The 115,343-nt window shown below is 37.3% G+C and carries 100 protein-coding genes, 8 tRNA genes, 1 other RNA gene and 1 riboswitch (2 of these 110 cut by a window edge); of the genes, 43 read left to right on the top strand and 66 right to left on the bottom strand.

Going from position 1 to position 115,343, the window contains the following annotated elements; all coding sequences use genetic code 11:
- The 19 genes from J2T03_RS18635 to ribB all read left to right on the top strand — a co-directional run.
- Window positions 1-1,217, top strand: the 3' portion of a protein-coding gene (locus J2T03_RS18635; RefSeq protein WP_307220840.1) for a CitMHS family transporter. Its footprint begins 70 nt before the window's first position; only the last 1,217 of its 1,287 coding nucleotides appear in the window; its start codon lies off the left edge, out of view; it ends in the stop codon at window positions 1,215-1,217.
- A gap of 92 nt (window positions 1,218-1,309) precedes the next feature.
- Window positions 1,310-2,530: a cation:dicarboxylate symporter family transporter gene (locus J2T03_RS18640; RefSeq protein ID WP_307220842.1), complete on the top strand. Its 1,221-nt coding sequence runs from the start codon at window positions 1,310-1,312 to the stop codon at window positions 2,528-2,530.
- 70 nt (window positions 2,531-2,600) lie between these two features.
- The gene (locus J2T03_RS18645; protein WP_307220844.1) at window positions 2,601-3,320 is read left to right on the top strand and encodes a DUF3108 domain-containing protein; all 720 of its coding nucleotides are present in this window, start codon (window positions 2,601-2,603) and stop codon (window positions 3,318-3,320) included.
- Window positions 3,321-3,579: 259 nt separating this feature from the next.
- Window positions 3,580-3,714: a hypothetical protein gene (locus tag J2T03_RS18650; RefSeq protein ID WP_262510879.1), complete on the top strand. Its 135-nt coding sequence runs from the start codon at window positions 3,580-3,582 to the stop codon at window positions 3,712-3,714.
- Window positions 3,715-3,889: 175 nt separating this feature from the next.
- On the top strand, window positions 3,890-4,168 hold the full coding sequence (locus J2T03_RS18655) for a co-chaperone GroES (RefSeq protein WP_034723531.1): 279 nt from the start codon (window positions 3,890-3,892) through the stop codon (window positions 4,166-4,168).
- A 93-nt stretch (window positions 4,169-4,261) separates the two neighbouring features.
- Window positions 4,262-5,887 (top strand): chaperonin GroEL, encoded by a 1,626-nt coding sequence (gene groL, locus J2T03_RS18660; protein WP_116012366.1) that lies wholly within the window; start codon window positions 4,262-4,264, stop codon window positions 5,885-5,887.
- 193 nt (window positions 5,888-6,080) lie between these two features.
- A complete protein-coding gene (locus tag J2T03_RS18665; protein ID WP_306845097.1) occupies window positions 6,081-6,899 on the top strand; it encodes a DUF5694 domain-containing protein in 819 nt (272 codons plus the stop codon).
- A gap of 355 nt (window positions 6,900-7,254) precedes the next feature.
- Window positions 7,255-8,340, top strand: a complete 1,086-nt coding sequence (locus J2T03_RS18670; RefSeq protein WP_307220846.1) for a restriction endonuclease — start codon at window positions 7,255-7,257, stop codon at window positions 8,338-8,340.
- Between the two features lie 101 nt (window positions 8,341-8,441).
- The gene (locus J2T03_RS18675) at window positions 8,442-9,449 is read left to right on the top strand and encodes a hypothetical protein (RefSeq protein ID WP_307220848.1); all 1,008 of its coding nucleotides are present in this window, start codon (window positions 8,442-8,444) and stop codon (window positions 9,447-9,449) included.
- A gap of 289 nt (window positions 9,450-9,738) precedes the next feature.
- Complete coding sequence (locus J2T03_RS18680) at window positions 9,739-10,329, top strand: hypothetical protein (RefSeq protein ID WP_307220850.1); 591 nt, start codon at window positions 9,739-9,741, stop codon at window positions 10,327-10,329.
- A 68-nt stretch (window positions 10,330-10,397) separates the two neighbouring features.
- Complete coding sequence (locus J2T03_RS18685; RefSeq protein ID WP_307220851.1) at window positions 10,398-11,069, top strand: DUF2461 domain-containing protein; 672 nt, start codon at window positions 10,398-10,400, stop codon at window positions 11,067-11,069.
- Between the two features lie 114 nt (window positions 11,070-11,183).
- Complete coding sequence (locus J2T03_RS18690; RefSeq protein WP_307220853.1) at window positions 11,184-11,702, top strand: DinB family protein; 519 nt, start codon at window positions 11,184-11,186, stop codon at window positions 11,700-11,702.
- A 44-nt stretch (window positions 11,703-11,746) separates the two neighbouring features.
- The gene (arr, locus tag J2T03_RS18695) at window positions 11,747-12,163 is read left to right on the top strand and encodes an NAD(+)--rifampin ADP-ribosyltransferase (RefSeq protein ID WP_307220855.1); all 417 of its coding nucleotides are present in this window, start codon (window positions 11,747-11,749) and stop codon (window positions 12,161-12,163) included.
- A 16-nt stretch (window positions 12,164-12,179) separates the two neighbouring features.
- Window positions 12,180-12,671, top strand: coding sequence for a tetratricopeptide repeat protein (locus tag J2T03_RS18700; RefSeq protein ID WP_307220858.1), 492 nt, complete (start codon window positions 12,180-12,182; stop codon window positions 12,669-12,671).
- Window positions 12,672-12,850: 179 nt separating this feature from the next.
- Window positions 12,851-13,609, top strand: coding sequence for a hypothetical protein (locus J2T03_RS18705; protein ID WP_307220859.1), 759 nt, complete (start codon window positions 12,851-12,853; stop codon window positions 13,607-13,609).
- 165 nt (window positions 13,610-13,774) lie between these two features.
- Complete coding sequence (locus J2T03_RS18710; RefSeq protein ID WP_307220860.1) at window positions 13,775-14,323, top strand: dihydrofolate reductase family protein; 549 nt, start codon at window positions 13,775-13,777, stop codon at window positions 14,321-14,323.
- A 26-nt stretch (window positions 14,324-14,349) separates the two neighbouring features.
- A complete protein-coding gene (locus tag J2T03_RS18715; protein WP_307220862.1) occupies window positions 14,350-15,138 on the top strand; it encodes an alpha/beta fold hydrolase in 789 nt (262 codons plus the stop codon).
- A gap of 30 nt (window positions 15,139-15,168) precedes the next feature.
- Window positions 15,169-15,519, top strand: coding sequence for a DUF2200 domain-containing protein (locus J2T03_RS18720; protein ID WP_307220864.1), 351 nt, complete (start codon window positions 15,169-15,171; stop codon window positions 15,517-15,519).
- A gap of 145 nt (window positions 15,520-15,664) precedes the next feature.
- Window positions 15,665-15,790, top strand: a riboswitch (FMN riboswitch).
- Window positions 15,791-15,880: 90 nt separating this feature from the next.
- Window positions 15,881-16,525, top strand: a complete 645-nt coding sequence (gene ribB / locus J2T03_RS18725; RefSeq protein ID WP_307220866.1) for a 3,4-dihydroxy-2-butanone-4-phosphate synthase — start codon at window positions 15,881-15,883, stop codon at window positions 16,523-16,525.
- Between the two features lie 72 nt (window positions 16,526-16,597).
- On the opposite strand, the gene J2T03_RS18730 is transcribed toward ribB, so the two are convergent.
- The gene (locus tag J2T03_RS18730) at window positions 16,598-18,682 is read right to left on the bottom strand and encodes a TonB-dependent receptor plug domain-containing protein (RefSeq protein WP_307220868.1); all 2,085 of its coding nucleotides are present in this window, start codon (window positions 18,680-18,682) and stop codon (window positions 16,598-16,600) included.
- 316 nt (window positions 18,683-18,998) lie between these two features.
- Between J2T03_RS18730 and J2T03_RS18735 the strand changes: the two genes are divergently transcribed.
- Both J2T03_RS18735 and J2T03_RS18740 read left to right on the top strand, forming a co-directional pair.
- Window positions 18,999-19,751 carry a DUF3575 domain-containing protein gene (locus J2T03_RS18735; protein WP_307220870.1) on the top strand — a complete coding sequence of 251 codons (753 nt, stop codon included), beginning with the start codon at window positions 18,999-19,001 and terminating at the stop codon, window positions 19,749-19,751.
- Window positions 19,752-19,858: 107 nt separating this feature from the next.
- Window positions 19,859-21,151, top strand: a complete 1,293-nt coding sequence (locus tag J2T03_RS18740) for an MFS transporter (protein ID WP_307220872.1) — start codon at window positions 19,859-19,861, stop codon at window positions 21,149-21,151.
- 56 nt (window positions 21,152-21,207) lie between these two features.
- Here J2T03_RS18740 and J2T03_RS18745 read toward each other — a convergent pair whose 3' ends face one another.
- A complete protein-coding gene (locus J2T03_RS18745; RefSeq protein ID WP_306845124.1) occupies window positions 21,208-21,420 on the bottom strand; it encodes a hypothetical protein in 213 nt (70 codons plus the stop codon).
- A gap of 412 nt (window positions 21,421-21,832) precedes the next feature.
- Here J2T03_RS18745 and J2T03_RS18750 point away from each other — a divergent pair, with 412 nt between their 5' ends.
- Window positions 21,833-22,444 (top strand): class I SAM-dependent methyltransferase, encoded by a 612-nt coding sequence (locus J2T03_RS18750; protein ID WP_307220874.1) that lies wholly within the window; start codon window positions 21,833-21,835, stop codon window positions 22,442-22,444.
- A gap of 214 nt (window positions 22,445-22,658) precedes the next feature.
- Window positions 22,659-24,443 (top strand): M43 family zinc metalloprotease, encoded by a 1,785-nt coding sequence (locus J2T03_RS18755; RefSeq protein ID WP_307220876.1) that lies wholly within the window; start codon window positions 22,659-22,661, stop codon window positions 24,441-24,443.
- Between the two features lie 66 nt (window positions 24,444-24,509).
- On the opposite strand, the gene J2T03_RS18760 is transcribed toward J2T03_RS18755, so the two are convergent.
- The 5 genes from J2T03_RS18760 to truA all read right to left on the bottom strand — a co-directional run bounded on the left by J2T03_RS18760 (window position 24,510) and on the right by truA (window position 29,051).
- Complete coding sequence (locus tag J2T03_RS18760; RefSeq protein ID WP_306845128.1) at window positions 24,510-26,270, bottom strand: ABC transporter ATP-binding protein; 1,761 nt, start codon at window positions 26,268-26,270, stop codon at window positions 24,510-24,512.
- Window positions 26,271-26,396: 126 nt separating this feature from the next.
- Window positions 26,397-27,167 (bottom strand): alpha/beta hydrolase, encoded by a 771-nt coding sequence (locus tag J2T03_RS18765; protein WP_307220878.1) that lies wholly within the window; start codon window positions 27,165-27,167, stop codon window positions 26,397-26,399.
- A 77-nt stretch (window positions 27,168-27,244) separates the two neighbouring features.
- Window positions 27,245-27,832, bottom strand: coding sequence for a Crp/Fnr family transcriptional regulator (locus tag J2T03_RS18770; protein WP_307220879.1), 588 nt, complete (start codon window positions 27,830-27,832; stop codon window positions 27,245-27,247).
- A gap of 73 nt (window positions 27,833-27,905) precedes the next feature.
- On the bottom strand, window positions 27,906-28,244 hold the full coding sequence (locus J2T03_RS18775) for a hypothetical protein (protein WP_306845133.1): 339 nt from the start codon (window positions 28,242-28,244) through the stop codon (window positions 27,906-27,908).
- Between the two features lie 42 nt (window positions 28,245-28,286).
- Window positions 28,287-29,051, bottom strand: a complete 765-nt coding sequence (gene truA, locus J2T03_RS18780; protein WP_307220881.1) for a tRNA pseudouridine(38-40) synthase TruA — start codon at window positions 29,049-29,051, stop codon at window positions 28,287-28,289.
- A gap of 87 nt (window positions 29,052-29,138) precedes the next feature.
- On the opposite strand from truA, the gene lpxK reads away from it, so the two are divergent.
- The 6 genes from lpxK to J2T03_RS18810 all read left to right on the top strand — a co-directional run bounded on the left by lpxK (window position 29,139) and on the right by J2T03_RS18810 (window position 34,692).
- The gene (lpxK, locus tag J2T03_RS18785) at window positions 29,139-30,164 is read left to right on the top strand and encodes a tetraacyldisaccharide 4'-kinase (protein ID WP_306845137.1); all 1,026 of its coding nucleotides are present in this window, start codon (window positions 29,139-29,141) and stop codon (window positions 30,162-30,164) included.
- A complete protein-coding gene (locus J2T03_RS18790; RefSeq protein WP_306845139.1) occupies window positions 30,148-30,963 on the top strand; it encodes a purine-nucleoside phosphorylase in 816 nt (271 codons plus the stop codon). Before lpxK ends, J2T03_RS18790 begins: the two co-directional genes overlap by 17 nt.
- 103 nt (window positions 30,964-31,066) lie before the next feature.
- A complete protein-coding gene (locus J2T03_RS18795) occupies window positions 31,067-31,582 on the top strand; it encodes a TlpA family protein disulfide reductase (RefSeq protein ID WP_307220883.1) in 516 nt (171 codons plus the stop codon).
- Window positions 31,582-32,037: a GNAT family N-acetyltransferase gene (locus J2T03_RS18800; RefSeq protein WP_307220885.1), complete on the top strand. Its 456-nt coding sequence runs from the start codon at window positions 31,582-31,584 to the stop codon at window positions 32,035-32,037. Before J2T03_RS18795 ends, J2T03_RS18800 begins: the two co-directional genes overlap by 1 nt.
- Before the next feature lie 42 nt (window positions 32,038-32,079).
- Window positions 32,080-33,174, top strand: a complete 1,095-nt coding sequence (gene dinB / locus J2T03_RS18805) for a DNA polymerase IV (protein WP_307221125.1) — start codon at window positions 32,080-32,082, stop codon at window positions 33,172-33,174.
- A gap of 45 nt (window positions 33,175-33,219) precedes the next feature.
- Window positions 33,220-34,692: an alpha-amylase gene (locus J2T03_RS18810; protein WP_307220887.1), complete on the top strand. Its 1,473-nt coding sequence runs from the start codon at window positions 33,220-33,222 to the stop codon at window positions 34,690-34,692.
- Window positions 34,693-34,766: 74 nt separating this feature from the next.
- Here J2T03_RS18810 and J2T03_RS18815 read toward each other — a convergent pair whose 3' ends face one another.
- The 3 genes from J2T03_RS18815 to J2T03_RS18825 all read right to left on the bottom strand — a co-directional run bounded on the left by J2T03_RS18815 (window position 34,767) and on the right by J2T03_RS18825 (window position 37,528).
- Window positions 34,767-34,934 carry a hypothetical protein gene (locus J2T03_RS18815; RefSeq protein WP_306845145.1) on the bottom strand — a complete coding sequence of 56 codons (168 nt, stop codon included), beginning with the start codon at window positions 34,932-34,934 and terminating at the stop codon, window positions 34,767-34,769.
- Window positions 34,935-35,079: 145 nt separating this feature from the next.
- On the bottom strand, window positions 35,080-36,423 hold the full coding sequence (locus tag J2T03_RS18820) for a carboxylesterase family protein (RefSeq protein WP_307220888.1): 1,344 nt from the start codon (window positions 36,421-36,423) through the stop codon (window positions 35,080-35,082).
- Between the two features lie 202 nt (window positions 36,424-36,625).
- A complete protein-coding gene (locus J2T03_RS18825; protein WP_306845149.1) occupies window positions 36,626-37,528 on the bottom strand; it encodes a helix-turn-helix domain-containing protein in 903 nt (300 codons plus the stop codon).
- Between the two features lie 132 nt (window positions 37,529-37,660).
- On the opposite strand from J2T03_RS18825, the gene J2T03_RS18830 reads away from it, so the two are divergent.
- Together J2T03_RS18830 and J2T03_RS18835 are read left to right on the top strand one after the other, a co-directional pair.
- The gene (locus J2T03_RS18830; RefSeq protein WP_307220890.1) at window positions 37,661-38,065 is read left to right on the top strand and encodes a cupin domain-containing protein; all 405 of its coding nucleotides are present in this window, start codon (window positions 37,661-37,663) and stop codon (window positions 38,063-38,065) included.
- A gap of 33 nt (window positions 38,066-38,098) precedes the next feature.
- Window positions 38,099-39,154: an NAD(P)-dependent alcohol dehydrogenase gene (locus J2T03_RS18835; protein WP_307220892.1), complete on the top strand. Its 1,056-nt coding sequence runs from the start codon at window positions 38,099-38,101 to the stop codon at window positions 39,152-39,154.
- 57 nt (window positions 39,155-39,211) lie between these two features.
- On the opposite strand, the gene J2T03_RS18840 is transcribed toward J2T03_RS18835, so the two are convergent.
- On the bottom strand, window positions 39,212-39,571 hold the full coding sequence (locus J2T03_RS18840; RefSeq protein ID WP_306845152.1) for a winged helix-turn-helix transcriptional regulator: 360 nt from the start codon (window positions 39,569-39,571) through the stop codon (window positions 39,212-39,214).
- Window positions 39,572-39,650: 79 nt separating this feature from the next.
- Between J2T03_RS18840 and J2T03_RS18845 the strand changes: the two genes are divergently transcribed.
- A complete protein-coding gene (locus tag J2T03_RS18845; protein ID WP_306845153.1) occupies window positions 39,651-40,529 on the top strand; it encodes an NAD(P)H-binding protein in 879 nt (292 codons plus the stop codon).
- Between the two features lie 109 nt (window positions 40,530-40,638).
- On the opposite strand, the gene J2T03_RS18850 is transcribed toward J2T03_RS18845, so the two are convergent.
- The 18 genes from J2T03_RS18850 to rplK form a co-directional block, all read right to left on the bottom strand.
- Entirely contained in the window at window positions 40,639-41,922 is a 1,284-nt protein-coding gene (locus J2T03_RS18850) for an alkaline phosphatase family protein (RefSeq protein ID WP_307220893.1), read from the bottom strand.
- An 84-nt stretch (window positions 41,923-42,006) separates the two neighbouring features.
- A complete protein-coding gene (locus tag J2T03_RS18855; protein WP_307220895.1) occupies window positions 42,007-42,849 on the bottom strand; it encodes a GNAT family N-acetyltransferase in 843 nt (280 codons plus the stop codon).
- 137 nt (window positions 42,850-42,986) lie between these two features.
- On the bottom strand, window positions 42,987-43,772 hold the full coding sequence (locus tag J2T03_RS18860; protein ID WP_307220897.1) for a T9SS type A sorting domain-containing protein: 786 nt from the start codon (window positions 43,770-43,772) through the stop codon (window positions 42,987-42,989).
- Between the two features lie 3 nt (window positions 43,773-43,775).
- Entirely contained in the window at window positions 43,776-44,303 is a 528-nt protein-coding gene (locus J2T03_RS18865; protein ID WP_306845157.1) for an ankyrin repeat domain-containing protein, read from the bottom strand.
- Complete coding sequence (locus tag J2T03_RS18870; RefSeq protein WP_306845159.1) at window positions 44,300-44,845, bottom strand: YceI family protein; 546 nt, start codon at window positions 44,843-44,845, stop codon at window positions 44,300-44,302. The genes J2T03_RS18865 and J2T03_RS18870 overlap by 4 nt, the downstream gene beginning before the upstream one ends.
- An 11-nt stretch (window positions 44,846-44,856) precedes the next feature.
- Complete coding sequence (locus tag J2T03_RS18875; protein WP_307220899.1) at window positions 44,857-45,198, bottom strand: c-type cytochrome; 342 nt, start codon at window positions 45,196-45,198, stop codon at window positions 44,857-44,859.
- A gap of 1 nt (window position 45,199) precedes the next feature.
- Entirely contained in the window at window positions 45,200-46,042 is an 843-nt protein-coding gene (locus J2T03_RS18880; RefSeq protein ID WP_307220900.1) for a DUF5777 family beta-barrel protein, read from the bottom strand.
- Window positions 46,043-46,166: 124 nt separating this feature from the next.
- Window positions 46,167-46,817, bottom strand: a complete 651-nt coding sequence (locus J2T03_RS18885; RefSeq protein ID WP_306845162.1) for a Crp/Fnr family transcriptional regulator — start codon at window positions 46,815-46,817, stop codon at window positions 46,167-46,169.
- Window positions 46,818-47,065: 248 nt separating this feature from the next.
- Window positions 47,066-47,371 carry a DUF3467 domain-containing protein gene (locus J2T03_RS18890; protein ID WP_034702050.1) on the bottom strand — a complete coding sequence of 102 codons (306 nt, stop codon included), beginning with the start codon at window positions 47,369-47,371 and terminating at the stop codon, window positions 47,066-47,068.
- Window positions 47,372-47,458: 87 nt separating this feature from the next.
- Window positions 47,459-51,724 carry a DNA-directed RNA polymerase subunit beta' gene (gene rpoC / locus J2T03_RS18895; RefSeq protein WP_306845165.1) on the bottom strand — a complete coding sequence of 1,422 codons (4,266 nt, stop codon included), beginning with the start codon at window positions 51,722-51,724 and terminating at the stop codon, window positions 47,459-47,461.
- Between the two features lie 111 nt (window positions 51,725-51,835).
- Window positions 51,836-55,657, bottom strand: a complete 3,822-nt coding sequence (gene rpoB / locus J2T03_RS18900) for a DNA-directed RNA polymerase subunit beta (RefSeq protein ID WP_306845167.1) — start codon at window positions 55,655-55,657, stop codon at window positions 51,836-51,838.
- 459 nt (window positions 55,658-56,116) lie between these two features.
- Window positions 56,117-58,717: a T9SS type A sorting domain-containing protein gene (locus tag J2T03_RS18905; protein WP_307220902.1), complete on the bottom strand. Its 2,601-nt coding sequence runs from the start codon at window positions 58,715-58,717 to the stop codon at window positions 56,117-56,119.
- A gap of 54 nt (window positions 58,718-58,771) precedes the next feature.
- Window positions 58,772-59,950: a hypothetical protein gene (locus tag J2T03_RS18910; RefSeq protein ID WP_307220904.1), complete on the bottom strand. Its 1,179-nt coding sequence runs from the start codon at window positions 59,948-59,950 to the stop codon at window positions 58,772-58,774.
- A gap of 185 nt (window positions 59,951-60,135) precedes the next feature.
- Entirely contained in the window at window positions 60,136-60,492 is a 357-nt protein-coding gene (locus tag J2T03_RS18915; RefSeq protein ID WP_307220906.1) for a hypothetical protein, read from the bottom strand.
- Window positions 60,493-60,766: 274 nt separating this feature from the next.
- Window positions 60,767-61,135, bottom strand: a complete 369-nt coding sequence (gene rplL, locus J2T03_RS18920; RefSeq protein ID WP_034723387.1) for a 50S ribosomal protein L7/L12 — start codon at window positions 61,133-61,135, stop codon at window positions 60,767-60,769.
- 46 nt (window positions 61,136-61,181) lie between these two features.
- Entirely contained in the window at window positions 61,182-61,775 is a 594-nt protein-coding gene (gene rplJ / locus J2T03_RS18925; RefSeq protein WP_306845174.1) for a 50S ribosomal protein L10, read from the bottom strand.
- A 17-nt stretch (window positions 61,776-61,792) separates the two neighbouring features.
- Entirely contained in the window at window positions 61,793-62,485 is a 693-nt protein-coding gene (rplA, locus tag J2T03_RS18930) for a 50S ribosomal protein L1 (protein WP_111955369.1), read from the bottom strand.
- 11 nt (window positions 62,486-62,496) lie between these two features.
- Window positions 62,497-62,943, bottom strand: a complete 447-nt coding sequence (rplK, locus tag J2T03_RS18935; protein WP_062650142.1) for a 50S ribosomal protein L11 — start codon at window positions 62,941-62,943, stop codon at window positions 62,497-62,499.
- A 244-nt stretch (window positions 62,944-63,187) separates the two neighbouring features.
- Here rplK and J2T03_RS18940 point away from each other — a divergent pair, with 244 nt between their 5' ends.
- Entirely contained in the window at window positions 63,188-65,008 is a 1,821-nt protein-coding gene (locus J2T03_RS18940) for a BspA family leucine-rich repeat surface protein (protein ID WP_307220907.1), read from the top strand.
- A 46-nt stretch (window positions 65,009-65,054) separates the two neighbouring features.
- Here J2T03_RS18940 and J2T03_RS18945 read toward each other — a convergent pair whose 3' ends face one another.
- The 20 genes from J2T03_RS18945 to rpsU all read right to left on the bottom strand — a co-directional run bounded on the left by J2T03_RS18945 (window position 65,055) and on the right by rpsU (window position 79,986).
- A complete protein-coding gene (locus J2T03_RS18945) occupies window positions 65,055-66,137 on the bottom strand; it encodes an acyltransferase family protein (protein WP_307220909.1) in 1,083 nt (360 codons plus the stop codon).
- Between the two features lie 751 nt (window positions 66,138-66,888).
- A complete protein-coding gene (gene nusG / locus J2T03_RS18950) occupies window positions 66,889-67,431 on the bottom strand; it encodes a transcription termination/antitermination protein NusG (protein ID WP_062650150.1) in 543 nt (180 codons plus the stop codon).
- A gap of 17 nt (window positions 67,432-67,448) precedes the next feature.
- The gene (gene secE, locus J2T03_RS18955) at window positions 67,449-67,655 is read right to left on the bottom strand and encodes a preprotein translocase subunit SecE (protein WP_034702507.1); all 207 of its coding nucleotides are present in this window, start codon (window positions 67,653-67,655) and stop codon (window positions 67,449-67,451) included.
- 12 nt (window positions 67,656-67,667) lie between these two features.
- Window positions 67,668-67,738, bottom strand: a tRNA-Trp gene (locus J2T03_RS18960).
- A 54-nt stretch (window positions 67,739-67,792) separates the two neighbouring features.
- Window positions 67,793-69,004 carry an elongation factor Tu gene (tuf, locus tag J2T03_RS18965; protein ID WP_034749673.1) on the bottom strand — a complete coding sequence of 404 codons (1,212 nt, stop codon included), beginning with the start codon at window positions 69,002-69,004 and terminating at the stop codon, window positions 67,793-67,795.
- 474 nt (window positions 69,005-69,478) lie between these two features.
- Entirely contained in the window at window positions 69,479-72,577 is a 3,099-nt protein-coding gene (locus J2T03_RS18970) for an efflux RND transporter permease subunit (protein WP_307220911.1), read from the bottom strand.
- A gap of 149 nt (window positions 72,578-72,726) precedes the next feature.
- Window positions 72,727-73,806: an efflux RND transporter periplasmic adaptor subunit gene (locus J2T03_RS18975; RefSeq protein WP_307220913.1), complete on the bottom strand. Its 1,080-nt coding sequence runs from the start codon at window positions 73,804-73,806 to the stop codon at window positions 72,727-72,729.
- Window positions 73,807-73,808: 2 nt separating this feature from the next.
- Window positions 73,809-75,050: a TolC family protein gene (locus J2T03_RS18980; protein ID WP_307220915.1), complete on the bottom strand. Its 1,242-nt coding sequence runs from the start codon at window positions 75,048-75,050 to the stop codon at window positions 73,809-73,811.
- Window positions 75,051-75,270: 220 nt separating this feature from the next.
- Window positions 75,271-76,641, bottom strand: a complete 1,371-nt coding sequence (locus J2T03_RS18985; protein WP_307220916.1) for an ATP-binding protein — start codon at window positions 76,639-76,641, stop codon at window positions 75,271-75,273.
- Window positions 76,642-77,322, bottom strand: a complete 681-nt coding sequence (locus J2T03_RS18990; protein WP_111955376.1) for a response regulator transcription factor — start codon at window positions 77,320-77,322, stop codon at window positions 76,642-76,644. It abuts the gene before it with no gap.
- A gap of 227 nt (window positions 77,323-77,549) precedes the next feature.
- Window positions 77,550-77,621 (bottom strand) — tRNA-Thr (locus tag J2T03_RS18995).
- Window positions 77,622-77,663: 42 nt separating this feature from the next.
- Window positions 77,664-77,736 (bottom strand) — tRNA-Gly (locus J2T03_RS19000).
- A gap of 87 nt (window positions 77,737-77,823) precedes the next feature.
- A tRNA-Tyr gene (locus J2T03_RS19005) sits at window positions 77,824-77,904 on the bottom strand.
- A gap of 19 nt (window positions 77,905-77,923) precedes the next feature.
- A tRNA-Thr gene (locus tag J2T03_RS19010) sits at window positions 77,924-77,997 on the bottom strand.
- 96 nt (window positions 77,998-78,093) lie between these two features.
- A tRNA-Gly gene (locus tag J2T03_RS19015) sits at window positions 78,094-78,166 on the bottom strand.
- A gap of 85 nt (window positions 78,167-78,251) precedes the next feature.
- Window positions 78,252-78,332 (bottom strand) — tRNA-Tyr (locus tag J2T03_RS19020).
- A gap of 19 nt (window positions 78,333-78,351) precedes the next feature.
- Window positions 78,352-78,425, bottom strand: a tRNA-Thr gene (locus J2T03_RS19025).
- A 107-nt stretch (window positions 78,426-78,532) separates the two neighbouring features.
- Window positions 78,533-78,823, bottom strand: coding sequence for an HPF/RaiA family ribosome-associated protein (locus J2T03_RS19030; protein WP_111955378.1), 291 nt, complete (start codon window positions 78,821-78,823; stop codon window positions 78,533-78,535).
- Window positions 78,820-79,707, bottom strand: a complete 888-nt coding sequence (locus J2T03_RS19035) for a tyrosine-type recombinase/integrase (RefSeq protein WP_223560320.1) — start codon at window positions 79,705-79,707, stop codon at window positions 78,820-78,822. The genes J2T03_RS19030 and J2T03_RS19035 overlap by 4 nt, the downstream gene beginning before the upstream one ends.
- Before the next feature lie 81 nt (window positions 79,708-79,788).
- Entirely contained in the window at window positions 79,789-79,986 is a 198-nt protein-coding gene (gene rpsU / locus J2T03_RS19040; RefSeq protein WP_034702010.1) for a 30S ribosomal protein S21, read from the bottom strand.
- A gap of 272 nt (window positions 79,987-80,258) precedes the next feature.
- Between rpsU and ssrA the strand changes: the two genes are divergently transcribed.
- Window positions 80,259-80,657: a transfer-messenger RNA gene (ssrA, locus tag J2T03_RS19045) on the top strand.
- Window positions 80,658-80,729: 72 nt separating this feature from the next.
- Here ssrA and J2T03_RS19050 read toward each other — a convergent pair.
- Together J2T03_RS19050 and J2T03_RS19055 are read right to left on the bottom strand one after the other, a co-directional pair.
- Window positions 80,730-82,163: a transcriptional regulator gene (locus J2T03_RS19050; protein ID WP_307220919.1), complete on the bottom strand. Its 1,434-nt coding sequence runs from the start codon at window positions 82,161-82,163 to the stop codon at window positions 80,730-80,732.
- Window positions 82,164-82,814: 651 nt separating this feature from the next.
- Window positions 82,815-84,167 carry a hypothetical protein gene (locus tag J2T03_RS19055; RefSeq protein WP_111955410.1) on the bottom strand — a complete coding sequence of 451 codons (1,353 nt, stop codon included), beginning with the start codon at window positions 84,165-84,167 and terminating at the stop codon, window positions 82,815-82,817.
- A 630-nt stretch (window positions 84,168-84,797) separates the two neighbouring features.
- Here J2T03_RS19055 and J2T03_RS19060 point away from each other — a divergent pair.
- The 5 genes from J2T03_RS19060 to pyk are packed head-to-tail and all read left to right on the top strand — an operon-like array spanning window position 84,798 to window position 88,976.
- Window positions 84,798-85,037, top strand: coding sequence for an acyl carrier protein (locus tag J2T03_RS19060; protein WP_002976354.1), 240 nt, complete (start codon window positions 84,798-84,800; stop codon window positions 85,035-85,037).
- 34 nt (window positions 85,038-85,071) lie between these two features.
- Window positions 85,072-86,316 (top strand): beta-ketoacyl-ACP synthase II, encoded by a 1,245-nt coding sequence (gene fabF / locus J2T03_RS19065; protein ID WP_111955414.1) that lies wholly within the window; start codon window positions 85,072-85,074, stop codon window positions 86,314-86,316.
- A gap of 9 nt (window positions 86,317-86,325) precedes the next feature.
- Window positions 86,326-87,087 carry a ribonuclease III gene (rnc, locus tag J2T03_RS19070; RefSeq protein WP_307220921.1) on the top strand — a complete coding sequence of 254 codons (762 nt, stop codon included), beginning with the start codon at window positions 86,326-86,328 and terminating at the stop codon, window positions 87,085-87,087.
- Window positions 87,065-87,538 carry an IPExxxVDY family protein gene (locus J2T03_RS19075; RefSeq protein ID WP_306845344.1) on the top strand — a complete coding sequence of 158 codons (474 nt, stop codon included), beginning with the start codon at window positions 87,065-87,067 and terminating at the stop codon, window positions 87,536-87,538. Before rnc ends, J2T03_RS19075 begins: the two co-directional genes overlap by 23 nt.
- Complete coding sequence (gene pyk, locus J2T03_RS19080; RefSeq protein ID WP_306845346.1) at window positions 87,531-88,976, top strand: pyruvate kinase; 1,446 nt, start codon at window positions 87,531-87,533, stop codon at window positions 88,974-88,976. The genes J2T03_RS19075 and pyk overlap by 8 nt, the downstream gene beginning before the upstream one ends.
- Window positions 88,977-89,099: 123 nt before the next feature.
- Here pyk and J2T03_RS19085 read toward each other — a convergent pair whose 3' ends face one another.
- The 6 genes from J2T03_RS19085 to J2T03_RS19110 form a co-directional block, all read right to left on the bottom strand.
- On the bottom strand, window positions 89,100-90,392 hold the full coding sequence (locus tag J2T03_RS19085; protein WP_307220922.1) for an aldehyde dehydrogenase family protein: 1,293 nt from the start codon (window positions 90,390-90,392) through the stop codon (window positions 89,100-89,102).
- A gap of 138 nt (window positions 90,393-90,530) precedes the next feature.
- Complete coding sequence (hutG, locus tag J2T03_RS19090) at window positions 90,531-91,454, bottom strand: formimidoylglutamase (protein WP_307220924.1); 924 nt, start codon at window positions 91,452-91,454, stop codon at window positions 90,531-90,533.
- A gap of 137 nt (window positions 91,455-91,591) precedes the next feature.
- The gene (locus J2T03_RS19095; protein ID WP_307220925.1) at window positions 91,592-93,604 is read right to left on the bottom strand and encodes a BCCT family transporter; all 2,013 of its coding nucleotides are present in this window, start codon (window positions 93,602-93,604) and stop codon (window positions 91,592-91,594) included.
- A gap of 236 nt (window positions 93,605-93,840) precedes the next feature.
- Window positions 93,841-94,938, bottom strand: a complete 1,098-nt coding sequence (locus J2T03_RS19100; protein WP_307220926.1) for a DUF695 domain-containing protein — start codon at window positions 94,936-94,938, stop codon at window positions 93,841-93,843.
- A 3-nt stretch (window positions 94,939-94,941) separates the two neighbouring features.
- Complete coding sequence (gene hutI / locus J2T03_RS19105) at window positions 94,942-96,168, bottom strand: imidazolonepropionase (protein WP_307220928.1); 1,227 nt, start codon at window positions 96,166-96,168, stop codon at window positions 94,942-94,944.
- A 47-nt stretch (window positions 96,169-96,215) separates the two neighbouring features.
- Complete coding sequence (locus J2T03_RS19110; RefSeq protein ID WP_307220930.1) at window positions 96,216-96,584, bottom strand: four helix bundle protein; 369 nt, start codon at window positions 96,582-96,584, stop codon at window positions 96,216-96,218.
- A gap of 190 nt (window positions 96,585-96,774) precedes the next feature.
- Here J2T03_RS19110 and ruvB point away from each other — a divergent pair, with 190 nt between their 5' ends.
- Genes ruvB through coaE form a run of 4 tightly spaced genes read left to right on the top strand, consistent with a single transcriptional unit; the run spans window position 96,775 to window position 99,936 of the window.
- Entirely contained in the window at window positions 96,775-97,797 is a 1,023-nt protein-coding gene (gene ruvB, locus J2T03_RS19115; protein WP_307220932.1) for a Holliday junction branch migration DNA helicase RuvB, read from the top strand.
- A 6-nt stretch (window positions 97,798-97,803) separates the two neighbouring features.
- Complete coding sequence (locus J2T03_RS19120) at window positions 97,804-98,415, top strand: FMN-binding negative transcriptional regulator (RefSeq protein WP_307220934.1); 612 nt, start codon at window positions 97,804-97,806, stop codon at window positions 98,413-98,415.
- Window positions 98,416-98,430: 15 nt separating this feature from the next.
- Window positions 98,431-99,297 carry an MBL fold metallo-hydrolase gene (locus J2T03_RS19125; RefSeq protein WP_306845361.1) on the top strand — a complete coding sequence of 289 codons (867 nt, stop codon included), beginning with the start codon at window positions 98,431-98,433 and terminating at the stop codon, window positions 99,295-99,297.
- Between the two features lie 9 nt (window positions 99,298-99,306).
- Window positions 99,307-99,936 carry a dephospho-CoA kinase gene (coaE, locus tag J2T03_RS19130; RefSeq protein WP_306845363.1) on the top strand — a complete coding sequence of 210 codons (630 nt, stop codon included), beginning with the start codon at window positions 99,307-99,309 and terminating at the stop codon, window positions 99,934-99,936.
- A 119-nt stretch (window positions 99,937-100,055) separates the two neighbouring features.
- Here the strand turns inward: coaE and J2T03_RS19135 are convergent, their stop codons facing one another.
- The 9 genes from J2T03_RS19135 to J2T03_RS19175 form a co-directional block, all read right to left on the bottom strand.
- Window positions 100,056-104,447, bottom strand: a complete 4,392-nt coding sequence (locus J2T03_RS19135) for a GEVED domain-containing protein (protein WP_307220936.1) — start codon at window positions 104,445-104,447, stop codon at window positions 100,056-100,058.
- A 293-nt stretch (window positions 104,448-104,740) separates the two neighbouring features.
- Window positions 104,741-107,671: a reprolysin-like metallopeptidase gene (locus J2T03_RS19140; RefSeq protein WP_306845366.1), complete on the bottom strand. Its 2,931-nt coding sequence runs from the start codon at window positions 107,669-107,671 to the stop codon at window positions 104,741-104,743.
- A gap of 173 nt (window positions 107,672-107,844) precedes the next feature.
- Complete coding sequence (locus J2T03_RS19145; RefSeq protein WP_306845367.1) at window positions 107,845-108,513, bottom strand: DUF6048 family protein; 669 nt, start codon at window positions 108,511-108,513, stop codon at window positions 107,845-107,847.
- The gene (locus J2T03_RS19150) at window positions 108,479-108,955 is read right to left on the bottom strand and encodes a DUF6452 family protein (RefSeq protein WP_306845369.1); all 477 of its coding nucleotides are present in this window, start codon (window positions 108,953-108,955) and stop codon (window positions 108,479-108,481) included. The genes J2T03_RS19145 and J2T03_RS19150 overlap by 35 nt, the downstream gene beginning before the upstream one ends.
- Before the next feature lie 78 nt (window positions 108,956-109,033).
- The gene (gene rlmD, locus J2T03_RS19155) at window positions 109,034-110,440 is read right to left on the bottom strand and encodes a 23S rRNA (uracil(1939)-C(5))-methyltransferase RlmD (protein ID WP_306845370.1); all 1,407 of its coding nucleotides are present in this window, start codon (window positions 110,438-110,440) and stop codon (window positions 109,034-109,036) included.
- A 164-nt stretch (window positions 110,441-110,604) separates the two neighbouring features.
- On the bottom strand, window positions 110,605-112,125 hold the full coding sequence (locus J2T03_RS19160; protein WP_307220938.1) for a TlpA family protein disulfide reductase: 1,521 nt from the start codon (window positions 112,123-112,125) through the stop codon (window positions 110,605-110,607).
- A 303-nt stretch (window positions 112,126-112,428) separates the two neighbouring features.
- Window positions 112,429-113,196, bottom strand: coding sequence for a succinate dehydrogenase/fumarate reductase iron-sulfur subunit (locus J2T03_RS19165; protein ID WP_034701967.1), 768 nt, complete (start codon window positions 113,194-113,196; stop codon window positions 112,429-112,431).
- Window positions 113,197-113,220: 24 nt separating this feature from the next.
- Complete coding sequence (locus tag J2T03_RS19170) at window positions 113,221-115,233, bottom strand: fumarate reductase/succinate dehydrogenase flavoprotein subunit (protein ID WP_307220939.1); 2,013 nt, start codon at window positions 115,231-115,233, stop codon at window positions 113,221-113,223.
- Between the two features lie 15 nt (window positions 115,234-115,248).
- Window positions 115,249-115,343: the 3' end of a succinate dehydrogenase cytochrome b subunit gene (locus J2T03_RS19175; RefSeq protein ID WP_306845378.1), read on the bottom strand. 568 nt of this gene lie beyond the right edge of the window; 95 of the gene's 663 nt are visible here — the last part of the coding sequence; its start codon lies off the right edge, out of view; the stop codon is at window positions 115,249-115,251.

Genomic DNA, 115,343 nt, shown 5'->3' on the forward strand with positions numbered 1-115,343 from the left:
CGCTTACTGCATTGATCATCGTTCCTGTAACCGTAGCTCTCTTTGCAGGTTTTGGCCCTGAACTGGGAGGAATGATGAAAAACGGTGTTAAAGAAATAGCCCTCACCGGTGTTATGCTCATCTTTGCCATCCTGTATTTCAGTCTGATGATCGATACCGGGCTTTTTGAACCCCTGGTAAATATTATCTTGAAGGCCGTTGGGGACAACCCCATTAAAACAACAATAGGAACCGCTATCCTTACCACATTGGTATCCCTGGACGGCGACGGTTCCTCCACTTATTTAATTGTCGTAGCTGCAATGCTTCCTTTGTATAAAAAACAGGGCATGAATCCGCTGATCCTTACCTGCATTATTATGCTTGCCGGGCAAATCATGAATATCCTCCCTTGGGGCGGACCTACTGCAAGGGTAATGAGTTCTCTGAAACTTGGACACACAGAAATTTTTGTTCCTATGATTCCGATTATGGCTATCGGTATCCTGTGGGTGATATTCGTTGCCTACATTTTAGGCAGAAGAGAAAAAATAAGAATTGCCAAACATGGAAAATTCACCAATTATAACAGCAATGATATCATCGGTGAAGTAGACCTTAAGCTGAGACGCCCAAAACTTATCCTGATCAACCTGTCTCTCACGACAGCTCTTTTGGTGGTAATGATCCTGGATATTGTTCCTTTGGGTATTGCCTTTATGATTGCCTTCTGTATTGCTTCCATTATTAATTACCCTAAATTAAAAGATCAGCAGAAAATAATTTCCAAACATGCAGGAAATGCTTTATCAGTTGCCGGAATGATTTTCGGGGCAGGAATTTTCACCGGGATTCTGAATGGCTCAGGCATTATGCAGGCGATGGGAAACAGCATGATAGAAATAATCCCCAAAAGCTGGGGAGGATATATGAATATCGTTACCGCCGTATTCAGTATTCCATTTACTTTCTTCTTATCCAATGATGCTTATTATTTTGGAATTTTACCTATTATCGTTGCTACCGGACATCAGCTGGGAATTTCACCGGAAATACTTGGGAGAGCCAGCCTTATCGGCCAGGGATCGCATCTGCTGAGTCCCCTGGTTCCATCTACCTATTTATTAGTTTCATTGGCAGGTGTAGAATTTTCGGACCATTTGAAATATACTTTAAAATGGGCTTTGGGATCTTCCATTGTAATGCTGTTGGCAGGACTGATTCTCGGAGTTATCTGATTCTATTTCATATTGAATTAAGGTTAATTATCATTATATTTCGGATGTATAAATAAACTACAGGTTATGTACGGACCGCATATTTTTTTCAGATGAACTTTTTTGAAACAAGAAAAACATTCACCGGAAGGTATTTAAAAAATCTTACCTTATATGTATTTGCCGCAATTATCGGTGGAGTGCTCACAGGATATTATGCCCCTGAAGCAAGCATTCAGCTGGGAATTGTAAGCCGGTATTTTTTCATGGTTCTGGAAATACTGATCCTTCCGATTATTTTCATGGCGATCATGTATGGAATCTGCCAGCTTTCCGGGCTCAGAAATGCGAGCAGCATCGTTTGGAAGACCATTCTGTACTTCCTGATCATCAGTTCGGTGGCTATTATTTTAGGATTTATCTTTGGTTTTGCTATAAAACCGGGAGCCGATACCGGAATTGATACAGTGAAAATCAGTAAATCTCTTCCCAAAACATTTGAGATCAACGATACCAGTGTATCCGGTACTCTGTATCTCAATAGACATGGCATTTTTCTTATTGTTTCTATTCTGGCCGGGATTTTTATGAATCTTTCCAGGGCAAGAGAAAAGTTTCTGAATATATTAGATTATGGCCTTAAGATTTTTTATACAGTGATCAAATATCTGTATCTGATTCTTCCCATCATTATTTTCTGCAATATCGCGTATGGAATTGCGGTATATGGCATCAATACTCTTCTTCCGCTCAGTAAGGTTGTTGCAACAGTATATCTGGCTGATATTGTCTTTATCTTTGGGATTTTAGGAATTGTATCCTATCTGTTCAAAATACGGCTTTGGAAATTTCTGCTTGATTTAAAGGAAGAAATTATCCTGGTCATTACTACATCAAGCTCCAAAACAGCTTTTCCGCTAATCTTTGAAAAAATGGAGTCCGAAGGATACAGCAGAAAAATTTTGAGGTTTGTGATTCCTTTAGGGTATAATTTTAATCTTTCCGGAGCCTGTATTTACATTTCTGTGACGTGCTGCTTTCTTATCCAGTTTTATAATATTTCTTTAACTGTGACCGATTATCTGTGGCTTTTCGTTATTATTTCCATCACATCAAAAACGGCATCGGGAGTTCCGGGCTCAGGATTCCTGGCTCTTATTTTCACGTTGAACAGGTTCGGGAAAATTCCTTTAACGGATATTGCTCTTCTTTATAGTGTAGACCGTTTTATGAATGAGGCGAGATCAGTTACCAACTTTATCAGCATTGCTGTTTCCGGGGCGGTGATCTCGAAGATCAGTCAAAATCAGAAAAATAAGATTGATTCTGTATGATCGAAAAGAAGAAGGTTGATATCGGGTTTGTAACTTTTTGAGAATCAGAAATACTTATTAATAAAAAATCATGAAAACATTTCTTGTTCTTTTATTGGTAAGCAGCATTAATTTATTTTCGCAAAAACTGCTCACACCAAGTAACAGCAATATTGATCCCAAGTTGATAAAAGATGAAACATCAGAAGCGGTCTGGTATGCTGAAAATGCAGGAACAAAAATAGAGATTGGAAACATTATTACAGAACTCAAAAAATTAAACAAAACGGATCTTCTCATCAAAACTACCGTAAAGCTAAAGCAGGCACCGGATGCCAAGTGGATAGATTCTACCATCGTAAAAACTGCTAATTTCCAGCCAGTCTATCATTCGTCTTTTAATATGATGAGGGATATGGTTCTGAAATCCGGCAAGACAAAAGTAACCGGCTATTATCTGGATAAAAAATCTCAGAAAAAAGACCTTATCGAAATGGATGCTGCAGATTATTTTGACAGCAGCAGCTATCCTATGCTGATCAGGTTTTCTCCCCTGAAAGAAAATTATACTGCTGATCTCTCTATTTTCGATTATAACCCGGATGCTAAGAAAGGACTTATAAAAGCCTATATACTGGACGTAAAGAAAACAGATTACAACGGAAAAAAAGTATGGGCTGTAAAAACAACCGATGATATCAAAGATAAGACAACGATTGTTACTTATCACATAGATACCGAAACCAGAAGGATCCTGAAACAGGATATTGACCTCGGCGGTAGAAAAATGATATTGGAAACCATTCAATAATAGACCTGAAAAGTTTACCGTAATGGTAAGCTTTTTCTTTTTAATGTTCAATCCAAAATGATAAAACCTTCGTACTCCCTTGTTACAAAACACTCATTAAACAACTGATAATCAAAATACAAAATCCATAAATAAATCTACAAACAGTGTATAATCTGATCATAAAATTTTTTATCTTTGATATCACTTATCACACCAATGGTCAAAATCCTGATTGACACTAAATGTTCAGGAATGTAGAACCAACACAATATTATTTATGAAAAATGCTAAATCATTAAGCAGAGACGCCCAGAAATCTATTATCGGAGGTGCAGCGAGAGCTGTTTGCTGCGAGTGGGACGAACAGGGAAGATGTACTTTATGGATCGGACCGGGACAGCACTGTCCTTAATCCATGAATTATTGGAGTTAAATACAAAAGCCGGAATTTTCCGGCTTTATTTTTTTCCATTTTTCTGCCAAATTTTCACACTGGGAAGTAAAATTCTGCCATTTCATCCACAGGACTCTCATGGCATACATTTAGAGAATTATAATGGAGAATTAATTAAAAAATAAAATATATTATGTCAGTAAACTTTAAACCATTAGCAGACAGAGTTTTGATCGAGCCGATCGCTGCAGAAACTAAAACAGCTTCAGGTATTATTATTCCGGACACCGCAAAAGAAAAACCACAGGAAGGTACAGTAGTAGCAGTAGGTCCAGGGAAAAAAGATGAGCCTACAACTGTTCAGGTAGGTGACAAAGTTCTTTATGGAAAATATTCAGGTTCTGAACTAAAATTAGACGGAAAAGATTTCTTAATCGTTAAGGAAGGAGATTTACTTGGAGTAATAGGTTAATTTGTAAAAAGTAAAATGTATTCATGTAAAATGATTTCATGAATATATATTCATTAATACATTGTACAAAGTACATTAATACAATAAAAAATTATGGCAAAAGAAATAAAATTCGATATTGAATCAAGAGACGCTTTAAAAAGAGGGGTTGATGCATTGGCTAATGCAGTAAAAGTAACTTTAGGACCAAAAGGAAGAAACGTAGTGATTGAAAAATCTTTCGGAGCTCCTCACGTAACTAAGGACGGTGTTTCTGTAGCAAAGGAAATCGAACTTGAAGACAGAGTAGAAAATATGGGAGCGCAGATGGTAAAAGAAGTGGCTTCCAAAACCAATGATATCGCAGGAGACGGTACTACTACCGCTACTGTATTGGCACAGGCTATCGTAAGAGAAGGTCTTAAGAACGTAGCTGCAGGTGCTAATCCAATGGATCTGAAAAGAGGAATCGACAAGGCAGTAACTGCAGTTGTTGAAAACCTTAAATCCCAGTCTAAAACAGTTGGAGATTCTACAGAAATGGTGAAGCAGGTAGCTTCAGTTTCTGCAAATAACGACGAAACGATCGGATCTCTGATCGCTGAGGCTTTCGGAAAAGTAGGAAAAGAAGGCGTAATCACTGTAGAAGAAGCTAAAGGTATCGATACAACGGTAGATGTTGTAGAAGGTATGCAGTTCGACAGAGGATACCAGTCTCCTTACTTCGTGACGAACCCTGAGAAAATGGTAGCTGAAGTAGAAAATCCTTATATCCTTTTGGTGGAAAAGAAAATCTCTTCAATGAAGGAATTGCTTCCGGTTCTTGAGCCGATTGCACAGGGTGGAAAATCTCTATTGATTATTTCTGAAGAAGTGGAAGGTGAAGCTTTAGCTACTTTGGTGGTAAACAAATTAAGAGGTTCTCTTAAAATTGCTGCTGTAAAAGCTCCAGGATTCGGAGACAGAAGAAAAGCAATGCTGGAAGATATCGCAATCCTTACAGGTGGACAGGTTATTTCTGAAGAGCAAGGTTTCACTATGGAGAACATCTCTCTGGATATGCTTGGAACTGCTGAGAAAGTAACTATCGATAAAGACAACACAACGATCGTAAACGGTGGTGGTGATGAAGCTAAAATCAAAGGAAGAGTAGCTCAGATCAAAGCTCAGATGGAAACTACGACTTCTGACTACGACAGAGAAAAACTACAGGAGAGACTGGCTAAGTTAGCCGGTGGTGTTGCCGTACTTTACGTAGGTGCAGCTTCTGAAGTGGAAATGAAGGAGAAAAAAGACAGAGTAGATGATGCCCTTCACGCTACAAGAGCGGCAGTTGAAGAAGGTATCGTTGCCGGTGGTGGTGTTGCTTTAGTAAGAGCAATCTCAGCTTTGGAAAACCTTACAGGAATCAACTCTGACGAAACTACAGGGATCAAAATCGTGAAAAGAGCGATCGAAGAGCCATTAAGACAAATCGTTGCCAACGCAGGTGGTGAAGGTTCTGTAATCGTAGCGAAAGTTGCGGAAGGTACAGGAGACTTCGGATACAACGCAAAAACTGACGAGTATGTAAACATGCTTGAAGCAGGGATCATTGACCCTACGAAAGTAACAAGAGTTGCCCTTGAAAATGCAGCTTCTGTTTCTGGAATGCTTCTTACTACTGAATGTGTAATCACTGAAGTGAAAAAAGACGAACCAGCTATGCCAATGGGTGGTGGAATGCCAGGAATGATGTAACAGCGTGTCGCTGAGACAATTTAATATACTAACCGCTTTGCTTTTGTAGGGCGGTTTTTTTGTTTGGAATAATAATAAAACAGCAAATCAAGAAAAGCTACAAAAGCCGTTTCACGCAATTGCGAATTTTGTGGTGAATTCATCTTTACGTTTCGCAAGAAGCTTTATCTTTACCAAAAAATAAACTAAAACCATGACTTTCATTAAAACAATTTCTACATTTTTAATTACGCTTTTATTTGTAACCACAATTTTTGGACAAGAATCTAAACAAAAAACCAAAATCCTGTTAATAGGGACCATTCACTTCGAAACCCCACATTTAGATACGTTTGAATTAAAGACTGACGATTTTTTAGCTCCGAAAAGACAGAAGGAACTGGAAGAACTGACCGAAGTTTTAAAACGGACAAACGCTGATAAAGTGATGATAGAAAAACCATTGAATCAACAAAAGCAAATTGATAGTCTGTATAATGCCTATTCCAAAAACAAATATACATTAACCGTTTCTGAACGAGAGCAAATCGGTTTTAGACTAGCTAAAAAATTAAATTTAAAACACATCAATTGTATAGATATTTTTTATGGAATGAAACATGACAGTTTGGTTTCTGTCACTGCTAAAGAAAAAAATCAGTTATATCTGTTAAAGGAATTAGGGACTACTGCGAATAACTTAAAACTTGAATTCGATGGTGTAGTAAAAAGAAATTCAATAACTGAAGTCCTAAAATATATCAATACAAAAGAACTTTTGCAGAAAAATTTATCATTGTACTTAAAATATATTGCAAAAATTGGTGCAGGAGAGAATTATATTGGTGCGGAATCAGTTTCTGATTGGTATTTGAGGAATTTAGCTATTTACGCTAATATCACTAATCAAATAAATGCCAATGACAAATATGTTATCCTCATATTTGGGCAGGGACATATTCCTATATTAAAACATTTACTGCAAAATAATGACGACTTTGAAGTCGTTGAATTAAATAGCGTACTAAAATAAAAAGCCCCAAACAGTTAAAGTTACCAGACGAAAAAGGAATGCTTCTTACCACTGAATGTGTTATCACTGAAGTGAAGAAAAATGAACCTGCTATGCCAATGGGAGGTGGAATGCCAGGAATGATGTAACAGCGTGTCGCTGAGACAATTTAATATACTAGCCGTTCTACTTTTTGTAGAGCGGTTTTTTGTTTGAATACGGTTTTCCGTAAGGAAATAGTATATTTATACTTTATATTTAATGATTGACAAATAGAAAGCTAAAATCAAAACAATATTAGCATAATTGTATATTATATTGACGCAATGTGTAAATTTGGTTGTTAGCTACAATTGGTTATAAACACAAATTTAATTTGGAACATAAAAGAATATTTATTGGTAGAGAAGAGGAATTAAATCAACTTGAAGATTTTGTAATTAAAAAAAAGAAAAAACTTATTGCTATAACCGGAAATAACGCAACAGGTAAAACTTACTTGTGGCAGGAATTCATTAAACAAACAAAATTAGATGGCAATAGTGAAATTCAAGTTTTTAATTTTAATAATTCACATTCCCTTATAAAGTCTAATGACATATCCACCGAAAGTAAAATAATAATATTTGATGATTTGTCATATATCAGTTCTTTTCGACTTGTTGACAATTTGAAAAAAATTATATCAAAACATAGTGAAAAACAATTCATAATAGTATCTCCATTTCAAAATCTTGTCAAAAACTTCGAATTAGATTTACACATCCATCTTGATTCATTTGATTTAAATGAATCGAGGCGTTTATTTGAGGCTTTATGGAAAAATAATTTAGAAACACACGAGGCTGATATTTTATTGGAAATTACTAAAGGTAATCCGCTACTCATTAATTTGTCCATTGATTTACTTAATAGTAAAAAATATAATGTTCAACAAATTGTCCGTCTATTATCAGAAAATTTAAAAATAGAGAATTATGTTTCAACCACAAATAATATTATTGTTGAAAAAACACCAGAAATAGTACAACTTACATCTGACATTAAGATTATAAATCAAAGTATAATAGACAGTGTAAGAAATAACCCGTTCAATATTTATAATTTAAATCCAAGAGAATTTGAGGAATTTGTTGCCGAACTTTTAACAAAAAAAGGTTATAATGTTGACCTTACTAAAATGACGAGAGATGGTGGCAAAGATTTAATAATTGCTGAGAGTAAAGATATAGGGAATTTTTTATATTATGTAGAATGTAAAAAATATTCACAAAATAATCCTGTAGGAATTAAATTAGTTAGGGAATTAGCCGGTACAATTACAGCTGATAGAGTAACAGCAGGAATTTTTGTAACTTCTTCTTATTTCTCACAAGATGCTGTAAATTTTTCCGAAAAATTTAAGAATCAAATAAGCTTAATAGATTTTATTAAACTAAAACAATGGTTAAATCAACTTTAGCTAACAAGATATTGACAAAAGCAGGGCTAAAGGAGTTCTATTGAACTTTTTGCCATATTCGAACTTTGCAACAATTATTTTTAAAAGTTATAATATATTAAATGGAGCGTTTATTAAAATTAAATTTGAATTTTCCAAATGACAAATTTGGTTCTTCAAAATATACTATTCAATTAGAAATTACAAATATTTCTGATGAAAAAGTTTATATTGATGAAGTTGAGGCTGATATAATTCCTGGAATAATAATTTCCAAAAATCAGACAAATTCAACTTCTGAACTAACAACTCTTGAGTATGAAAAAAAAGAAATTGTAGAAGAATTAGAACTTCAATTAGATAGAGCATATGATAGACAGAGATATAATAAACTGGATTTCATATCAAAACTATTTATTACATATGCAACAACACCAGAAATCATAGCATCTATACTTACAAAAACCAAACCTGAAATGAGTTTCCCAAATTGGGCAAAAAAAGCATTTTCAATTAAAGAGTGGGATGATGTTATTCAATTAGAAGAAATTATTATGTCGAAAGAAAAAGACGATTCTCTTCTAAAAAAGGCTTTTTCAATAAATAAATCAAAACTCGAAAAGATATTATCAAAATTATCTGTTGCAAAGGAATATTCTGACGTAAATCTTAGCTATTCATATACTTTAAATCCCAAAGAAACGATAATTATTCCTTATCATTGTAGAGCACCTCATTTATATAAAGAATCTAATTTTGATATATTATTCAATTTAAAATTTAGAACTTCAGATAATAAAAATATTTTTAATCAAGCGATTTCAGATAATATAAAATTTAAGTCTTCAAGTTTTGCAGTCCCACTTGGAGCATCTTTAGGAGGCATTCTAGGATTTCTAATAAAATTGATTTTTGTGTCAAAAGGTGAGTTTTTTGACGATAATTTTTATAGAATTTTAATCGGAAGCGTTGCAATATCTTTAGTTTTAGGCTTGATAATGAATAATTCAAGTGAATCCAAAAAGTTCATAACAGTTGAAGGTTTTGTAGGTGGTTTAATCATAGGAGCAATTGCAGGACTATTTACTGAAAATATAATTGAGTATTTAGAAAAATTTATCCCACAATAACTATAGCCAACATTTTATTGGCAAAAACGGGAAGAACCTCTAAACTCAACCGATCTTAAGCCAATAAAATAATCCCTTTAAAACAATCTCCGAAGTCTTCAGACTTCGGAGATTGTTTATTTATCTAATTCAGAATAGTATTCTTCAAAATCAAATACAATATCAAATAATTCTTTCTGGTGTATTCTTAATCCAGTTGCAATTTCAATGAACCATACAATATATTTAAAACCGTTCTATTTTCCAGAACGGTTTCATTATTTTTACACCACAAAAAAGTGAACATTACATGAAGAAAATAGAACAAAAAATTGATGAGGCCTTTAAAAACACTTTTCTGCTTCCCAGGGAAAAAACAGTCACCCAATTCCTGGTTGATGTTTTCAATTCCAAATATACATTCAGGGAAGATGATAAAAAAATTGAGGTGATCAGCTTGTATTACAATGCTTCAAGTCCTTTAAGTTCCCTATTTGTGTTGCCTAATTATGAATATTATTCTCCCGATAAAACTGTTCAGATCGCAGAGCTCCATTTGAAAGAGCATTCATTGAAAGACTATTCTCCTATTGATGTTCAGGAATTATGCAAAAAGGTACTGAACGAAAATAATATTGATTATTCTGCTTACCTTGATGAAAATAATCATTTGGATTATGCCCACTACTGGGAAAACCAATTCGGTCTGGAAACTGATTTCCTAATGAATTGCTGGAAAAATGCCAAAGAACAAACTCAGTCTAGGATGCTGGGGTTTTTAGAATCTTCAGACGGAGAAAGTGGCATGTTTGATCTGGATAATAATTTTGTGATTCCTTTTGATGTTGAGCTTGATGAATATCTTCAGTCGCATAGTTTTATTATTGAGAAAGAGAATTAACAACTGTAATAACTGAACTGCACCAACTATTAAAATCAATAATCACGGACTGGAAAAAACAAAACTGTATGAAAGACACCATGAAAAAAACCTTTAAATTCCTTAAACACTTAGAAAAAAACAACAACCGTGAATGGTTTACTCAGCATAAATCTGAATACGATTCCGTTATAAAAGAAAACAAAACTCTTTTCAATCAGATCTATACTGAACTTCAGGAATACGATAATTTAAAAGGAATCCATATTTTCAGGATTTACAGAGACGTCCGTTTTTCCAAGGACCCTACTCCGTACAAAACCAATTTCGGGGTTGGATTTTCCCGTTCAAAACCGATGCTGAGAGGAGGATATTATATTCAGCTGGAACCTGGTAACAGTTTCGTGGGTGGCGGTTTCTGGGGACCTGAGGCTAAAGATCTGCTCCGTATCCGTAAAGAATTCGAGCTCAATACCACAGAAATTGAAAAGATCACTTCTGATGAAACTTTCAAACAATATTTTGGAGAAATCAAAGGAGATACTGTGAAAACAGCCCCGAGAGGTTTTGATAAAAATCACCCTGCCATAGATCTAATCAGGAAAAAACAATTTGTCGTGATGCGGAAATTTACTGATAAGGAAGTTCTATCAGACAGTTTTCAGAAAGAAGCAGTCCTTACCTTATTAGCCATGCGCCCTTTTTTTGATTATATGAGTGAAGTGCTTACTACGGACTTAAATGGGGAGCCATTATATTAAAATAAATAATCAAATTGTTTAAAGATCAATTTAAGATGATTTCTATTTTTAGAATCCAGTTAATATTTTACTTATTTTTATATCCACCAAAATCATTACAAAATATTAATCATCATGAATTTAAAAACGTTAATCACACACAGTGTTCAGTACAATAATTGGGTAGTCAATAAATACATCGACTGGCTTTCCACAAAGTCTGATGAGCAGCTTAACCAGGAAGTTATTTCAAGCTTTCCAACGATCTTATCAACCTTGCATCATATCTGGCAGACGCAGCAGTATTGGTGGGCTTATATTGCGGAAAATGGCGATTTCGATTTTGCTGCAAATTCTGCTGCATTGACTAAAGAAGAAATTTTTTCTGGTATAAAAAACAACTCCCAGAAATTAATGGAGTACGTAGAAACCTTATCCGAAGAAGACCTGGCAAAAAACGTAAAAATTGAATCCCAATGGTTCCAGTGTGACTTTTCAAAATTCGAGTACATCCAGCATGTGATCGTTCACGGAACATATCACAGAGGACAGATCGTTACCATGGGGCGGAATGTCGGGATCACAGATGCTCCAATGACAGATTACAACTTCTGGAATGTCTATAAAAATTCAGAAGCAACATCTGAAGCATAACCCAATACCGGATATTTTATATTTTTCACCAAAGAATCAGGACAATGAATTCAAATCTTTCTGAAGAACCCATCATTTACTATCACGGCACAAAAGCCGATCTTAAACCCGGAGACCTCATCGAAATTGGTTTCAGCTCAAATTACGGCACCAAGAGAAAAGCAAAATACATTTATCTTTCCGCTACTTTGGAAGCTGCCATATGGGGTGCAGAGTTAGCATTTGGAGAGGGAAAAGAAAGAATTTATATTGTAGAACCGACTGGTCCTATTGAAGATGATCCCAATTTAACCGACAAAAAATTTCCCGGAAATCCCACAAAATCTTACCGGTCTCAACATCCTTTTAAAGTTATTGGAGAAGTTGAAGAGTGGCAGGGACATTCACCGGAACAGCTCAAGGCCATGAAAGATCACCTTGAAAAGCTAAAACAACAAGGCATTGAAGCTATTGAGGACTGATAAATACCATTAAAACATGACAGATCTTGAACCCTGGGAAGAAAAGTTAAAAACAATATGGAATCAGCTGGGCAAAATCCCCAATGATGATTTTATTGAAAAAATAAAACTGCATACGGACAAGCTCCACGATGCTTATCCTGCCATTGCAGATTTTGAAAGAGCCTGTGCCTACGATTCTACTGGCTTTGAAAAAAACGCAGAGCCGCTTTACAGATCTGCGTTAGAATTGGGTCTTACAGGATTACGGAGAAGAAGAGCCAGAATTCAGCTGGTAAGTACTTTACGGAATAATGGAAAATTTCATGAAAGCATAGAAATATTAAGAGAAGAAAAAGAAAGATATTCCGATGAGCTGGATGATGCCGTCAACGCATTTTTGGCGCTGTCGCTTTCCTCAGTCAACAATGATAAGGAAGCATTGTCTTTAGTTCTGGAATCACTATCCGTACATTTGCCGAGGTATAATAAATCAGTGTATAATTATTCCAAGGAACTCATCAAATAAACAATATCCCTGAATTGGGATAAGGATTAAAATAATTGGTTTCATGTATTTTCTTATCTCAAATTCAGATTAATATTTTTTACATTCATCAATTAAATAACTTCACAGACGTCCCTGTTCTGTTACTTTTCGTAATTTAACAGTCCGGACATGATTTCCATATCACCAAATATCACATTATGAAAACCAACAGCAATGTAAAGACAAAGCTTTCTATACTTCTGTGCTGTATCTGTCTCCTGCTCAATTCCTGTTCAGAGCCAGCTCCTGCATCAAAAATTGAAGATATTTCGGATTTAAAAGCCGAAATTGAAATCTACCAGAGTTTAACGGATGAAAATGACAACAGCATTTCTGTAATCCTGTATGATAAAAAAGGAAAAGAATTCGGCAATGATTCTGTGAAAATAACCGTCAACGAGAAAAAAGCAGAATACAAAATTATGCAGCAGCTGTATTACGGTAAAAACTACGATTACCGTGCTGAAAATGTACCTCCCAAAAATGACAGCTATGAGCTCCGGATCCAGCTGAGCAATGGAAAAAAGTTTTTTCTGTCCCGTATCCCTTCCCTGAAACTAAGCAGCTCGCGAAACATTATCTATAGAGAAAATGCACCATTGAACCAGGACTACTCTATACAATGGTCCGGGCTTCAGGATGTCAATGTGCTCTATCTATCCAAAAGTGTAAAAATTCAGACGAAAGAAAAAAGCAATATAGAAACCTTTGTAGAACAGGCTGCAGACACCATAAAGATTGGCCCTTCCGGAAATTACGCCATAAAAAAAGAAACATTCTCGAAGCCCGGCGAAACGCTGAGTATGATGAATTTTGAGTTCACAGCAGAGAAAGACGGCATAGTAAATCCTCAGCTTCTAAAAGGAAGCAGCGGCAAAATCAGGGGCTATCATGAGGAAAGAGTAAGTTTTAAATAGTACTTTAAAGCAATATGACGTTTTATTGCAAGATCATGACGAATTATGGTAGGGAAGAATGAATTTCTGGAATGGAAATAGTAAAATTTATAAAGCAAAACGTTCGTTCTTCAGAGCGTTTTTCTGTATTTTTACAAGTATTCAACGATAAATCCATACTATCATATGAGAAAAATAATCCTGGACCTGGCTGTCACTTTAGATGGATTCATTGAAGGTCCCAATGGCGAAACAGACTGGTGCATCATGGATGATGACATGAATTTTGACGGATTTCTGAACAGTGTTGATACCATCTTTTATGGAAGAGTAAGTTATGATTCCTGGGGAACGTATCAGCCGGAAGAAACCGCTGATCCTGAAGAAAAGAAATTTTGGCAATCCATTCATTCTAAAAATAAGTATGTTTTTTCAGGACAGAACAGAAAAGATCCAGGAGCCATTTTTATCAGCTCCGATATTGCTGAAAAAGTAGCTGAAATTAAGAAACAGAATGGAAAAGATATCTGGCTGTATGGCGGAGCAAGTCTTATTAAAACCTTTATTAATTCAGATCTTATTGATGTATACAGAATTTCAGTTCACCCCGTTGCTTTGGGAAGCGGAAAACCTTTGTTTGAAAACCTGAAAGAAAGACTGGAGCTGAAACTGATCACTACAAACGTTTTCAGATCAGGAGTGGTACAGCTTATCTACGAGCCAAAAGACCAATAAATTAAATCTCATAAAATATAATAATCATGGAAAAATACACAAAGTCTTCGGACGGACAGAATATTCATTTTAAAGAAAGCGGACAGGGAAACCCTTCCATCTTATTCGTACACGGATGGCTCGGCAATGCAGAATGGTGGAACAGCCAGCAGGAATATTTCAAAGACAGATATCATATCGTGCAGATGGATCTTGCCGGGCACGGAAAATCTGGCACCTCCAGAAATGAATGGACAAGCGCATTGTATGCAGATGATATCATAGCGGTAGCAGGCCAGATAAATTCTTCCGGAATCATCCTTGTAGGACATTCTATGTCGGGAGCCTATGTTCTTGAAGCGTCTTTAAAAATCCCTCAGGTAAAAGCGCTTATCCTGATCGACACTGTAAAAGATCTTGACGAAGCGTTCACTGAAGAACAGGCCGAACAGTTTTTATTCATGCATTACCGCAATGATTTTAAAAATGCCGTTGAAAATATTCTTCCTCAATATCTTTTTGCAGAAAAAACGCCATCCGATGTAAAACGCAGTCTTCAGGATGAGTTTCTTCAAAATACATCGGAAAAAGCCATTGATCTGCTCAGACCTTTGTATAAGAAAGATTACAGGGAAACGGCGTCCCAAGTTCAGGTTCCGGTAAGAGCTATCAATTCCGATAACTTCCCTACCAACATGGAGAATAACCGGAAATATTTAAAAGATTATAATTATACTGAAATAGCCGGGCTAGGCCACTATCCTATGCTGGAAAATCCAAAAGAATTTAACCGTATCCTTGATGACATTCTTAAAGAAATCAATGGGAAGCCTTAATACGAGTAAGTTGAACATTAATTAAAAGCCATGCAGAACACCAGAATTTATACTACTGCTTTTGCCAGTGTTTATCCTCATTATATTCAAAAAGCAGAAAAGAAAGGACGTACAAAATCCGAAGTTCATGAAATCATATTCTGGTTAACAGGATATGATGAAAAAAGTTTACAGGAAATTTTAGATAACAGAACAGATTTTAAAACATTCTTTGAACAGGCGCCACAAATGAATCCCAATGTTTCACTGATCAAGGGAGTCATCTGTGGATACCGTGTGGAAGATATTGAAGATGAACTGATGAGAAATATCCGTTATCTGGATAAACTTATTGATGAGCTGGCAAAGGGAAAGAAGATGGAGAAGATATTGAGAGAATAGGGCAGCCGTTCTGAACTAAAAATATAATTAAACTGAATCAAACTCTTCCTCAATTCAAGAAACTTTCCGAAATTTGTGGCCTGTGCGTTAAATATAATCAATGAAATAAAAATTTAAATCAGAACATACAGTAAAACTTAGTATAAGTTTTCTTCGGGGCAGGGTGAAATTCCCTACCGGCGGTTACAGTCCGCGACTCCTTTCTTTTGAAGGGACTGATTTGGTGAAATTCCAAAACCGACAGTTAAAGTCTGGATGGGAGAAGAAAATGAAACGGTCAGTAAGATTCCTTACAGGCTTATTATGCCGTATTTCATTTCCATGTACCGAAGACTATTTTAACTTTTAAAAGTAAAATAACATGGAAAAATTATTAGAACAATTTGGAGCAACCTCCACAGAACGTGTAGAAAATGCACTTCTAAAACTACAACAGGGAAAAGGAATTCTTTTAGTAGATGATGAAAACCGTGAAAACGAAGGCGATATCATCTTTCCCGCATCCACCATTACAGAAAAGGACATGGCACTTCTGATCCGCGAATGCAGCGGAATCGTCTGTCTGTGCATTTCAGAAGAGAAAAGTAAACATCTCAATCTCCGTCCGATGGTAGAGAACAACAACTCTAAAAACCAGACGGCATTCACCATTTCTATTGAAGCCAAAGAAGGCGTTGAATCCGGCGTTTCAGCAAGAGACCGGGTAACAACAATCAGAACTGCCGTGGCAGAAAATGCAGAAGCCGACCATATTGCAAGCCCGGGGCACGTTTTTCCATTAATTGCTAAAAAAGGGGGTGTTTTTGAGAGACGCGGACATACTGAAGGCAGCGTAGATCTGGTGAAAATGGCCAATCTCGGTGACGATGCCGTACTCTGCGAACTGACCAATGAAGACGGCTCTATGGCAAGGCTTCCGGAAATCGTGAATTTTGCCTCCCAAAAAGAAATGAGCGTCGTAACTATTGAAGATATTTACGCCTACCGCAAAATAATAAGCAACTAAAAATATATGTAACGCACAGAACCACCGCCCGATTTCATCGGGCGGCGGTCTTATTAAATATTCATTAAAAAATTAAAAAGTGGCTGCAGGAGCAGTTTCGTTATTCAGTTTTCTTTGGATTTCTGTTTTCTTTCCTTTTGAAAAATCAAAGCTTACGCCCAGAACAAACATGGACTTATTATTCATAATCTTCGTATGAACATTATAATCCACTAAACTTTCAGGAAGACTTTTTGTTTTATACTCCGAAGGCATCCCGATCCAGTACATTCCCGCCGTAAAATTCCAGTTTTTAAGTCTGTAACTGGCGAAGAGATGATTCTGGTTTTCATTCGTATTAAGGAAAGCACCGTTTAGTGTATACACCGGGACATTGACCATATACTGCACACCAAACGATTTGTATTCCGAGGATACTGAAAAATTATTAGCCAGGTAATCGTTTTTGATCAGCGCACCTTTACTCGTTCTTAAAGTCTCTGAGGTTGGTGTTAATACGGCTTTCAAAACAAGCAGACTGCTTCCGAACGGCTTATAAGAACCGGACAGCTGTACTCCATACCGCTGGGCATTTTTCCCGTTTTCGTAGGTCAGTGCATATCCTCCGAAAGTATCATCCAGAACATAATATTGATTGATGACACGATCCGTATACCGGTAGAAAAGGGTTGCATTAAAGTCAAACTTTTTATTATTAAAAGAATAAATTAAATTATTGGAGAAATTCTGCTGTGATTTAAGGAAAGGATTCCCCTTCTGGACAATATTCGGGGCAAGCTGTACCACATTACTGCTGAGCGCGCTGCTCCATGGGCTTGTAGGACTGTAACTGCTTGTCAGCCTTAGGCTTTGGTTACTTTTCAGCTGATAGCCCAGGATAACTTTTGGCGTGAATGACCATTCATCAAAGGTATTTGCCGCACTTTTATTATGAATATTGGTAAGTCCCGCTCCGATCCTGTAGCTAAATTTATCTACTTTTCCTGAAAACTCAGAATAAAAGTACTGTTCAAGGTAATTAACGCTGTACTGTGAATATCCTGCAAGATTATTCAGATCGTTGGAAATAGCAGTGCTTGAAATACGGTAGCCTGAAGAAAGCTTTCCTGCTTTAAAGTCATGAGTATGGGCAAATTCACCGACAAAATTAGTCTGCTCTGTTTCCAGGACCATATCATTGTCATACACTGAAATTCCGGTAGGAATGATCCATTCCCTGGCAGATTCAGTCGTGTTGGTCTTATAATGGGAGCCTACCACGTTTAAACTTAATTCATCCTTAGACCCTATCTTTTTGGAATAATACAGATCCAGTTTAGGAATCGTATAGCTGGAGCCACTATTTTTAAACATTTCGTGTTCTTCGCTAAAACTATCTTTTATAAAAACACTTTTTCCGGTTCCTTTTGAAAACCTGCTGAAAATATCCATATTCAGTCTAGTCTGGAAAACATAGTCATCAGGGACCATACGTGTATAGCGCAAAGCAATATTCTGAGAAGTATATCCAAAATGATCCTGCCTTTTCTCATCCGAACGGTAATACTCTCCGTTGAGCTTGTAATCATAGATGCTCTGAACTTTTCTGTTGTCATAATCCCTGAGATTAAGCGAATATTCCAATCCGAAATTATTCTTCCCTTTGGTAAAATTAGCATAGGAAGATGCATTCACAAATCCCGTAGTCAATCCCGACATTACATCTGCTCCGAAAACATATCCGCTTTCATTGGATCTTGTAATAATATTGATCACGGTTTCCGCTCTGGAAGCCCATCTCGCGGGTGGGATATCATAATATTCCACTTTCACCACCTCGCTTGGCACAACACTCCTGATCTGCAGGTCTGTGGCCTCTATCCCATTGATAAGGAACAGAGAAGTTCCGCCTTTTGTACTTATAATGGTATTGGAAACAGGATCCAGCTGCAGTTCAGGCAGCGTTTGAAGTAAGTCTTTTGCATACCTTGCTTTCTCCAAAGCTTCTTTATCAAAGGTGTAAACGGACTTGTCCGAAAACTGCTTTTTACGTTGAGACTTTAAAATCACTTCCTGGATTTCCTTTGTGCCCACCCCTAAAGTATCATTTTTCGTGCTCTCCTGCGAAAACACCAAAATCCCACAAAGAAAAAACACAGAATATATAGTCTTTTTCATAGTCAGAAATAAATTGTATTGATGAAAATAAGACATTCAATCTCTAACATTCATTACATGTATCTCAAGATTTAAAGGAAATAAAAGCAAATAACTAACCTATAGCAACTCATTTATCTTACCATATTTAATACTACATTAAACAAAAAGCTGAATTAAAGCTTCAGTTAAATCTTCTGTTGTATTAAGCTATATGTAAGAATGAACCATACATCAATATTATTAGTTTTGAATTAAAAATTAAATCATATTGAAATATTATTGGTTTTTTGCCTGCTTTTTGCTGCTATTTCTTTACATCACAAAATATAAAATCATGAAAAAATTCCTCACCTTAATTCCCTTTTTTCTGTTTTCAGAAGCAGACACACAGGAACTTCAGGCTGTTCCTACGGAGAAAATGAACATTATTAAAACCAACGTTACAGCTTATACATTTAGAAATATTAACCTGTCTTACGAAAGAGCGATCAACCAGTGGTTCTCTCTTAACATAGGTTTCGGAACAATGACACAGGGAAAAGTGCCATTCATTAATGCATTTTTGAAAGACGAAGATGAAAAAAGATTCCAAAATCTGAGAGTAAAGGCAACCAATTTCACGATTGAACCCAGGTTTTACATCGGAAGAGGCTACGGCAGGGGATTCTACTTTGCACCCTATTACCGGTATTCAGATGTTTCTTCCAATAGCTTTGACTTCTATTACGATTATGATGCTATCGATGGAAATACCTACCAGATCCCCCTCAAGGGACAGGGAAGCACCAGCGGAAACAGTGGCGGCCTGATGGTTGGCGTACAGTTTTTCCTTACCAGAAGCCAGAATCTGGTTCTTGATTTCTGGATCGCAGGTGCCCATTATGGTAGTGGAAAAGGTGACTTCACTATGACCAGCAATTATGTGCTGACTCCGGAAATGCAGGCACAGCTTAAGCAGGAAATTGAAAATCTTGATATCCCTTTTGTAGAGTATGCCGTAGAAACGAATCCCAATGGAGCAAAAGTAAAAGTGGACGGGCCATGGGCAGGCTTTAGAAGCGGGCTGTCGATTGGGTACAGATTTTAAAAATGATATTTACCATTTTTAAGCCGTTCTTAAAAGAGCGGCTTATTTTTTTACAAAATTTGTATCTTGCCTTTCTTTATACCTCTTCATTATCTACAAATAAATCTATGAATTCATCTCCAATAACTACCGCTCAAAGGATCAAAGCCATTGTAGGAGGATCTATCGGAAATCTTGTTGAGTGGTACGACTGGTATGCTTATGCTGCTTTTGCCATTTATTTTTCTCATTCATTTTTTCCGGATTCAGATCTTAACGCTCAGCTGATGAATACGGCAGGAATCTTTGCCGTAGGATTTTTAATGAGGCCAATCGGGGGCTGGATATTTGGAAGTATTGCCGACAAGGTTGGGAGAAAAAAAGCAATGACCTTTTCTGTGCTGCTGATGTCTTTTGGCTCGCTTCTTATTGCACTTACTCCAACTTATAAGACTATCGGAATTCTGGCACCTGCACTTCTGCTTCTTGCGAGATTACTGCAGGGACTGAGTGTTGGCGGAGAATATGGTGTTTCAGCAACCTACCTCAGCGAAATGGCATCGGAAAACCGGAGAGGCTTTTATTCAAGTTTTCAGTATGTAACACTTATAGGCGGGCAGCTGATTGCCTTAGGAATTCAGTTGATTCTACAGAAACTTCTTTTAACAGAGACCCAACTTGAGGAATGGGGATGGAGAATTCCTTTTGTGATCGGAGCATTACTGTCTGTGATCGCTTTATATTTAAGAGCCAATCTTCATGAGACTGAGGCATTTGAAAATAAAAAAGAAGTCAGTGAAAAGAAAAAAGGAACAGTCACCGAGCTTCTCAAACATCCTAAAGCCTTGCTTACTGTAATAGGGCTTACTTTAGGCGGAACCCTGGCTTTTTATACGTATACCACTTATATGCAGAAATTTTTAGTGAACACCGTACATCTTACCAAAGAGCAGTCTACCCTGATCTCTTTTATTTCATTATTTATATTTGCCTGCCTGCAGCCTGTTTTCGGAGCTTTGTCGGACAGGATCGGAAGAAGACCTCTTCTTTTAGGTTTTGGAATTCTAGGTACCCTGTTTACAGTTCCCCTTCTTACAGCGTTAAGTACCACAACTTCGATGTGGACCGCATTTTTCCTGATTATGGCCGCCCTGATCATTGTCAGCGGATATACTTCAATTAATGCTGTAGTAAAAGCAGAACTTTTCCCTTCTGAAATCAGAGCGTTGGGAGTGGGACTTCCTTATGCCCTTACAGTAGCTATTTTTGGCGGAACCGCAGAATATATTGCCCTTTGGTTCAAAAAGGCGGGAACGGAAGAATATTTTTATTGGTATATTACCGGATGTATATTATTCTCACTTATTGTTTATGCCGGAATGAAGGACACCAAGGAGACCTCAGCACTGGATAGGGATTAATAATTGTTCATAAAAAACCGGGCGCCGCAGATTCTCTGCGGCGCCCGTCTATATTGTTAGTGGTAAGCTTTCTTAAATTTCTCCACCATGCTGTCCAGGTTATGGCGTTGGACATATACACTCTTCACTTCCTGGTACCTCGGTGACTTATAAAAAACTTCATGGAAATCCATACTTCCGTTTCCTACCTTCACTACTTTCTGCACATCGATATTCAGCTTTTTCAGCTCGTCTTTAAAGACTTTAAATTCGTCTTGTATATTGTTCATTTATATTTTTGGATTTTAGTTAAAAAAATTATTTTATACTTAACACCCTTCAATTTTCTAGGGCATACTCTAAATTTATAATAAAAATAGTGAATTTTCCAATATAATCATCAGGTAAACACTATTTTTTTACTTAATTTAATGATTCTATATGAATTTTGCATTTTTTCATGTTTGTAAAATAATTTAAATTTTCGAAATCTTCCAGAAAATATATTTGAAAAGCCCGTTAATTCAGGGGAAATTCTGGATTCTTATATTAGAGAATATGTACATCTGCGATGTATCTCAAATTCAAATCTAAAGCAAGCCAAAACTTAACAGATTAATTCATAAATTCGAAACGGACAGTTAAAATTTCTTGACAGGAACCAAATGAAGGTTCTTTTTGTCCCTATTAAACAAATTAAAGATGAATAAAACTAACAAAGAACACTGGGAAAACGTATATGAGACGAAAAATCCGGGCGAAGTAAGCTGGACGCAGGAAAAACCAAAGACATCCCTTGATTTTATTCACTCCTTCAGTTTGGGAAAAGATGCCAGGATTATTGATATAGGAGGTGGAGACAGTAATCTCGTTGACTGTCTTCTTGAGGAAGGCTATGAAAATATTAGTGTTCTTGATATTTCTGTCAAAGCCCTGGAAAAAGCAAAAAAAAGGTTAGGAGAAAAAGCTGATAAAATAACCTGGATCGCTTCGGATATTACAGAATTTGAATCCCGGGAAAAGTATGATATCTGGCATGACAGGGCTGCTTTCCATTTTTTAACAACTCCGGAAGAGGTTTCCCAATATATTAAAATAGCAGGCAAAAGCGTAACCGGGTTTATGATTTTGGGAACTTTTTCCAAAAACGGCCCCGCAAAATGCAGCGGTCTGAATATTCAACAATACGATGATAAATCACTGCCTGCAAAATTTGAATCAGATTTTGAAAAAATAAAATGCCTGACAGAAAATCATACAACTCCTTTTGGTACGGTGCAGAATTTCGTCTTCTGCAGTTTTAAAAAAATTTAAGAGGTAAATTTTAAAGAATCATTAAGTATAATAGCTTTTCTCTTTTACTTCTTATTCTAAGCAAACCAATGCTTATTTTTCAATTCACAAAATCTTTTATTTTCGTAGTTTTTTCTAATAAAATTTAACACTATTTAGATCATTTAATAATAAAAAGCGTTTTTTGTTATTTATTTTATTATTTTTAATACACCATAATCTAATAATATAATTTATGAAAAAACTACTATTAATCATTGTTTCAGGCTTGGCCTGTGCAAATTTTTATTCACAGAAGTTAGAATTCCAGGAGTGCGGGACTGATGAATTAATGCGAAAACATTATGAAAGGCATCCGGAACAGAAGGCTCAGGACGATGCTTTTAACCTGGAATTATCCAAGCTGATCAAAAGCGGAAAATTATCCCGCACATTAAACAAGAACCAGGTATATGAAATTCCTATTGTTGTTCATGTGGTAGGCGATGGAAGTGCCATTGGAACAGTCAATAACAAATCTGATGCTGATATTATAGCATGGGTGAATTATACGAACGGAGTATTTTCAGGAAGCACAACCAGCGGAATGTCAGGAACCAGTGCTATATTGCCTGTAAAATTTGTTTTTGCCAAGGTGAATCCAAGCTGTAATCCCACCAATGGAATCAACAGGATCAATGCTTCTCATCTTCCAAAGTATGTGAGCGGAGGGGTGAATAATGATAATACCACAAATGCTGTAACCGCTTCTGAGATTACTGCTCTGGGAATGTGGGATACCAGTAAGTATTACAATATCTATGTCGTTAAGAAACTGGCATCCAATTCAGGAACCTTGAACGGATTTGCCTATTATCCTGGTGGCAGCAATGATTATTCTTTTATGTCTACAAGCGCTTCAGCAGTGAATGCACAGACTTTAGCTCATGAATTTGGGCATGCACTCGGCCTCCGCCACACGCATGAAGGTTACAGTGAATCCACCGGAGCCTGCCCTACAAATACAGACTGTACTCTTCAGGGAGACTTGGTATGTGATACCGAGCCTATGAAAAGCCTTTATCATTCATCTGTTCCTTATACCTGCCAGACAGGACAGGTTAATCCGTGTACCAGCCAGGTTTACGCTGGTGGTGAAAGAAATGTTATGGCTTATACATTCTGTTTCAGGAACCTATTTACCCAGGGACAGTCTGACAGAGCAACTGCACAGCTTCTGCAGTACAGACAGTCTCTGATCAATTCTCCGGTAGCGTCCTCAACTACCCCTAATAACAGTTCTGTTTTAACTGCAACATGCACTCCAACTTCTATGACAAATCCAGGTAACTTTAATATTGGAATTACTTCTGTGAAATTCGCAAATATTAATAACTACTCTGCCAATTACAAACAGGCTTCCAATAATTTCTATGAAAATTTTACAGGAAATTACTGCTCTGGTATTTCAAAAACTACAATTCCTTCCAATACTGCAACGGTACTTACAGTTGCCCCAGGAACCAGTAATCCTCATATTATCAAGGCGTATATAGATTACAATAATGACGGACAGTTTAATGAAACCACAGAACTTGTACTTAATCAAAGCGCAATCAGTAGCGGTTCTGTTGCTACCGCATCAGTGACTCCTCCTGCAAGTGCCGTAACTAATACACCATTAAGAATGAGGGTGATTGGTGAATTTAACGGAACAGCCGTTACTGCCTGCTATACTCCGAAATATGGACAGGTAGAGGATTATTCTGTCATCATTACCTCTCAGAATCTCTTGGCTACTGAAAGCGTAAACAAATCAAGCATTACACAAATTATCAAAGATGAGAGTTTTGTACAGGTAAAAAGTGATCTTAAAATCTCCGCCGTTCATATCTATGATGCTTCGGGAAGGCTTTTGACCAGCAGAACAGATATAAAATCCTCTGAATTCAGATTTCCTGTTAATGAAAAAAATTCCATCATCACTGTAACAGCAGTTTTGGAAAACGGGAAAGTGATCAATAAGAAATTAAAATTTTAAAGAACACCTTTTAAATACAAAAGAGAGCTTAAAGCTCTCTTTTGTATTATATGGCATCATGCTGATTTATGATCTTTGTTTTTCTTCTTCCAGCTCCACTTCATGTCTTAACTGGGCTTTGTAAAGTGTTGAGTAATACCCGTTCTTATCAAGAAGTTCCAGATGTTTTCCTTCTTCTACAATTTTACCGTGCTCCATAACGATGATCTTATCTGCCTTTTCAATAGTAGAAAGCCTGTGGGCAATGATGATGGAAGTTCTGTTTTGGGTAATTTTTTCTGTTGCTCTCTGGATCAACTTTTCGCTTTCGTGGTCTATAGAAGAAGTGGCTTCATCCAGAATAAGGATTTTAGGATCTGATAAATAAGCTCTCAGGAAGGACAACAGCTGTCTCTGACCTAAGGAAATGGAAGATCCTCTTTCGCTTACCACAAAATCATATCCTCCAGGAAGCTGCTCAATAAACTGATCTACTTCAATTTCTTTTGCTCCAGCCTTTATTTTCTCTAAAGTAATGCTTTCATCTCCAAAGGCAAGGTTTTCAAAAATGCTCCCATGGAAAAGAAATACATCCTGCAGAACGACTCCGATATGACTTCTCAGGTTATAAAGCTCATAGTCTTTTAAATCCACATCATCAATTATAATCTTTCCAGAATTAATATCATAAAGTCTCGTGATAAGACTGATGATGGTTGATTTCCCCGCACCGGTTGCCCCTACAATAGCTACTGTCTCTCCCGGATTCACTTTAAAATCAATTCCTTTTAGCACTTCCTGCTTGTCATCGTAAGCAAAACGTACATTCTCGAATTCAATTTTACCGTCGAAATGATCCTTCTTTACGGTTCCTGTATTCGGCATGGCATAATCTTCATCCATAACACCCAGTACTCTTTCTGCTCCTACGATACCTCTCTGGATATTATTGAAACGGTCTGCAATCTGTCTCAAAGGACGGATTAGCATCGAAATATATTGTATAAATGCAATAACAACTCCGGCACTGATTGTGATATAGCCCCCATAAAAAAGGATAAATCCTATAAATAAGGAAGAAATAAGCTCTACTACAGGAAAAAACAGCGAGAAAATAAATACGGTTCTCAAAAGGGCTGTCTTCAGTGTAATATTAATATCATCAAACTTCTTAAATTCAGCTTCCTGCCTGTTGAAAACCTGGATAATAGACATTCCTGCCAATCTTTCCTGAACGAAAGAATTCTGATTGGCCGTCCATGTTCTTTCATCTCCGAATGCTTTTTTCAGTCTTTTTTGGAAAAATCTGGTAATCATGACCATTAAAGGCAGAATCGCCAATGTGATATAGCTCAAATGCACATTGGTATTGAACATCATGACCAGGACAAATGCAATTCTGAGAATATCCCCGAAGACCATAAGAAAACCATCTGTGTAAACCGTAGCGATAGTCTCCACATCACCTACAGCACGGGTTACAAGCTGCCCAATAGGCGTTTTATCAAAAAATGAGGTCCTAAAATAGATCAGCTTTGCATAGAGCCTCTCACGAATGTCACGAATAACGTTCTGTGAAATAAAATTTGAAAAGTAAACTAAAAAAAAGTTTAAAATAGTTTCTGCAAAAACCAAACCTACCAATATGTAGATATGCTTCATCATTAAAGCATTATCTTTCAATTTGGTGATATCATTATCCACCACCACCATAGTAAGGTAAGGCCTATAGGTAGAAACCACAGACAGTAAGACAGAAATAATTAAAGTAAGGATGAACCAGGACCGGAATTTCATTCCTATAAAGAACAGCCTCTTAACAATCCCCCAGGTATCTTGTTTTTTCATTGTACGAATTGAAGAAAGAATTTAAAATTCTATGCAAAAATAAGACTTTAAAATTTGACAGCCTTTACAACTTCATCAATTCGTCATAGAAAATTACAGATAAGGGTTATTTACAATATGAATATATTAAGTTCGGTCTTTCAGCCAGTTCAGAATGTATCCCGCCACTTCTTCCCAACCTTTTTCACCACAGATAAAATGGCTTCGCCCTTCAAATTCTTTAAAATCTGCAATGCTGTTCTGGTCTTTGTAAGCAGATGCTATCTTTCTGGAAAAAGCTGCCGGAAAAATATGATCATTGGAACCGGCAATAAAAAGCAAAGGCTCGTGAGGTTTCTTTAAATCTAGTGTTGCCGAAGATTTGAAAAGTGGATCTCTTGCCAGCTTACGGCTCTCAGGAACAGCAACCGTTTCATACAGTTTGTCACTTTCGGATTTTGAATAATTGTTGAAAAATGCTTTATGATACCATTCTTTTGTCCCTAAATACGGGCTGTTTCCTTTAAAAAAATTCACTACAGGCCATACGATTTTTACTGTAGAAAAAGGAGCCATTACATTTTTGGGAGGAGCGCCATCAATACTTACTCCGGCACTGGCTTTTCCCATGTCAATAAGTTTCTGAACCATCAGACCACCAAACGAATGCCCGATCACAATTGGTTTTTCCGGGAGTGTATCAATAAATTTCACCAAATGGTCAACTGTGTCATCAAAACCTATATTTTCCAGTTCTGACGGAATATTTATTTTCAGTTGTTGGGGATTCCCTTCATGTCCGGGATTGGAAGGCGTATGAACAGTATAGCCCTGAGCTTCAAAATAAGTTTTCCATTCTTTCCAGCTTGTATTATTCACAAATAATCCATGAATCAATACGATAGTTTTTGTTTTCATAATCTTTATTGTTTTAAATTATGAGACAAAGTTCCGCAGATAAAATGAGGATTATTTTAACCTCGGTTAAAATCGTACTACTTCCCTGAAATTCTTTTTCTTATCCTGCTCAAAGACGGCCCCTGAATCCCTAAATAAGAAGAAATATGATACAAAGGAACATTCTTGAAAATATCCGGGTGCTGCCTGATCAGATCCAGGTACCGTTCTTCAGGGGATTTCAGCAGAAACCCTTCAATTCTGGTCATGGTAATATTGAATGCCTCCTGAGCCAAAAGTCTTCCAAACTTTTCCCAGCGGTGCGACTGCTGATACAGTGAAAGCAGATCGGTATAGCGGATGTAAATAATGGATGCATCCGTTAAAGCCTGAGTGTGATAATCACACGGAATCTGATTGATAAAACTTTTAAAAGAAACCACGAAACCATTCTCAGAGTACAGAAAAACATTTTTCTCTTCCCCTGTCTTTTCCTCGATGGTATAAGAACGGAAGACACCGTCAATAATGAATCCGAAATAAGTACACACAGTTCCCCGGAGATTGTAGAATTCTCCTTTTTTATAGGTCTTCGGCTGCCAAAAATTTTCTGAAAGTTTAAATTCTTCTTCCGAAAGACCGGCAAAGTGATTCAGGGCAAAGGCTAATTTCTCGATTTCGGTCATGACTGGTGTTTTTAAATGATAGATAAAAAACATCCGGTGACTTTAGTCACCTCAACTAAGCATCGTTTCAGTTTTATAAATCTTGATCTCCGATTTTTTCAATCTCCAGAGAAGGTTTATTCACATTTTCTTTCACAAATTTTCTTTCAAGTAGCAGATAAACTCCATATACTGCTGCGATTGAAATGATCCAGCTGATAATATTGATCACGGAAAATCCAGTATAATCCACACCCACCGAAGCAGGATCTGTCAAGCCCTTATAAATTCCATAAGAAAAGCCAAAGACCAGCTGCGTTCCTAAATACACTCCAATCGCTAGAAGCCCATAGTGCCATTTTGTTTTTCCGAACCTTTCTGCCAGCTGTGCATAGTACCTGTAGGCTCCGATAAGAATAAAGATTGATAACATAATTCGTGTTTTTATATATTAAATTTCAGTAATATTCTAAATTTATAAAAAATAAAATTCATATCCTACATCCACAAGAAACAAACCGTGGCCTGGGGCTGAAGTTCCTGCAGCATTACGGTTTTTGTCTTCAATGATTGTACGCAGATCTTCAGGTTTTATTTTACCACTCCCGATCTCAACCATAGTTCCAACGATAGCACGGACCATATTTCTGAGAAAACGATTGGCTGAAACTGTAAACTTAAGTTCTGTTCCTTCCTGCTCCCACTCTGCTTTGTACATTTTGCAGATGTTAGTTTTATTATCTGTTTTCAATTTAGCAAAACTTGTAAAATCCTCATATTCAAACAAAATTTTACAAGCTTCATTCATTTTATGAATGTCCAGCGGCCTTTTCCAGTGCTGCCATGCTGATTCCAGGGTAAAAGGATTTTTCGCCAGGGAAATATAATATTCATAAGTCCTGTACATAGCATCAAAACGGGCATGGAAATCGCCTTTCACCTTAAAGATCCGCTTTATCGAAATATCAGGTGGTAAAAAACTGTTTAATTTATATGGAAGATTGATCTCATCCACAGGCTGTTCCGTATCAAAATGGGCAAATATTTTTTTAGCATGAACGCCTGTATCCGTCCTTCCGGCACCTGTCGTTTTGATCTCTTCCCTTAATATTGTGGAAAGTGCTTTTTCAAGCTCTTCCTGTACAGTAATAGCATCCGGCTGTATCTGATAACCGAAATAGTTTTTCCCGTTGTAAGAAAATTCAATAAAGTATCTCAATGTAGTATAATAACTCAACAAAAATACTTTAATTTAATGAAATATTTGTTGAAAACTCTTTGAGATATTATATAAAATCCTTACGAAAATTCCTATTTTTGCAGACGTATGAAAAGATGGTACCTTTATCCTTTTTCCCTCGGTTATCATTTGGTAACGGGTATCCGAAACACAATGTATGATCTTGGAGTTTTTAGGACAACAAAATTCAAGACCCCGATAATTAATGTCGGAAACCTTTCTGTAGGCGGAAGCGGGAAATCACCTATGGTGATGTACCTTGCCCAATTTCTGTCCAAGCATTACAGGACAGGAGTACTTTCACGCGGCTACGGAAGACTGACAAAAGGTTATGAAGTAACAAATTATGAAAGCAATTATAAAATTGTAGGCGATGAAGCCATGCAGCTTTTTGAGCGTTTCAAAAACCGTTTCGTCATTGCCGTTTCAGAAGAAAGAGTTCCAGGAGCCAAAAAGGTAATTGAAGATATGGATCTTGACGTTCTTGTTCTGGACGATGCCATGCAACACAGAGCCATAAAGGCAGGATTCAATATTCTGATGACTGATTTTAATGATCCTTATTTTAAAGACCATCTGCTTCCGGCCGGCGACCTTAGAGAATCCAGAAACGGTTCCAAGAGAGCAGACATCATCATGGTCAGCAAATGTCCTGATGAGCTTACCGAAGAAACCAAACGCTATTATATTTCAAGAATAAGGCCTTCTTATAACCAAAAAGTATTCTTTTCATCCATCGGTTATGACGAAAATGTGTACGGAAAAGATAAAATGCTTCCGGATAATAACCTGAACTATTATGATATCCTTCTGATTACAGGAATCGCCAACCCAAAACCGCTTCTGGAACATCTGGCTAAATTTTCGCAGCGGGTTAAGCATTTGAAATTCAGAGACCATCATAATTTTACGGATGATGACATCAAAAAGATCACCGAAGAATATAAAAAATTAGGTGAATATAAGCTGATCCTGACCACAGAGAAAGATTATGTACGTCTGAAAACTTTTGACTATCTTAGAGACATTGTTTACTACTGGCCTATTAATGTCATCATTGATAAAAAGGAAGAATTCAATCAAATCATCTTAGATTATGTTAGAAAAAATTAAGCAGACCGCCGATTTCATTAAAAGTACAATCAAAGAAATTCCGGACTTTGCTATTATTTTAGGATCCGGATTGGGGAAACTGCAGGATGAAGTGGAAGCCATCCACATTTTGGAATATCCTGAAATTCCTAATTTCCCACAGACTACTGTTGTTGGGCATGGAGGAAAATTAATTTACGGAATTCTGGATGGCAAAAAAGTTCTTATGATGAGCGGCCGTTTCCATTATTACGAAGGTCATTCTATGGAGACCGTGACTTTTCCAATACGGGTTTTTCACCTGCTGGGCATTAAAAACCTCATCCTTTCCAATGCCTGTGGCGGCGTAAATCCTGCCTACAGCGTTGCTGATATCGTTATTTTAAAAGACCATATCAATATGATGCCTGAACATCCGCTTCGTGGTAAAAATATTGAATCATTCGGGCCGCGTTTTGTGGATATGAGCGAGCCTTATAACAGGAAAATGATCGAAGTGGCTGAAAAAGCTGCTGCCGACAATAATATTAAAATCCATAAGGGAGTATATGTTGCGCTACAAGGACCTACCTTCGAAACCCCTGCAGAATATGGAATGATCAAAGCCATTGGTGGTGATATGGTAGGAATGAGTACTGTTCCTGAAGTAATTGTTGCCAGACATATGGAAATGAATGTTTTCTGCATCTCCGTGATTACAGACCTTGGCGGGCCGGATATTGCCTTTGCCGTTTCTCACGAAGAAGTTCTGAATGCAGCCAATAAAGCAATGCCGAATGTGATCACTGTAGTAAAAGGTGTAGTAAAAAACTATCAATAGATCTTTATAGAAATTTTCAATCTCATAAATTTTTCCTAATTCATAGGAAATCAATCTCAAATTGCGTTTCATTGTTTAGATTTGTATAAATGAAATTGAGAAAATGAAAAAGTTAGTATTAATTTTTATGATAAATATTTTCGGGCTGGGTTATTCACAGCAGCAGCCGAAAGTACTCAAAACCAATTTCTCCCAAGAAGCTCTGGTACAAAAGCTGGAAGATGAGGAAGGGAAAAATATTACCATTCAGCAAATCCTTGATCAACATAAAGGAAAAGTTTTGGTGATTGATTTCTGGGCCGGATGGTGCAGAGACTGTTTGAAAGCACTTCCAAAAGCTGAAGAACTTGAAAAAAACAATCCAAACGTAGATTTTGTATTCCTTTCACTGGAAAGATCAAAAGAGGGTTTTAACAAAAGTCTGGACAGATTCAATATGAAGGACAAGGATAATTACTGGTTTGCTTCGGGCTGGAAAAATGATTTTAACAATTATATCGACCTCAACTGGATACCTAGATATATGGTTGTAGACCAGAAATCTTCCATCGCAAAATATTACGCTATTTCCCCTGAAGATCCGGAAATACAGGAAACTATCAACCGTCTTTTACAATAATGATCACAAGAAAAGCTACAGAACAGGATCTGAAGGTCCTTTTAGAATTTGAACAGGGAATTGTTTCTGCAGAAAGGCCGTTTAACAGTACTCTTATGGATGGAGAGATTCACTATTATGATCTGCTTCATTTGATACAGGCTGAGGATTCCTTAGTATTGGTTACAGAAGAAAATAATGAAATTATCGCCTCAGGTTACGCACGGATCAAAAAACCGGAAAACAACTATTCTAATTTTGACCGTTATGCTTACCTGGGATTTATGTATGTAAAGCCTGAACACAGAGGAAAAGGGGTTAATAAGCTGATCCTTGACGAACTGATCCGCTGGGCGAAATCCAAAGACATTTCAGAAGTAAGACTTGATGTGTATGCCCAAAATGAATCCGCTGTAAAAGCCTATGAAAAAGCAGGGTTTGAATCATTACTCGTTACCATGAGAATGAAAACATGATAAGAATTTAATTCAAAATAAATGAATCCATATCTTTGCGGTATGGATTCTTCTTTTCCCACCCGTAAAATTATTCATGTCGATATGGATGCATTTTATGCTTCTGTGGAACAGCATGACAATCCTTCGCTTAAGGGAAAGCCTATTGCTGTAGGAGGAGAACACCGGGGAGTCGTTGCAGCAGCAAGCTATGAAGCCAGAAAATATGGTGTACGTTCTGCAATGCCCAGCAAAACAGCCAAAGAAAAATGCCCTCATATCATTTTTGTGACGCCCCGCTTTGCACGGTATAAAGAAATATCAAAACAGATTCGCGAAATTTTCCATGAATATACTGATCTTGTAGAACCCCTGTCGTTGGACGAAGCTTACCTTGATGTCACCGAAAATAAAAAAGACATAGAATCTGCCAATCAGATTGCCAGAGAGATCCGTCAGAAAATATTTGAACAGACGGGGCTTACCGCTTCTGCAGGCATTTCCATAAACAAATTTCTCGCAAAAGTAGCATCTGACATCAATAAGCCGAACGGACAGAAAACCATTCATCCGGATAGAATTGAAGGTTTTCTTGAAGAGCTTCCGGTCGAAAAATTTCACGGTGTTGGCAAGGTTACGGCTAACAAAATGTTTAGTTTAGGTATTTACAAAGGAAAAGATTTAAAGAAAAAAACACTCGAAGAGCTGGTCAGACTTTTTGGAAAGTCCGGCGGTTACTATTACAATGTAGTACGCGGCATTCATAATTCTGAGGTAAAGCCACACCGGATTCAGAAAAGCGTTGCGGTAGAGAGAACTTTTTTTGAGGATCTTTTTGACGACCAGGCGATTAATGAAAAGCTGGAACATCTGAGCCAGGAACTTCACCAGAGGCTGCAAAAGAATAATATTCTGGGAAGGGCCTTAACTTTAAAGATCAAATATAAAGATTTTTCGCTTTTTACAAGAAGCTTTACAAAAGAAGAGTATTTTACTTCTCCTGAACAGTATTTCAGCACCGGGAAAAAGCTTTGGGAACTAAGGCCGTTTGATAAGCCTGTTAGATTGCTGGGGCTATCCCTCTCCCACCTCAACACCGAGGAAAAAAAGCAGGTTTCTATTCAACTAAAAATCCCGTTTGAAGAATTTGAGATTTAACAGGTAAAAAAAATTCACTATCTTGTAGTGACCAAATTACAGCCTATGAACCCGACAATGATTCAATTTTTCCACTGGTACTCGGAAGGGAATGGAAGATTATGGAAAGAAGCAGAAAAACAGGCCGCATATCTGGCAAAATTAGGAATTACTTCAGTATGGTTTCCTCCTGCCTATAAAGGAACAAACGGAGGCTACTCTGTAGGATATGATGCTTATGATCTGTATGACCTCGGCGAGTTTGACCAAAAAGGAAGCATTCCCACCAAATATGGCACCAGGAATGATTATGTCAAAGCTATTAAAGCCTTAAAAAAACAAAATATAGAGGTAATCGTAGATATTGTCCTGGGGCATAAAGCCGGCGGGGATGAACTGGAAAGGTTTAAAGCCGTAAAGGTAGATGAAAACAACAGGGAAAAGATTATTTCAGAGGTTATTGAGATAGAATCCTATACTAAGTTCACGTTTCCCGGAAGAAAAAAAAAATATTCTGATTTTGAATGGAACTTCACCTGCTTCAGTGGTGTGGATTATGCTGAAGGTATGGATTCACACATCTTTAAAATACAGTCTGAGTACGGAAACGATTGGGAAGAGATGATTGACGATGAGAAAGGGAATTACGATTATCTGATGTACAACGACATCGAACACCGGAATCCTTTTGTGCGCGAAGAGCTTAATAGCTGGGCAGAATGGTATTTTAATGTGACTGATTTTGATGGAGTAAGACTGGATGCCTTAAAACATATTTCATTTGATTTTTATAAGGAATGGCTGACGATGCTCCGTTCCAATTCCGGAAAAAATATTTTTGCAGTCGGGGAATACTGGGCCCCGGGGCAGCTCAATCTTCTGCAGAAATATATTGAGGTAACGGAAGGATGCATGAGCCTTTTTGACAGCTCACTGCAGAATAATTTCCATACTGCATCTAATGAAGGCAGCTCCTATGATCTCCGCAGGATTTTTGACCAAACCCTTACCCAGGTTGATCCAATGCACTCTGTAAGTCTTGTGGATAATCATGACACGCAGCCCCTTCAGGATCTCGAAGCTCCGGTACAGTCGTGGTTCAAGCCGATAGCTTATGCGCTGATCCTGCTTCGCGAGAATGGATATCCATGTGTTTTTTATCCTGATCTCTATGGTGCCCATTACGTTGATAAAGGCAGAGACGATAATAGCCATGAGATTTTCCTGCCTAAAGTGGATGGTATAGAAGAACTTCTAAAGGCAAGAAAGGAACATGCGTATGGAACGCAGAGGGATTATTTTGAAGATACCAACTGTCTGGGCTGGACGCGTGAAGGTGACGATGAACACTCCGGATGTGCCGTAGTTCTCAGCAATAAAGATGCCTACAGCAAGCCTATGGAAATGGGAAAACAGTATGCAGGCAAAAAGTTTCATGATCTGCTTAAACGGTTTAAAGAAAAAGTAATCATTGATGAAAACGGATGGGGAAATTTCCCGGTCCCTGCAGGAAATGTAAGCGTATGGATCTCTGAGTAATCCTTGCGACCATATAAAAGGCATCCATAACTCTTTAGTTATGGATGCCTTAAATTACTTTAATGACAGAATAATTAGCAGTGGATATACCTGCAATTCTGTATATTAATGGCCCATTCGCAGCAATAGCCATCCTCGTTGGAGGTACAGCATACATTGTTCCCGATAATATCTCCACCCTTTAGGTTCTTAAGTTCTTTTCTGTCAAGTTTTCGTACGTTAGCAAAAAGTTTTGTTTTCATAATTAATAGATTTTTGGTTTGGTTATCCTAATATACGTAAAATATCATAATTACCATCCAATATATCACCAAACGGATACTTAAGCTGTATATCCCGAAAATCAAGCACTTACATTGCACTCCCTTACAAAAATTTTGTTTGAATTTATTTAAAACTTAATTTTTGTATTTTCAGGATTTCCGGACGTTCCGAATCATCAGAAATAGTTCCGTTTCTTGCAAATTCTGCCCAAAGTGCCCTGAGTTTTTTGCCATTCTCATTAATATATTCCCACGGAACATTTTTTAACATTTCAGAGAATTTCCATGCCGATTCATTTCCGAAAATCAAAGGAAGATCAATACAGTGTGGCGCTCCGATATGGCTGCTGTCTGATCTGGAATGGATTCTAAATAGGTAAATGCTCCCTCCCGCTTTTGCATAGTTTTCAGCAAATATTTTTGCGGGAGTTCCATAAATGAGTTCAGTGGTTTTTTGGACCGTTTTATCCATGATTTTCAGTCCCAGCCCTTTTCCGAAATATTTATTCAAAGCATCAGAAGTTTTAAGATAAAATGCTGTTTCATCATTATTCAGGCCAATCAATACATCATATTTTTTTGCGTTTGCCTTCCATTGCTCTTCAGATTCCTCTTCTTTACATAAGGGTGAAAATCCATACTGAATACCGAAAGGCATAGCGGCCTTTAAGCCATATTTAATGACAGAAGGTACATATTTTCTGTATTCATCCATCAGTTTAAAAACATCAGTTTCATCTTTCAGCACTTCAGTCTTTCTTAAAAATTCGGCAGACATTTTCTGCCTTTTATGGCGTAATCCCAACGGGGCACTCTGAATAATCACTCTTTGAAACAAACCCTCAACACCTTCGGAAATCATAAGATGGGCAATAGCATCGCCACCTGAAGACTGACCTAAAAGAGTAACATTTTCAAAATCACCCCCAAATTCTGAAATATAGGTCTTGATCCATTTTAATGCTTCTATGATATCGAGCAGACCCAAGTTTGGCGGCCTTTCGTCGCCTCCCAGAAATCCGAAAAGCCCGAGCCTGTAGGAAACGGCAACAACAATGATTTGCTGTTCTTTCACCCATTCGCTGGGATCGGATGTAGGAAGATCACCACATCCTATTTCATAGGAGCCACCATGAATCCAGACTATTACAGGAAGCTTTTCATTATCTGTGAAACGGTCAGGACGGAAGACCGAAAGATACTGTGGGGATTCATCAGGATCAAAGTTCTCGATATGTGTAGGACCAATCATTTTTTCTACCAGCGGACTAATTGTCTGCGGGCAAACAGGAGTTTTATCAGGGAAAATAATTTCTTCAGGAGACGGCCGTTCTGCAACAGGCTTTTGAAATCTTTCAGAGCGGGCATACCGGATGCTGTTGGCTCTGATAACACCATTGTTTTTTAATGAAATAACTTTCCCGAAAGAAGTCTGAAAAATGTGGGTTGTGGTCTGCTCAACGGTCATTTTAAAAACTTTGAAAAATTTTATTTATTAAAATTAATCCGGTTTTTTGAAATAAGAAAATTTTCAATTGGTTTTAACGCTAAAATGCCAAGACTTTTATATGGTTAATTTATAAAGTAAGTTTAAAGGACATTTTAAACACTAATTTCCACAAATAGTTCAAAGTAAAATTACGATTTTAGTGTTGCTTGTGTTTAAATGATCAGTTTAACGTTTTATATTCGCTCGGAGAAACCCCAACCTTAGTTTTGAATAATCTTGTAAAATGCTGAGGATATTTAAATCCAAGGTCATAGGAAATCTCACTGATTGATTTTGACGGATTCAGTATCTGTTCTTTGGCCACATCGATCAGCTTGTTGTGGATAAATTCCTGAGCAGAAACTCCTAATTCTTTTTTGATCAGGTCACCGAAATAATTGGCAGACAGATTCAGTTTTTCTGCAAAGTAATTAACCATAGGAAAGCCAATATTTTTTGGATTATCGGATTTAAAATAATCATCCACCAGATTTTCAAATTTACCTATAACGCCCTGGTTAACGTGGTCTCTTGTAATAAACTGACGATCATAAAACCGCATACAGTAATTTAAAAACAGTTCAATATTGTTAACGATTAATGATTTGCTGTGCTTGTCGATAGACTGCTCAAGCTCAAGCTTTATATTTTTAAAACATTCGAGAATAATTTCCCTTTCTTTTTCTGAAAGATGCAAAGCTTCGTGTACATCATAGGAAAAGAAGCTGTAGTCTTTGATATTTTTTCCGAGATTAGTCCCCTTAATAAGATCCGGGTGAAACAGCAGCGCATATCCTCCCGGCTGTATAGATTTTCCGTCATTTGTAACCCCACTTACCTGCCCTGGAGCAATAAAGACCAGAGTCCCTTCCTGATAGTCATAGCTGTGCTTACCGTAATGCATATCACCACAGATCACATCTTTCAGAAAAACGGTGTAAAACGTATGGGTTCTTTTGTACTGGCATATGGGATCGGATTTTGCAAAATCTACCACACTTACCAACGGATGCAGTGTTTCATGATTTACCATTTTATTGTAATCTGAAATACTGTTTACTTTTTCAACTTCCTGATCTTCCATTGACTATCTTTTTAAACTTATTCAAAATTACCACTTTCCTGCGGACCTTTTTAAGATGTCTGTAAAATTGGTAAGTATTCCGGTAATCTGTATAAGTTATGTTTACTTAAAAGTATCGACTTTTGTACGGTTATGGAAACATTCAATACCAATATTTTTCTCAAAGGAGAAAAGGCTCCCGAAGCTTATTTTTCGGGAGGAACCGCCTGGGTTCATATCTTAAAGCCGAACGAAGATGATCTGAACTGCCAGATCGGAAATGTTATTTTTGAACCCGGCTACAGAAATAACTGGCATTCTCACGGTGGAGGCCAGATTTTAATTGTAACTTCAGGAACAGGTTTTTATCAGGAAAAAGGCAAACCCGCACAGGTTTTACATCCCGGAGATGTAGTGAATATCCTTCCCGGTATTATCCACTGGCATGGAGCGTCTGAAGACAGTGAATTCACACATATTGCCATCAATCCCAATACTCAAAACGGTATTGTGGAATGGATGGAACCTGTAAGTGATGAGGAATATAACAATTTATAACTAAACTTAATTATAATTAAATTAAATAAACCAATGAGCACAATCACAGTAAAAGCCTACGGGGCTGAGTCTACTACGGCGGATCTGAAAGAGATGAATATTGAAAGAAGGGAAACAACACCTAAGGATATAGAAATTGAAATTCTGTACTGCGGAGTGTGTCACTCTGATCTGCATACGGCGAGAAACGACTGGGGCGGATCTTTGTATCCTGTAGTTCCCGGACATGAAATTGTAGGAAGAATAACCAATGTGGGAAGTGAAGTTTCCAAATTTAAAGTGGGAGACCTTGCAGCAGTAGGTTGTATGGTAGATTCATGCGGAACCTGCGACAGCTGTAAGAAAGATTTGGAGCAGTATTGTCTGAATGGATTTACAGGAACGTATAACGGAAAAGACAAACACTTGGGCGGCCATACTTTCGGAGGATATTCTGAAAAGGTAGTTGTGGATGAAAGTTTTGTTTTAAGGGTGCCTGAAAACTTAGAGCTGGCAGCTGTAGCTCCATTACTTTGCGCAGGTATTACCACATGGTCTCCATTGAAACATTGGAACGTGGGACCTGGTTCTAAAGTAGCTGTTGTTGGACTAGGTGGATTAGGTCATATGGCAATTAAACTGGCAAAAGGATTAGGTGCAGAAGTTACTTTATTCTCAAGAACTCCGGGAAAAACAGATGATGCCAAGCAGCTGGGGGCAGATCACGTGGTCATTTCCACAGATGATGAGCATATGAATTCTGTAAAAGGAAAATTCGATGTGATTATTGATACTGTTCCTTATGTACATGATGTAAATCCTTATGTGGCTACTTTAAATATCAGCGGAACCCTTGTTTTAGTAGGCTATTTAGGTGGTTTGGAACCTATCTTGAATACGGTTCCTATGATCATGGGAAGAAGATCTGTAGCAGCTTCTTTAATCGGAGGTATTGCTGAAACCCAGGAAATGCTAGATTTCTGTGGGGAACACAATATTGTTTCTGAAATTGAGATTATCAAGATGCAGGAGATCAATGAAGCTTACGAAAGAATGCTGAAAAGCGATGTGAGATACCGTTTCGTTATTGATATGAAGTCTTTATCATAATTTCCAGCTCTTAAAATAAAAAGACTCTTCGCTTTGAAGAGTCTTTTTTATTGATATTTAGTAAGCCTTTTTCATATCCTGAAAAGCCCAGTCTGCCATTGCATCGATGACAGGAGCCAGTTTGAGACCTGCTTTACTCAGTTCGTAAGTAACATGCGGAGGAACTACAGGTTTTGCTGTTCTGATAACCAGCCCATCAGCTTCTAACTGCTTCAGATGCTGGATCAGCATTTTTTCTGTCACCTCAGGAATGGCTCTTTTTAATTCGCTGTACCTCTTCTCTCCTGTTGAAAGATTGAACAGAATAATAGGTTTCCAAAAACCACCTATTTTTTCCATCACATACATTACAGGGCACTGTTCCAATACACTTTTTTTGTTCTGCTGAATGGTAGAACTTTCTTTAATTGCTGTCATGATACATACTTTAGGGTAAGTACTTGTATAAAAGTAAGTACAAATATAACTTTGTATAAAGAAATAAACAACATTTAATATGAAAATTATTGTAACAGGTTCTTTAGGGAACACCGCAAAACCGTTAGCAGAGCAATTAATTGCAGAAGGCCATGATATTACCGTAATCAGTAGCAGTGAAGCCAAAAAAGGTGAGATTGAATCTTTAGGAGCAAAAGCTTCCATCGGTTCTATCACTGATGTGAATTTTTTAGTTAAAGCATTTGAAGGGGCTGATGCCGTATTTGTAATGACTCCCCCGATTATAGGTGAGACTCATATTGTTGAAAATACAGTGAATGCCGGAAAAAATTATGCAGAAGCCATTGCAAAAACAGGGGTAAAAAGAGTGGTCATGCTAAGCAGCGTGGGAGCTGATTCACCGGTTGAAAACGGTCCAATTAAAGGGCTTCATTATATTGAAAAACTATATAATGAACTGGAAAACACTTCTGTCACTTTGCTAAGAGCAGGTTATTTCTACATTAATTTTTTCAATGATATTCCATTGATTAAAAATGCGGGTATTATCGGTGGAAATTATCCTGAAAATATAAATATTCCATTGGTCCATCCCACTGATATTGCCAAAGCTGCAGCTGAAGAACTGGTAAAAAATACAGCAGGCAAAAATATCCGTTATGTAGTAAGCGATTCGCGACCGCCTGCAGATTTTGCAAAGGTCTTAGGAGCCGCAGTTGGGAATCCTGAATTACCCTGGGTTGAATTTACAGATGAGCAGTCTTTAGAGGGAATGGTACAGGCAGGTCTTCCACAGGAAATGGCTGAACTTTATGTTGAAATGGGAAAAGGTATGAGAACCGGTGTTGTGCAGAAGGACTTTATTGAACAGGGATCTCCGGTTAATGGCTCAGTAAGCCTTGAGGACTTTTCCCGTGAATTTGCTAATAAATTTTAAGTTCGAATTTTTTGAAATGAAAAAACTTCTATAAACATTTCGGCGCACCTGCGGTGCGCCGAAATGTTTTTTTAACTGAATCTATACTCTATTTTTATTAAAGCTATTCTTATTTTTTCTCTTTCAAAGTTCCTTTTAAAACCTTTAGTTTTCCATCAATAGGCTGATCAGATTTTAATCCTAAAACTTCGGCAACCAAAGGATAAACGTTAACGTTGGTAAATTCATTGATTACCAGATTATTTTTGAATTCAGGTCCCCATGCATAGAATATTGCCTTCATTTCAGGAACAATCTTTGGATTATAGCCATGCTTACCTACAGATGTTTTCTTGCCTTTTTCTAAAAATATTTTGGGGGCATTTGGAATCAGAAGGATCTGTCCTATCCTGCCATATCTGTCATCTTTGGTCGCAAAATGCAGGTATTTGGGCAGCTTCTTATCAAGATACACTTCATAATCGACTGTTCTATTGGCTTTGAGGCCTTTATAAACGGCTTTAACCTCAGCAGGATCCTTGACATATACTCTAAGCAAGGTCTGGGAATTGTAAAAATCGAATCTGTTTTTATCAAGAAGCATAGCCGGAATGTCTAATGGAGCTCCACCATCCACTTTTATCATTCCATGATCGGAAACAAAAATAAAGTTGACATTTTTCAGCCCAAGGTTATTGACTTTCTGAACAAGCTCTCCAATTGCATCATCAATCAAATGTACGGCACTTTCTGTTTCCGGACTATCCGGGCCGTAATGATGGCCACTTCCGTCAACTTCCGGGAAATACAGGGAAATAAAATGTGGCCTTTTTTCCTCAGGAAGCTTCAGCCAGTTCACAACCTTATCCACTTTTTCGGAAGGTTTAAATTTTTCATGATACGGATAATAATAGGAAGGCCTCATTCCTCCTGCATTGCTTGCAGAGCCTACCCACATTAGAGAAGCTGAAACCACTCCCTGCTTTTCAGCCAATGACCACAGCGGAGTTCCTCCATACCAGCTGCCGTCTTCAGCATTCTTCTTATTGTTCATCGCATACGGCTCTTTTCTTTTGTAATCATAAAAGAAATTATCGATCAGCCCGTGATGGGAGGGATAAAGCCCGGTGATCAGGCTCCAGTGATTGGGAAACGTAATGCTTGGATAGCTTGGGATCATTGCGTCGGCCTGAACCCCATTAGCGGACAGCTTCAGAAGATTTTCAGCATTATATTTTTTCGCGTAATCATACCGAAAACCATCGGTAGAAATCATGATCACATAAGGTTTTGTTTGGGCTTCAGCACTGTTCGTTCGGCCGGGAACAACTATCTGAGCAGTATCTATATGTGTATGTTGAGCAGAGATGACCAAAGAAAAAAACAGCAGCAAAATTTGTATTCCTCGCTTCATTATTAAAATTTTCGGCAAAGTTACGGTCTCTACTGCTTCCGGGAAAGTTTATAAGATTAAAAGTATATTAAAACAGATTAAATTTTAAATATCCTTCTTCATTTCAAACTGGGACACCCAATTTTTAAGTCCGGCTGCATTTAAAAAGGCAGAAGTATTTTCCGAAGTATCATCTACATTGTTTACAGAGACAGCCTGCCCTCCGTTCATTTGCCCGATTGTACCCAAAAGTTTTGTACCAATCCCCTGCCTTCTGGAATTTTGATCAACAGCAATCTGATAGACTTTTTTAACGGCAGGATTGTAAATGATATATCCTTTAAGCTGCTCATCTTTATACGCTCCCAAAATTGTACAGCTTTGACGAATATGTTCAAGTACCATTATCGAGCTTTGCCATGATGGCTCTATATCCCAGAAAGACTGGAATATTTCCCATTGTACATTTTCAATCTCTTTTATTGAAATATTAATACTCTTTTCTTCAAGGTTAATAATTCCATTAAAACACAACAGCTTCCGTACTATTTTGAAACCTAAATTCTCATATGCCCTGATAGCTGGATTATTACCTTCGATTACTTCAAGGGTTAACATATCCGTTTTTCTTTCCCTGAATACCGGAAGAATATAATCATACATTTTTCTTACCAGCCCCTGTCCTCTAAATTCCGGGACAACGCCAGTTCCTCCATTATATGCTATACGTTTTCCGTCTTCCTCTTTTTCGGCATTAAGAATAAATCCTGCCAGCTTTCCGGATTCAAATGCCCCTACAGACAGGTTCAAATCTATTTTGTCCGCTATAATTTTCAATTCAAGCTGTTCCCGTGACAGGTGAAAGGGAACAATATAATCTGAAAAGGACCTGTTAAACACAGATAAAAGTTCATCTGTAGAAATATTATTTAAATTTCCGATCTCCATAGCTTATTGTATATCTAAACCCATCAAAGGTATAAAAAACGTTCAGTATTAAGGAAATACAGTATCCAAATAACGTTAATAAAAAAATGCCTCCGGTATCGAAGGCATTTGGATGAGTTATATATTTTTATCAATGCTTATTCTTTAATCAGTTTCTCATAAGACAGGTTTCCATCTTTCAGAGTGATTTCAAGATAATAGATGCCGGGTTTAAGATCTCTTACATCTATACTTTCTCCGTCCGGTTTTACAGATCTCACTTTTCTTCCTGCCGATTCATAAATATCAATAGATTTTATTTTATCTACATTTTTAAACGTTACGGTTTCTTTCGATGGGTTTGGATAAAAAACAACTTTTTTATTTGTCATTTCAGTATCATTTACCCCTAATACGGAAGTAAAAGATGCAGTAGCATATCCAACATTGGCTGTTCCGCCGTGAGGACCAACCGTAGTAGTTGCAGAAGCAGGTCTAGGGCCTGCAAAACTTATTGAATTGGTAGTTGCATAAGGCATTTGATAGTCATTAGGATCTGAATTGGTCAAAGCCCTTGTTAAAGTTAATGTTCTTACAGATCCGGCAACAACATCACTTACTATTGTCCAGTCTTGTGAACTGTCTAATGGAGGCTGTACAAATCCTGTAAAATTTCTGTCCGTAAGTTTGGGAGTTGTTACCGCAGAATAGACCACAGCATCTCCTGCCGACATGCTAAATCCTGCACTAACACCAATTCCTAAACCAAACCATCTGTCAGAAGGGCCTTTCAATACCAAGGTTACTGTAGATGTTGTATTGTCAAGAGTAAAATTTGCAGTTATCCCAATATTAGGGGATAAAGGTACGTCACCTGTAGTTTTTTGCTGCGAAATGCCCAAAAAACTGATTAATAGAAAAGAAAAGAGTACAATGTTTTTCATATTTTAATTTTTTAGTTGGTTGATAAGTTCTGGATTTTTTGATAAAACGGCATATTCAAAGGCTGTATTTCCCTGTTTATCTTTTACCGTTTTATTTGCTTTATATTTTACAAGAAGTTTCACCATTTCTGTATTTCCCAATTTCGAAGCAAAAATAAGCGGTGTCGTTCCCTGTGAATCTATTGTATTTATATCTGATTTATGATCTAATAATTCCTGAGCTAATTTTATATCTCCTTTAAATACAGCGGCCATGAGCGCAGTTCCCATCGAAGAATTATAATCAATATCTTTTACAGTGTCCATCAAAAATTCAGCCACTTCGGTATTGCCTCTGTAGCACGCCAAGATAAGAGGGGAAAAGCCACTTTCATTGGTTTTGTTGATGATATCCGGATCCTGTTTCATAAGATCTTTCACTTCGGCTACCGTACCGCTTCTGGCAATATCAAATATTGATTTTACTTTTTCCTGGGCAGACATCATAGAAGAACCCAGAAAAATACTTATGATAAAGATGATATTTTTCATTGTTTTGTCATTACGTAATTGTATTCTACATTGACACTTTCAGCGATCTTTTTGGTTACCATTTTCGGGATAGTCACCTTGTGATCTGCAGGTCTTGCCACAAAGTTCCCCTGCATATAGATCTTCCCATCTTTGCTGTAAATAGTAGCCGTGGAAGAAACCGCCTTATCCACACCATGAAAATTAAGGGTTCCCTGAACAGTATATTTCTGTGGCGAAGCTGCAAGTTTTGTTTTATCAAAATTTACGATCTTCCCTTTGAAAGTTGCTTTGGGATATTTTGCTGTTTCTGCATAGCTTTCATTAAAATGCTCCTCCATTAGTTTGGTTTTAAAATGAAAGTTTTTCACGACTGAAACGGAAGCCATTTCTCCATTGTCTGCATTCAGAATAACAACATTATTATCATCCTTAGCATACACGTCTTCAAATAGCGGCACGGATGCTTCAAAGGTTACCCGGCCTGTTTTAGAACTGTATTTCTGGGCTGAAGCAAAGCCTGTGAAAAACAGTATGCTTCCTATTAATGCTAATCTTTTCATATCAAATATTTTTAATTTTCAGCAAGCCCGTCGGCTTTCCATTTTATGAAGGTATTAATCTGTGTCTGAGATAAGGATCCGCCCTGTGGCATTTTTTCCGGGTCTCCATTAGGCCTCTGTATCCTGTCGAGGATACCATCAATATTGTTTTTTACGTCTGTATAGGTTGTGAGGGGCTTAAAGCTTCCTGCAGCATGGCATCCGATACAGTTATTGTCAACGATTGATTTTACGTCAGAATTATATTTTACAGTCACTGTAATTGGGGTAGTATCTGAAATCTCTTCATAAGTCCTGCTGTCACAAGCAATAAACAGGGAGGCTGATGATAATAGGTATAATATCTTTTTCATCTTAAAAAACTCTGTAAAGGTTAAACCCAAAGAAAATCTGCCCTTTTCCCCACTTTCCTACCGCATTGGAAAGATATCCTATATCTGAATTGATCTGGGAATTCGAAAATAAAAGCTGGAAAACATGCCCCCCTGTTTCTATATCCATCCCAAGTGACAGAGGATTTTTATAGAAACTGTGATCATCGAAATTCACAAAATATTCTGCATTAATAGAAATTCTTTTGGAAATTTTATAACGGCCGCCTAATCCGGCCAGAAACTGATTTTTATCTTCAATAGCCGGATCATAAAGATTTTTATGAATATAGGAAGGAGTCAGCTGCAAAGAAAACTTTTCATTGAACCTTCTTGAGATCAGGGCCTGTGTAAGATAAGAAAGCCTGTCACTGAATCTGAGATGGGGATAATTGTCCTTATCCAGATCTGTGTTTAAAGCCATTACGTTATAGCCTACGATCTCTGCGGGAAAATTTTCTGACTGCTTTACAAGCTTATACTTTACAGCGCCTTCAAATGTTTTCATGTTTGTCTCCCTGGAAAGGCTGACTGAAATACCATCTGTAACACCGTAAATAACCCCTAGTTTGGTAGAAGCATCATCCAGCCCGAAAAAGTTTTTAAATCCTGTACTAATGTCTCCGAAACGGTGAGCCACAATAATGTACCACTCATTTTTAGCAGAGAGTTTTGTGGATTGTCCCGTGACGATCTGCAGGGCTTTAAAAGCTGGCTGTGAAGTTGATGTAGTTGTTTTGAGAGTGTCAATATCTTTTAGCAGATCTTCCTGTGCTGAGACAAGACCTGAGGCCAATACCGACAAAAATAAGAGAGTTTTTGTCATATACAATTGCATTAATTATGATATGACAAACTTATTGAGTTATCGATTCAAAAGTGTGTGATAAAAGTCACCATAAGAATTGTTTTTATCAATGATAAAAATAAAATAATTAAAACTTCATATATTAGACAGGTCTAACATTTTCATTTACAAGGATTTTGATTCCTTCTTTGGTCTGAAGAATTTCGCCTTCGTTTTCAATCTTTTTCAAAACCCTGCTTACAACCTCTCTGGAAGTGCCCAAATTGTTGGCTATTTCACGATGCGTGATCTTTAAAGGGTTGTTTCCGGTAGCTGAAATCTGCTGACGGATATAGTTCAAAACTCTTTTATCGAGCCTGTGAAATACGGCATCATTCACCATATTCATTATATCTGAGAAACGTCTATCATATTCATGATAAAATACCCTGTTGAGCTCAGGAAAACGGATCAGCCAACCATGGATAACAGAAACAGGAATCAGGATCACTTCAGATTCTTCTTCTGCAACAGCATATACCCTGCTTGTATAATCTGTAAAAATGGATGAAAAAGTCATCAGGCAGCTGTCATTGGGTTTAATATAGTAGTAAATCAGTTCTCTACCATCATTGAGGGTAAAGACTTTTATAGACCCTTTAATGAGAAAAGGAACATATTTATTTTTTTGTCCTTCCCTGATAATTTCTGTTTTTGATTTTATTTCAGTAATAATCGCATTCGCATGCAGCTCATTTAAAAAATCATCCCCCAAAAACCCAAATTTGCTAAGGATAAATTGGTTATTTATCATATCTTCTATATTGTTTTCAAAGCAAATATATAAAATTGGCTAATTGATATTATCAGAAAAAAAATATTCTTTAATTATCTGATAAAAACTTAACAGTTTATTGATAAATAAATATTAAACAAAAATGATGATCCAGCTTAAACTGTGGTTCAAATTCCGGTTTTCTTTTTTTCAGTTTTCAACTATATATGGGAATAAAAAATGCCTCAAATAAATTTGAGGCATTCTTATGTATTGTAAGAAATATCTTAAGCTTGTACGTTGTTCCCACCTAATACGAAAGGCTCAACTTCTTTGATTTCTCCAAATTGCTGCTCGTAGTTAGTGATGTTTTGTTGAAGAGCAGAAAGTACTCTCTTAGCGTGAAGTGGAGCAAGAATGATTCTTGATCTTACTTTAGCCTGTTGTACACCTGGCATTAATTGGATGAAATCTACAACGAATTCAGATGGAGAGTGGTTTACCAATGCTAAGTTAGCATATACTCCAGCAGCTACCATTTCGTTTAATTCGATGTTGATGTTTCCATCTTGAGGATTTTGATTGTTGTCCATTGTTATAAATTATGTTTTTTAAATTCGAAATTTGAGATTGTGAAAATATAAAAATAAATCCAAACCTCAAATTTCAAATCATTAATTTTAGTTAAGGTCTTCAAATTCTTTTTTAGAACCTACAATTACATTCTGGTATTCTTTAAGACCTGTACCTGCAGGGATTCTGTGTCCTACAATTACATTTTCTTTAAGGCCACTTAAGAAGTCTACTTTACCAGCAACAGCTGCTTCGTTCAGAACTTTAGTAGTTTCCTGGAATGATGCTGCAGACATGAATGACTTAGTCTGAAGAGCTGCTCTTGTAATACCCTGCAATACAGGCGTTGCTGTAGCAGGAAGTGCTTCTCTTACTTCAACTAAAGCCTGATCTTCACGCTTCAACTTAGAGTTTTCATCTCTTAATTCTCTTGCAGTAATCATCTGACCTGGCTTGAATTCTTTAGAATCACCAGCTTCAACTACTACTTTAAGACCGAATACCCTGTTGTTTTCTTCCAGGAAGTCAAATTTATGTTCTAGTGCACCTTCAAGGAACTGAGTATCACCTCCATCTACGATAGATACTTTTGTCATCATCTGTCTTACGATGATTTCGAAATGCTTATCGTCTATTTTTACCCCCTGAAGACGGTAAACTTCCTGAATTTCATTTACTAAATATTCCTGAACTGCAGTTGGGCCTTTGATTCTTAAGATATCATCCGGTGTGATTGAACCGTCAGAAAGTGGCGAACCAGCTCTTACGAAGTCATTCTCCTGAACAAGGATCTGGTTGGAAAGTTTTACAAGATAAATCTTTCTTTCGCCAGTTTTAGCTTCAACAATAAGTTCACGGTTACCTCTCTTGATTTTTCCGTAAGAAACTACCCCATCGATTTCAGTAACAACCGCCGGGTTTGAAGGGTTTCTTGCTTCGAATAATTCGGTAACTCTCGGAAGACCTCCGGTGATATCCCCTGCTTTTGCAGATTTTCTTGGGATCTTGATCAAGACTTTACCAGCCTTAATTTTTTCACCATCGTTTACCATTAAGTGGGCTCCTACCGGTAAGTTGTAACCTTTCTGCTCAACTCCTTTAGAATCTACCACTTTCAGAGTAGGTACGGCTTTCTTATTTCTGGATTCAGAGATTACTTTCTCTTCGAATCCTGTTTGTTCATCAATTTCAAGCTGGAATGAAATACCCTGGATGATATCCTCGTATTCTACTTTACCAGCAGTTTCAGCAATAATTACCGCGTTATACGGATCCCATTTTGCAATAAGATCACCTTTCTTCACTTTATCACCGGATTTAACTACTAACTGGGAACCGTAAGGTACGTTAGTAATCATTAATGGTGTTCTCTGCTCATTATCGGTAACCAATCTGAATTCTGTTGTACGGGAAACTACCACTTCTGCAGTATTACCGTTTTCATCTTCAGAAGTAATTGTTCTTACTTCGTCCAATTCTACGATACCGTCTCTTCTTGCAACAATAGATGGGTTTTCTGAAACGTTCGTGGATACACCCCCTTGGTGGAAGGTTCTCAACGTAAGCTGAGTACCAGGCTCCCCAATGGACTGTGCAGCAATTACACCTACTGCTTCACCCATATGAATCATTTTACCTGTTGCTAAGTTTCTACCGTAACATTTCGCACAGATCCCTTTCTTAGTTTCACAAGTAAGTGGAGAACGAACTTCCACAAATTCCAGTCCGGCTGCTTCAATTCTCTTGGCTAATGCTTCATTAATTACCTGATCTGCCTCAGCGATTAACTCGTCTGTTTCAGGATCATAGATGTTATGAAGAGAAACTCTACCTAAGATTCTTTCGGAGATCTTTTCAACGATCTCGTCATTCTTCTTCAGTGCAGTAACTTCAGTACCTCTTAAAGTACCACAGTCGTCCTCGGTAACGATAACGTCCTGAGCAACGTCTACCAATCTTCTTGTTAAGTAACCGGCATCGGCTGTTTTAAGAGCGGTATCCGCAAGACCTTTACGGGCACCGTGAGTAGAGATAAAGTACTCAAGGATGGAAAGACCTTCTTTAAAGTTTGCCAGGATCGGGTTTTCAATAATTTCCGCACCGGTAGAACCAGCTTTCTGCGGTTTTGCCATCAAACCTCTCATCCCTGATAACTGACGGATCTGTTCTTTGGAACCCCTCGCACCAGAATCAAGCATCATATATACAGAGTTGAATCCACCTTGATCGGTTTTCATTCTACCCATGATCATTTCAGTTAATCCGGCGTTGGTGTTTGTCCAAACGTCAATTACCTGGTTATAACGTTCTGTATCTGTAATCAGACCCATGTTATAGTTGGCTCTAATTTCGTCAACAGTTTCAATAGATGTAGCAATCATTTTCTTTTTCTCAACGGGAACAACGATGTCACCTAATGAGAATGAAAGACCTCCTTTGAATGCATTTGAATATCCTAAATCTTTCATTGCATCTAGGAACTTCACAGTTGTAGGGAAATCTGTATCAGCAAGTACTTTACCAATAACATTTCTTAATGATTTCTTAGTAAGAAGTTCATTAATATATCCTGACTGCTTAGGCACGATCTGGTTGAATAAGATTCTACCTACAGAAGTTTCGATCAATTTTGTTGTAATTTGACCATCTTCTTTAACTGGCAGTCTACATCTTACCTTAGCGTTTAATGAAACTCTACCTTCAGCATAAGCGATTTCCGCTTCTTCCGGAGAATAGAATGCTAAACCTTCTCCTAAAACTTTTTTCTCCTCCGTAGAACTTAATTCTTTGGTCATGAAATAAAGACCAAGAACCATGTCCTGAGAAGGTACGGTAATAGGAGAACCGTTTGCAGGGTTCAGGATGTTCTGAGAACCTAGCATCAATAACTGAGCTTCAAGGATCGCTTCAGGGCCTAACGGTAAGTGTACCGCCATCTGGTCACCATCGAAATCGGCGTTGAATGCTGTTGTTACCAACGGGTGAAGCTGAATAGCCTTACCTTCGATCATCTTAGGCTGGAATGCCTGGATACCCAGTCTGTGAAGAGTAGGTGCTCTGTTCAGTAGAACAGGGTGACCTTTCATCACGTTTTCAAGGATATCATATACTACAGGCTCTTTTCTGTCGATGATTCTCTTTGCAGATTTCACAGTTTTTACAATACCTCTTTCAATCAGTTTTCTGATGATGAACGGCTTGTAAAGCTCTGCTGCCATATCTTTAGGAATACCGCATTCGTGAAGCTGTAAGTTTGGACCTACAACAATTACGGAACGCGCAGAGTAGTCAACCCTTTTCCCTAGTAAGTTCTGACGGAAACGACCCTGCTTACCTTTCAATGAATCAGAAAGTGATTTCAATGGTCTGTTTGATTCAGATTTTACAGCAGAAGATTTTCTTGTATTATCGAATAATGAATCTACTGATTCCTGAAGCATACGCTTCTCGTTTCTCAAGATTACTTCCGGAGCTTTGATCTCCAATAGTCTTTTCAGACGGTTGTTTCTGATAATAACTCTTCTGTAAAGGTCATTTAAGTCAGAAGTTGCAAAACGTCCTCCATCCAACGGAACCAATGGTCTCAGCTCTGGTGGTATTACAGGAAGCACACGCATAATCATCCACTCCGGTCTGTTGATCATTCTTGTATTGGCACCTCTTAATGCCTCTACAACGTTCAATCTTTTAAGAGCTTCAGTTCTTCTTTGCTTGGAACCTTCATTGTGAGCTTTGTGTCTTAAATCGAAAGACAATGCATCAAGATCGATTCTTTTTAACAGATCTTCAACAGCTTCAGCACCCATTCTGGCGATGAATTTGTTTGGATCGGAATCATCAAGATACTGGTTTTCCACAGGAAGAGTTTCCATGATGTCAAGGTACTCTTCTTCTGTAAGGAACTCCATGTTATCGAAGTCGGAACCGTCTAATTTTTTAGCAATACCCTGCTGAATCACTACATATCTTTCGTAGTAGATGATCATGTCTAATTTCTTAGAGGGAATTCCTAAAAGGTAACCGATCTTATTCGGTAATGAACGGAAATACCAGATGTGCGCGATAGGCACTACAAGGTTGATGTGTCCGATTCTCTCTCTTCTTACTTTTTTCTCAGTAACTTCTACTCCACAACGGTCACAAACGATCCCTTTGTAACGAATTCTCTTGTATTTACCACAAGCACATTCGTAATCCTTTACCGGACCAAAGATTTTTTCACAGAACAAACCGTCTCTTTCAGGTTTGTGTGTTCTGTAGTTAATAGTTTCCGGCTTTAAGACTTCCCCTCTTGATTCCTGAAGAATCGATTCTGGTGAAGCTAAACCGATGGTTATTTTATTAAATCTACTTGATTTATTTTTATTTGACATAATTTAATTTTTGATTAAAAGATTAAAAGATTGAAAGATTTAAAATCACTTTCGCTCTTATCATCTCAGAGTTAATTAATTCTTTAATTTTTTAATAATTAAATCTTTTAATTACTCCTCCAATCTTACATCAAGTCCAAGTCCTTGTAACTCGTGAAGTAATACGTTGAATGATTCCGGAATACCTGGTTCAGGCATCGATTCACCTTTTGCAATTGCTTCATAAGTTTTTGCTCTACCAATCACGTCATCCGACTTCACAGTCAGAATCTCTCTCAAGATATTTGATGCTCCGAATGCTTCAAGAGCCCAAACCTCCATCTCTCCGAATCTCTGACCTCCGAACTGAGCTTTACCTCCTAACGGCTGCTGAGTAATCAATGAGTAAGGACCAATAGAACGTGCATGCATCTTATCATCAACCATGTGTCCTAGTTTCAGCATATAAATAATACCTACTGTAGCCGGCTGAGTAAATCTTTCTCCGGTACCACCATCATAAAGGTGAGTGTTACCGAATTTAGGAAGACCAGCTTTTTCTGTATATTCAGTGATCTGATCCAGACTTGCCCCATCAAAAATTGGTGTAGCGAACTTCATTCCCAGTTTCTGACCAGCCCATCCAAGAACTGTTTCATAGATCTGTCCGATGTTCATACGGGAAGGTACCCCTAGTGGATTTAATACGATATCTACCGGTGTTCCGTCTTCAAGGAATGGCATATCTTCTTCACGAACGATTCTTGAAACGATACCTTTGTTACCGTGACGTCCTGCCATTTTATCCCCTACATTCAACTTACGTTTTTTAGCGATATATACTTTAGCCAGCTTCATGATCCCTGCAGGAAGCTCATCTCCGATAGAAATAGCAAATTTCTCACGGTTTTTAACGCCCTGAATATCGTTGAACTTGATTTTATAGTTATGAATTAATTGTTTTACCAATTCATTCTTATCATTATCTACAGTCCAGTCTGCACCGCTTACATTAACGTAATCTTCAACTGAAGTCAATAATTTATGAGTGAATTTCACACCTTTACCGATGATTTCTTCATCAAGGTCGTTGGTAACTCCCTGAGAAGTTTTACCACCTACCAGTGTATTTAATTTTTCAATTAAAGTGTTTCTTAACTCATCAAACTTAGCCTTGTAAGTGTTTTCAATTTCTTCAAGTTTAAGTTTTTCTTCAGTTCTTTTCTTTTTATCTTTAATGTTTCTGGAGAACAGTTTTTTGTTGATCACAACTCCTCTTAGTGAAGAATCCGCTTTTAATGAAGCGTCTTTTACATCACCGGCTTTGTCACCAAAAATTGCTCTAAGAAGTTTCTCTTCCGGAGTTGGGTCAGATTCACCTTTTGGAGTAATCTTACCGATCATAATATCACCAGGCTTCACTTCAGCACCGATTCTGATCATACCATTCTCGTCAAGATCTTTAGTTGCTTCTTCAGAAACGTTAGGAATATCTGCTGTCAATTCTTCCATACCAAGTTTGGTATCACGAACTTCAAGTGAATATTCATCTACGTGGATTGAAGTAAACCAGTCTTCACGTACAACTTTTTCGTTGATTACGATTGCATCCTCAAAGTTGTATCCTTTCCAAGGCATGAAGGCTACCACTAAGTTTCTACCAAGAGCTAATTCTCCGTTTTCAGTAGCATAGCCGTCACAAAGCACCTGTCCTTTCTGCACTGTTTCACCTACTCTTACGTTTGGTCTAAGTGTAATCGTTGTACTCTGGTTGGTTTTTCTGAACTTAGTAAGGTGGTATGTTTTAGTGGCAGACTCGAATTGTACTAAATCTTCGTCAGCACTTCTTTCATATTTGATGGTAATTTTATCAGCATCTACGTATTCTACAACACCTGTACCTTCTGCATTGATCAAGATTCTTGAATCTTTAGCAACCTGCTGTTCCAGACCTGTACCAACGATTGGAGCTTGTGGCTTCAATAAAGGAACAGCCTGACGCATCATGTTTGATCCCATCAATGCACGGTTTGCATCATCATGTTCCAGGAATGGAATTAATGAAGCTGAAATACCGGAAATTTGGTTTGGCGCAACGTCGATAAGGTTAACCTGAGAAGGTTCAACTACCGGATAGTCACCATCCAATCTTGCGATAATTCTGTCTGTTAAGAATTCTCCGCCATCGTTCAACTCTACGTTAGCCTGAGCAATTACTTTATCTTCTTCGTCTTCTGCATTAAGATAAATAGGATCTGCATTAAGATCTACTTTACTGTTTTCTACTTTTCTGTATGGTGTTTCAATGAAACCTAAGGTATTGATTTTAGCATAAATACCTAAAGATGAAATCAAACCAATGTTTGGTCCTTCCGGAGTTTCAATCGGACAAATTCTTCCGTAATGGGTATGGTGAACGTCACGAACCTCGAAACCTGCTCTTTCTCTTGATAGACCACCAGGCCCTAGTGCAGAAAGTCTACGCTTGTGCGTGATCTCTGAAAGCGGGTTAGTCTGGTCCATGAACTGAGAAAGCTGGTTGGTACCGAAGAACGAGTTAATTACCGATGTTAATGTTTTAGCATTTACAAGATCAAGTGGAGTAAAGATTTCGTTATCTCTAACGTTCATTCTTTCTTTGATTGTTCTTGCAATTCTTGAAAGACCTACACCGAACTGCCCGGCCAATTGCTCTCCAACAGTTTTAATTCTTCTGTTTGACAAGTGGTCAATATCATCAACCTCAGCTTTAGAGTTCACAAGCTCGATCAAGTGTCTTACGATAGCAATGATATCTTCTTTTGTAAGAACCTCAGTTGTAGTAGGAATGTTAAGACCTAACTTTTTGTTCAGTCTGTAACGTCCAACTTCACCAAGTGAATATCTTTGTTCGGAGAAGAACAATTTCTCAATGATTCCTCTTGCTGTTTCCTCATCTGGCGGATCTGCATTTCTTAACTGACGGTAGATGTACTCTACAGCTTCTTTTTCAGAGTTTGTAGGGTCTTTCTGTAATGTATTCTGGATGATAGAGAATTCATTGCTGTTTTCTTTGTGAATCAGGATAGATTTCACACCAGCATCAAGAATAAGATCTAAATGTTCTTTTTCAAGAATTGTTTCTCTGTCCAGGATGATTTCGTTTCTTTCGATAGAAACTACTTCACCTGTATCTTCGTCTACGAAATCTTCGAACCAAGTGTTCAATACTCTCGCAGCCAATGTTCTTCCTTCTACTTTCTTAAGGGCAGCTTTAGAAACTTTCACTTCTTCAGCAAGGTCAAAGATCTGAAGGATATCCTTATCAGATTCATAACCGATCGCTCTTAAAAGGGTAGTTAATGGTAACTTTTTCTTACGGTCGATATACGCGTACATTACGCTATTGATATCTGTCGTAAATTCCATCCAAGATCCTTTGAAAGGGATAATTCTTGAATAATACAGTTTAGTTCCGTTTGCGTGGTAAGTCTGTCCGAAGAATACACCAGGTGAACGGTGAAGCTGCGTAACAATAACTCTCTCTGCACCATTGATGATGAAAGATCCACTAGGCGTCATATAAGGAACCGGGCCTAAATACACATCCTGAACCACAGTCTGGAAATCCTCGTGCTCAGGGTCTGTACAATACAATTTAAGTCTTGCTTTAAGAGGGACTGAATACGTCAATCCTCTTTCCACACACTCGTTAATTGAATAACGTGGAGAATCTACCAGATAATCAAGGAATTCCAATACGAACTGATTTCTAGAATCGGTGATCGGGAAGTTTTCCTGGAAGGTTCTGTATAAACCTTCGTCTGTTCTGTCTTCTGGAAGGGTATCAAGCTGGAAAAAATCTCTGAAAGACTCAAGCTGGATGTCCAGGAAGTCCGGAGTGATGATTTTTCCTTTAGCTGATGAGAAGTTAATTCTCTGATTCCCCCTTGTAGTTGCTGTTGTTTTACTCATAAAACTTTTAAGAAAGGGTTAAAAAATATTTTGATTCATTAAAAAATATCAGAAGAAGACAAAAGAAAAAAGGTGAAAGGAAAAGAATATGTAAGAAAATTTTGGCGCAATCATCGGTCTATTCTTTGTTCTTTTACTCTAAAAAATCTTTAATCTAACTTCTAACTGCAACGCTGGTATATCTTTTCACAGCGTAATGCAAAATATTTTCATTTACTTTTGAGGCAGAATTTGCCGCAGTGTCTATATATGAGAAACCTCCTTCATTATTTCATGAAAGAGCTGATTTCCAATATTTTATAGATTTACAAACAATTATTCGCGCCAAAAGAGGGACAAAGGTACAAAATTTCATCCACACAGACAAATAAAACCTCTTCATTTTGAGATCGTTAAAACGTATCCAAATAAAAAAGGCCATCCCGCGGGACAGCCTTTTATTATATTATAATTCCGAAATTATTTTACAATGATCTTATAAGACTTCGTTGTTGATTTAGTTTCGATTTTCACGATGTAAATACCTGCAGGTAGTGAAGCTGTATTAATTTCAGCATTACCAGAGAATTTACCTGATTTGATCAACTGTCCTTGAGCAGAGAACAATGTATAAGTTCCTTCTTCTCCAGATTTAACATTAAGGTTTTCACCTGATTTTACCGGATTAGGGTATACACGGATATCATTTGCAGTTGAAGTAACATCAGAGGTGATTCCCCTTGCATCTTCTTTCATCAATCCGCTCTTTAACATAGCAGCGTAAGGAGATAATGGAGAATTAGGCGCTCCTCTCTTTACAAGATCTGTATCTACAACAGCCTGGATACCATCTTTATCTGTATCATTGATTCTAGAGATAAATCCTGCCCCAAAATCATCTAAGTTATCTTTACCGATAGCCCACAGATCATAATCAACCCCGTTTGAATTTAAGTCAACAAAATCTGGCTTATCATCACCGTCTGTATTCTTAAGAGGATATTTCAATACTCCAGAATCCGGAGAAGTTTCTAAAATATCTGCAATACCATTACTTCCTACTGCAACATTGCTATCAATAATACCATTACGATCTGTATCGATTTGGCTGATTACTGATGCTGGGATACCAGATTCAAATAAATCTAAAATAGCATCATTATCAGAATCTAAATCCAGGTAGCTGGAAATTCCATCTCCCAATACCTGAACTGGCCCAAACACTCCTTCTGTATCATCATCTTCAAATTTACCATTTCCGTCAAGGTCTTCCAATGCATCTGTAATTCCATCATTATCAGAATCAAGATCACATGCATCCACAATTCCATCACCATCCGTATCAATACTAGGAGACTTATCATTTACTGCTGTACATCCTTCTGCACAATCAGGAATACCGTTCCCGTTATTATCAATACTGTCATTACCGTTAGGACACTGATCGAAGCAGTTTGGCACTCCGTCGTTATCATCATCTCTACTTGCAAACGCATTATAGATATAATAGTTCTGAGGGATACGTACTCCTGTACCGCTGTAGAACGTAACTTTAATACGATTGAAAGGCTTAGTTGCCTTACCTCCTACATAAAATTTATTAGAATCTGTAGTGAAGAAATTTCCACTGATCAAACTTCCTGTACTTGTGAAAGTATCTGTCTGAGTATTATTATTGTAAAGGGTTACTGTAATATTTTCAAGAACACTTACCCCAATCAGGTTCGCAGCTTTTTCCAATGTGAATCCAGCATATGTATTAGCAGGAAGCAAACTGTTAGTGCTTACTGTTGCATAAGCAGAGAAAATACTTAAAAATGAAGCAGCTGGAATAGTTGCTGTAGCATAATTAGATGTATTGGTATCTACAATAGCTGACGGATTTACCATTTTTGCTAAAATAAGACCAAACAGTCCAGGGCCGGAAGTCCAGCTACTTCCTGATACTATGTTTCCCGGAATTGCAGAACCGCTTGTCTGAATTTTGTCATTACAATCACAAGATGCAGGCTCCTCAAATGCATAATACACTTTCAAAGCTCCGATGTTAACCCCTAAAGTCTGTGTAACTTTCAAGCGTACTTCGTTAAAAGGCTTAGAAGCCGTAAGTGTCACTTTCTGTTTTCCTGAACCAAAACCTAAAACTTTAATATTAATAAGTCCTCCTCCGTCAGATAATGTTCTGGAATCCTGAAGCTGACCATATAAATAAGTTTCTACAGTGATATTTTTCAGAAATTCTGCGCTTAAAAGTTTTCCTTCATCATCTGGAGAGATTACAAAACCTGTTCTGTTTCCTGCAGGATAAACCTGATTTTTGTCTAATACACCTACTGAATAAGATCCAAGAAGCCCAGCCGGCAATACAATTGATCCGTAAGAATTTTTATCTCCGTCTCCTATTCTTTCTTTATTCTGAACAAAAGAAAGCGGAGCAAGGAAACTGCTGCTTCCTGATACGTTTCCATCTACACCGCTTCCTGCGATAATATCATCACAGATACCATTGGTATCAACAGGAACTTTAGTAGGATCAAATGCAAAGGCATAATACACATTCATTGCACTGAATATAGACAGCACATTGGTTTGGTACAATCTTACTTCGTCAAACTCCCTGGTTGTCTTAAAGTGAAGGAAAATTCTGTTTTTAGCACCTCCAAATGCAGGAACTGACAATAAAGTACTGCTTGTAGTAGATTCCTGAAGTACACCATTTTTGTATGTACTGATTCTTAGTGAACTCAACAGATCTACTGTAATAAAGCTTGTTCCCAGATCCACATTGAAACCTGTGATATAACCTGCAGGATAAGTAGTATTTGTATTTTTCACAGAAATACCGTTACCGCTTACCAAAGAAGCAAAGTTTCCCATGTTTACACTGTTGTCTAAATTAGCATCTACAACAGGATTCATACTTCCATTATAGCACGCCAGACAAATACCTGAATTATTTACAGGTTTGGCTTCTACTCCCATCCCTCGGATAGGTTCATAACCTTTTTGAGCAGTTACTGCTGCAGACATCATAAATATCATCAGCATTACCGCAAATTTCTCGAATAATTTTTTTGCCATTTTTTTGTTATTTTGTTGTTTATTTTTTTATTAAAGTTTGTGTTCTTCAATTAATTATAGAGTCTGCCACCCGTACGAAGTGCTATTAATTTGTCTGCAGCCAACAAAATTGCCGGATGTTACCCCCAGTACAGTTGCCACTTCATATATTATTGATCCAGCATTCGATGCATCACACGTCGGTCTTGTAGCAGAAGATTTTATCTGAACAGCCTTACTCACTTCCAAATCCGCATAGTTTGTTGAACTCGGGCTTACATTTATTCCCACATCAGTTAGCGTTGTACCTACAGCTCCCTGCCCTGAAAACACATGGGCATTATTGGCATAAGTTGACTGGTTAGCCAGTGATGTCCCGCCAATTCCAATCGCGATAGCTCCTGAAGTTCCGCTCACATTATTATTGCTTCCAAAAGCAAAATTATTTAAGGTCACAACATTGTTAGCTCCAAAAGCAAATCCTCCATTAGTAGCATTATTTGTATGCCCCACTGCTATAGCAATTGAATTCCCTGTTGTATTAAAAGCCCCAAAAGCGAAATTATTTGATGATACTGCAGTATTTGATGTTCCAAATACTTTTCCTCCTCCTGTTGCTGTATTTAATGCCCCTATTGCTACCGACGGAAAATTTGCGCCTGTAGTAGTAGCTGTATTTCCTTTTCCCAATGCTATATTATTTGATGTACTGTTAATAACATTTGCACTTCCCCAGGATAGATTCGAAGCATTTTCGCCTCCTCCTGAAAGACCACCAGCAGCATCAAGAACCGCATGTACTTTATTGGCGCTTATCATTACGAGATCAGCAACTCCTTTAGGCCCCAGATAATTGGCAGAAGCCGGAACAGCTCCCAAAACTTCTGTGGTAGTAGAAATTTCCCCTACCGCATTTCCTTTAATCTGCCATTCTGTACCCGTTTGTTTCTGCCATATTGCTCCATCAAAATAATAATATCCCGGAGCCGTCACATTAATTGTTGAGCCCGAAGGAGTAGCGTTAATAGACAGCACATATACTAAAGCTCCTGTCTGAGCAGCTGCATACGTCTTTGCAGCCAGCTGACTTAGCGAAAGTCTTGGTGCAATGATACCATCAGGCTTATTTGTATTTGTCGGAAATCCGACCACGTCCAATGTAGCCTGAGGAAGGCCGGTATTAATTCCAACCTGTGCGTTTATAAGACATCCTGTAAAGGATAAAACCGCGAGTGTTAATAATTTGTTTTTCATTGAAATGATATTTGTTGTTTTTTTATGTTTATGTTTTTTTAGAGAATACAGAAACCTCCATCCAATAGTACATAGCGTGTACTAAATCCAACCTGTGCATCTATAAGGTAATCCTATAAGATACCCTCCACGTGTACTGGTAATTGTTTTCGTTAAAATAATTGGAAATATCTGCTTTGGTATGATTAAGATAATTTATCCGGAAACTTAATTATAAAATCAAAACCTTCCCAAACCTTGGGATTTTCAACAGAACGTATCGGTTTATGCTGTTGTACAATTTCTGCATCTCTATATAGCAAGCCCTGATGCCTATCAGCATACAGCTTATTTATTACTACAGAAGCATTACTAACAACAGAGGCCTTATCTTTTTCTGAATATCCTGTAAACTCACCTGTTTTGCAAAATGAGCAGGATGATACAGCAGCGTTCTGTACTGCTAAAGATGTGGCATTGAGATTTCCTATCTGCCATGCAAACAACATATTCATACAATATGCTATAGCATAGCCATAGAAGATAAAGTAACTTCTTTTCAAATTATGTATGTGTTTTTTTTCGATACAAATATAGTAAATTTTCAATTAAAACAACTTTTTAATATTAAATTTTAATTAAAAATAAACAATTCTACAAATAATAAATATTCAATTATGTTAATTTATGCGAAATACATAATAATAATTAAATATTAAAACATATAAATCAATAATATTTAAATACTTTAATAAATTATATTGATTTTTAGATTGTTATAAAAACAAAGAAGCCCGGACATTACTGTCCGGGCTTCTCATTTTATGGTAAATTGAATTATTTCAATTCTACTTCAGCACCAGCTTCTTCTAATTGCTTTTTAAGAGCTTCAGCTTCGTCTTTAGAAATTCCTTGCTTGATAGCAGCAGGAGCTCCGTCTACGATATCTTTAGCTTCTTTAAGTCCAGCACCAGTTAAATCTTTTACTAATTTAACGATAGCCAATTTAGAAGCACCTGCAGACTTAAGAATTACATCGAATTCTGTTTTTTCTTCAGCAGCTTCACCTGCACCACCTGCAGCAACTACTACAGCAGCAGCAGCTGGCTCAATTCCGTACTCATCCTTAAGGATAGTAGCTAATTCGTTTACGTCTTTTACTGTTAGGTTTACTAGCGTTTCAGCTAAATTTTTTAAATCTGACATTGTTGTAATGTTTTTGTTGATTATTTATTTAATTTTTTGAGAGTAATTATTCAGCAGCTGGCGTTTCGTCAGTGCTTTCTGCAGCTGGAGCTTCCGGAGCCTCAGCAGCAGGAGTTTCTTCTACAGCAGGTGCAGCTTCTTCAGCTGTAGCCTCTACTGTTTCAGATTTGTTTTGAAGAGCAGAAACAACTCTTTGAATTGGAGACTGAAGTAATCCGATGATTTCACCGATCATTTCTTCTCTAGACTTAATGCTTACTAAAGCATCAAGGTTGTTGTCACCAACATAGAAAGTTTCCTGTACAAAAGCAGACTTCAAAGCCGGCTTTTCTTCTTTTTTTCTAAAGTCTTTGATTAATTTTGCAGGAGCACTAGCTGTTTCAGCAATCATCAAAGCAGAATTTCCTTTGAATGTTTGGAACATTTCAGAGAAATCTACTCCGTCAATTTGCTCCATTGCTTTTTGTAAAAGTGTGTTTTTCACCACTTTCACTTTGATATTCTGCTTGAAAGCCTGTCTTCTGAAATCAGAAGATTTAGCAGCGTTCAAACCGTCTAAATCTGCTACATAAACTACTTTCGCATCCTGAAGCAAATCTTTGATCTCTTGTATTGCTACAACTTTTTGGTCTTTTGTCATTGTCTTAAGGATTATTATTAGTTAACAGATTTACTATCAATTGCAATACCTGGGCTCATGGTAGAAGACAAATAAATGCTCTTCACATAAGTACCTTTAGCAGCAGTTGGTTTCATTTTGATCAATGTAGAAATTAATTCCTGAGCATTTTCTTTGATTTTAACAGCATCAAAAGATACTTTACCAATACCGGCATGGATAATACCATACTTGTCTACTTTGAAATCAATTTTACCTGCTTTTACTTCAGTTACTGCTTTACCAATTTCCATAGTTACAGTTCCTGATTTAGGGTTAGGCATAAGACCTCTTGGTCCTAATACTCTACCTAATGGACCTAATTTACCCATAACAGCTGGCATAGTAACGATAACGTCAACATCTGTCCAGCCTTCTTTTATTTTTTGTAAATATTCGTCAAGACCTACATAATCAGCTCCAGCTTCTTTCGCTTCAGCTTCTTTATCTGGTGTAACCAATGCTAAAACTTTAACATCTTTACCAGTTCCATGAGGAAGAGATACTACACCTCTTACCATTTGGTTTGCTTTTCTTGGATCTACACCCAATCTTACAGCGATATCTACAGAAGCATCAAACTTTGTAGTGTTTACTTCTTTTACAAGAGCAGAACCTTCTTCAAGGTTATAGATTCTTCCTTTTTCTACTTTGCTTAAAGCTTCCTTTTGCTTTTTAGTTAATTTTGCCATTTCTATTAGTTTTAAGCGTTAAAAGTTGGTTTAGTTCCTGTTACTCTTAATCCCATAGATCTAGCAGTACCTGCAACCATAGAAACTGCAGAATCCACTGTAAAGCAGTTAAGGTCAGTCATTTTATCCTCAGCGATTTTCTTTACCTGATCCCAAGATACAGAACCTACTTTGTTTCTGTTTGGTTCTCCGGAACCTCCTTTGATCTTAGCCGCATCCATTAACTGAATTGCTGCAGGTGGAGTTTTAATAACGAATTCAAAAGATTTGTCTTCGTATACTGTAATTACTACAGGTAAAACTTGCCCTGGCTTATCTTGGGTTCTCCCGTTAAATTGCTTACAAAACTCCATGATGTTCACACCTGCAGAACCCAATGCTGGACCTACCGGTGGAGAAGGGTTAGCTGCGCCACCTTTCACCTGAAGCTTTACCATTTTAAAGACTTTCTTAGCCATTTTTAATTTTTTTAGTTTGAATAATTAATGAGTTTGGAAGCATTTATTATTCAGCAGATTACCGACTCACATACAGCAAATCTACTTTTCGGACTGCAAAATTATGAAATATTTTTGAATTAGCAAATGGAAAGTGCTGATTTTTAGAAAGAATTAATAAATATTTTTTTATTTACTTTTACCAAAAACAAAGCCTCCATGAAACTGAAACTTCTACTTTTGAGTATATTTTTAATGTTTTGCTGTGCTTTTAAAAGCACAAAATGAATTTATTACGGTGTGGAAGCCAAGCAATACAGGCTTACTTCCCACAACAAGTACATCCAATCAAATTCTATTTCCCGGAGTAGGAACCGGCTACAAAATCTATTGGGAAGAGGTAGGCTATCCTACCCACAACGGAATACTGGATAATGTAACAACCTTACTTAACAATCCTCTTTTAATTGATTTTGGAAGTTCTTTGAATCCTGTACCTGCAAATGCAACCTACATTCTAAAAGTAAGTAACGGAAATGGCAACTTCCACCGTATCTGCTTTTATTCCCCTTCCGCACCCGTACGTGGAGACATTTACAAAATCATCGAGGTATCCCAATGGGGAAATATTAAGTGGTCCAGTATGGCAAACGCTTTTTTCTATTGCGAAGAAATGGATGTTACAGCAACGGATATTCCGTTTTTGAATCACCTCACTGATATGTCGGGCATGTTTGGAGGATGCTATAAGCTGGCTGGAAATTCCTCTTTCAGTAATTGGGATCTATCTGCTGTGACCAATTTGAGTCAATTTTTTTACTCTGCTAAAATATTTAACCAGCCCATCAGCAGTTGGAACATTTCCAATGTGACAGATATTTCATTAATGTTTTTTGGAGCCACATCATTTAATCAGCCTATAGGAAACTGGGATACTTCCCAGGTAATCAATATGCAAGGCGCCTTAGCATTTACCGGCCAGTTTAATCAGCCTCTTGCCAACTGGGATACATCCAATGTAACCAATATGAGCCTATTATTCTCTGATGCTTTATTATTTAACCAACCCATTGGAAATTGGGATACTTCCCAGGTAACTAATATGTCACATATGTTCGGTTCAACACAGATGTTCAACCAGCCCATTGCCAACTGGAATACATCCAATGTAACCAATATAAAATATATGTTTACTAATGCCGCTAAATTTAATCAACCTATCGGAAATTGGGACACTTCAAAGGTTACAGATATGTCCGGAGTCTTTAGGGAAACTAAAGCCTTTGACCAACCTATTGGAAATTGGAATACTTCTAAGGTAACCAATATGATGGATATGTTTGCAAGAGCAGAAAAATTCAATCAGCCCATCGGAAACTGGAACACTTCATTAGTTACCAACATGAGCTACATGTTTACTCAAACGTTACTTTTTAACCAGCCTATCGGAAGCTGGAATACCTCCAATGTAGATAATATGCTTTATATGTTTACAGATAACCCGATTTTTAATCAACCGATTGGTAACTGGAACACTTCGTCTGTAACGGATATGCGCCATGCATTCAAAAATGCTACAGCTTTCAACCATGATTTAAGCAACTGGAGTTTATATTCTGTTACACAATTAAATTCTATGTTGGATTTCTCCGGATTATCCTGTGCCAATTATAATACCACATTACAGGGTTGGGCAAACAGTACTTCCACACCGAGCAATCTGGCTTTAGGATCATCCGGGTTGGTCTACTCTACTCCGCAGGCTCTGGCGGCAAGAAATACTTTAACCAACCTTAAAGGCTGGACGATAACCAATGACACTTACGACATAGAATGTAATGTACTTTCAACATCTGAAGCCAATAAAAAACCTGGCTTGAATATCTATCCCAATCCTGTAAAAAGCACATTATTCTTTTCAGAAGAGTTAAAAGAAATTGAAATTTATTCTATACAGGGGAAACTGTTAAAAAGAAGCCCTAAAGGAAATAATATTGATATTTCCGAATTACTAAAAGGAATATATATTTTAAAAGCTAAGGACAATTCGGAAAATTCACTATCTAAAAAATTCATTAAAGATTAAAAAAAACTGTATAATTTTGATAATCGGTTGTCTCTGATTATTGTGATCACTCAAAAAATAATTTTTTGAAACTTTTATATTTCCACCAGTCCTTTTTCATGGTTGGCCTTTCAACAAAAATAAAAAACAATACAGAGATTATAAGCACGACTGAAAGAGCGATCGTAAATTTTATCAAGAAATCAATCAAATAATTATTAAATAACATTTTAGAAAAGAGTGGGGAAATATAGTAGATGAGTTTTTGATGGAGCATATAAATAGTATAGCACATTCCGCCAATAATATATAAAAACTTCTTCTCTAACAATCTGATAAAGTAAAACGACTTTGAAGAAAGAACTAATAAAATAAAGTTACCTGATAATATCAATATGGGATTTGACGTTAAGAAAGCTGTTATTAATGCAATAACACATAAAAAATCAAAGAATAAACTATTCTTAATTTTGTCTTTATATTCCATATATATATCTGCTGCTAAAAATCCTATCAGGAAAAAAGGTAAATATCCTACTATGGTCTTGAATTCAAAATGAATAAAATTAATATCGTTCCAAAAAAATATTAACAGAAAAAGTATACTTCTCCTCATTATTTTATTAGCTCTGAAAAGAAGCGCAAAGACAGGAGCAAGAATATAAAATTGGATTTCTATTTCCAATGTCCATAATACAGGGTTTATTACAGACCCTTCATTGTAAATAATATTGTGAACATAAAATAAAGATGCTAAAAGATGTGGAAATAAAGCCTCAAAACTTTTAGTCTGTAAAATAAATACCTGCAGTATAAAAATTGATACCAGCAATATAATATAAGGCGGTTCAAGCCTTGTCAGCCTTCTGATGAAATAGCTTTTAATATCTACATTTCCTTCTTTATATAAATACTGCCTTATAAACGGCAATCCTATAATAAACCCACTAATGGAAAAGAACAGATAAATACCTGTTGAACCTATATATTCATATTGTGCAATGGTATATTTTTTTGCAAAAAAAGGATTCTTGTCACAGTAATAGTCTATAAAATGCTCAATAAATACGGTTATTACACAAAAAAACCTTAAACCATCAATATAGAGAATTTTTTTACCTCCAGAGGTAACCCTCTGTAATAATTTCAATGAATGCATGCTTTATAAATTAATTAAGTGCTCATATCTTTACCCGCTATATATTTTAGAAATGGTCACAAACATCCATACTTCCCTTGAATACGCGAGGAGAGTAAAAAGTATAAACTATTTTAAAGGATATTATGATTCCGTGTTTCAAAGCATAAAAAGTGGTGGGAAACATTCAACAAGTAGAAAAGCTGATGTCTTAGTAATGATATGTTTACTTCTAAAATGGCAGTATTAAATATTTATTGCTGAAGAGCTGATTGTATCATGGCTAATCTCAACTTTGGAGATGCAATTACAGAAAGACTAGGATAAAGATTTTGTTCATATTTCTGAGTTTTTAAGTAAGAAAAATAAAGTCTAAAAAACTTTTCATTCATATTTGTTATTAATTTAAGTATGGCAAATATATAGATATCAAACACCTAATCAAATCAAATTAAAAAAATACTATCAAAAAAAATGCATGTGCTGTATTTTCTTATTAACTTAACAATACAAATAATCTTTATATGAAAATATTAATTCACCTAAAAATGATTATTCACAAAAAAAAATGATAAAATAGTATATATTCCAAAATATAGTTCAAAACACTATGACATTTTAAAATCGGTAAAATATTCTACTAATTAGGCTTATCAAGGAATTGTTTAAGCAATTCGCTTATCATATAAGGAACGGAAATATAATTATAAACATAAAAAAGACTGCTGTTTAAGCAGTCTTTATATATTTTAAAAAGTACGAATTATACTTTTTCCACTTGCATATAGCTAAGCTCCATTGGTGTTTTTCTACCGAAGATCAATACGGAAACTTCAATTTTCTTTTTGTCTTCAAGAATCTTCTCAACAGTTCCGTTGAATCCATTGAAAGGGCCGTCAATTACTTTAACGTTTTCACCTACAATGTATGGGATCTCAACGTCGCTTGCAAATTCTGAAAGCTCATCCATTCTTCCCAGCATTCTGTTGACCTCAGATTTTCTCATAGGAACAGGATCACCACCTTTTGTTAAGCTTAAGAAAGATATTACTCCCGGAATATTTTTAATCACGTGAGGAATTTCTCCCATCAGATCAGCTTCGATCATTAAGTATCCAGGATAATAAGGTTTCTCTTTAGGAACTTTTTTCCCGTTTCTGATCTGAATAACCTTTTCCATAGGAATAACCACTTGAGTAACGTACTGCTCAAACCCTAAACGCTTGATTTCTGTCTCAATATAGTTTTTCACTTTATTTTCCTGTCCGCTGATAGCTTTCAGCACATACCATTTCAATTCGCTCATTATGGGAAAATACTTTTTTAGTTGAACACGTTAATTAGCATTCCAATTATGTTGCTGATTGCTTTCGAAAACAATTCATCAACTCCAAAGGTAAACAATGCCAAAATCACTGTAGCAATAGTTACCACAATAGTAGAAGACTGAAGATCAGCCCACTTTGGCCATTCAACTTTATGTCTGAATTCGTTATAAGAACCTTTTAAAAAATCGACAAATGAACTCATAATTAATATTTGCACGGGCACAAGGATTCGAACCCTGATCAACGGTTTTGGAGACCGGTATCCTACCATTGGACGATGCCCGTAGATAAAAAGCTTCCGAGAGTTTCCTTCCGGAAGCTTTATTTATTTTAAGATGATTAGTCTAAGATTTCAGTAACCTGACCTGAACCAACTGTTCTACCTCCTTCTCTGATCGCAAATCTAAGACCTACGTTAAGAGCGATTGGCTGTAACAATTCTACAGTGATCTCTAAGTTATCACCAGGCATTACCATTTCTACACCTTCTGGTAAGAAGATCTCACCTGTAACGTCAGTAGTTCTTACGTAGAACTGAGGACGGTATTTGTTGTGGAATGGAGTGTGACGTCCACCTTCTTCTTTAGAAAGGATATAAACTGAAGCTTTGAATTTTTTGTGTGGCTTAACAGAATCTTTCTTAGCGATTACCATACCTCTCTTGATGTCAGTTTTTTCAATACCTCTCAACAATAGACCTACGTTATCACCAGCTTCACCTCTGTCTAGGATTTTTCTGAACATCTCAACTCCTGTAATAGTAGAAGTTAATTTTTCTTCACCCATACCGATGATATCAACAGGATCACCTGTATTGATAATACCAGCTTCGATTCTACCAGTTGCAACAGTACCTCTACCTGTAATAGAGAATACGTCTTCGATTGGCATCAAGAATGGCTTATCAGTATCTCTTGGTGGTTGCTCGATCCAGTTATCAACAGCATCCATTAATTCTTCAACGCTCTTGAACCATTTATCTTCAGTATCAGGAGTAGCTGCTGTAGCTGCTGTAAGAGCACCTAATGCAGAACCTTGAATTACTGGAGAGTTATCTCCGTCAAAATCGTAAGTAGATAATAAGTCTCTAAGCTCCATTTCAACAAGCTCTAATAACTCAGCATCATCCACCATATCAACTTTGTTCATGAAAACAACGATTCTAGGTACATTTACCTGACGGCAAAGTAGGATATGTTCTCTAGTCTGAGGCATTGGACCGTCAGTTGCAGCACATACTACGATAGCTCCATCCATTTGAGCAGCACCAGTTACCATGTTCTTTACGTAATCCGCGTGACCTGGACAGTCAACGTGAGCATAGTGTCTTTTTTCAGTTTCGTATTCGATGTGAGCAGTATTGATAGTAATACCTCTTTCTTTTTCTTCTGGAGCAGAGTCAATTGCAGAGAAGTCTTTTTTCTCAGCAAGACCTTTGCTAGCTAGTACAGCAGAAATAGCAGCTGTAAGAGTAGTTTTACCATGGTCAACGTGACCAATAGTACCAATGTTCAAGTGTGGTTTGTTACGATTAAACGTTTCCTTTGCCATGATTTAAAATTATTTATTTTATTATTTTTCAATTTTTCGGTGTGCAAATATAATGATTTTTTAAATACCAAAACCTTTTTATTTAAAAAAGTTTTAATATTCAAATCAAAGAAGCACAAACCTTATATTTCAATGTATGAGACAGCAAATTTACACAAATTTCCGGATTGAAAAAAATCATTATAAACGTTTTTATTTAAAAGCATAAAGTATCGGGCTAATTCTGAATACTATAGAATATAAAAAAAATATTTACGGATAAAATTACACTCTATAAAACTGCTAAAAATGTTTTCTGACGCATACAAAATCCTATATTTTTTTCCAGATAAACAATTTGAAGATCATCATAATGCCCAAAAATACGAGCTGGGAGCTTTCCAGCAGAATTTAGGACTTTATTATTGAGATACAGGAAGCGCAGAAAACATAGCTTCCTGCGCTTCTCTTCATATAATATAGATAGAAGAAATATTAAATCTGTTGATGTTTTTTTGTCCTGTTAAAAATCCAGAAAATAATCGGGAAGATCAACAAGGTTAGTACAGTCGCGGTAATCAGTCCTCCTATAATTACAATTGCCAAAGGTTTCTGAGATTCCGAGCCAATACCTGTAGATAATGCAGCAGGCATTAATCCTATGGAAGCCATCAATGCAGTCATGATAACAGGCCTTGTTCTTGATTTTACTCCATTAAGTATTGCAGTATCCAAAGTCAGTCCGTTCTTTACATTTTGGTGGAACTCTGTGATGAGAATAACTCCGTTTTGAATACAGATGCCGAGCAAAGCAATCATACCCACTCCTGCGGAAATTCCAAAATTCATCCTGGTCAAATGAAGGGCTATAATTCCTCCTATCAGAGCAAAAGGTACATTCGCCAATACCAGCAAGGAATCTTTCATGTTTCCAAATAAGATAAATAATAAGAAGAAAATCCCCAAAATACTGATCGGCACCACCTGCGCCAGCCTATGTGAAGCTCTTTGCTGATTTTCAAACTGGCCTGTCCAGCCAATGGAATAACCGTCCGGAAGATCAATATTGGCCACTTTTTTTTGGGCATCAGCAATGGTACTTCCTAAATCCCTGTCGCGGATTGAGAATTTCACCCCAATGTATCTCTTAATATCATCTCTGTAAATAAATGCTGCTCCGTTGTCTTTTACAATGGTACTGATCTCTTTCAGGGGAATCTTTGCGCCGTCCTGTGTAGGAACCATCAGGGAAGCAATATCATTTTCATCTTTTCTGTATTCCTGGGAATAACGCAGACGGATCGGGAATTTCCTTTCGCCGTCAAACATTTCCGAAGCAGTTTTTCCCCCAAAAGCCATTTCCAATACAGACTGTGCATCATCAGGCATCACTCCATAGGCTGCCATTTTATCCCGATCCAGCACAACACTTACTTCCGGCTGACCGATATTTTTAATGATCCCGGGATCTTTTACTCCGTCTACGCCTTTGATCTGTTTTAAAACCTCATCAGCCAATTTGTCTAAGGTTTCCAGATTATCACCATAAATTTTGATCCCGTTTTCTGCTTTGAAACCGGCTACGGCTTCTGCTACATTATCCGAGATCGGTTGGGAGTAATTGAAAGTAATTCCCTGATAGCTTCTGAGTTTTTTATCTATTTCCTCGATCAGTTCTTCATAGCTGATTTTGCGTTTCCATTCTTCTTTTGGCTTAAGGTTGACGGCAAACTGCACAAATCCAAATCCGTTCGGGTCTGTTCCGTCATTACTCCGCCCGGTTTGAGCCAGCACATCCGTGACTTCAGGAAAGCTCATAATATCTTTCTTCAAAAGATCTGCAGTTTTCAGAGATTCTTTTAACGATGAACTCATCGGCATTTCTGCGGTGATCCAAAGCGAACCTTCATTCAGCTGGGGCAGAAATTCTGTTCCTAAGAATTTCCCTGAGAATAAGGTAGCTACCATGAAAGATATGGCAACCATTAAACTCATTTTTTTATGTTTAAAAGTATAGTTGAACCCTTTCAGAACAATTCTGTCCCAGAAATTCACAAACGGGTTGTTTTTTTCTTTTACATTCTTATTTAATAGAATATGGGAAAGAACGGGAACCAGCGTCAGTGTGAATATCAGCGCTCCTATCAAAGCAAATCCTAAGGTAAATGCTAAAGGGGAAAACATCTTCCCTTCCACTTTCTGGAATGAGAAAATGGGGATTAACGATGTAATGATGATTAGTTTTGAAAAGAAGATGGCTTTTCCTAAACCTGTCCCGGTCTGCTTGATCCAGCCTCCTTTTGATAGCTTATTAAATTTTTCTGTTCCGTATTTAAGCGCTTTATGGTCGAGCATGACAAAAAGCCCTTCCACCATGACGACGGCTCCATCAATAATAATTCCGAAATCTACCGCACCCAATGAAAGCAGGTTGGCGCTCATTCCCGCAAGCTTTAAGCATAAAAATGCAAACAACAGGGATAGCGGTATTATAATGGAAACAATGAGAGTGGTTCTCCAGTCCGCCATAAAGATCAGAACGATCACCGTAACGAGAATGATCCCCTCGATCAGGTTATGCATGACAGTATGTGTCGTGAAATCCATCAGATTGTCACGGTCGTAGAATGTTACCATTTTAACATCTTTTGGAAGAATCTTTTCATTAAGTTCTTTGATTTTGGCTTTCACTCCAACCAGAACTTCCCTCGGGTTCTCCCCTTTTCTCATTACAACAATCCCTTCAACGGTATCTTCATGATTATTCAATCCGGCCTGTCCTACTCTCGGCATTGAACTTTCGTGAACTTCGGCAACATTTTTAACCAGAACAGGATTTCCGCTGTCATTCTGAATGGTAATATTTCCGATATCATTAGTGGATTTAACCAAACCGATTCCTCTCACCACATAAGCCTGACCGTTTTTTTCAATGACATCACCTCCGACATTTAAATTGCTTTTGAAAACCGCATCATACACCTGGAGTGGGGTCAGATTGTATTTATCCAATGCTCTCGGATCAATGCTCAATTCGAATATTTTATCTTGGCCTCCGAAAACATTGATATCTGCAACTCCCGGAACGCCTCTCAGCGCGCGGTCGACCACCCAGTTCTGCAGGGTCAGCAGTTCTCTTGAATCTTTTGTTTTGCTTTCCAGGGTATATCTGAAGATTTCCCCGGTAGGCCCGTAGGGTGGCTGAACTTCCGGATCCACCTCATCAGGAAGGCTTACGGTTCTTAATTGGTTATTGACCTGATTTCTGGCGAAAGTATCATCCACCCCATCGTCGAAAAGAATTTTAACAATAGAGAGACCAAACATTGTGGTACTTCTCACACTTGTTTTCTTCTGGACCGGGCTCATAGCCAATTCAATGGGCGTAGTCACAAAACGTTCCACTTCTTCTGCGCTTCGCCCATTCCATTGGGTTATAATGACAATCTGGGTATTGGTAACATCCGGGAAAGCTTCAATCGGCATATTTTTGAAACTGATAAAACCCGCAACAGCCAGAATAGCCACCCAGATAAAAGTAAATGCTTTATTTTTTAACGAGAAGGCAATTATATTTTTAATGAACTTATTCATAGTAGAGATGAGATGTTAGATTATTGAAGTTTTTTTGAACCATTAAGTTTTTATTTAAGGAGTTAAGATTATTAGGTAATCCGCAAGCGAATTGAATAAGCTGCAATGCTTAATATTTTCTTAATTAAACTTACTTTTAAATTAATTCTTTAATTATTCAAAGAGCGGTAAATCAGCAATTGATTATGAGTGATTACTTCTTCTCCTTCAGACAATCCTTCGATATAAATGATGTCTCTAACTTGCTTTAAAACCTTTATTTCTTTAACCTTAACATCTGTTCTTGATTTGTAGATCACCACAAAACTTCTGTTATCATCAAAAATGACAGCATTGGAAGGAACTGTTAATGCCGTTTTATTTTCCGAGCTTGAGACTTTTATGGTTGCCTTGCTTTCAGGAATTAATAATCCGTTTGCATTATTTAAAACAACCCTTGCCTGCATCGCATTGGTTTGTGGATCAATAATTTTAAATATTTTATCAATTTTTCCATCAAAAACTTTGTCCGGATAAGACAGTGTGGAAACCTGGGCCTTCATTCCAAGACTGATTTTTTCAATATCTGATTCGTTGACATTCATAATTGCCCAAACGTTCGTGGTATTCGCTACATCAAAAATATTATCACTTCTGTCACTTCTCAGCTGCATATCTTTATTGATATTCTTTTGAACGATGTAACCGCTGATCGGAGCTACAACACTGTAAATATTCCCCTTCTTCACATTATAAACCGTACTCACTGCACCTGCTCTCTGCATTTGGTCCTGAGCTTTCTGCAATTGGCTTTTGGCTTCCAGCACATCTCTTTCGGTGTTCAGTTTTCCTTCGTACATTTCCCGGGCAACGCGAAGATTGTTTTGAGCAACAACCAAATCCGTTTTCGCATCACTTACATCTTTCTGAACTTCAGCCAACTCCGTACTTCTGATGGTCGCCAAAACCTGCCCTTTCGTCACATGATCTCCCAACTCTACATTTACACTTAAAACATTCCCTCCAACCAGCGGATAAACATCGATATAACTGTTTTTATCTGCCGATATTTTTCCGTAAAAATTATAATCGTCTTCTATATTTTTTTTCTCAACTTTTGCTAAGGAAATTGACTTCAGCATTGTGTTGCTCAATTCAAAACCTTTTTTTGCCTGTGGTTTTGCTTCTTCTTTTTTTGAACAAGACAGAATTAGCAAAGCCACCATTGTCAGGGTTATATATTTTTTCATGCTTAATAGAAGATTTTCGTTTGTACCAATTGATTAAGCTGTTCTGCCGACTGTATGATTTCATTCTTCATATCGAAGATCTGGAGAGCCGTCTCTCTGTAACTATCCATGAAATCTGTAAACTCTATAAGGCTGACATTTCCTTTCCTGAAATTTTTCAGCATTCCGTCATACACCAGTTCCATATTGCTAAGATCTGTGGTTTTGATCTCTGCAAGCTGGTTGTACTGGCTTTTCCAGTTCTTATAAGCAGCCTGAACTTTAGTTTCAAGATTCAGTTTCCGGTAATCTGCATTTTTCTGGTTCTGCTGAATGGCATAATTGGCTTTTTCCACATTTCCCTGATTGGATTTCCATAATGGCAATGGAATTCCTATCATAAGATTAACCTCGTTTTTAAAGGTTCCCCCATTCTGATCCCACCCTGCTCCTACATTAAGGTCCGGAACATTAAGAGACTTCTGCCACTGTGCATATAATTTGCTGTTGTCAATTAATTTTAAGAAATATTGATAGTCAGAATTATGTTCCAGTGCTTTTCTCTTTAGTTCGTCCTCATCTCCGAATGGCTGGGCTGCAAGGATTTCTTTTACATCTGCATCAGAAAGCTGCGGCTCTATCTCATCGGAACTTCCGGTTAGTACTTTTAAATTTTGTTCAAATTCAAGGATATTTTTATTAATTCCCAGTTTATCATTATTAAGCTGAATCACGAGACTCTGCAGCCTTATTTCGTCTTTAAGGGAAACGTTGCCTTTGGCAGACTGTACGCGGTAAGCATTTAACAGGTCATTCATGTATCCCAGCTGCTTCTCGGTGTTGTCGAGCTTTTGTTTCTCATAATATAAGTTGAAATAAGCAGTACGAAGCTGGGCTCTCAGATCCACTAAAAGCTGTGAAAACTGAAGCTGCGCGAGCTCCTTGTTTGATTTTGCAAAAGCAATTTCATTTTTCTTTTTTCCCCCCATATAGATCAGCTGGGTGATCTCCGCTCCTTTGGCATGTCCAATATCAAAAGCTTTTTTTCCTTCTGGATTGTAGGCATTGATCTGACCGCTCAGTTGGGGGAGTTCCCAGATCTTAGCCTGCAGAATGTCTGCATCGGCCATATTGATATTATATTGTTCTGCAAGAAGCTGAAGATTGTTTTTCTGAAAAGCTTCTTCACAGTCCAGAAGTGACATCTGCTGCTGCCCTGCCATGAATGAGGAAATGGCAATAAACAGCCCTGCAATTTTATTCATTCTATCTCTTTTATGGTGCAAAATTGCCTTTACACAATTAAAAGGGCCTTAAAGGAGCCTTAAAAAAAAATTAAATTTGGCTTAGGAATACAATGTTTTTTAGAAAATGGATTGAAGATTTATCCTTTATAACCATTAAGATGAAATAAGTAATTAAGAATATTAAGATGGGGGATGAAGAACAGATATATGCCTTTACAACTATAGAATTATAAAGTATCTAAAACTGTTTATTAAAGATAATGCTGAATTTATTGATCTGATCAGCCGGAGAAGAATATTTGATTTTTGCATTGTGATATTCCAGAATTCGCTTAACAATTCGTAGCCCAAGACCTGAACCGGAAATATTTTGAGAGTTATTACCTCTCATGAACGCTTCAAATAGTTTTGCCTGCTCTTCTTCAGGAATGGTATCTCCATGAGAAATAACATCCACCGAAAGCTTATCATTGGTTTCCTTTATCAAAACATCTACTTCTGCATTATCAGAATATACAGCCGCATTTTTAAAGAGATTGATAAAGACAATAACCAACAGAGACTGGATACCACTAATGATAAGCAGCCCGTTTTCCGAAGTATCTTCAGAGATCAGGAAATCCAGTTTCAAAGCAGGATAGCTTTTTTCCACAGCTTCGAAGGCCTCGAAAATAGCTTCATCAATCCTTACCTCTTCGTAAATGCTCTGGATATTCTCTTTGTCGAATTTTGTAAGCAGTAAAAGGGAATTGGTAAGGTCCGACAGCTGATACACATCCCGTTGAATTTGCTTTAAAGAAGAAAGGGTTTCGGGAGAATGTTCTTCAAATTTGATCAGGTTTTCCAGCTGAAATGCCATTCTTGTAATAGGTGTCCTGATTTCATGTGATGCGCTTGCCGTAAAATCTTTCTGCGACTGAAAGACATCATCCAGCCTTGCGATCATCGTATTAAAGGATTTTGCCAAAACATTAATCTCATCATTGGATTCCTGGACCGGAATCTGTGTGGTAAGTTTATGGGCTGTGACCTCGGAAATTTCGGTGTTCAGATCTTCTAACGGACGAAGGAACCGCCCCATGAAATAATAACTGAAAAAACCGATCAGGAGGGTGCTCATCACATAGGCCGTAATCAGAAGGTATTTAAGGAATTCCAGTTTCGATTTTCCGTTGGTATCAAAAGCGCTGGTAAGGATGTAGTAGTTTTCTCCATTGATCTTTCGCAGGGCTGCATAGATTTCCGGAACTGTTTTTTCGGTGTAAATAATTTTCTTTTCATCCAGCTCTTTGAGAAGCGCATTATCCCAGGTTACATTCCGGTCTTTGATTGTACTGTAGACCAGTTCTTTGTCTGCATTGAAAATTAAGATTGTTTCATTGAGAAGGATATTGTCTGAATTTTCGTTAAAAAAAATAGGTGCTTCTTCTTCGAAATTCCTGGACTTTGAAATGAAGTGTGAAGTAAATTCAAGGCGCTGTCTGAATCTTTCTTTGAACTCGTCTCTTCTAAAATCATTAAAAGATAGATAGATCACCGCCATCACCATTGCAAAAAGCAGGGAAAAAGCGATACTTAATGTTAATGCTATCTTTCTTTTTAAAGACATTTATAATGGGCTTAGGTAATATCCGAAACCAGAACGGGTGTGGATAAGTTTAAGTTTAAAATCCTTATCGATCTTTTTTCTCAAAAAATTGATGTAGACTTCTACCGTATTGGTATTCGTATTAAAATTATGTTCCCACACATGTTCCGTGATCTGCTGCTTGGAAACGGTTCTTCCCTGCGCCTCTGCAAGATAGACCAGAAGCTGAAATTCCTTAAGAGTAAGGGCTATTTCATTGCCTGCTCTATAGACTTTCTGTTCAGTTTTATTGATGATAAGGTCGTCCACCCTGATGATATCCTGGTCTGCAGCATCGGACGGGGACTTTCTCCTTAGCAGCGAATTGATTCTCAGCAGCAGCTCTTCAAACTGGAAAGGCTTCACCAGGTAATCATCTGCAAGTCTGGTAAACGCATCTTTTTTATCAGAAATGTCTCCGTAAGCCGAGATAATGATGATGGGAGTATTTTTATCGAAAGAACGGATGGTCTGGCAAACGTCAAGCCCATTTATCTTGGGAACATTGATGTCGAGCAGATACAGGTCATACGTATTGTTCTTGATTTGCCGGAGAAAGGTTTCACCATCATAGATCTTATCACAGGTGAAGCTGTTCGATTCTAAAAACCGGCAAAGCTCCGCCGAAAGAATGAGGTCGTCTTCCAATAAAAGAATATTCATCAAAATCTTATTTTATACGAATTTAACGAAATTTTTATGTTCCTGTATTATCCATTGAAAGCTGATGGACAGATTTAATTAAATTTTAAGGTAAATTTTTACAAAAAAAGGAGTAATTATTGTTTTTTTTTGTTGCTGAAGATTTCTGGGAGGCATACTATAAACCAGACTTAAAACTAGATTTTAGGGTAAAAAAAAAATCCCGAAAAGATTCGGGAAATATAGAGAGCCAACTACGGGACTTGAACCCGTGACCTCTTCCTTACCAAGGAAGCACTCTACCGCTGAGCTAAGTCGGCATTGAAGCAAAAAAATCACACTAATTAGCGTGATTTTCTTTGAGCGGAAGACGGGGGTCGAACCCGCGACATTCAGCTTGGAAGGCTGACGCTCTACCAACTGAGCTACTTCCGCAATTTTGTTTCCAAAACTATTGGTAACGCTGTGCAAATCTAGGAAAATCCTTTTAAATCTACAAAACTTTTTTTATTAATATAAATGTGGGGAGAGCAGGATTCGAACCTACGAAGCCGAAGCAACTGAGTTACAGTCAGTCCCATTTAGCCACTCTGGAATCTCCCCTCATGTTATATTAAAATTGAGCCTCCAGAGGGATTCGAACCCACGACCCCGAGATTACAAATCACGTGCTCTGGCCAACTGAGCTATGGAGGCAATTTTAAAATGTAAACTGAAGGCTTTAGAGAGAATCTACTCTATGCTTTTCAGCAGTTAAAAAAAAATCACCCTCTAGCAGAGTGATCTATTTTGAGCGGAAGACGGGGGTCGAACCCGCGACATTCAGCTTGGAAGGCTGACGCTCTACCAACTGAGCTACTTCCGCAATTTTGTTTCCAAAACTATTGGTAACGCTGTGCAAACTTAGGAAAAATCCTTTAGATACACAAGTTTTCATCTAATATAAAATGTGGGGAGAGCAGGATTCGAACCTACGAAGCCGAAGCAACTGAGTTACAGTCAGTCCCATTTAGCCACTCTGGAATCTCCCCTCATGTTTATATTAAAAAGAGCCTCCAGAGGGATTCGAACCCACGACCCCGAGATTACAAATCACGTGCTCTGGCCAACTGAGCTATGGAGGCATATAAAAAAGAATTCAAAAGATCGCTGTTCCCTTTTTGCGAGTGCAAATATAGAACGGATTTTTTGAATTCTCAAACTTTTCTATAACTTTTTTAAACTTTTTTTACTACGCCATTTCTTTTTTCTTGATTAATAGCTTTTTAGCAGTATCAACACATAGGTCTAAACTTTCTTCAAAAGTTTCAGACGTCTTTTTTACAACGATATCGTCGCCTGGGACGGCTAAAATAAGCTCGGCAGTTTTGTTGTTTCTATCAGAGTTATTTTCAACTTTTAAGAACACCTTACACTCATGAATTTTATCATAAAAGGTTTCCAATTTGCTTACTTTTTTGTCAATGTGTGATTCTAATGGTTCGTGTGGAGTTAAACCAATTGATTGAACTGTGATCTTCATAATTCTTCTTTTTTAGATGCTCGAGGATGAGCCTGATTAAACACTTTTTTCAATTGTTCAATATTAGCATTCGTATAGACCTGAGTACTTGCAAGACTGGAATGCCCTAATATTTTTTTTACTTTGGAGATCTCCGCCCCATTATCCAAAACGTGTGTAGCAAAGCTATGCCGAAGGATGTGAGGACTTCTTTTTTCTTTCGTTGTTACAAGACTAAGGTACTTATTAACTACCACATAAACAAATTTTTCATTGAGTTTTTTACCCTTTTTATTGATGAAAAAATAGGTTTTATATTCGGTATCAGATTTCCTTATTTCCAGGTAACTTCTAAGCAGATTTGAGAGGTCTGCGGAAATGGGAATAAAACGTTCTTTATTTCCTTTTCCTATTACCTTGAGCTCATTTCCTTCTAGGTTAACGTGTTCAAACATCAGGCCACAAAGCTCAGCTTTACGCATTCCGGTCTGGTATAATACCTCTATAATACATTTTTCCAGAATATCGGGTTGATCTATCAGAACACCGTCACTGAGCGCCTGCATTTCTTCCTGTGAGATAGGAATCTGTTTTTCAGCGTAAAACTTAAGGGAAGATATACTTTCCGTGGGAGAGACTTTAATTTCACCGACCTTTAAAAGGAATAAATAAAAACTTCTGAGGGATGATAATTTTCTATTGATGCTTCTTTTTGAAATATTATTTTCGCTCAATTCGACGATAAAATTCCTGATTACTTTTTTATCAGCCTTGGAAATATCTTCAGAAGCTTCTGTTTTAAGGTAGAAATGGGAAAAGTCTTCAAGATCTTTTCGGTAACTTGTAATAGTGTGAGGCGAATACCTCTTTTCGAACTGTAAATATTCTAAATACTTATCTAACATTACATAAGGTATAAAAACAAAAATTCACCTCTCAAATATACGTATTTAAGAAGTGAATTTAGTATGTGGTTAAGAAAAATCTTAAGCCTGCTCTTCCTTGCTAAGTCCTCTTTGTTTGTAAGCGGCCTTTAGTCTAGCTTGTCTTAAAGTTACAGAAGGCTTAATAAACGCTTGTCTAGATCTCAATTGACGAACTGTACCCGTTTTATCAAATTTTCTTTTATATTTTTTTAAAGCTCTGTCGATGGATTCCCCATCTTTTACTGGAATTATTAACATATTTTACATCTCATTTTGGATTGCAAAACTAGACATTTTTTATTAAACTGCAAAATTTAGCTCCACTTTCTTTAAAAAACACATTATAAGTTATCCACAATCAGATACAATAATGTGGACAAGTATGCTATTTTTAAAATTTTGAGTCCTCTCTATTATCCGTTATATACTAATAACAGCAATATAAACATACTGGGGATTATCTGAAAAGTATGTCATATTATGAACTATATGTAAACAAAAATCCCTATCTTTGTAGCTACTTTATTCATGGGGTTGACTGGTTTCGACAGCAAGATCAATGGGTAAGTAAGCATGCAGAGAACCGTAGCGCGATCTCTTTAATCCCTTGCTACACAACTTTAACTGGCAACGAAGAGTTCGCTCTTGCAGCTTAATATCGAAGTATAGTAGATCAAGCGTTTTCCTGAAGATAGTAAGGAAGCAAGATATCTCACAAATGCTCTGTTCTGCGGCGTTTGATTCTGGGATATAGGAATGCAGGAATAAGGTTTCAGATGCTTTGGCTGAAACTCGAAAACTTCAGAAGATAAGCTGGAAGTTGGGTGTCTGCCCTCTGCCTCCAGTCGAAAACCAATGGTAGAATAAGCATGTAGAAATCTTATGTATTGCTTGTTTGGACGAGGGTTCGAATCCCTCCAACTCCACTTTTAATAAAAAAGGTCCTTTTCCAAGGTCCTTTTTTTATTTTGTTATACCATATAGATATTAAAACGAAATTTTCAAAATTTCATCATCCAGTTATTGAGGTCTTCATGCGAAGGAATATCCAGTTGTTTCCTTAATCTGTTTTTTTTGGTTTCAATTCCCCGAATAGTCAGGTGATTATAATGAGCAATTTCTTTAGTAGAAAAATTGAGACGGAGCAATGCACAAAATTTAAGCTGTCCTGAAGTGAGAAAAGGATACGTTTCTGATAGTTTTTTATAAAATTCCGGATAAATCTCTTTAAATCTTAAAAGAAAAGCAGGATCATCTGATTTTGCTAATTGAACTACTTCTTCAAAAGCATCATTCATTTTATCTTCCAAATCAGAAATCACCACTTCCTTTTGTTTCTTCTCCTTTCTTTCTTTTCGGTATCTTTTAAAATATCTTACTGCATAATAGACCATGATCAATAAGACACTTAAAATAAGCCCTAAAATAATATAAAATCTACCGGATTGCTGTTTACTTGTTTCGTTATCCCGTATTGATTCTTTATTTACAGCCATTTTTTCAACATTACGTAAGCTGTCAGCAAGACTTTTATATTTATTTCTGTAAAACAAGGAATTTTTATAATCTTTTTGTTTTTCATAAACAAGAGCAAGATTATCATAAACATCCTTCAATTGATAAGGTCTTGCACTCAATTTTGTAATAGGTAAAGCTTTCTTTAAATAGAAAAGAGCACTATCCTGTTCATCACTCTTATAATAATAAGAACCCATATTACTAAAAATAAAACCCACATTTACCGTATCTTTTCTTGAAATGGAAAGCCTCAATGCTTTGCGGCTATAGTAACGTGCAGAATCAAGTTGATGAACTTCGGAAAAATACATCCCTATATTAGAATACATTGGAATTAAGGATATTTCTTTTTTATCTTTATCCTGCATTTTATTATACCACTTCAAACTTTCTTTAAGATAAACTAATGTACTTTTATCATAAGATAATCTCATTTCACTTTTGAGGATAACCAGATCACTAAATAATGATCCTTTTCCCGCAAACATCTCATCTCCTTTTAGTTTTGAGGCTTTTTCAAGGGCTTGCTTCAACAAACTTTCCGATTTATTATAAACTCCCAACTTCATATAAGATATTGCCCTCATACGAATAGCCAGCATTTCAAAAAACGGATAACCAAGTTTATGAGCATAATCTTCCAGTCTTAGAGAATATTCTATTAGTTTTTCGTATTCTGCCATATCATAATAAACAGTTAAAGCACGATACATTGCATACATTTCTTCCTTCTCATACCCACTTTCACCAGCAATATCAACGTATTTAAAAAGCAGTTGTAAAGCTTCCTTTTTATTGGTCATACTAAAAGCTGCTATTTTACCAAGACTATCTATTTCTTTTGGGGTATATTTTTGTCCTAAAAGATGTACAGAAACAGAAATTGTGAAAAGCAGAAAAAGTATTTTTTTCAACATAGTATTAATGCATATTTATGATGTAAGTAAAGTTAAAAAAAAGACTTCACTTTAATTAAATAAAACCATATCATTTAATTTGCATTCTAAATAATGTATAGTAAATCATTATAATGAATCTTTCAGAGATTTATTGATTGTATGTAAATTACCCTCTGTCATATACTGTAATACAAAAATTTGGATTACCACTTTTTCGGCGGCTTTACTATTAATAAAAATCAAAAGTTTTTTTGTTGCAAAATCCACTTTGGCAGAATGAATTTCAGTTAAAGGGATTTCTACCTGCCTGTAAAACATCAACAGGGATCCTATACGTATTGGATAAAATTCTTTTATACTGAATACTGCTTCAGAATTTTCTATTTCAATATATCTCAGATTAAGCAGCAGAAACAGAAAAAAAATGATTAATAAACAGATAACAATCTGAATACAATATAAGTATAAGAAACTTACACAAAGTAAATAGGACATTATCAATATAAAGAATTCTAATAAAATACTGAAAAAATAAAAATACATCCAGCGATCAACCTTTTTTTTATTATTTATTCTGATCATAGTTTTGTTTAGAATTTAAAATAGTGGCTGCTGTAGCAGCCACTATTCAAATACACATATGTAAAAAATGAAAAAAAAAATCTAGAATTAGTGTACCACTTTTAGAAAATCACCTGTTCTGTACAACGCCCCAATAGGTAACCCAGCTGCAATGGCTGCTGCGTTATCTGGAAGGTCACTACATCCCTCAATAATTGCAGGCGTAAGATCTGAAGCCTGCTTTACTACATGAAGTGGTGCAGCGGGAGCATTAACCCCGATACCTACTCTTCCTTCGAAATAGTTTTTGGTACTCACTCCTTTAGAATATAAGTTGTAACTAGTCGCAGCTGTTCCTCCGGAAAAAGTAAAGTCGTCAATATAAATACCATATGCATTAGCAGGAGTAGCATTCCTAGAAGCTCTATTGATGTGAAGCCCATAAAGATTGGTAAACTTATTATTGGCCGCAGTACCCGTCAAATTAATCTGGCTTCTCAATCCTGCTCCATAAGTAATATTTCTGACTCCTGCATCCTGAGTATACAAAGCTCCATCAAGACCAATAGCTTCAAAAGAGGTTATATTACCCGCTCCTGCAAGAGTTACGCGCAATTGTGCACCTTTTATATCTCCGCTTACAGTAAGTGATTTTCCAGCAGAAGCACTTGCAATTAAAATGGTATTATAAGATCTTAAATACGATGCTGTAACATCATTAGTGTTTGCAGTAATAGTTGGCCAAGTACTAAAAGCATACATTTGAGATATATTCCTATCACTAAGGTTAATCGAGTTATTCACACCATAATAAGAAGAAGACCCTGAAGATGCCGGTGATGCAGTAATAGAGTTATTCAATCCATAGGTTGAAAATGATCCGGATGTAGAGCTGTCATAGATTTGATTATTGAATCCAAACTTAAATCCTAACTTGTTACTAATTAATGTATTGTCAACACCTGTTGAATTTCCCGTATCTCCTGAGCTTGTAGTTTCCATAATCTGAAGATTAGCAGCCGGAGAAGTTCCGGGATTAACCCCAATTCCTACTTTGCCCATCTGATAAATGTCTTGGGTATTGGCAGAAGCCTGGGTATTGGTTCCAGAAATGTTCCAGGGCTCTTGACCTCCGCTTGTTAAGGCTTTCCATAAACTACCATCAAAATAATAATAACCAACAGCAGTCACATTGGCTGTTTTTGTTGTTGTATCAATAGGGAGTAATGCTTGGGTAACATAAATAATGGTTCCGGTTTGTGGAACATCATAATTGGCATCTTTTGCTTTCAGTTCAGTTCCTGTTAATCTTGGAGCAATAAAACCATCAGTTTTTGTAAGATCTGCAGGCGTGGATGTTACATCCAGCGTTGCTTTGGGAGTTGCGGTATTGATTCCGACCTGTCCATACGCAATAGAGGAGACAGCAATAGTTGCTGCTAATAATAATTTTTTCGTCATAGTGTTTGAAATTAAAAGTTATTAATTAAACTTTTTTGTTTGAATAATTTTTGGCAAAGTAAATTTCAAATCCGGACAACATGCAAAAAAAGCGCTACTTCAAATCTACGCCAGTTTTACAACTATCTGGAAATCAAAACAATTATTCACTAACACACAACATTGACCAACTCATTCAAAATGAGAAACTTTTCTTATTATTATTAAAATTGAACTTTAAAAATCTAGAATATAAGATTATTTCAGAAGCTTATATTTTCATTAAAAATGGATTTTTTAAATTAAAAAGCAGATTTACACTACTGCATAAGAAACAGAATAGTATCTTGAATAGTATATAAGTTTTATGGTAAAACAATGCAAGCTTTAGAATTACTGAATAATTTCAATTTAATAAGATGCTGATAAGTAAGGAAAATAGGAGCTTAAAAAATGAATGGAATTATTTTAATCAATGACTTTTCAATTTCGCATCAGCAGACACCCTAACATAACCATCTGAAAACTAAAAGACTAAAACCAAACAAACTAAAATGAAAGCTTCTAGTCCACAAAAAAGACTAAAAAAATGTTTTATCGTGAAGAATTTTATATATTTGCACCATCTAACAATTAAAAAAATAATTTACTATGTCAGACATTGCATCAAGAGTAAAAGCTATCATCGCTGATAAGCTTGACGTTGAAGAAACAGAAGTAACTCCTGAAGCTAGCTTCACTAACGATTTAGGAGCTGACTCATTGGATACAGTTGAGTTAATCATGGAATTTGAAAAAGAATTCAATATTCAAATCCCTGATGACCAGGCTGAAAAAATTACTACTGTAGGGCACGCTATCGCTTACATCGAAGAAGTAGTAAATAAATAATATTCTTCAACAAAAAAGAAAATTTTAAAAGTTTATGGAATTAAAAAGAGTAGTTGTAACCGGTTTTGGCGCAATAACACCGATTGGAAATAATGCAAAAGAATACTGGGAAAATCTTCTTAAAGGTGAGAGCGGTGCTGCTCCGATTACTCTTTTTGATGCCAAAAACTTTAAAACTAAATTCGCTTGCGAGGTGAAAGGCTTCGATCCATTACAGCATTTCGATAAGAAGGAAGCTAAAAAAATGGACCGGAATACCCAGCTTGGGCTGGTAGCTGCAAGAGAAGCGGTAGCGCACTCCAGGATTATGGAAGACAATGTAGATAAAAACAGAGTCGGTGTAATCTGGGGGTCAGGAATCGGAGGTTTAGAAACTTTTGAAACTGAGGTTTTAGGATGGGCGAACACGGAAATTCCAAGATTCAACCCATTCTTTATTCCTAAGATGATCGCGGATATCACTCCTGGACATATTTCAATAGAGTATGGCTTTCACGGGCCGAATTATACTACGGTATCTGCCTGTGCATCTTCAGCCAACGCTTTAATTGATTCCAAGATGATTATCCAGCTTGGAAAAGCAGATGTTATTGTATGCGGAGGCTCTGAAGCAGCCGTAACAGCAAGTGGTGTCGGTGGATTTAATGCGATGATGGCACTTTCTACAAGAAATGACGATCCTAAAACAGCTTCAAGACCTTTTGACAAAGACAGAGATGGCTTTGTGTTGGGCGAAGGAGCAGGATGTATCATCCTTGAGGAATATGAGCACGCAGTAAAACGTGGTGCTACAATTTATGCAGAATTACAAGGTGGCGGGATGAGTGCAGATGCACATCACATGACTGCCCCGCATCCTGAAGGACTGGGAGCTTATCTGGTAATGAAAAACTGTTTGGAAGACGCAGGCTTAACTGCTGATGAAGTAGACCATATCAACATGCATGGTACCTCTACTCCATTAGGAGATATTGCAGAATCCAACGCAATTTCAAAATTACTGGGCGAGCACGCTTTTGATATTCAGATTAATTCTACAAAATCAATGACCGGACACCTTCTGGGAGCTGCCGGAGTAATTGAAGCTATCGCTGCATTAGGAACTATTATTCATGGTATTGTTCCGCCTACCATCAACCATTTTACTGATGATGAAAATATTGACAGCAGACTGAATTTCACATTCAACAACGCTGTTAAGAAAGATGTGAAAGTAGCCATGAGCAATACTTTTGGATTTGGCGGGCATAACGCTTGCGTTCTATTTAAGAAAATCTAAATTCAATGAATGGAGTTACAGAAATACTTTTCTAAATTCCTTCTCAAACAAAGAAAAAGAAAATTAACGGAGAGAGACTATTTCCTTAGTACCGAGCTGAAAAAAATGCTGGGTGCGGAGGTTCAGAATATTGCTCTTTACCGTGAAGCTTTTTCTTTAAAAAGTTCTTCTAAAAATCAAGACTGCAATTACGAGAGGCTTGAATTTTTGGGAGATTCTGTTTTGGGTACAATTATTTCCTGTCATCTGTTCCAGACCTATCCTCAGGCTAATGAAGGATATCTGACACAGATGAAATCTAAAATTGTTAATAGGAAGAATCTTAATAAATTAGGAGAAGACCTGAAGCTTATCGATCTTTTGCAGAAGCAGGGATCCGCAGCATTGGGAGAAAACATTTCCGGAAATTTATTTGAGGCGCTTATTGGTGCTGTTTATCTGGATTTTCATTACGATGCCTGTAAGAAGATCATCCTGGAAAGATTACTGACGCCTACTGAAATTAACAAGCTTGAGAACAAAATTGTAAGCTATAAAGGTCTTCTTCTTGAATGGAGTCAGAAGAAAAAAGTAAATATAAAATATGAGACCTGTGAAGAGGTCCAACCCAATAAAGCAATAGTATTCAGATGTCACGTCTGGCTGGGAGCAGAAAAAATCGCCAATGCGACGGAAACTTCCAAAAAGAAAGCAGAAGAAAAGGCAGCACAAAGAGCATTTTATATTTTAAACAAAAAAGAAAACATACTTGGAAATTCAAAAACTTTATGATCTGGATGATATAGAATTTGAAGATATTACCATAGGATTGGTAAGATTAGCAAAAGATATACCTGCTCATGAGTTTTTCTACCAAATAAATCAAATCAACGGCCTTGCCTTTTCCAGAAAGAAAGATGTGATCATTCACGGGGCTTATTATGATTATTATTTCCAGAGATTTGAGGCTTATCACAAGTTTACAAAGACATGTTTTACATTTATTTCAAACCGGTCTTCGGAAAGTAAGCAAAAAAAACTGCAGACCGAGCTCTTCACAGAAGAAGAAAACATTAAATTTTTATTAAATAATCAGGTAGATGTGGAATATATTCTGCATTCTTCGGAACAAATTCCTGATTTTTCCGTAATTTTGCTCCCGGAAAATCTTGTATTTCCGATACAAGACTATATATTAGGTTCTGAAGAAGAACTTTATCAAATTATCCAGTATTATGAATAAGTATTTAAAGAAGACAAAAATTATTGCAACACTAGGGCCTGCTTCCTCATCGAAGGAGGTAATGTTAGGACTAATGAAAGCGGGTGTTGATATTTTCAGAATAAATTTTTCACATGCAGATTACGAATTAGTTCGAAGTAATATTGAAATTATCAGAGAGCTTAACCAGGAATATGGTTTTTCCGTGGGTATCCTGGGGGACCTTCAGGGGCCAAAGCTGAGAGTAGGTGTTGTAAAGGAAGGTTCTTATCTGAACCCTGGAGATATCCTTACATTTACGAATGAAAAAATCGAGGGCGATTCCACTAAGGTTTACATGACCTATCAGCAGTTTCCTCAAGATGTAAAAGTTGGGGAAAGAATCCTTATTGATGACGGAAAGCTGATGCTGGAGGTTATTGAAACCAACCAAATAGATACGGTAAAGGCAAAGACTATTCAAGGGGGGCCTCTGAGCTCTAAGAAAGGGGTAAACTTGCCGAATACCAATGTCTCTCTTCCTGCCCTTACGGAAAAAGACGTTCAGGACGCTAATTTCATGCTTGACATGGAGGTTGACTGGATCGCGCTTTCTTTCGTACGACATGCACAGGATATTATAGACCTGAAAAAGCTGATCGACAGCCATCCAAACGGGAAATTCAAAACTCCGATTATTGCTAAGATCGAAAAACCTGAGGGCGTTAAAAATATTGACGAAATCTTATTGGAATGTGACGGATTGATGGTTGCCCGTGGGGACCTTGGTGTGGAAGTTCCGATGGAAGAAGTTCCTGCTATCCAGAAAAACCTGGTAGAGAAAGCAAGATTCTATTCAAAACCGGTAATTATTGCTACACAGATGATGGAAACAATGATCAACAGCCTTACGCCGACAAGAGCGGAGGTAAATGACGTTGCCAACTCTGTATTGGACGGTGCGGATGCGGTAATGCTTTCCGGAGAAACTTCTGTAGGAAGATATCCAGTTCAGGTAGTTGAAAACATGTCAAAAATCGTACAGAACATTGAAAAGACTCATTTTTATCAGCATAAAAACGAACCTATCGAAAAAGACTATAACTGTATTGATGAAAGATTCATTACCAACAGGGTATGTCTTGCAGCAGTAAGAATTGCTAAAACTACCAATGTTTCTGCTATTGTTACGCTAACACATTCAGGATATACAGCATTCCAGCTTGCAGCACACAGACCGAATTCACATATCATCGTATACAGTGGAAACCGAAGAGTGATCACTATGCTGAACCTTCTTTGGGGAGTTCATGCCTTTTATTATGACATGAAAAAGTCTACTGACGAAACAATCATTCAGGTTAATATGCTGACCCATAATCACGGTTATATTGAAAGTGGAGACTTTGTGATCAATATCAATGCTACGCCATCTTATGAAGGAGGAAAGACGAATACATTGAGACTGACAACAGTTTAGAGCAATAAGCAAATTACTTTTTGACCACCATACAAAAAAGTCCCGAAAATAGATACTTCGGGACTTTTTTTATATTAATAACTATAGGTTACATTAATATATTATGCTTTTACATTATACAAATTAATTTCCCACAATAGTTTTAGCAGTAACAAATTCTCTTAAAGCCAGCAATGACAGCTCGGTTCCATAACCGGAAGATTTAGTTCCTCCAAATGGGAAGCGTGGGTCAGAGCTCGTCATTCTGTTAATATTTACCGTTCCTGATTCCAAGTTTTCAATAAAAAATAACTGACGGTCTGCTTTTTTCGTCCAAACGGAATTTGAGAGTCCAAAAGGAATATCATTAGCCATTTGTAAAGCTTCTTCATCGCTTTTAGCAATCATGACCATTCCAAGAGGTCCAAAAAGCTCTTCTTTTAAAATAGGATTTCCCTCCTGAACACGAATTAAACCTGGCTTAAATTCATTTTCAGAAATTCTTTCCAAAGGAATAATGATTTCAGCACCATTTTCCAATGCCCGGTTGAATTGAGCTTCCAACTCGTCGGCCAGATCCGGTCTTGCCATTCCCGCTAGTTTGGTTTCCTTATTTAAAGGATCTCCAACTTCATAAGTTTTATATTCCTCAATGAATTTCAACAAAAATTCATCTTCAATTTTTTCATCAATAATAAATCTTTTAGCAGCAGTACAGGTTTGCCCGCAATTTTGAAGTCTGGATTTTACTCCTGCTTTTGCCGCTTCTTCTAAATCTGCATCATTAAAAATAATGAAGGCATCGCTTCCTCCTAATTCCAATAAGGATTTTTTGATATTTAAACCGGCGATTGAAGCTACTTCTCCACCAGCTTTTCCGCTGCCTGTAAGGCTTACTCCTTTTACAGCATCGTGCTCAAGAATTTCTTTTACAGCTTTATGCCCTACTTCCAGGTTCTGGAAAACTCCTTCCGGAAAACCGGCCTCTAAAAGAACCTCTACAATTGCATTCCCGCTTCCGAAACAAATTGAAGCGTGTTTCAGAACTACTGTATTTCCAGCCAAAATTGCAGGAACAGCAAATCTCAATACCTGCCAGAAAGGAAAATTCCAGGGCATAACGCCTAAAATAACACCTTTCGGAACATAGTGAACTTCAGAATAGGAAAATTCAGATTCAATTTTTTCAGGTTTTAAAACATTTTGAGCACCTGCATAATAATTCATCATTAAGGCACATTTTTCAACTTCAGCAATCGACTCTGAAATAGGCTTATTCATTTCAGTTGTGATGATCCTGCCGAATTTTTCTGAATTGTTCTTTAAAATTTCTGCCGCCTTTGCAATCAGCTTCTGCTTTTCTTCAAACGGTACTTTTCTCCATTCTGAAAATGTCTTATCTGCTTTAATAAGCTTATTTTCAATTAACTGTTCCATAATCTAATTTCTGTTTCAAATTCACAAAATGAATTTATTAATGCTTTACTCTAAAAGCAGTGTGAAAGTAACAAATTTTATTCCTTAAGGCTAAATAAAATAATGTTTTTTCTCTATCGAAATAATATAATTTTATCTTCAGATCATAAACCATTCATTCACAAGACATGCGGCCAGGCGGGCTGTTCTATCCTGAATATCAAGTGATGGATTAACTTCTGCTGCATCAAGTGCTATAAGTTTTTTGCTTTTTAAAATGTGTCTGTAAAAATGCATAAAAGGTGTATCTGCAAAGATCCCGTTGTAAGCAGAAGCGGAAACTCCGGGAGCGATCGATGCATTGAAAACATCCATACAGATCGTAAGATAGACAAAATCTACACTCTCCGCCAACTCATCAATACGCTGATAGATGGAAGGAAGGTTTTCAAAAAAGAGTTCATCGGCAAGGATATATTTCATTCCGTACTGATGGGCCGTATCAAAAAGCTTCAGGGTATTTGAATTTCTCTGGATCCCGATATGAAGTGAGTTGATCTGCCCTTCCTGTGCAATTTGCCAGAATCCGGTTCCTGAGCTTGCTCCTATTCCTTTTTCCGGCTGCCTGTTATCAAAATGAGCATCTATGTTGATGATCCCGATCTTCTGTTCCGGAAAAGCTGTTTTTACGCCTAAATAGTGGCCATAGGTTACTTCATGGCCTCCGCCTAAAACAAGTGATTTCCCTCCTTTCAGCAAAACTTTCGAAACATTTTTCGCAAGGCTGTTCTGGGTGCTTTCAAGATCGCTGTCTTCACAGGTTATATTTCCGAAATCAAGAAGGGAAAAATCCGGCAGGATCACGGGGAAATTAGACATATTTTTTCGGATTACATCGGGGGCATCTTTGGCGCCCTGCCGTCCTTTATTCCGTCTCACGCCTTCATCCACCGCAAAGCCATGCAGAACAAAATCATCTGCTTTAATATTATCGTAATTATGTTCTTTTTTAACTCTTTGAAATATTCTGTGGAAAAGAGGTTCTTCTCCGTCTAATCTGCCTTGCCAAGTGTCCTGAAACATAGATCTAAATTAAATTTTAATTACTGCGTTTTATCCAGTAAATCTAAATAATATTGTTTAGATATTAAAATGCTCCTGTGTTCAATTTCATAACCGCTCCATGACATCCGTCATTCCTATCATATACTTATCTTAAATCATTCTTTTTTCTGATTGGCATTACTGCTTATGAACATTTCATTGCGTTCTTCTGAAACAATTTCCAGGAATCGTTCATAATGCTTGAGTACATCGGAAATCAGCTCATTTTTTGTAAAATACTGCACATCATATCCTTCTCTCCCATCTCCGAAATAGGATCTCGGGTAGTGGGTTTTATTATCCTCCAGATCAGGAAGATTCTCTTCTTTGATCATATATTCGGAAACGGTTTTCACTTTATTTTCAATCCCATAAATGAAATTATTGACGACTCCCTGGTGAATCTCTATTTCTATTCTGGCAGGATTTTCATAATGATTTATTTTTGCTTCAATTCCGTTGGCTGCAAATTCCTGCTGCAGATCCGTAAAGGCTTCTTTTGTTTTAACCTGAATAAAATGATCTACTGAAGAATTATCTTTAAAGGAAACAATGTTTTTTAAACGTTCTCTCCAAAATTCACCCGACCAGGGAACGGTGGAAGCCGAAAAGTTGGTATCATAATATTTCTGGTCAATGATCAATCCCTTCATCAAGCTTACTATAAATAAAAGAACTATGATTGAAAAGGGCAATGCTGTAATTAAAGTCATACTTTGCAGGGCCTTTAATCCCCCGGCATTTAATAACAAAAGGGAAAGTACAGCAAGCAAAATACCCCAGAATACAACCTGCCACTTAGGAGATTTTTTAGCATTTTTGGTAGCTATACTGTTCATTACGAATATTCCCGAATCGGCGGATGTCACAAAGAAAATAATAATGATGGCAATAACAAAAAATCCGGTCAGGGTTGATAAGGGCATATATTCTAAAAACCGGAACATCAGTGCATCAGGATCGGATGCCAGTTCACTTAATTTCCCGTTAGCAACATTCAGATCGAACCAGATGGCACTGTTCCCAAACACGGACATCCAGATAAAATTGAATAATGTAGGAAGTACTAAAACTGCGAGAATAAATTCTCTAATGGTACGTCCTTTGGAAATTCGGGCGATAAATAATCCTACATATGGCGACCATGAAATCCACCATGCCCAGTATAAAATGGTCCAGTCATAGAACCATGGTAATGCATTTTTTTCGTAAACATGGGTGTTGAAAGTAAGATTAAAAAAATTATTGATATAGTTTCCCAACCCATCGGTAAAGCTTCCTATCAGATATACCGTCGGACCTAATATCAGTACAAAAAGTAAGAGCACAATCACACTCATTACATTGATATTGCTTAAAATCTTTACGCCTTTATCCACTCCGCTAATCGCTGAAAATACAGAAAGAGCAATAAGGCTGATCACAATAATCACCTGATTGGTAAAACTGTTTTCCGCAGTAATATGGAGTATATTCAAGCCTGAACTGATCTGTACCACTCCAAATCCTAAGGTAGTGGTCAGTCCAAAGAATGTACAGCATAATGCAAAAACATCAATTGCATTTCCCCACCTGCCATTAATCTTATCTTTCAGCAACGGATAAAAGCAGCTTCGTAAGGAAAGAGGTAATCTGTAACGATATGCAAAGTACGATAAGGAAAGCCCTACAACTCCATAAATGGCCCAGGCATGAATTCCCCAGTGAAAAAAGGTGTATAATTGTGCTTGCTTTGCTCTGCTGACATAATGATTATCTGCAAAAACTTCGGAAGAATAGTGCTGCATAGGTTCTGCCACACTAAAGTAAATCAACCCGATTCCCATTCCTGCCGCAAACAGCATTGATATCCATGAAAAAAAGGAATATTCCGGTTTACTGTCGTTAGTTCCCAGCTTTATATTCGCATATTTACTGAACAGCAGATAAACTAAAAAGATCACAAACAGCGTAACCGCCCAGACATACACCCAGTTCAGATTAATAAATATGAACTGTTTAATCTCATTCAGGACACTTTCCGTCGGCTTAGGATATAGAGCGGAAAGAAAACATGTTCCAATAATAAAAATAAGACTTGGAATTGTAACTCCCTTGTTGAAAGTAGATTGTACGTTTTTAAACTTCATCAAATTTATTTTTCGGATTAATATTGACAGACAGGCATAGCCCCGGCAGAAGTACTCAAAGAATAATATGACTGCATTATTTTCCTTTTCAGGGGTGTACTTAAGAACTATAGAAAATTACTGTTTTATACAATGAATCAACAGTAATGAGGTCACAATATAAGAAAACTTAAATAAAAAATAAAAGCCTAAGGCTGTATTCCGCTTAATTTGCCATACAAAAAAATGAATATTCTTTAATTTACATTGTAGTGTTCAAAACTCTGCCAGTACTTATCTTTATAAATTTCCAGTGAAATTTTATATTGAGGATTTTCTTTTATGATCTGATCAAAAACTTTAGAAGACCGCCTGAAATCTTTGCTTGCAAAATAAATGCTTTTGGAATTGTCTGCCGTTTCCCTGCCAATATACAGATGACCATCTTTTGAGCTAAGATGCTCTATCGCATAATCCTCAATGGCATTCATTGTATTGTAATCTGCTTCTTCCGGAAAACCATTATTGTTCTTTCCATCGTAAAAAATCTTCAGGACTGAGATCCACGGATAAGAAGCTTTTGCATCATATTTTAACAGAGAAGCATTCACTGTGGCCATAAGTGGCATCCCGTTTTCCAGGGTGGCTTCAAGGAGAGAAAACTGATCTTCACTTTCCAAAACCTCCAGATCTTTGTACTTTTCTGTAAATTCCCTTTCTCTCCAAAGAAGAAATTCTTTTAATTTTTCTATGGGAACAAGTTCCTGTTCCGCTTCACTTTTGCTTATAATGCTGAAAGTATCAATTTGCGTAGCAAAATTCAATTCACCCAGGAAGTTATCCAGAAAAATACAGATCCCTGTCGTAGCAGATTCTCTGTTTTCTTCATCTAAGTTTTCATAAACAAAGACCAGATCGATCTCATCCGGATAACCTTTTATGTCATTGGAATAAAAATAGATATTATTTTTTGTAAACTCTAAACTGCCCATTTTCAGTCCAATATTTTCAATATCCGTTTCGGGCTTGAGTGCTGTAAACTTCCAATGATCAATCTTAGGGGCTGCGGCAATAAGCTCTTCAGCGAAAATTATTTTTTTCACGTCACCTTCTACCGTAATGATGAGTTCCGCCGTATCTTCATCACACATTCCTGAGAGAAAATAGTAACCATCATTTATTTTGGTAAGCTCAGGAGATATGATATCGAAGAACTGCTCTTCAATATGTTCTCTGCCTTTTACAATTTCAAAAAAAAATTTTTCTTTTGTCAAAAACCAGTCCCAAAAATCCTTATAGGTTTTGGTTTCTTTTTCCGGCTGTTTTTTGCTTAAGATCTTATCAAAAATACCCATAATCTAATGACTAAGATTTCCGCTGATATAAACAGTTTCAGCATTCAGGCTTCCCTGATTGTAAAGAACGTTCTGAAAATTATCTGTTTTAAACGTTACAAAATCTGCTTTTTTACCCGTTTCCAGCTTTCCTATATCTTCAAGACCGAGCGCATGGGCAGCACGAAATGTAATTCCTGCCAATACTTCAGCTGTTGTTAATTTTTCAAATGTTGCCAAAATAGAAGCCTGGGTAATTAAATTCCCCATTGGTGCGGATCCCGGATTCCAGTCGCTGGCAATGGCTACAATAGCTCCGGCATCCAGCAGTTTTCTGGCCGGTGTAAATTTTTCTCCCAATCCTAAACTTGCTCCAGGAAGCGCCGTAGCAACAGTATCCGATTGTGCTAAAAACTCAATATCTTCGTCAATAGTGGCTTCCAGGTGATCTGCAGATTTTGCACCCACTTCCACTGCGATTCGGGAACTTCCCGGTGTAAACTGATCCGCATGAACGGTAATATCAAAACCTAATTCTTTAGTTTTAACCAGGAAATCCCTGCTTTCATCAGGCTGGAATGCAGATTTCTCTATAAATATATCTACACGCTGTGCTAGTCCTTCTTCTTTTACTTTCGGTAAAATATCTGTAAGGATATACTCTAAATATTCCTGATTGCTTCCATCAAAATCTCTAGGTTTCAGGTGGGCGGAAAGACAGGTTGGAACCAGCCTTGCTTTTGTCTGCCCTTGCGCTTTTTTAATGATTCTAAGCATTTTCAGCTCATTCGCGGCATCTAATCCATAGCCACTTTTTATTTCAACGGTTGTAATTCCTAATGAAATCAGGAAGCTGATTCTTTCTACCAATGTCTTTAATAATTCTTCTTCTGAAGCATTCCTTGTGTGCTGCACAGAGCTCCAGATCCCACCGCCACTTTCTGCTATTTCAAGATAAGTTTTCCCCGCATTACGCATGGCAAAGTCATTGGCACGGTTTCCTCCAAAACAGATATGGGTATGTGAATCTACAAATCCGGGGAGAGCAATCTGTTCACCTTCAATAATTTCCGTTTCTGTACCCGGATTTTCAGTCTTTAGCATCTTAAAGTTTCCAACTTTCTTAATCAAGCCATTATCTACCAAAATTCCTCCGTCTGTAATAATATCAATTTGCTCATCGGATATTTTTCCTCTTAACGGAAGATCTGCCAACGTAATGATCTGCTTGAAAGGTCCTATTAATTTCATTTTTAGTTAGGTTTAGATTAAAGCTGAGATTTAGAGTTAGGTTTAGATTAATATTGACTGTTATTTTTCAAATAATTGGTAATTTTATTTAAATCAAATATTACCTCATCAATTAGAATATGAATTTGTAAACAATCATTATCAGAAAAGTATTTTACTCTATTTCCGTATATCAAATGACTTTTAGTTTCAAATGCTGACCCTCTGGAAATATCATAAAATCTGCTTTTATCTTTAGCAGTCCTTCTTCCAAAGCCTTCAGCAATATTTGCTGCAATACTTTGTGCAGATCTTCTCAGTTGTGAAGTCAATGCATAATCTTCCTGTTTAGGTAAGTCAGCAGATATAAGAAAACATCTTTCGGCAATTTCAATTGCTTTTTGCCAAACGGGCATTTCTGTAAAATCTTTTATCAATTTAATCTGTAGCTTTTCTTCTCAAAAATACTTAAAATATCTCAATGTACTAAATCAAAATCACCTTTAGCCTCAGCTATTGTATTTACCTTTGCCTTTACCTCAGCCTTACAATCATCCTTTTTTGAATCCCTGAATTTTCTCAATCTAATTCTAAATTTCCTATCTTTGAGGTAAATGAAATGAATTAATGCCAGATTTTTTACATCCAGATAAGGAAAACTACTCACATGAAGAGCTTATGCAGGAGGAGCAGATCCGCCCGCAGAGTTTTAAGGACTTTGCCGGGCAGAGAAAAACCTTGGAAAACCTTGAAGTCTTTGTAAGTGCTGCCAAAAGACGGGGTGGTGCTCTTGATCATGTTCTTCTGCATGGTCCTCCAGGTCTGGGTAAAACAACTTTAGCCAATATTATTGCCAATGAGCTTGGTGTAAGCTGCAAGGTCACTTCCGGTCCTGTTTTGGATAAGCCAGGAAGTTTAGCTGGATTGCTGACAAATCTGGAAGAAAATGATGTTCTTTTTATTGATGAGATTCACCGTCTGTCTCCTGTTGTAGAAGAATATCTGTATTCTGCCATGGAAGATTATAAGATAGATATTATGCTGGAAACCGGTCCTAATGCCAGGAGTGTGCAAATCGGCCTGAATCCTTTCACTTTGGTAGGGGCAACCACAAGAAGTGGAATGCTAACGAAGCCGATGCTGGCAAGATTTGGGATTCAAAGCAGGCTTGAATATTATTCGGTTGAACTTTTATCGATGATCATTCAGCGAAGCTCAAGGGTTCTGGGGAGTAAGATTTATGAAGATGCAGCGATAGAGATTGCCAGAAGAAGCCGCGGAACGCCAAGGATTGCGAATGCTTTGCTGAGAAGGGTACGTGATTTTGCCGAAATCAAAGGAAACGGAGAAATTGAGATCAACATTACAAAATATGCATTGAATTCTCTCAATGTGGATGAATTTGGCCTAGATGAAATGGATAACAAGATTATGCGGGTCATGATTGAAAACTTTAAAGGAAAACCGGTTGGGATTTCCGCTCTTGCTACCTCAATTGCTGAAAATCCTGAGACCCTGGAAGAGGTTTATGAACCTTTTCTGATCCAGGAAGGATTTATCATCAGAACACCGAGAGGAAGAGAAGTAACCGACAAAGCCTATAAGCATTTAAACATATCCAGACCGGGAAATCCGGGAGAATTATTTTAACAGTCTATGTTTATTCCAAAATTATACAGAAGTGAAGATTATGATCTGATGAAAGAAATCATCAGGGATAATGCATTTGCCCTGCTTATTTCTTCCGTTGAAAAAATAAGAGCCACCCATTCTATGATGATGTTTAATGAGGATGATCCTGAGAATGTATATGTAGAAACTCATATCTCAAGAGCTAATCCTCAGGCAAAAATATTAAAGGACGGAGATGAAGTCCTTTGTGATTTCCTGGGAGCTCATACTTATATTTCGAGCAGCTGGTATGATCATATGAATGTTTCAACCTGGAATTATGAAGCTGTTCAGGTCTATGGAAAAGTGCAGCTGATGAATCATGACGAACTTTATCAGCATCTGGAAAAATTAACTTCAAAGTATGAAAGTTTTCAGAAGTGTCCTGTCATGGTAAAAGATATGGGAAGAGAGTTTGTGGAGAAGGAAATGAAAGGTGCTTTCGGACTAAAAATAATTCCGACAGAAATATTCATCAAGCAAAAGCTTTCTCAAAACAGAAAAGATCGTGATTATCAGAATATTATCTCTGAACTTGAAAATTCGGATGAGAATGGAAGAAAAATTGCTGAGAAAATGAAATTAATAAAGAAATAATAATCAAAAATATATATGAAGCTATATCCAATACAATGTGGAAAATTTAAACTGGACGGCGGTGCCATGTTTGGGGTCGTCCCAAAGAGTCTGTGGGAAAAAACCAATCCTGCAGACGAAAGAAACCTGATTGAACTGGGAACGAGATCCCTGCTTATAGAAGACGGCAAGAAACTGATCCTTGTAGACTGTGGTCTCGGAAATAAACAAGATGATAAATTCTTCGGGCACTATTCACTTTGGGGAGACGATAATCTTGATAAGAATTTAAAGAAATTCGGTTTTGTGAAAGAAGATATTACGGATGTATTCCTTACGCATCTTCACTTTGATCATTGCGGAGGTGCTATTGAATGGAATGATGACAGAACGGGATACAGACCGGCTTTTAAAAACGCTCAGTTCTGGACAAATGAAAACCACTGGCAATGGGCTACAGAACCGAATGCAAGAGAAAAAGCCAGCTTTCTGAAAGAGAATATTCTTCCGATGCAGGAAAGCGGACAACTTAACTTTCTGCCTCTTCCTACTACGGGAAATTACGGTTTCGCTCCTGACCTGAAAATGGATGTGATTTTTGTAGACGGACATACGGAAAAACAAATGCTTCCGGTAATCCAATATCAGGAAAAAACGATTGTTTTTGCAGCCGACCTTATTCCTACCGCAGGGCATATTAATCAGGTTTATGTGATGGGATATGATACAAGACCTCTCTTGACATTGGAAGAGAAAGGAAAGTTCCTGAAACAGTGTATAGACAATGAATATCTTCTGTTCTTTGAACATGATGCCCACAATGAACTGGCGAGTCTTAAAATGACTGAAAAAGGGGTAAGATTGGATGAAATTCACAGTTTTAATGATGTTTTTGGTTATTAATTTTTGATTATGGAAGATTTACATTCAGAAACACAGCAAGCAGAACCGGAACCGGGACCCAAGGTGATCGGTCTTACCGGTGGTATAGGCTCAGGAAAGACCACTGTAGCCCATTTTATTGAGGACTTTGGATTTCCTGTTTACTATTCCGATGATAGGGCGAAAGCCATTGTGAATGAGAGTGAGGATTTAAAGGTAAAAATAGTAGGTTTACTGGGCGATAAAGCTTATGATGCAAATGGGCTATATGATAGAAAATTTGTAGCAGAAAAAGTTTTCAATAATAAGGAACAGCTTCATGAATTAAATGAGATTATTCATCCTGCCGTACGGATTGATTTTGAAGAATGGCTTAAAAAACAAACTAAGTATCTGGTCTTTAAAGAAACTGCTTTATTATTTGAATTAAAGCTGAACCGGCAGTGTTACAAATCTCTTTTGGTCACTGCTGAAGATAATATCAGAGCCAAAAGAGTCATGGACAGGGATGGGAAAACTTACCGCGAAGTAGAATCTGTCATGGAAAAGCAGATGCCGGAAAAAGATAAGATAAAACTCGCAGACTGCATTATCTATAACAATAGCAACCTGGAGGATCTTAAGGAACAAACTGAACAGATCATCTTTAGTATTGAATAAAAAAAACCTCGTTAGAAAAATTTCTAACGAGGTTTTTAATGTAATTTTTTTAAACAAAAAACTTTCAGCAATAAATAAGCCCTCATTTCTGAGGGCTTATTTGTATTTGAAATTTAATATTATTCTTTAATAAATTTCTTTTGAACCGTTACACCATTGTCATCGATATCTATTACATAAATACCATTGATCAATTTGCTGACGTTGATCTGGTTGTTAAGCAAAATACCGTCGCTGATGATCTGCCCTGCAGAATTGTAGATCTTATATTTAGCTTTTTTGCTAATATTCTTCACATACAATACTGTGCTTACCGGGTTAGGGTAAATCATGATATCAGTCTGGTTAACAGAGTTAGGCACTCCCGGTTTAGCAATTCTTACTGAGTAATCCTCTACTTCCCCATTTGCAAAATTTGTACAGTTCACAGGAACTCCGTCTCTCATCATTGCTACTCTCATTACTACATACTTATAGTTCGTCATACTTACATATGCGTCTACAGGTACGTTGAATGTTCCTGTAACAGGACTTGTAGTGTTCGGAGGTGATGTAAGTACTCTTTCATCAATATCAAAGTATCCGTTTCTGTTGAAATCTATCCATACTGCAATTCCTTCATTATGGTTAGTTCCGTTCCATTTTTTCTCAATCGTGATCTGATTTCCAGTAGATCCCTGCACCATTTCTATGAATGTGTCAGGTACTCCTGTATAATTTGTATAGCTGGAAGGTCCTGAAGCATTTTCCATTTTAGGTCTTCCAGTTGGAACTACCGTAACTTTGGAAATATGTTCGTTAACAGCATTTTGAGAACCCATCTGACAGTAGGTTACTGTAGGTGTCGTGAAATAGTATGGAGGCGTGTATGTACCCGGTGTACCGTTACAGATGTTCACAACCTGCATTTCATATTTCGTTTCTTCCAATAATCCTGTTATTGTGTAAGTATTCGTTGTTAGAGGGACATTGGTCCAGCTTGGAATACCTACTTTTCTATATCTCAGGATATAAGTTGCACCAGGGAAACCTTCCCATGTAACTTCAGCCGATGTAGGGGTAATCTGAGTGATAGTTAACCCTGGAGGAGGAAGCTCACATGTTCTTTCCGTAGTAAATACTTTCGGATTTGAATATGGGTTAAGAGTATTTTCTCCAACACACTTATTTGCAACTCTCACTTCATATTTTGTATACGGATCTAAACCTGTTAACAAATGAGTGTTAGTAGGAGGAGCAATGTTAGGAACCTGAGTCCAAGTAGCAGCTCCTACTTTTCTCCATTCCAGTGTATACGTGGAGCTCGCTGCAAGCGGTGCCCAAGTGATCAATGCAGAGTTTGTTGTAATATTACTTACTGTAACATTTGGAGGTGTAGGGTCACATCTTGTTACGAATGTTTTGATCGGTGTAAATGTACCGATAGCATCTCCACAAACAGTAGCCACCTGAACTTCATAGATTGTAGCCGGAGTTAAACCGTTCAATACAAGTGGAAGGTTGTTTAACAATGCTGAAGCATATACTTCCGTCCATGCTCCCGGAGGAGTTGCCTGAACTCTGTATCTTACAAAATAAGTGACATTGGTTGCCGAACCGGTTAACGTAAGCGTGGCAGAGTTATGAGTCGCCGTGATAGTAGGCTGGTTTGGTGTTGCATTGCTACAAGGTCTAATTTTCACTGCATAATCCTCAACCTCACCGTTGACTGCATTCTGGCATAATACCGGAGCACTGGTACGTTTAAGCACTACTCTCATTGTAGTTGTCAGCGGACCTGTATAAGCTGTTCCCGGAACACTGAAACTATTATTAGTAACAGGAGTTGCAGTACTCGCTGCTGAGTTTATAATCTGTTCTGAGGTGTCAAAAACCCCGTTTCTGTCATAGTCTATCCAAACTGATACTGCATCATTGCTCGTGGCACCTGTCCATCCTTTTGCTACAGAGATTTTATTATTTATAGAACCTGCATCAAGAGTGATTAATGTTTGAGGTGTTGAATAGCTTGTATAATTATTCTGTACAGTTGTATTACTCATCACCGGAACTCCAGGGTTAGAAGACGTAACGGTTACATTTGAAATGTGGTCGTTAGTTCCCGTACCTGTCATCGGGCAATATGAAAGTGGTGGTGTTGTAAACTGTACTGTTGTAGAGTATCCTCCTGTAGAAGTTCCGCATGTAGTAGAAACCTGTACATCATATTTAGTCTGCTCAGTAAGACCAGGAATAGTATAATTACTTACTCCAGGTGCTAGAGTTACAGGTGGAATTGTATAAGTCCCTGCAGTAGCCAGCTTCCATCTGATGGTATAAGTAGCATTCGCAGCACCCATCCAATAAACCGTAGCTGTAGAAGCTGTAAGGTTTGTAACGGTAATATTCGTAGGCGGCGCAGTAGTACAAGCAGGCTGATCAATCAATTTTACTGCATAATCTTCTACTTCACCCCAAGTGAACGTTCCACAAGCAGCAGCTGCTCCACTTTCTCTTAATGCTACACGCATACGGGTATTAAGATTTCCTGTGTAAACTCCTCCAGCAACGTTAGGTACAGTGAAGGTAGCAGTAACAGGAGTGGTAGTATTACTTGGTGAATTCAGTACTTGCTCAAAACTTTCAAAAACTCCGTTTCTGTTAAAGTCAATCCATACTCCTGTTCCGAACGACCATTGAGTTCCAGGCCATGACTTTTCAATAGTAACGGTATTAGCTCCTAAACCTCTCACTAAAGTAATAAGCCTTGCAGGATCTGTAGTGTAATCCGTATAATTGCTGAAATCTGAAGTACTGGTCATTGGTATTGCAGCATTAGGAGTTACCACAACTTTACTGATAAAGCCATCAATCGTAGTACTTGTAGAACCCGCATTACAATAAGAAATAGCAGGAGTTGTAAAATTAGTACTTGTAGAGAATGGTCCTTGCGTTCCACAGATTGTAGCAATCTGAACTTCATATTGGGTCTGTTCTGTAAGATTGTTTATCGTATAACTGCTCGCAAGTGGAGTAGTAATATTTACGGTATTCCATGTTGGCGCAGTTACAGCTTTATATCTTAGCACATAAGTAGCACCTATTGAAGGCAGCCAGCTCACAAGAGCTGTAGTTGGTGTAATATTGGACACTGCAATATTCGCTGGAGGCGAAGTACTACATGGTTGTAAGGCAATAACATTTAATGTAAAGTCTACAAAATTACCCCACGCTGCAGGTCCACATGAAGTATTGGCTCCAATATAGGATGTTGATGTTCTTACTCTGTAATTACCAGGAGCCTGTGTTCCGGGTATTACAATTGATGCTGTTCCGTTTGTAACATAACCGGTAGTTGCCAGAATGGTTTCCCCCGGATCATTAAAACTCATATTATTATTCCAGTCAACCCAAACATAATAATTATAAGTGCTGGTTCCACTGTTCAAGTTCATGGTTATTGTATTGGTTGGTAACCCTGAAAAAACTGTGGCTGAATTATTAACATACGCTGTATAGGAGTTAGCAGAATAATTTAAATTCGTAATTCCTCCTGTTGTAGTAATCGTTTTCAGGTAATATGAAGTTGAACTAGAACCCCCTGTTGGCGTACAATATCCTGTAAACACGTTCACAGGTCCTATCCATGAACTCTGGTCTGATGTACTACATCTTGATCTAACCCATATATAATAAGCAGTATTGGCGGTCAATGGAGAAAGTGTTGCACTTGTTCCTGTAGTAATCGTCTGCGAAGGCACAGTTGCAGCCGTTGGGGCTGTAGGAGATGTACTGTAATATACATCATATCCTCCCGCAGGTACAGATGAAGGAGCAGTCCAGCTGATCGCTGCACTCGTTGGTGTTACCGCTCCTAAAGTTAGTCCGGAAGGAGGTAAACATGAAGGAGCAGCCCCAAAAGTCAATTGAATATTGGGTCTATTGGAGTTAACATTTCCTGTATCAGTTGTAGGAGGTGAATTATCCGTTTCAATATACATATGCTTTGACGTAGCACTGGAATAAGCAAAAGCACTTCCTGATGTATTTCCGGTACCTGTACCACCATGATCAGTCTCAACCAATACCATCAGATTTTCGGTTCCGTTATAATAAAAAGGAGACTGTAGGGTGAATGTATTCCATCCTGTAGTGATATTGTTGATCGTTCCGCTATACACTAAAGTAGCGCCGGCAGTTGTCGCAGACCAGACTTGTGATGTAATAGTGGTTGTAGCAGCCGGAACAGATTTTAAATAAATCTTTACCGGGAAAGTTGCTGTTGTTGCTGTTGTAGCATTCCATGCAACTGTCTGTACACTCCCACCCGCAGGCAGATTGATTTCTGCTGCTGTATAAAGTGATGCATCTCTTTGAAATCCATAGTACACACCCAAAGGATATCTTTGAGTATTTGTACCTGTACCAATGGTAATTGTTTGTGCCTGTGAAAACAGTCCGAAGACCATACAAAGCAATGTTATGAGCACCCTAAAAGGCCTGCTCATTTTACAGAGTAAAAATCCACTCATATTTTTTAAATTTAGTTATAATAACAATAGTAAATAAGTATAGTGTTCCCTATTTGCTGACGTTCAAATATGCTTGAAACATCTATTTTTACAGATAACCTGTATTGAAAAAAATAGTTTTTTAATTCATACGCTAATATTTTAATAATTACACAAATCTAATAATTTTTTCACTATTAATGTATTCATTCAAATATTTTTTTGTAAAAATTTCACAATAATAATACATTCTATACATTAAAATACAAAATCCTCAGGAGAGCCTGAGGATTTTATATTATTGTTAATTACTGTTATTTCTTGATAAATTTAGACCTGAACTGATCTTTTCCTTTTTCATCAATTGTGATGACGTATCCGCCTTTCACTAAATTTGAAACATTGATCTTTCCGTCATTAATATTTCCATTTCCTACCAGCTGACCGGCAGTATTGTAGATTTTAAAAGCCGCTTTATCTGAAACTTTAGTTACGTTCAGAATATCACTTACTGGGTTAGGATAAATCTGAATATCGTTATTTGGATTGCTAACATCGTTTGTACTCAACGGAGATGTTATTACCACATTATAATCTTCAACTTCTCCATACTGCAAGTTTCCACATGCTCCGGTTATAGTACCACCTGTTTGATCACCTCCGTAAACCAGTAGTACTCTCATCCTTAATGTCTGATTCTCAATAGCAGAAGAAGGAATATTAACTGTAGAAGTAACTGGAGCTGAAATAGGTGTTGCAGGAACAGGGTAGTTAAGAACTCTCTCCGCAACTTCAAAAATTCCGTTTCTATTATAATCAATAAAGGCAGCAACTGCGTCTAGGTCAGGATTTGAAATTGTTACTGATAGTGGATAAGAAGTTCCTTTTACCAGATTTATCTGAAGAGCAGAATTCGTGGTATAATTTCCATAGTTTGTCTGCAATGAGCTGTTGTTAACATTGGCAATTGTCACATTCGAAATATATTCATAAGCCGGATTTGTAGATATCGAAGTGGCTGGACAATATGTTACTGAAGGAGTACTGAAATTAGTTGAAGAAGAATATGTTCCTGTAGTTCCTGAACATACTGCAGCAACCTGTACTTCATATGCAGTTCCGTCTACTAAATTATTTAATGTTACATTATTTACAGTAGAAGTCACTTCAACCCAATTCGTTTCACTTAATTTCTTATATCTGATCTTATAAGAACCTGCATTAATAATTGGTGTCCATGAAATGTACGCAGATACTGTTGTAAGGTTAGAAGCAGTTATATTGGTTGGCGCACTTCCGTCACAAATTGAAAATGCACTTACAGCGATAGATTTCACAGCATAGAATACATTTCCTATAGCGGAAATTCTCAATTTTATATTCTGTCCGTTCAATGAAGCTGGAAGAGTCATATTTTCTGTTCCGTCATTTGCAGTTGAAGCAGAAAGAACAGTCCAAGTAGTTCCATTGTCGGTAGTATAATCAATTTTTACATTAGCAACATTATAAGGGGCTGCATTTGTATTCGCTATATTCCACTCAAGCATTGTAGGAGCAGTTGTATTGGCGTAAGCGGTATTTATTTTAAATGGACCGTCATTACCTACTACTATTGTCTGTTCCGCAAACTGTGACTGCTGTTGTGCAGGGTTAGCATTATTATCTCTTACTGTTACTGCAAAATGAGTAGTTCTTGCTACTTTGGAAACAGATTCCCATAAGTTATTAGAATTATCCAATACTCCGTTAAGTACAGAAGACAGCTTAGGGAAATATCTTGTAGGACTTGCAGTAGGAACAAGCGATCTGAATGTAGCTCCTGTAGTAGTAGTCCCTATGTTTGTTTTATTAATAACAACATTGGCGTTATCAATCTGTTCCCACATATAAGTAATAGGATCATTTTCAGGATCCGTAGCCGAAGCTGTTAAAACAAATGCCGTTTCCTTAGGAATATTATAAGTAGGCAGTGGAGCTATTACCGGAGGATTATTCGTAATTGAAGTTTCCACATCACAAGTCTTATTAATCAGATTGGTCTGAATCTGTCCAATACTTGCTTTATGAAAGAAAGCATCCGAGTGCGGCTGAACGTCCGTATTAGCGCCTGTAATACCAGCATACCCCATAATAGTGGTTCCTGAACCCGGCTCCATGTTTACTCCTGAACCTTCTAATGCATGTGCAAAAGTATGGTTCGCGCCCAATTGATGCCCCATCTCATGAGCAACGAAATCAATATCAAAATTATCTCCTACCGGACTTGTGCTCTGTGTAAATGCAGAACCTTTTCCTCTCGGCACAGTAGTAGTCGGCGAAATACATACGCAGCCAATACATCCTGCATTTCCATTATTCCCTGCAGCATTGAATACGTGTCCAATATCATAATTCTCCTCTCCTACATCTGCAGTAAGAGTCTGTTGAAGCTGTAAATTCAAGTTGTTTGTGTAAGGATCAGTTGCTGCATTGGTATAGATAATTCCCGGTAGATCCAGGACATTCAGATGCAGGGCAAGATCTTTTTCAAAAACCGCATTTACTCTGGTCATTGTGGCATTTACAGCCTGAATAGCACCTAGCTGCGTTCCACCATGAAAAGCTGTATACTCTCCTGTAACAGACATAGCCAATCTCATGGTTCTATATTTCTTATCAGAAGTTTTTGAAAAATCAGTTGGCTGGTTAGTAAAATTCTGGCCGGCTGTAAGCATCTCCTGAAGCTGATTAACTGCTTTTGGGCTTTCAGAGGTTGTACATACAAAGCTTTTACCCTCTGTATTTAAAGTTTTAGGATGTACTCCGTATAATGTTTTATCTGAATTCTGCGGATCAATGAATTCATATTCACCTCCTTTGATAATCATAGACTGAAAATCATTGGGGCCAACAGAGAATCTCAGATATTTGGAAGGATCATCAACGCCTACTCCCACATAGGAGCCCAGATTATATCTATCAGCTAATGATTTAACAAGAACAGGAAAGCTATAAACGTTAAATTTCTCTATTTTACCATTTAATGTTGGCATAGAAATCACCACCGCTTTATTCCCACTCCCCATTTCCTGAGCATTTTTCAATTGCTGTCTCAGGATATCCAAATCTAATTTGTAATGTTGTCTGACACCAGTTGATTTTAAATTGGTTGATCTGACTTTAGCATCAGGCTTGGTGGGAATCCATTGGGCAGAGACCATCCCTCCTATCAAACCTAAACACAAAGTAGTAATAAGTTTCTTCATATTATTTAAACATTAGATTAATTTCACAAATATAGCATTTCTATTAAAACAAAATCACTAAACAATAAAGAATAATAAAGAATAAATATAAATCGATTTAATTACAAACTTATCACTACAGCAAAAATCCCCAGGCATAGCTGAGGATTTTTTATCGTAAAAGTGAATTTATTCTAAAATTTATAGGCAATATTCCAGGCAAAGCCCATATTGAATTTAGCTGAGCTTTTACCAAATCCAGGAACAATCATGGGTGTAATATCATCCTGCTTGGACGTGTATGCCAAATATTTTGGCTGAAGATTGACATCTATATAAAAGTTGGATTCAAACAGCTGTACTCTTCCTCCCAAGGTTCCTTCCACCCATGCAGAGGTTTGTGAAGACGATGGAAATGCCACAGATGAAGTACTTCCCCCAAACCCACGAACCGGAATTGCCATATATTCCTGATTGTAGAATGCGGCTCCTATTTTACCTCCTGCATAAAAACCATTGAATTCATTTTCAAGATCTTTTGCCAGCATATAAAAAGCCCCCAGTTTTATAAAGGGACCGCTTGCTTTTGCATCATAACCATTCTTTTGATATACATTTTTTTCAAAGCCGGCTTCTGCAATAGCGTGTACATTTCCTTTCACTTTTGATGAAATAAAACCCTGGTAAAGCATTCTATCCGAGAAAAAAGAAACACCGGTATTAAGAACATCAAAACCTACCATAAAATTCGGTTTGTATTTTTCCTGAACTTTTTTGGCTTCCTGGGTCTCCTTTTTTTCCTGGGCGAACCCGGTTATTCCTATTATGCTAAAAAAGAAGGAAAAGATTAGTCTTGTCTTCATTCTCAATTTGGTTTTGTCCTGCTTCGAGCTGTTGTACAGGATTTGATTGTATTAATTTTGAGCTTAAATTCTCGTATGTTTTTTTGATTCCACATCCCGGGGAAACATATGTACTCTTCGTTGTATAATTAATGCGAACATGAGATTCTGCCCCTTTATCTGCAAGTCTGAAATAAACATCTGTATAAGGGGAATCATCCACTCTTAGCGGGATAAGCCTTGAATCTATTTTCTCAGCTTTCCCCAGTTGTACTTTCCCAGCCCCATAATCTACGGCTACATATAATGAATCCAAAATAACTGCTTTACCAGATTCAAGAGATTTGAATGCCACTTTTATCCTGGGTGTCCCTTCACCGCTTTCGCAGATATCGTCATCTCCACCACAGGAAAAGAGCATTCCAACGAAGCAGATCATGATAAGAAATTTAAAATATTTCATCTGCATATTTTTATTTTTTATTTTGGTCAGATGGAACTTACGTTTCATATTAAGATTTGAAATCAAATTTAAATAAATTTATTTTTTAATCAGCAATGCTATATTTTCCACGTGGTGGGTTTGCGGGAACATATCTACCGGCAGGATTTTCACCAGCGTATAATGTTCTTTCATCAGAGCAAGGTCTCTTGCCTGTGTTGCTGAGTTACAGCTTACATAAACTACTTTTTCCGGAGCAAGTTTCAATATCTGTTCTACCACTTTCTGGTGCATCCCGTCTCTTGGCGGATCCGTAATTAAAACATCTGCTTTCGGATGATTTTCTAAAAATTCATCGTTAAAGACATTTTTCATATCTCCACAATAGAATGTTGTGTTGGTAAGACCATTTAATTCGGCATGCTCAATGGCTGCATCAATAGCCTCCTGAACAGATTCTATGCCTATAACGTGTTTTGCATTTCTGGCAACATATTGGGCAATAGTCCCTGTTCCTGTATAAAGGTCATATACTACTTCATGACCTTTTAAATCAGCAAACTCTAATGTTTTTCTGTAAAGTTCCAAAGCCTGTTTGTAATTGGTCTGAAAGAATGATTTAGGACCTATTTTAAACTTCAGCCCATCCATTTCTTCCATCAGGAAACCTTCTCCTGAATAAATATTGATATCCAGATCGTAAATAGAATCATTCTGCTTCGGATTGATGGCATAGACCAATGTTTTGATCTGCGGGAATTTCTCCAGCAAGAACTGGAAAAGCTTTTCTCTGTTTTCTTTTTCTTCTCTGTAAAGCTGGAATAAGACCATCCACTCACCTTTAGAATTCTGTCTCATCATTAAGGTTCTTAAAAAGCCTTCCTGATTTCTGACATCAAAGAAATCCAACCCATTTTGTACTCCATAGTTTTTTACAGCTAAACGTATCGCATTGGAGGGCTCTTCCTGCAGGAAGCACTCTTTCAGGTCCAGGATCTTACTCCACATTCCGGGAATATGGAAACCTAAAGCATCTTTGCTTCCGAAATTCTCTTCGGAGCTTATTTCGTATTGGGTAAGCCATCTCGCATTGGAAAAGGAAAATTCCATTTTATTTCTGTAGAAATACTGTTCTTCGGCACCTAAGATCGGAACGGTTTCAAAATCATCAATTCCGCCGATTCTTTTAATATTATTATAGACTTCTTCCTGTTTGAAATCGAGCTGTTTTTCGTAACTCATGTTCTGCCACTTGCATCCGCCGCATGTTCCGAAATGAATACATTTGGGATCTACTCTGAATGGAGACTTCTCCACAATTTCTGTGGTTTCAGCCTCATAGTATTTGGATTTGGATTTTTTCACTCTTGCATTAACTATATCTCCGGGAACCGCTCCGGAAATCAGCACGGTTTTTCCTTCTTCGGTTTTTCCTATGGCAACGCCTTTTGCGCCTGCACCAAACAGTTTAATATTTTCAAGAATTATATCTTTCTTCTTTCTCATCCCTAAACTCAATTTCTTTTAATGGCCGGATGAACCCTCCGGCTCATCCTAAATTCTATTTCTATTTTTTCTAACACCGAAAACAATCTTCCGGTTTGATTCCGCAAAAATACAATAAAAAAAACCTTATCCGAAGATAAGGTTTCCATCTATATTAAAGTTTATTATTTTGTCGGGGCAGGCTGAGGATTTACAGGCTGCGCTGAAGGATCCATCGCTCCCGGCTGCATTTGAATATTTGGCTGTACTTTCGGTGCAGAAAGACCTGTAAGTTTATCCAGGATCGTTACGACTTCCTGCTCGCCAAGGTTCACAAAAGATCTGCTTGCAATTTTACCGTCTTTGTCCACGATCACAAAGCAAGGCAGTTTAAATCCGTAAACTCCATATTTTTTAGCAATATCGGATTCTAAACCTTTTTCTCCGTACACATTTGTTCCCGGAATTCCTTTTAATAATGAGCTGCTGGTTTTTACAAACTGGTCTTTGGTATCATCTACGTTTACAAAAACAAAGTTCATTTTAGATTTATAGAAATTCACAACTTCTTTTAGTACCGGAACTGTAGCTTCACTGATATAAGGATTCCACGATGCATAGAAAAACAGCATGTATGGTTTTCCTTTATTTTCGGAAAGCTGGTAAGATTTACCGTCTACCTTTACTAATGATGCTTCCGGCGCAACTTCTCCTACTTTAACTCCATTGATTGCTACCTGCATTTTAACTAGATCTGCTTTGATACCGGCATCTGTGATATCTGTATCAATGATTTTTTTAACTTTCTCCGTATTTTTTGCAGGAGCACCCGGATGAATATCCTGAGCCACTACAAACGCTAAAAGATAATCCTTCGCAGTCTGTGAAACTTCTTTTCTGTCTTTCAGAAACTGTGCGAATACTTCAGAAGTGATCATGTCTGTTTTTCCTTTAGTCTTTGCTTCAGCATATTTCTGAAAGTCAGGACTCATTTTTACAAGAAGATACTGTCTGTATAATGGAATAGTCTTCACCATTACATCTTTATTGCCTTCCAGTTTTGTTTCATAATCCTGGAATGCTTTTGATACTTTAAATGATGGATTTCCCGACATCTGGCGCTGTGACATTTCGTAGTTGGCAAGAAGGTTAAGGATAGTTACTTTCACATCATTCTTTTTCCATTCTAAGATTCCTTTGCTTGGATTATTTTTTTGAGCAAGATCTTCTACGTTTTTATTGATGTCTGCTTCAATCTTCTGAGCTCCCTTTAAGAAAGTTTTTTCGTCTCCTGACATTAACTGCTGGATATTGATTTTACTTCCATACTCACCCAAGAACTTTTGGCTGGCCTGAAGGAAATCATTATTTTTCTTTGCATCTCCTGTAACGACGAACTCATTTGGAAAGGTCATTGCATTTCCGGAAATATTCAGGTTCTGTCCGCCCTCAAGATAAATCAGGTTTTGTCTTCCTGCATAGTTGATTACGTACATCCCATCTTTAGGAGCTTCGAAGCTTCCCGTAAAGTTTCCATTTTTATCTAAACCAATATTAACAAGTGGAAGGGTTGCCACACCTGAAGCTTCAACAAATTCAATTCTTTCGAGTGGTGAACTTCCGGTAATTTTTCCTTTAACTTCAACTTTTTTTGAACAAGACATCACAAAGGCTGTGATGATAAACAATAAAAGATATTTTTTCATTTCGATTTTAATATTACGCAAAAATACGTTTTTTACGGCTTGTTAATTAACACTATTTATTTTTTTTGAAAATTTTATGAGAACCTGTAAAATGGATACTTTAAGGCCCTTTTGGTTCTGTAAAATTCTCCCGGGAAAAGAAACAATCCTTTTCCGATACACCAAGTGCTCACCAAATATAGACTTATTAAATTAAAGAATATCTTATCTGATCAACACCTTAACAAATTTTAACAGCTGAAGTATAGGTATAAAAAAATCGTCTCCATAATGAAGACGATTTTTTATGTATTTGAATAGGTTCTATCCCTGATCTACCATGGCAGCCATATATTCTCTGTTCATTCTGGCGATGTTTTCAAGAGAAATTCCTTTCGGACATTCCACTTCACAAGCTCCAGTATTTGAACAGTTCCCGAATCCTTCTTCGTCCATAGCTTTCACCATGTTCAGAACTCTTCTTTTAGCTTCTACCCTACCTTGAGGAAGTAAAGCAAACTGAGAAACCTTAGCTCCAACGAATAGCATTGCTGATCCGTTTTTACAGGTTGCTACACACGCCCCACATCCGATACATGCTGCAGCATCCATTGCTTTGTCTGCATCTTCTTTAGGAACCGGAATGGCATTAGCATCTAATGTATTACCTGAAGTGTTCACTGAAATGAATCCTCCGGCAGCCATTACTCTGTCGAATGCGCTTCTGTCTACCATTAAGTCTTTGATAACCGGGAAAGCTGCACTTCTCCAAGGCTCAATAACGATGGTTTCACCGTCTTTGAACATTCTCATGTGAAGCTGGCAGGTCGTTATCCCTGTATCCGGGCCATGTGCTCTACCGTTGATATAAAGGGAACACATCCCGCAGATTCCTTCACGACAGTCGTGATCAAAAGCGATAGGTTCTTTTCCTTCGTTAATAATGTTTTCGTTCAGGATGTCCAGCATTTCCAGAAACGAGGAATCTGTAGAAACATCTGATATTTTGTAGGTCTCAAACTGACCTTTAGTTTTACTATTTTTCTGTCTCCAAATTTTCAGGGTAAGATGAAGGCCTTTTTTTGCACTCATAATGTTATATTTATAGGTTGGAGATTATTTATAACTTCTAGTTTTAACCTCGATGTTGTCATATATCAGGTCTTCTTTGTGCAACACTTCTGCGTTGATATCACTACCCTGATATTCCCAAGCTCCAACGTATTTATAGTTTACGTCGTCTCTTTCCGCTTCTCCATCCGGCGTGGAATGGTCTTCACGGAAATGCCCACCACAAGATTCGTTTCTATGCAGTGCATCGATAGCCATTAATTGTCCCAGTTCCAGGAAGTCTGCCACTCTGAATGCTTTTTCAAGCTCAGTGTTCATTCCTTCAACATCACCAGGTACTTTTACATTTTTCCAGAAGTCATTTCTTACTTCTTCGATTTCTTTGATTGCTTCTCTTAAACCTTCAGGAGTTCTTCCCATTCCTACTTTATTCCACATGATGTGTCCTAATTTTTTGTGGAAATGGTCTACTGAATGTGTTCCTTTATTATTTAAGAAGAATTCTATTTTTTCTTTAATTCCTTTTTCAGCCTCATCAAAATCAGGCGAGTTTGTAGGGATTGTTCCTGTTCTGATATCTGCAGAAAGATAATCTGCAATGGTGTAAGGAAGTACGAAATATCCGTCAGCCAGACCTTGCATCAAAGCAGAAGCACCTAATCTGTTCGCTCCGTGGTCAGAGAAGTTAGCTTCACCGATTACGAAACATCCAGGAATAGTAGACTGAAGGTTATAATCAACCCAAACTCCACCCATTGTGTAGTGAACGGCAGGATAAATCTTCATTGGAGTTTTGTAAGGATCGTCAGCCGTAATTTTTTCGTACATCACGAATAAGTTACCGTATTTCTCCTCAACCCAGCTCTTACCTAAGTCATACAACTGTTGATCAGTCGGGTTATGAATATGTTTTTCGATGGCAGCTTCTCTACCTTTTTTCATGATCTCTGTTGAGAAATCCAGGTAAACACCTTCCTGAGTGTCATTATTTTCGATTCCGAAACCGGCATCACATCTTTCTTTAGCAGCTCTGGACGCAACGTCTCTAGGCACCAAGTTTCCGAATGCAGGATATCTTCTCTCTAAATAATAGTCTCTATCTTCTTCTTTAATATTTTCAGGTCTTAATTTACCTTCTCTGATGGCTACTGAATCTTCAATTTTCTTAGGAACCCAGATTCTTCCGGAGTTTCTTAATGATTCAGACATCAAAGTCAGTTTAGACTGCTGTGTTCCGTGAACCGGAATACAAGTCGGGTGGATCTGTACATAACAAGGATTTGCAAAGTATGCTCCTTTTTTGTGGATTTTCCAAGCTGCAGAAACGTTTGAACCCATTGCGTTTGTAGAAAGGAAATATACGTTTCCGTAACCTCCAGAAGCAATTACAACGGCATGAGCAGAGTGTCTTTCGATTTCACCTGTTACAAGGTTTCTTGCGATAATTCCTCTTGCTTTTCCATCAACAATTACAAGGTCTAACATTTCGTGACGGTTGTACATCTTTATTCTCCCTTTACCGATCTGACGGCTCATTGCAGAATAGGCACCTAACAATAATTGCTGTCCGGTTTGTCCCTTTGCGTAAAATGTTCTTTTTACCTGAACTCCACCAAATGAACGGTTATCCAGCTGACCGCCGTAATCTCTACCGAAAGGAACACCTTGCGAAACACATTGGTCGATAATGTTGGCAGAAACCTCAGCTAATCTGTAAACGTTGGCTTCTCTTGCTCTATAGTCGCCACCTTTGATAGTGTCATAGAATAATCTGTACGTAGAATCACCATCTCCCTGATAGTTTTTAGCGGCATTGATACCTCCCTGCGCAGCAATGGAGTGTGCTCTTCTTGGAGAATCCTGATAGCAAAATGCTTTTACGTTATATCCCTGCTCAGCTAAAGTCGCTGCAGCAGAACCTCCTGCCAAACCTGTACCTACAACAATAATATCAATCTTATCTCTGTTGTTTGGTGCAACAAGGTTCATATGGTCTTTATGATGCTTCCATTTATCCTTTAAAGGACCAGCCGGAATTTTTGAATCTAATTTACTCATATTGGTATATTGATATTATTGAGTTACGAAGTGAAAAATTGCAATAAAAATAAAACCTGCAGGAATAAGGATTGAATACCATTTTCCAAAAGCTTTAATTACCGGAGTAT

Origin of the sequence: Chryseobacterium lathyri, assembly GCF_030812195.1 — a bacterium.
In the GTDB taxonomy this organism is placed as follows: Bacteria; Bacteroidota; Bacteroidia; order Flavobacteriales; family Weeksellaceae; genus Chryseobacterium; species Chryseobacterium lathyri_A.

Bases quoted from the DNA above. Each gene is read 5' to 3' on its own strand.
- J2T03_RS18655 (WP_034723531.1), top strand. From the start codon at position 3,890: ATGTCAGTAAACTTTAAACCATTAGCAGACAGAGTTTTGATCGAGCCG.
- J2T03_RS18910 (WP_307220904.1), bottom strand. From the start codon at position 59,950: ATGAAAAACAAATTATTAACACTCGCGGTTTTATCCTTTACAGGATGT.
- J2T03_RS18845 (WP_306845153.1), top strand. From the start codon at position 39,651: ATGAAAATTATTGTAACAGGTTCTTTAGGGAACACCGCAAAACCGTTA.
- J2T03_RS18645 (WP_307220844.1), top strand. From the start codon at position 2,601: ATGAAAACATTTCTTGTTCTTTTATTGGTAAGCAGCATTAATTTATTT.
- J2T03_RS18885 (WP_306845162.1), bottom strand. From the start codon at position 46,817: ATGATAAATAACCAATTTATCCTTAGCAAATTTGGGTTTTTGGGGGAT.
- J2T03_RS19135 (WP_307220936.1), bottom strand. From the start codon at position 104,447: ATGAGTGGATTTTTACTCTGTAAAATGAGCAGGCCTTTTAGGGTGCTC.
- hutG (WP_307220924.1), bottom strand. From the start codon at position 91,454: ATGTTTCAGGACACTTGGCAAGGCAGATTAGACGGAGAAGAACCTCTT.
- J2T03_RS18745 (WP_306845124.1), bottom strand. From the start codon at position 21,420: ATGAACAATATACAAGACGAATTTAAAGTCTTTAAAGACGAGCTGAAA.
- J2T03_RS19050 (WP_307220919.1), bottom strand. From the start codon at position 82,163: ATGTTGAAAAAAATACTTTTTCTGCTTTTCACAATTTCTGTTTCTGTA.
- J2T03_RS19100 (WP_307220926.1), bottom strand. From the start codon at position 94,938: ATGGGTATTTTTGATAAGATCTTAAGCAAAAAACAGCCGGAAAAAGAA.
- J2T03_RS18720 (WP_307220864.1), top strand. From the start codon at position 15,169: ATGCAGAACACCAGAATTTATACTACTGCTTTTGCCAGTGTTTATCCT.
- J2T03_RS18800 (WP_307220885.1), top strand. From the start codon at position 31,582: ATGATCACAAGAAAAGCTACAGAACAGGATCTGAAGGTCCTTTTAGAA.
- J2T03_RS18880 (WP_307220900.1), bottom strand. From the start codon at position 46,042: ATGACAAAAACTCTCTTATTTTTGTCGGTATTGGCCTCAGGTCTTGTC.
- J2T03_RS19170 (WP_307220939.1), bottom strand. From the start codon at position 115,233: ATGAGTAAATTAGATTCAAAAATTCCGGCTGGTCCTTTAAAGGATAAA.
- dinB (WP_307221125.1), top strand. From the start codon at position 32,080: ATGGATTCTTCTTTTCCCACCCGTAAAATTATTCATGTCGATATGGAT.
- ruvB (WP_307220932.1), top strand. From the start codon at position 96,775: ATGCCAGATTTTTTACATCCAGATAAGGAAAACTACTCACATGAAGAG.
- J2T03_RS18860 (WP_307220897.1), bottom strand. From the start codon at position 43,772: ATGAAAAACATTGTACTCTTTTCTTTTCTATTAATCAGTTTTTTGGGC.
- J2T03_RS18675 (WP_307220848.1), top strand. From the start codon at position 8,442: ATGGAGCGTTTATTAAAATTAAATTTGAATTTTCCAAATGACAAATTT.
- arr (WP_307220855.1), top strand. From the start codon at position 11,747: ATGAATTCAAATCTTTCTGAAGAACCCATCATTTACTATCACGGCACA.
- ribB (WP_307220866.1), top strand. From the start codon at position 15,881: ATGGAAAAATTATTAGAACAATTTGGAGCAACCTCCACAGAACGTGTA.
- J2T03_RS18985 (WP_307220916.1), bottom strand. From the start codon at position 76,641: ATGTCTTTAAAAAGAAAGATAGCATTAACATTAAGTATCGCTTTTTCC.
- J2T03_RS18855 (WP_307220895.1), bottom strand. From the start codon at position 42,849: ATGGAGATCGGAAATTTAAATAATATTTCTACAGATGAACTTTTATCT.
- J2T03_RS18810 (WP_307220887.1), top strand. From the start codon at position 33,220: ATGAACCCGACAATGATTCAATTTTTCCACTGGTACTCGGAAGGGAAT.
- rnc (WP_307220921.1), top strand. From the start codon at position 86,326: ATGGAGTTACAGAAATACTTTTCTAAATTCCTTCTCAAACAAAGAAAA.
- J2T03_RS18700 (WP_307220858.1), top strand. From the start codon at position 12,180: ATGACAGATCTTGAACCCTGGGAAGAAAAGTTAAAAACAATATGGAAT.
- J2T03_RS18705 (WP_307220859.1), top strand. From the start codon at position 12,851: ATGAAAACCAACAGCAATGTAAAGACAAAGCTTTCTATACTTCTGTGC.
- J2T03_RS18735 (WP_307220870.1), top strand. From the start codon at position 18,999: ATGAAAAAATTCCTCACCTTAATTCCCTTTTTTCTGTTTTCAGAAGCA.
- J2T03_RS19085 (WP_307220922.1), bottom strand. From the start codon at position 90,392: ATGGAACAGTTAATTGAAAATAAGCTTATTAAAGCAGATAAGACATTT.
- rplK (WP_062650142.1), bottom strand. From the start codon at position 62,943: ATGGCTAAGAAAGTCTTTAAAATGGTAAAGCTTCAGGTGAAAGGTGGC.
- J2T03_RS18970 (WP_307220911.1), bottom strand. From the start codon at position 72,577: ATGAATAAGTTCATTAAAAATATAATTGCCTTCTCGTTAAAAAATAAA.
- J2T03_RS18665 (WP_306845097.1), top strand. From the start codon at position 6,081: ATGACTTTCATTAAAACAATTTCTACATTTTTAATTACGCTTTTATTT.
- J2T03_RS18865 (WP_306845157.1), bottom strand. From the start codon at position 44,303: ATGAAAAATATCATCTTTATCATAAGTATTTTTCTGGGTTCTTCTATG.
- J2T03_RS18690 (WP_307220853.1), top strand. From the start codon at position 11,184: ATGAATTTAAAAACGTTAATCACACACAGTGTTCAGTACAATAATTGG.
- lpxK (WP_306845137.1), top strand. From the start codon at position 29,139: ATGAAAAGATGGTACCTTTATCCTTTTTCCCTCGGTTATCATTTGGTA.
- J2T03_RS18850 (WP_307220893.1), bottom strand. From the start codon at position 41,922: ATGAAGCGAGGAATACAAATTTTGCTGCTGTTTTTTTCTTTGGTCATC.
- J2T03_RS18685 (WP_307220851.1), top strand. From the start codon at position 10,398: ATGAAAGACACCATGAAAAAAACCTTTAAATTCCTTAAACACTTAGAA.
- J2T03_RS18890 (WP_034702050.1), bottom strand. From the start codon at position 47,371: ATGGACAACAATCAAAATCCTCAAGATGGAAACATCAACATCGAATTA.
- J2T03_RS18820 (WP_307220888.1), bottom strand. From the start codon at position 36,423: ATGACCGTTGAGCAGACCACAACCCACATTTTTCAGACTTCTTTCGGG.
- J2T03_RS18980 (WP_307220915.1), bottom strand. From the start codon at position 75,050: ATGAATAAAATTGCAGGGCTGTTTATTGCCATTTCCTCATTCATGGCA.
- J2T03_RS18755 (WP_307220876.1), top strand. From the start codon at position 22,659: ATGAAAAAACTACTATTAATCATTGTTTCAGGCTTGGCCTGTGCAAAT.
- J2T03_RS19060 (WP_002976354.1), top strand. From the start codon at position 84,798: ATGTCAGACATTGCATCAAGAGTAAAAGCTATCATCGCTGATAAGCTT.
- J2T03_RS18640 (WP_307220842.1), top strand. From the start codon at position 1,310: ATGAACTTTTTTGAAACAAGAAAAACATTCACCGGAAGGTATTTAAAA.
- coaE (WP_306845363.1), top strand. From the start codon at position 99,307: ATGGAAGATTTACATTCAGAAACACAGCAAGCAGAACCGGAACCGGGA.
- groL (WP_116012366.1), top strand. From the start codon at position 4,262: ATGGCAAAAGAAATAAAATTCGATATTGAATCAAGAGACGCTTTAAAA.
- rplA (WP_111955369.1), bottom strand. From the start codon at position 62,485: ATGGCAAAATTAACTAAAAAGCAAAAGGAAGCTTTAAGCAAAGTAGAA.
- J2T03_RS18905 (WP_307220902.1), bottom strand. From the start codon at position 58,717: ATGGCAAAAAAATTATTCGAGAAATTTGCGGTAATGCTGATGATATTT.
- J2T03_RS19160 (WP_307220938.1), bottom strand. From the start codon at position 112,125: ATGAAAAAATATCTTTTATTGTTTATCATCACAGCCTTTGTGATGTCT.
- J2T03_RS18715 (WP_307220862.1), top strand. From the start codon at position 14,350: ATGGAAAAATACACAAAGTCTTCGGACGGACAGAATATTCATTTTAAA.
- J2T03_RS19145 (WP_306845367.1), bottom strand. From the start codon at position 108,513: ATGAAGACAAGACTAATCTTTTCCTTCTTTTTTAGCATAATAGGAATA.
- J2T03_RS18760 (WP_306845128.1), bottom strand. From the start codon at position 26,270: ATGAAAAAACAAGATACCTGGGGGATTGTTAAGAGGCTGTTCTTTATA.
- tuf (WP_034749673.1), bottom strand. From the start codon at position 69,004: ATGGCAAAGGAAACGTTTAATCGTAACAAACCACACTTGAACATTGGT.
- nusG (WP_062650150.1), bottom strand. From the start codon at position 67,431: ATGAGCGAATTGAAATGGTATGTGCTGAAAGCTATCAGCGGACAGGAA.
- J2T03_RS18790 (WP_306845139.1), top strand. From the start codon at position 30,148: ATGTTAGAAAAAATTAAGCAGACCGCCGATTTCATTAAAAGTACAATC.
- J2T03_RS18750 (WP_307220874.1), top strand. From the start codon at position 21,833: ATGAATAAAACTAACAAAGAACACTGGGAAAACGTATATGAGACGAAA.
- pyk (WP_306845346.1), top strand. From the start codon at position 87,531: ATGAATAAGTATTTAAAGAAGACAAAAATTATTGCAACACTAGGGCCT.
- J2T03_RS18975 (WP_307220913.1), bottom strand. From the start codon at position 73,806: ATGAAAAAATATATAACCCTGACAATGGTGGCTTTGCTAATTCTGTCT.
- rplL (WP_034723387.1), bottom strand. From the start codon at position 61,135: ATGTCAGATTTAAAAAATTTAGCTGAAACGCTAGTAAACCTAACAGTA.
- J2T03_RS19150 (WP_306845369.1), bottom strand. From the start codon at position 108,955: ATGAAATATTTTAAATTTCTTATCATGATCTGCTTCGTTGGAATGCTC.
- rpoB (WP_306845167.1), bottom strand. From the start codon at position 55,657: ATGAGTAAAACAACAGCAACTACAAGGGGGAATCAGAGAATTAACTTC.
- fabF (WP_111955414.1), top strand. From the start codon at position 85,072: ATGGAATTAAAAAGAGTAGTTGTAACCGGTTTTGGCGCAATAACACCG.
- rpoC (WP_306845165.1), bottom strand. From the start codon at position 51,724: ATGTCAAATAAAAATAAATCAAGTAGATTTAATAAAATAACCATCGGT.
- J2T03_RS18830 (WP_307220890.1), top strand. From the start codon at position 37,661: ATGGAAACATTCAATACCAATATTTTTCTCAAAGGAGAAAAGGCTCCC.
- J2T03_RS18765 (WP_307220878.1), bottom strand. From the start codon at position 27,167: ATGAAAACAAAAACTATCGTATTGATTCATGGATTATTTGTGAATAAT.
- J2T03_RS18870 (WP_306845159.1), bottom strand. From the start codon at position 44,845: ATGAAAAGATTAGCATTAATAGGAAGCATACTGTTTTTCACAGGCTTT.
- J2T03_RS18795 (WP_307220883.1), top strand. From the start codon at position 31,067: ATGAAAAAGTTAGTATTAATTTTTATGATAAATATTTTCGGGCTGGGT.
- J2T03_RS19165 (WP_034701967.1), bottom strand. From the start codon at position 113,196: ATGAGTGCAAAAAAAGGCCTTCATCTTACCCTGAAAATTTGGAGACAG.
- J2T03_RS19035 (WP_223560320.1), bottom strand. From the start codon at position 79,707: ATGTTAGATAAGTATTTAGAATATTTACAGTTCGAAAAGAGGTATTCG.
- J2T03_RS18835 (WP_307220892.1), top strand. From the start codon at position 38,099: ATGAGCACAATCACAGTAAAAGCCTACGGGGCTGAGTCTACTACGGCG.
- J2T03_RS19095 (WP_307220925.1), bottom strand. From the start codon at position 93,604: ATGAAGTTTAAAAACGTACAATCTACTTTCAACAAGGGAGTTACAATT.
- J2T03_RS18680 (WP_307220850.1), top strand. From the start codon at position 9,739: ATGAAGAAAATAGAACAAAAAATTGATGAGGCCTTTAAAAACACTTTT.
- J2T03_RS18650 (WP_262510879.1), top strand. From the start codon at position 3,580: ATGAAAAATGCTAAATCATTAAGCAGAGACGCCCAGAAATCTATTATC.
- J2T03_RS18770 (WP_307220879.1), bottom strand. From the start codon at position 27,832: ATGACCGAAATCGAGAAATTAGCCTTTGCCCTGAATCACTTTGCCGGT.
- J2T03_RS18740 (WP_307220872.1), top strand. From the start codon at position 19,859: ATGAATTCATCTCCAATAACTACCGCTCAAAGGATCAAAGCCATTGTA.
- J2T03_RS18775 (WP_306845133.1), bottom strand. From the start codon at position 28,244: ATGTTATCAATCTTTATTCTTATCGGAGCCTACAGGTACTATGCACAG.
- rplJ (WP_306845174.1), bottom strand. From the start codon at position 61,775: ATGACAAAAGACCAAAAAGTTGTAGCAATACAAGAGATCAAAGATTTG.
- rlmD (WP_306845370.1), bottom strand. From the start codon at position 110,440: ATGAGAAAGAAGAAAGATATAATTCTTGAAAATATTAAACTGTTTGGT.
- hutI (WP_307220928.1), bottom strand. From the start codon at position 96,168: ATGAAATTAATAGGACCTTTCAAGCAGATCATTACGTTGGCAGATCTT.
- J2T03_RS18815 (WP_306845145.1), bottom strand. From the start codon at position 34,934: ATGAAAACAAAACTTTTTGCTAACGTACGAAAACTTGACAGAAAAGAA.
- J2T03_RS18825 (WP_306845149.1), bottom strand. From the start codon at position 37,528: ATGGAAGATCAGGAAGTTGAAAAAGTAAACAGTATTTCAGATTACAAT.
- J2T03_RS19140 (WP_306845366.1), bottom strand. From the start codon at position 107,671: ATGAAGAAACTTATTACTACTTTGTGTTTAGGTTTGATAGGAGGGATG.
- J2T03_RS19120 (WP_307220934.1), top strand. From the start codon at position 97,804: ATGTTTATTCCAAAATTATACAGAAGTGAAGATTATGATCTGATGAAA.
- J2T03_RS19125 (WP_306845361.1), top strand. From the start codon at position 98,431: ATGAAGCTATATCCAATACAATGTGGAAAATTTAAACTGGACGGCGGT.
- secE (WP_034702507.1), bottom strand. From the start codon at position 67,655: ATGAGTTCATTTGTCGATTTTTTAAAAGGTTCTTATAACGAATTCAGA.
- J2T03_RS18875 (WP_307220899.1), bottom strand. From the start codon at position 45,198: ATGAAAAAGATATTATACCTATTATCATCAGCCTCCCTGTTTATTGCT.
- J2T03_RS19030 (WP_111955378.1), bottom strand. From the start codon at position 78,823: ATGAAGATCACAGTTCAATCAATTGGTTTAACTCCACACGAACCATTA.
- J2T03_RS19055 (WP_111955410.1), bottom strand. From the start codon at position 84,167: ATGACGAAAAAATTATTATTAGCAGCAACTATTGCTGTCTCCTCTATT.
- J2T03_RS18710 (WP_307220860.1), top strand. From the start codon at position 13,775: ATGAGAAAAATAATCCTGGACCTGGCTGTCACTTTAGATGGATTCATT.
- J2T03_RS18730 (WP_307220868.1), bottom strand. From the start codon at position 18,682: ATGAAAAAGACTATATATTCTGTGTTTTTTCTTTGTGGGATTTTGGTG.
- J2T03_RS18990 (WP_111955376.1), bottom strand. From the start codon at position 77,322: ATGAATATTCTTTTATTGGAAGACGACCTCATTCTTTCGGCGGAGCTT.
- rpsU (WP_034702010.1), bottom strand. From the start codon at position 79,986: ATGTTAATAATTCCAGTAAAAGATGGGGAATCCATCGACAGAGCTTTA.
- J2T03_RS18840 (WP_306845152.1), bottom strand. From the start codon at position 39,571: ATGACAGCAATTAAAGAAAGTTCTACCATTCAGCAGAACAAAAAAAGT.